This window comes from Ruegeria sp. P10 (genome assembly GCF_056534925.1).
Map to the genome: position 1 here is coordinate 57,356 of NZ_JBQERJ010000005.1, position 112,855 is coordinate 170,210.

Here is a 112,855-nt window from a genome sequence, read left to right on the forward strand (position 1 = left end):
GTCGCCCCAGACGTCCCGTCACGGCGGGAATTGACATTGCGTTGCGCAGCCCCCATGGATTCCGTCATGACGGAAGACACAGACGATATCCTGAACCTCCTGCCCGCCCGCCTTAAAGAGGCACGCCGGGCCAAAGGCCTGTCCCTGGAAGCGGTCGCCAATCTCAGCGGTGTGTCCCGGTCCATGGTCAGTCAGATCGAACGCGGCGAAAGCAGCCCGACGATCTCGACCTTGTGGAACCTGACACGCGCCTTGCAGGTGGATTTCGCCGGTCTCTTGGAGGGCACAAAGACCACGGACCAGATCGAGGTGCTCAGAAACTCCGAAGTGCCCAGCATCGACAATATGGGGCAGAACTGCCGAATTCGCATCCTGTCACCGCCGGAAGAGGCCGGGGGTCATGAAGTCTATGATATCGAATTTGACAAGGACGGGGCCCTGAACAGCCAACCCCACGCCCGCGGCGCCCGTGAACAGCTCACCGTGCTGGAAGGTGCGGTCAGGGTCACTTCAGGCAATGCGGTGACCGAATTGAACCAGGGGGACACGGCCCGATATGCCGCCGACATTGCGCATTCCATCTGTGCCCAAGGGCCAGCCCGGGTATTCCTGATCGTAAAAAACGCCTGACATCCGCAAAATTCCGCCTTCACGGATATTTTTCCTTCATATTGAATTTCCCCTATTTGGGAATTTCATCCGCTATGTTAGATGTGCGACTCAGTTGAACGGAGGTCGCCATGGCAGATGTATTCCTGTCCCATATCACGGACACACTTGCGCAGATCGAATCTGAGGGTCTTTACAAACGCGAACGAATGATCACCTCACCTCAGGGCGGTGAGATCACTGTGGGCGGCAAGCAGGTGATCAACCTCTGTGCCAACAACTATCTGGGTCTGGCGGATCACCCGGCGCTGATCGAGGCCGCGACACAAGCGATGGGGCCCAAAGGATTCGGCATGGCGTCGGTTCGGTTCATCTGTGGCACGCAAGACATTCACCGCGAACTGGAACAACGTCTTGCCAATTTCCTGAACAAGGACGACTCCATCCTCTTTGCCGCTTGTTTCGACGCCAATGGCGGGCTGTTTGAACCTCTGCTGGGACCGGAAGACGCCATCATTTCGGACAGCCTGAACCACGCCTCGATCATCGACGGCGTGCGGCTGTGCAAGGCCAAACGCTATCGCTATCTGAACAACGACATGAATGACCTCGAAGCCTGGCTGAAACAGGCGCGCGAAGACGGGGCGCGGCATATCATGATCGCCACCGATGGCGTGTTCTCGATGGACGGCTATCTGGCCAACCTGCCAAAAATCCGGGAACTGGCCGATAAATACGATGCAATTGTCATGGTGGACGATTGCCATGCGACCGGTTTCATGGGGCCGAACGGGGCCGGCACACCCGATCATTTCGGCGTCGATGTCGATATTCTGACGGGAACCTTGGGCAAGGCACTTGGGGGGGCAATCGGCGGCTATATCGCCGGGCCGCAGCCAGTGATCGACCTGCTGCGGCAGCGGGCGCGGCCCTATCTGTTCTCAAACTCGCTGCCGCCCTCGATCGTCGCCGCTGGGTTGGAAGCGATCCGCCTGGTCGAAGAAGGCGACATGCTGCGCGCGCAACTCTTCGGCAACGCCAAATATTGGCGCGCCGGGCTGGAAAAGCTTGGCTTTGACCTGCTGCCTGGGGAACACCCGATCATCCCGGTGATGCTGGGTGAGGCTCAGCTGGCACAGGACATGGCGTCACGGCTGTTCGACGAAGGCGTCTATGTTTCGGGCTTCTTCTTCCCGGTCGTCCCACGCGGGCAAGCGCGGATCAGAACGCAGATGAATGCGGCTCTGACCAGGGATGAACTGGACCGCGCCCTGTCCGCATTTGGCAAGGTCGGCAAAGAGCTGGGGGTCATCAAATGATCCTTCCATCGGTCATCGACGTGATCGGCGACACCCCCATGGTCGAACTGTCGCGCGTGTGTGCCCATCAGAAGCTGAACGGGCGGATCATCGCCAAGCTTGACTATTTGCTGCCGGGGTTTTCGAAAAAGGACCGCGCGGCGAAGTCCATCATCGAAACGGCGCGCGCAGACGGGACTTTGTCACCGGGGCAAACGGTGGTCGAGCTGACCTCGGGCAATATGGGCACCGGGCTGGCCATTGTCTGCGGTATTCTGGGCCATCCTTTCGTGGCTGTCATGAGCGCCGGAAACTCGATCGAACGCGCGCGTATGATGCGGGCCCTGGGGGCCGAAGTTGTCATCGTGCCCCAGGCCCCCGGCAGCAAACCCGGCGAAGTCTCTGGGGCCGATCTTGAACTGGTCGATGTCGAGGCGAAACGCATCACGGCCGCACGCAACGCGTTTCGTGCGGATCAGTTTGGCCATTCGGGAAACCCCAAGGCCCACGAAACCGGGACCGGGCCCGAGATCTGGGCGCAATCCGAAGGCACCGTCACGGCATTCTGCGACTTTGCAGGATCGGGCGGAACGCTTGCCGGAGCGGCAGAGTATCTGAACCGGCACGGCGTGCGGTGCTATGTCGTGGAACCTGCGGGCGCGCGCGCTTTGGCCGGTGAGCCGGTTTCGACCCCGGACCATCCCATTCAGGGAGGCGGTTACGCCATGGGTGATCTGGTGCATTTGAAGGATAGCCGATTGGCCGGACATCTTGCTGTTTCGGGGAAGGCCGCGCGGGATTGCGCCCGACTTCTGGCCCGGACCGAGGGCATATTCGCCGGCTATTCGGCAGGCGCGAATCTTGCCGCGGCGATTGAACTACTGCGCGGCCCCGAAGAAGGCGGCTGTGTCGCCATCGTCATGTGTGACAGCGGCCTGAAATACCTGTCGACCGATTTGTGGGAGTAAACATATGCGACCCAACACAATGAAAGCACTGGAAAAATCCAAACCCGAAGAAGGGTTGTGGATGGTGCAGGCCCCGATCCCCGAAATTGGCCCCGATGATGTGCTGATCCGTATCAACAAGACGGGTATCTGCGGCACCGACATCCATATCTGGAACTGGGACGAGTGGGCGTCTCATACCGTGCCGGTTCCGATGATCACTGGCCATGAGTTTGCCGGAGAGATCGTCGAGATCGGGCGCAACGTGACCGGGCTTGAAATCGGCCAGCGATGCTCGGGCGAGGGCCATCTGATCACCACCGACAGCCGCCAGAGCCGCGCCGGAAAGTTTCACCTGGATCCGGGAACCCGGGGCATTGGAGTGAACGAACAGGGCGCATTTGCCGAATACCTGAAACTGCCTGCCTTCAACGTGGTTCCCTTGCCCGACGACATACCGGATGAGATCGGAGCCATCCTCGATCCGCTGGGCAATGCGGTGCATACTGCCCTCAGCTTTGATTTGCTGGGAGAGGACGTTCTGATCACGGGTGCGGGCCCCATCGGTATCATGGCCGCTGCCGTCGCTCGTCACGCGGGTGCACGCAACGTGGTCATCACCGACATCAACGCAGACCGATTGAAACTGGCCGAACATGTGGTTCCTTCGGTGCGGACCGTCGATGTCTCCACCGAGGACTTGCGGGACGTCATCGCCGAGCTTGGGATGAAGGAAGGGTTCGATGTCGGGCTTGAAATGTCCGGCTCGCAAGCCGCCCTGGACCAGATGGTCGAAGCCTTGGTGATGGGTGGAAAGATCGCGTTGCTGGGGATTCCACCGGGCAAATCTCCGGTCGACTGGTCGCGCATCGTGTTCAAGGCGATCACGATCAAGGGGGTCTATGGGCGTGAGATGTTCGAAACGTGGTACAAGATGATCGCCATGCTGCAAAACGGTCTGGATGTGTCCCGCGTGATCACGCATCGCTTTGCGGTTGATGATTTCGCCAAAGGGTTTTCCGCGATGAAATCAGGCCTGTCCGGCAAGGTTGTTCTGGACTGGGCCTAACGCGCTGGAAAGTTGCATGTTCAGCCCCTAGACAGGTGCAGAACTTGCACAAGGGAGGCATGAGATGGGCGAGAACAAAGACGATCGTCTGTTGCAACGGGGGGTCGAAGACACCCTAGTCACTGATTTCGCCGAAACGCACCGCAAAAGCTATGGCGACTTCCTGCAACTGAAGACGCTGCTGAACCTGCAAAAAACCTTTCAGGACCCCGCACAACCTGACGAGATGCTGTTCATCATCATTCATCAGGTCAGTGAGCTGTGGCTGAAACTGATGCATCACCAACTGGTCGAGGTCCGCCGGTTCCTGCAACAAGACGAATTCGGGCCCGCCATGAAAAACCTCGACCGTATCAAGGCCATTCAACGGCAATTGATTGCGGCCTGGGAAACCCTGCTGACCATGACGCCGGCCGACTACATGACGTTTCGGCAGGCCCTCGGCAACTCTTCCGGGTTTCAAAGCTATGGGTACAGGCAGATCGAGTTCATTCTGGGCAATAAGGATGCCTCGACTCTGAAAGTGCACGAGCATGACCCCGAGGTGATGGAGATGCTGAACGCCGCCCTGACCAAACCGTCCCTGTATGACGAAGTGTTGCACATGCTGGCCCGACAGGGGTTCCACGTTCCAAAGGACTTGATCGAGCGGGACTACTCTGCACCCTATTCCGGTGATCCGCGCGTGGTTCAGATCTGGGTCGACGTGTTCCGCAACACGGACAAATATTGGGATCTGTATGCGCTGGCAGAAAAGCTCATGGATGTGGAAAGCCTGTTTCAACGCTGGCGCTTTGACCACGCCACGGCGGTTGAACGTGTGATCGGAATGCAACCCGGTACCGGAGGTTCCAGCGGCGTGGCTTTCTTGCGAAAAGCACTTGAGTTGCGGTTCTTCCATGACCTCTATGATGTGCGGACAGAACTCATGTACAGCGGGCAGGGCTGAGCCATGCTGTATCGCGGATTTTCACAAGCCGAACTGGAGCGGGAATACTCTCCCAGTTCGATGATCGGTGGCGACCTGACCCCTTATCTGGCCAGCTATCAAACGCTGAGTGCGCAAGCCCGTGCCGAGCTGCCCGTTCAGGCCAACCTGGCCTATGGCGACACCCCGGTCCAGGTGCTGGATTTCTTTCCTGCGAAGGGGGCCGGCGCCCCGTTGCATGTCTTTATTCACGGTGGGTATTGGCAGGATCTCAGCCAGCGCGAATCGGCCATGATGGCCCCGGCGCTGATTGAAGCCGAGCAATCCTTTGCCACCTTGAACTACACGCTTGCCCCGGATGCGCGGCTGGATCAAATGGTCGACGAATGCCGCGACGCCCTTCTGTGGCTTGCGTCACAAGCCGGGGCACTGGGATTCGACCCGACGCGGATCACCTTGTCAGGGCACAGTGCCGGCGCCCATCTGGCAAGCATGGTCATGGCGACCTCGGCCGGCGCATTGGCCCGCGCTGGGCTGCGTGTGCGTGACGTGCTTCTGATCAGCGGCGTCTACGATCTGGAACCCGTCAGTTTGACATCCGTGAATGACCCGCTGCACCTGACCCCAGTCGAAGTGAACGATCTGTCCCCGATCCGCAACCTGCCCCCACCGGGCCCTCGCTATCATGTTTCAGTGGGGGAACGGGACACCGGCGAATTCATTCGTCAAAGCCGCGACTATGCGGAACGGCTGCGCAAGGCCGGGCACTCGGTCAGCTTTGCCTTGAAACACGGAATGCACCATTTCGACATCATCCTGCATTCCGGAACATTCCTGCCCGACACGTAATGAGGCATTTTTCAAACAAAAACAGCGGCCCGAACGGTGCCGCTGTTTTTTTGTGTCCATCCCGCTTGGGATCAATCCAGGGTACGGGTAACTTCTTCGCGCTCGAATATCTCGATCACGTCGCCCTGGCGGATATCGTCGTAGTTCTCGAACGCCATACCACATTCCTGACCCGACTGGACCTCGGCCACTTCGTCTTTGAAGCGCTTCAGGGTCTTCAGCGTGCCTTCGTGGATCACCACGTTGTCGCGCAGCAGGCGAACGCCTGCGGAACGGCGGGCAACACCTTCGGTAACCAGACAGCCGGCAACCTTGCCGACACCGGTAACCTTGAAGACTTCGCGGATCTCGGCATAGCCGATGAACTTTTCTCGGATCTCGGCACTCAGCAGGCCGGATGCGGCCGCTTTCACGTCGTCGACCAGGTCATAGATCACCGAGTAGTAGCGGATCTCGACACCCTTTTGGTTCGCCGTGTTCCGCGCCGATGCGTTGGCACGGACGTTGAAGCCAAAGACCGGCGCGCCGGAAGCCTCCGCCAGACCGACATCCGTTTCGGTGATCGCGCCCACACCCGAGTGCAGAACGCGCACGCGCACTTCTTCGTTGCCGATCTTTTCCATCGCCTGAACGATGGCTTCGGCAGAACCCTGCACATCGGCTTTGACGAGGATCGGCAACTCGGCCACGTTCTCGTCTTCTTTTGCCTTCTGCATCAGCTGCTCAAGGGTGGTTGCGGCACCAGCGGCGGCACGTTTGTCCTTGGCGGCTTGTTCGCGATAAGCGGCGATTTCGCGGGCCTGCGCTTCGGTCTCGGTCACGTTCAGAACGTCGCCCGCTTCGGGCGTACCGTTCAGGCCCAGAACCTCGACCGGAACCGAGGGGCCAGCTTCCTTGACGCGCTCACCCTTGTCGTTGATCAGCGCACGAACCTTACCGTACTGCTCACCCACAACGAAGATATCGCCCTGACGCAGTGTGCCGTTCTGAACCAGAACCGTGGCGACCGGGCCACGACCCACGTCCAGCTGCGCCTCGATCACGGCACCTTGGGCGGCGCGGTTCGGGTTTGCCTTCAGTTCCAGAATCTCGGCCTGAAGCGCGATGGCTTCCAGCAATTCGTCCAGACCCTGACCCGTGATGGCCGAGACTTCGACGTCCTGAACCTCACCCGACATTTTCTCAACGATCACTTCGTGTTGCAGCAGATCGGTGCGGACCTTGTCCGGGTTTGCATCCGGCTTGTCGACCTTGTTGATCGCCACGATCATCGGTACTTCGGCCGCTTTTGCGTGGTTGATCGCTTCGATCGTCTGCGGCATCACCGCGTCGTCAGCCGCGACGACCAGAACCACGATATCCGTGACCTGAGCACCGCGCGAGCGCATCGACGTAAACGCCGCGTGGCCCGGAGTATCCAGGAAGGTCAGCGTGGTGCCGCCATCGGTTTTCACCTGATACGCGCCGATATGTTGGGTGATGCCACCGGCCTCACCCGCCACAACGCGCGCGTCGCGGATTGCGTCCAACAGCGAGGTCTTGCCGTGGTCGACGTGACCCATGATGGTGATGACCGGCGGACGCGGCTGCAGATCGTCTTCGCTGTCTTCGACCTCTTTGATGACGTCTTCAACATCCGAATCGGATACGCGAGTGACCTTGTGGCCAAATTCTTCGATGATCAGTTCCGCGGTGTCTGCGTCGATGGTCTGGTTCTGCGTGACCATCATGCCCATCTGCATCAGCGATTTGACCACGTCAGCCACACGCTCGGCCATACGGTTGGCCAGTTCCGAGACCATGATCGCCTCGGGCAGCTGTACGTCGCGGATCACCTTTTCCCGTTCAACGGCACCGCCCATGGCTTTCTGACGCGCACGCTCCTGCTTGCGCTTCATCGCGGCCATCGAGCGCTGACGGTTGCCCTCGCCACCGGTCGCCTGACCCAGAGTCAGCTTGCCCGAACGGCGGTTGTCGTCGCGACCTTTGCCACGACCACGCTGCTCACGTTCGCGATCCTGTTTGCGCGGCGTGGCTGCCGGCGCAGGTTTGCTGGCCGGGGCGCGAGCCGCTTTGGGCTCTTCAGGTGCGGGCGCGGCAGCGGCGCGTTTGGCGGCTTCTTCCGCCTCTTTGCGCTTGCGCTCTTCTTCCTCAGCCTTCTGACGCGCACGCTCTTCGGCTTCGCGCTGTTCGCGTTCTTTGGCTTCCTGTTCCGCACGGCGGCGGGCGCGCTCTTCTTCGCGCGCCTTTTCAGCAGCCTCGCGCGCCGCGGCCTCTTCGGCCTCACGCGCTTTGGCCGCTTGCAACGCCTTCATGCGGCGCGCCATTTCCGCATCGGAAATGCCCGCAGGACGACGCGACGGATCACCCGAAGGTGCAGCACCGCCACCCGGCTTTGCTGCGCCCGGCTTGGGAACCACCACGCGTTTGCGTTTGGTTTCCACCACGACATTCTTGGTGCGTCCGTGGCTGAAACTCTGTTTCACATTTCCGGGGCGTGCCCCGCCACGAAGACCCAATGTCTTTTTGCCGTCATTATCGCTCATAAAGCTCTTTACCCTTCCGCGCGGCCCCTGCCGCCGTCATCCGTTTCGCGCAAGCCACGCAGGCGCTGCGCTTCCTCTACAACACGTTTGGCGAGTCCGCCAGAGGCCAAGGCCGCATGAATCACCGTTTGGCGCCCAAATGCCTGTCCTAATTCGTCTGCCGTCAGCCAACCTATGTATTTCCCGAAGTGCGGCGTGCTCAGTTTGGACTTGCCGCGCCCCGATCCATCGGCGGCCTGAATCAGCACCTGCGCCTCTTCCCGGTCCAGCCACGTCTTGACCTTTTCATACCCCGCGACCGCGTCGCCGGACTTGCGCGCCAGGCTGAGCAGCTCGACAACGCGGCGCGCGATCTGCTGTTCAACCTTTTCCGCCAGGTCCTTGGGCACAGACACCTGCGCCTTGAACCCCCGCGCAAACAGTTTCTTGCCAACGGCCTTGTCCAGGGCGGCACGATCCGCCGCCACATAGACCCCCCGCCCGGGCAGTTTCGCCGCGACATCCGGAAAAACCTGACCGTCCGGCCCCGCCACAAAGCGGATCAGCCCGTTTTTGGGCTGCACCTCGCCTGTGGCGATGCACTTGCGCTCGGGTCCGTCGGACCGATCCTTATGGGCGCCACCGCGACTCATACACGCCACCCGAAGCCCGAGATCAGGCCTCGACCTCCTCGTCTGCTGCGTCGCCGTCGACGTCTTCTTCCGCCTGTTCCAGCTCGGCCGGATCAACCCAACCCAGCAGGATACGCGCCGTCATGACCATATCTTGCGCCTCTTCCAGCGTTACGCCGAAAGGCTCCAATACACCGTCATCCTTGACACGCTCACCATCGACGGTCGTCCAGCCACCGGCCAGTTCCCAGTCGGCGCAAGTTGCAAAGTCTTCCAGAGTCTTCACGTCGTCCCTGGCCAGCGCCTCTACCATCTGGGGTGTCAGACCTTCGAATTCAATGAGACTGTCCTCGGCCCCCAATTCACGCGCCGCATCCAGTGCCGCCTTGGCCTGTGCTTCCAGGAATTCGCGGGCGCGGGTTTGCAGTTCCTGCGCGGTACCTTCGTCAACGCCGTCGATGACCAACAGTTCCTCAATCTCGACATAGGCAACTTCTTCGAGGTTGGTGAAGCCTTCCGAGACCAGCAGCTGAGCAAAGAATTCGTCCAGATCCAGGCTGTCCATGAACAGTTTGGTACGGGCTTCGAATTCCTTCTGGCGGCGGGCCGATTCTTCGGCCTCGGTCATGATGTCGATGTCCAGGCCGGTCAGCTGGCTGGCCAGACGCACGTTCTGACCGCGGCGACCGATGGCCAGCGACAGTTGTTCTTCTGGCACGACAACCTCGATCTTGCCGGCTTCTTCGTCCAGAACCACCTTGGAAACCTCGGCAGGCTGCAACGCGTTCACCAGGAAGGTAGGCTGGTCTTCGTTCCACGGGATGATGTCGATCTTTTCACCCTGAAGCTCGTTCACGACCGCCTGAACACGGCTGCCGCGCATACCAACGCAGGCACCGACGGGGTCGATCGAACCATCATAGGAAATCACGGCGATCTTGGCGCGCGAACCGGGGTCACGGGCCACGGCCTTGACCTCGATGATGCCGTCATAGATTTCCGGCACTTCCATCTTGAACAGCTCGGCCATGAATTCCGGCGCTGTGCGCGACAGGAAGATCTGATGGCCACGCACTTCGCGGCGAACCTCTTTGATATAGGCGCGCACCCGGTCATTCGGGCGATAGCTTTCGCGGCCGATCTTGTCGTTGCGGCGCAGAACCGCCTCGGCACCGCCCAGATCGACGATGACATTGCCAAACTCTTCGCGCTTGACCGCACCGTTGATGATGGTACCGGCGCGATCCTTGAATTCTTCGTACTGACGGTCACGCTCGGCTTCGCGCACCTTCTGCAAAATCACCTGCTTGGCGGACTGAGCCGCGATCCGGCCCATCTCAACCGGCGGGACCTCTTCGACGAAGACGTCACCAACCTCGGGCGCTTCCATATACTGCTTGGCCTGCTCGACGGTCATTTCGGCCTGATAGTTCTCAAGCTCCTCATCTTCGACCACGGTACGGACGCGGGTAAAGGTCGCCTTGCCGGTCTTGCGGTCGATCGACACGCGGATGTCCATCTCGGCGCCGTAGCGGCTCTTGGCGGCGCGGGCGAGCGATTCCTCCATCGCTTCGACAACCAGACCGGGGTCGATCATCTTTTCGCGGGCCACGGCCTCGGCGGTCTGCAACAGCTCCAGCTGGTTGGCTGAGGTGATTGCCATCAGTTCGTCTCCTCTTCGGACCCTTCGGTCTCAATCTCGTCGAAAGCGTTTTCGTTCAGGGCACCGGCGTCTTTGCGCTGGCGCAGCATTTCCTTGATCAGGTCATCGGTCAGGACCAGCTTGGCGTCGCTCAGCCAGTCGAATTGCAGACCGATGGTGATGGTTTCATCCCCCTCGGGGATGTTGATCAGAACCTCGTCCCCTTCGATCCCCGCCAATTCGCCCTTGAAGCGTCGGCGGCCGTCAATCAGTTCGGCGGTCTCGATCTTGGCCTCATAGCCTTCGAAGGTCTCGAAATCCTTCAGACGGGTCAGAGGGCGGTCGATACCGGGGCTGGACACCTCAAGCGTATAGGCATCAAGGATTGGGTCCTCGACATCCAGCGTGGCGCTGACCGCGTTGGAAATCTCGGCGCAATCATCCACTTCGATACCGCCATCGGGCTTGTCGGCCATGATCTGAAGCGTAGTCTGCTTGCCGCTCATCAGGCGGATACGGACCAGCTCATACCCCAGATCTTCGATCACGGGCGTGATGATCTCGGCCAGTCGCCGGTCAATGGCAGCTTTTGCTATCAGGTCGTTTGTCATCTGGTACTCTACCCTGTCAGTCGGGCACAAAAAAACGGGCGCGCGGCCCGTCGAATTTTCCGGTGGAGCCTTGGACCAGAAGTCCAACGCGCCGCTGTTGAAACTGCATATACGCAGGATGGCCCGAGTCTGCAACCCCCTGAGGGATTCGCATTCGGATTTACACCATCCACCACCGTTCGGCGATGCGGCCATCGTCCAGCGCACCGTTCCCGGCAATCTGCCGCGGCATCCCGACAGCATCCGATACGGCAAGGGCCATGTCGGCCTCGGACGGGTGGAACCGGACACCGCGCGTGCCTCGCATTCCGGCCCGATCCGGAAGCGCCGCGATATCGACATACCCGTCCCGCAGCGCCTCGGCGCGCACGGCTGGGTCCGGGATTACAATGACTTCAACCGCGTCAGCCCATCCGGCCTGACCATCTTTGTAATGCCCCTCGACACGGCGGCCCAGAAAATGGCGGCCATCTTCTGCCCGTTCGACACGATAGCAGCCGGTGCCGTAGGCTTTGCGCAACGGGGATACGGTTTCACCGGCGCGCGCAACAACAAAGCGGCTGTCGGCCAACAGGAAAGGCAATCCCGGATTTGCCTCGGCGAGTTCAAGCCGCAGGCGGTTGGGGGCAAGCGCCTCGGGCCTTCCGATTTCGGCCAGAACGGCCAGGACATCGGCAATCTGCAAGGGTTCGCCATCGTGAAAGACCGCGTCATCACGCAGATCAAAGTTCCAGACCCGTGCGTCGGCGTCGGTTTGCCAGCCGGTCGCGAGCTCACCACGCAACGTACCATCCGGGGCGATTTCGGTCATTGTGTCGAAAACGGCTCCACGCGCCACTTGCTCGAGGCTGTCATCGCGCGGAACAGCCAGACGCAATGTCCCGCCTTTCTTGGGCGTACCAGCAAGGGATGCTCCTGTCGCCGCCAGCAATGCGGCAGCGGCACCAGAGGCAAAGAGAGCACGGCGATCGATGCGGGTCATGCGACACCCTCCGCCACACGGTCCATGATTCGCACCAGTTCCGCGCTGATGCCCGGCTCGGACAGGGCGTGCCCCGCCTGACGAACCATCTTCAGTTCGGCATTCGGCCAGCGTTCCGCCAGCGACCAGGCGGCCTGCGGCGGGCAGATCATGTCATAGCGCCCCTGCACGATATGGCCGGGGATATGCGCGATCCGGTCCATCTGATCCAGAATCTGCCCGTCCGTTTCCAGAAACGCCTTGTTGGTGAAATAGTGATTCTCGAGCCGCGCAAAGGTGCGCGCGTATTCGCCGGGGCTTTCGCCAACCGATCCGTTGGTGTGGATCGAGGCCAGCGCGTTTTCCCAATGCGACCAGGCCCGCGCATACAGTATCTCTGTCGCGCGGTCGCCCGAAAACAGGCGTTTGTTATAGGCGGCAATGGTGTCGTTCAGTTCAACCTCGGGCAGCAGCGAGGTGAATTTCTTCCATTGCTCGGGCCAGAACCGCCCGGCGCCACCGCCGTAAAACCAGTCAAGCTCGGCCTGAGTCGCAAGGAACACCCCGCGCAACACCAGTCGAGTGACGCGATCGGGATGGGTCTGGGCATAGATCAACGCCAGAGTCGCCCCCCAGCTTCCGCCAAAAGCGATCCATTCTTCGATCTCGAAGAGTTTGCGCAGCCGCTCTATGTCGGCCACCAGATGCCACGTCGTGTTGCCCTCGACCGAGGCGGTGGGGCGCGACCGGCCACATCCGCGCTGGTCAAACAGAATCACCCTGTAGGCCTGAGGATCGAAGTATCGCCTCATGGCCGGGCTGCACCCCCCACCCGGCCCCCCGTGCAGGATCACGACGGGTATGCCGTCAGGATTTCCGCATTGTTCCACATAAATACGGTGCCCATCGCCCATATCGACCATCCGCTGGTCGAAAGGGTCGATCGGCGGGTACAGATATTGAACTGCGCGCTTTTGGTCCGGGTACTTGTCCATTATGGCCCTATATAGTCCTTAAGCGTAAAAGAGCACACGGAGACAGGAATGCAAGCGCATCCGAACACGGTGGACCCGTCCGAGATCGCAAAATTCGAGGCGATGGCCGCCGAATGGTGGGACCCGCACGGGAAATTCAAACCATTGCACATGCTTAACCCGTGCCGGCTGGACTATATAACGCAGCAGATCGCCGGAGAATTCGATCGCGACCTAAAGTCGCCTGTGCCGTTCGAAGGCCTGCGCCTGCTGGATATCGGCTGCGGCGGCGGGCTGCTGAGCGAACCCATGGCGCGGCTCGGTGCTGAAGTTGTGGGTGCCGACGCCGCCGAGGGCAACCTGCCCGTGGCCCGCATCCATGCCGAGCAATCGGGGCTGCAAATCGATTATCGCCACACAACCGCCGAGGACATGGCTGCAGCAGGCGAACAATTCGACGTGGTGCTGAACATGGAGGTGGTCGAACATGTGGCCGATCCCCTTGGCTTTCTGACCGCATCGCAAGACTTGCTGAAACCGGGTGGCTTGCTGATCTGCTCCACCATCAACCGCAACCCGAAATCCTATGCGATGGCGATTTTCGGGGCCGAGGTCGTCATGCGCTGGCTGCCGCGCGGCACCCATGAATGGAACAAGTTCATCACCCCCGATGAGCTGTTCGACCTGCTGCGCCAAGCCGGGTTGGAACCGGTGGACCGGAAGGGTTTTGTGTTCAACCCGATCCTGTGGAGCTGGTCGATCTCGGACCGGGACTTGAGCGTGAATTACGTGACGGCGAGTGTGAAGCCGGGGTGAGGTAGGTTTTTTGATTCGATCTTTAAGTTACGCGCCGTGGCGCGCGGTATTTTTTGGTGCGGCAATTTCCGCTGCTACCTTGTTCGATAACACACTAGCCACAGCAGAAGAGAATGCGGGCGTGTTCGTGTACGAACATGAAGGCGTTCCGCTGTATGGCTATGTAAGCGATCCTAAGGTTTCTGAGGCGACTCAGGAAATAGCAGATCGTTACTTGGGTTCGAACTCGAACAACTATGATCTGGTAAGGGCGTTGTATTTTTTCGTCTTTATTGACCCCGAGATAGTTTCGGATGGCAAGTTTGTGAAACCAGTGGAAATAGAACTGACGGAGGAGACGACAGAACCATTTTCCAAACACGAACTCTCTGACGAAGGATGCAATGTAGGGAGAATATTCTCCACGAATGAAGAAGAAAAAGGAGAGTATTTGGTATGGCTTGTTCATGGTGGGCAATATGAGGGCAAAGAAGGAATTGAATCTTGTCTTCTTTTCGCGGCGGCGGCTTCGGCCGGAATTTGGTTGGGTGATTTTCCAGCTTTGGATCCCCGTGATTTACGGCAGCTTCTGGATAGAATGCTCTTAGAATGAAGTGGCCGTTTAGTCCGCGGCACATTGCATGAGCATCAAGCCTGCCAGCGCCCGACCACACCAGTCCTGGATCCACCTTGGGACAACGGTTCGCTGATCCCTACTCCCCCTCCAACTGCAACCGCAAATCCCGCAGCACGGGTAACGTGCTGCGCACCCGTTCCAGCCCCAGCTCTCCGACGACACGGTTGATCAGCGGCGCGATCGACGAAATCGCCTGATCCCGCGCACGGCGACCGGCGGGGCTGATCGCGACCATCTTGCGGCGGGCGTCGTCCCAGTCGGGGCGGATGTGGATGTATCCGGCCCATTCCAGCTTGGCCAAGGTGTTGGTCATCGCTCCTCGGGTCACGTGGAATGTGTTGGCCAGTTGCGCCGGGCTACGCTCGTCCCCGACGAAAACCAGATGATTCAGCACAGAGAAATGCGAAATTTCCATACCCTTGGGCAGCACCCGGCTGAGCCGGTTGCGCAACAACTGATCCGCGGTCAGGATCTCGCTGAACAGCGTGACCGCAAGGGCGTTGGTGTCTTCCGTCATTGTTCAGTTCTGTCAGGGTCCAGTGAAAGACCGGATATGTGTCAACGACGGCACGCGGCGGCGTGCCTCTGACACAGAACTATCATCCAAATCGAAAATGTGAATGCCCGGATCGGTACCTGCGTCGATCAGCACCTCTCCCCAAGGGGCGACAACCATGCTGTGCCCATGGGTAAAACGCGTCTTTCCGCGCGTTGATGGGTGTTCCCCCGTTTGCGCGGGGGCCAAGACCCAACAGCCTGTCTCGATCGCCCGGGCCCGCAACAGCGATCCCCAATGCGCGGCGCCCGTAACAGGTGAAAACGCTGCCGGAACGGTCAGGATTCGCGCGCCTGCCTGCGCCAAAGCCGCATGCAGGTATGGAAACCGGATGTCATAACAGATGGTCAAACCCACCTTGCCAAAATCGGTTTCGGCTATGACCGCCTTTTCGCCGGGGCGGTAGTTCTTTGATTCGCGAAACGTCTCGGTCTCGGTGACTTGCACGTCGAACATATGAATCTTGTCGTAACGCGCCACGATCTGACCTTGCGGATCGATCATGAAAGACCGGTTGGCAAACCGCCCGTCAGCGTCATGAGTCTTGATCCCCAGTGACCCGATCAACACCCAAACGCCCAGTCGGGCGGCCTGTTCCCGCAGGCCGGCCAAGGTGATGTCGTCTTCTTCGTGCTGAAGAACCTCGTTTTGCCGCGTCGTACTGTTTGACACGCAATTCGTGACCTCTGGCGTCAGGATAAACCGCGCACCCTGCCCTGCCGCGTCGGCCGCCATGGCGCGCACCATGTCCAGGTTTTCGACCGGATCATCCGACGAGGTGATTTGCAGCAGCGCGGTCTTCATCAGGCCGCAAGCAGACGGTCAAGCTTGCCTTGCCGCTCCAGCTCGTAAAGGTCGTCGCAGCCGCCCACATGCTGTGTCCCGATGAAAATCTGAGGCACGGTGCGTTTGCCGCCTGCGCGCTGGATCATCTCGGGCTTGCGTTTGGGGTGCATCAGAATGTCAACTTCCTTGAACTCAACGCCTTTCTGCTTCAGCAGACGTTTGGCCGCGTGGCAAAAACCACAGAGCGGCGAGGTATAGATTTCTACGGGTTTCATGTTCCGGTCCCTTTGGGTTTCGTGCGATCTTGGGCGAATTAGGCATCCTTGGCAACGCGCGCCAGTGCCAACACGAAAATATGATTTGCCCCAGCGGCCTGACACGCACGCGTGCACGCCGCCAACGTCGCGCCGGATGTCATCACGTCATCCACCAGCAGGACATCGCGCCCCTTCAAATGCAGTGCCCGCCTTGGGTGGATGTCAATTGCGCCTGCCAAGGCTTCGTCCCTTTCCCGCGCGGTCTTTCCGTCCAGCACCGGGGTCCGCCGTTTGCGCACCAGCAGATCCGGCATGCAGTCCAACCCGGTTTCTCGCCCTAGGTTGCGTGCCAGCAGCGCAGACTGATTGTATCGCCGTTTCAGCAGGCGTGACCAATGCAACGGCACCGGAGCAATCACCATACGGGGACGCAACAGCTCGCGCCCGGCCTGCGCCATCCAACGCGCAGCGGGGCGGGCCAGTTCGGTACGGTCGCCATGTTTCAAAGCCAGAACAAGTGACCGCGCCTTCCCATCATACATCAGCGCAGCGCGGCCCGCGTTCCAGGGCGGAGGGGTATTCAGACAATCGTCGCACTCGGTCCGGAACCTGTCTGCGCTTCCGATCACGGGCACACCACAGCTTTCGCAAACCGTGCCACCGATGAACGGCGTATCCCGCCAACACGCCCCACACAGGCCGAAATCGGATTCCGTCAGCTCTCCGCAGCCCATGCAACGCGGCGGGTAGATCAGAGCAAGGGCAGTTTGAATCCGCTGCGCAATGCGATACTTGCGACCTATGAAACTGCCCGAGCCCACCGCACCCTCTCTTTTCGACCGTAACGCCATTCTGCATCATCGCGCCCGCGCGAAGGACGACGCCTTGTTCTTGCACCGCGCCGCCATTGATGAGGTTCAGGATCGGCTCTCCATGGTTAACAGAACCTTTACGGCACCTGCGGTTGTGACCCCTTTTCCACAGCTTTGGGCAGACGTTTTTTCGGATGCCGCCATTGTCGCGGATGACGATGTGCTGTCGCTTCAACCCGGTGCGCATGATCTGGTAATTCATGCGATGGCGCTGCATTGCGCCAATGACCCGGTCGGCCAGTTGATCCAATGCAAAAGGGCTTTGAAACCGGATGGACTGGTTCTTGTTCTATGCCTTGGGGGTGAGACCCTTCACGAATTGCGCGCCGCGCTGGGTCAGGCCGAAATCAAAGTCACGGGCGGGCTCAGCCCCCGAATCGCCCCCATGGCCGAACTGCGCGACCTCGGTGGATTGTTGCAGCGGGCCGGTCTGGCATTGCCAGTGGCCGATGCCGTACCGCTGACGGCAGAATACCGCGATATCTGGCACCTGATGCACGATCTGAGGGACATGGGTGAGACCAACGCTTTGGCTGCCCGGTTGAAATGCCCAACCCGACGCAGAGTGTTCGAAGCCGCACAGCGCGTCTATTCGGATCACTTTTCGACGGAAACAGGCCGCCTTGCCGCAACCTTCGAACTGATTTGCCTGACCGGCTGGTCCCCCGATGACAGCCAACCAAAGCCGCTGCGCCCGGGGTCAGCCCAAATGCGCCTGGCAGATGCCCTGCGCACGAAAGAGGGCAAACTGCCGGATTGACGCGCAACCAAATCCCTTTATCTCAGGTCGGAACACGAAAACTCAGGAATGCTCAAATGTTTGATGCCACTCGTCCCGCTCATGCTCCTGCCGACCATCCCAAGGTCAAGATGGGCCGTGTTGGCATTTTGCTGGCCAATCTGGGCACCCCGGACGATTACACCTATTGGCCGATGCGTCGCTATCTGAACGAGTTTCTGTCGGATCAACGGGTCATCGACTATCCGAAATGGAAATGGCAACCGATTCTTCAGGCGATCATCCTCAGCAAACGGCCATTCAGTTCGGGAGAAGCCTACAAATCGATCTGGAATCACGAGAAGGGCGAAAGCCCGCTGATGACGATCACCAAGGACCAGACTGCCAAGCTGCGCGGCGCAATGCAGGATCGGTACGGGGATCAGGTGATGGTCGATTTCTGTATGCGCTACGGCAACCCCTCAACAAAGTCCAAAGTGCGCGAGATGGTTGCCGCGGGCTGTGACCGTATTCTGTTCTTCCCGCTTTACCCACAATACGCGGGCGCAACCACAGCCACCGCCAATGACCAGTTCTTTCGTGCACTGATGGATGAGGCCTGGCAGCCCGCCTCGCGAACCGTACCGGCCTATTTCGACCAACCGGCCTATATCGACGCCCTGGCGCAATCCGTTGAACGTGCCTATGCAGCGGCGGAGACAAAACCCGATATTCTGGTCTGCTCGTATCACGGGATGCCGGAACGGTATCTGCAACAGGGTGACCCCTATCATTGCCAGTGCGCCAAGACGACACGGCTGCTGAAGGAACGGCTGGGGTGGTCTGACGATCAACTGGTTTCAACGTTCCAGTCGCGATTCGGCCCCGAGGAATGGCTGAAACCCTATACAGTGGATCATGTGGCGGATTTGGCCAGGCAGGGCAAAAAGAACATAGCGGTCATCGCACCGGCATTCTCGGCCGACTGCATCGAAACGCTGGAAGAGATCAACGAAGAGATCAAGGAAAGCTTCGAAGAAGCAGGCGGCGAAACCTTCACCTATATTCCATGCCTCAATGACGATGCGGCGCACATTGCTGCATTGGGCACGGTGATCGAAGAAAACTTGCGCGGCTGGCTGGACTGACCTGCACAGCCTTGGGAAACAAAAAAGGCGGTGGATTGCTCCACCGCCTTTTTCATGAATTCCGTGTCGGATTAGCTTGCAGCAACAGCAGCAGCAACAACGACCAGCAGGATCAGCGGCAGCAGGATGCCCTGCGACGAACCCTGAGTTTCTTCTACAACAACAGGTGCTTCAACAACCGGCTCTTCCAGGTTACCAGCATAAGCGGTCGAAGCGGCAGCAGTCAGTGCAGCAGCGAGAACGAGTTTCTTCATATTAACCTCCAGAATTTGCGCAGTTCCAATGCCCGGAACCACACATCTAAGACTTACCTCGTGGTTTTTTCTAATCAGCATTGACGCTGGAATGCAATTGCAACTTGACCGCTAAGCGGGTTCCCACACGAAAATGTCGTCAAATTAGCAACACTTGCGTGCCGACCTTCGCCATCGAGAACAGCTCGGCAATGTCTTCGTTGAACAGACCGATACAGCCATTCGACGACCGACGTCCGATTTTTCGCGTATCGTGCGTGCCGTGAATGCGGTAATACTTCCAGCTTAGGTATAAAGCGTGTGTTCCCAGCGGGTTATCTGGCCCCGGAGGAATATAGTCCGGCCATTCCGGATTTCGTTTTTTCATCGACGGCGTCGGAGACCAGCTGGGCCCTTCGACCTTGCGGATTACGCTGGTACGCCCGCGCCGGGTGAGTTCTTCGGTCAGCGGAACCGACGACGGGTACAATTTGTACACCGCTTGATCATCCGACCAATAATGCAGCGCTCTTGAGACGGTATCGACCAGAATGGCGCCATTTCTGGTGTTCGAGAAATACGGTTGCCAATCCAATGCCCGGAACCCGGATACGTTGCGGCGAACCGCCGGTTCAGTCTCGGGTGCAGGGCGCAGCGGGTCGCCCGGGATATATTGCGCCAGTGCTGGGGTTGCCAGCGTCGCAGTGGCCCCTGCCAGAAATCCCCTGCGTGTGGGCGAATGAATACGCTTTTTGACCATGACAACGGGTCCTGTGTTTAGATGAGGTCTGAAATCTATGACATTCTATTGCCAGAATGCTTCAGTCGCAAATCAAACCGGCAGAATCATGCGAGTTAGGGCCATTGCGCGTTTGCTCAGAGCCTTCAGGCGCGCTATGCCCTGTAAAGACACAATAACCAGGTCGATCATGACGCGTATCGTTTCTTTACTCTTGATTTGCTTTGTCGCGCTGGCGGCATGTACAGACACCGGCACCACGACCATTGGTGCAGACGGTCGCCCGCTGCCCACGGTCTACAAAATTCGCGGCAACCCGGAAAAGTTGCAGTTCCGTATGGTTGATTCGGTCAATGCCCTGCGCCAGGCCCAGGGATTGCAGCCTGTCCAGCTGAACGCGCAGCTGAACGCAGCAGCGGCGACCCATTCCAAGGACATGGCCAGACAGAACCGGCCCTGGCACTTTGGGTCCGACGGTTCCTCGCCGATCGATCGGGCTGCACGGGTCGGATATTTCGGCACGTTCCTCGGTGAAGCCATTTCCGAGACATACGAAACCGAAACCGAAACCCTTGCCGCCTGGATGCAGGAACCCGGACCGCGCGCCGTGATCATGGACCCCAAGGCCACGCAGATGGGGTTCGCCTGGCATCAGGAAAAAGGCGGGAAAATCTGGTGGACGCTGGAAATGGGAACCGGCGGCTGACCCCGATCACCGTACACACAAAAAAGCCCCCGAAATCCGGGGGCTTTTTTTGTGATTACGCTGCCTGCATGGACTGCGCTTCGGTCAGGATAGCATAAAGCTTGACCGGATCAGGGTTCGCCCGAAGCTTGGTGCACACCGAGGTGTCCCTCAGCGTGCGTGACACAAGGGCCAGCGCCTTGAGATGATCGACGCCGGCCTCTTCCGGAGCAAAAAGTGCAAAGGCGATGTCCACGGGTTGACGATCAACCGATCCAAAGTCGATGGGCTTTTCCAGCATGACGAATACGCCCGAAACCGAATCCAGCTCGGGCAAACGCGCGTGCGGAAGCGCAACGCCATGCCCCACGCCGGTCGGGCCCAGGCTTTCCCGTTCGAGCAGACAGTCGACGACGGCCTGCGAGTCGAGCCCCAGATTGGCGGCTGCTACATCGCCTATTTCCTGAAACAACCGCTTCTTGCTGGAAGCGGCGGATAGTACACGTACTGCTTCGGGCTTTAGTATGCTCGAAAGCTCCATGATCACGCTCCATGGGCACCGCACCCGCCTCGGCGGGTGCCGCCCCGTATCCTTGCCTGTTAAGGATCAATCCAGCCGATATTACCGTCTTCGCGACGATACACGACGTTCAATCCATCCTTGTTCTCATTTCTGAACACCAGCACCGGGGCACCGGCAAGTTCCATTTGCATCACGGCTTCACCAACGCTCAAAGATGGGATTTTAGTTTCCATCTCAGCCACAATCATGGGCTGTAGCGATTCGGGTTCATCGGCCGTGTCCGATTCGTCAGAGGCGAGGATATAAGAGGACGCCCCAAAGAGTTCAACCGGCTCGGACCGATCCTTGTGGTGGTCCTTCAAACGACGTTTGTAGCGCCGCAGTTGTGTTTCCATTTTGTCGCAGCATGCCTCGAACGCCGCATAAATTTCGGTTGCATGCGCCTTGGCCTGAGCGGTCAGCCCGGTGGACAGGTGCACTGTTGTTTCGCATACATATTCATGCGCTGAACGGGAAAAGACGACGTTGGCGTCGGTAGGCCGCTGGGCATATTTGCCCACAACCTCGCCCAATTCGGTCTGCACGTGAGTCTGAAGCGCCGCACCGATGTCGATCTGTTTTCCGCTGATTTGGTAACGCATGTGATCTCCTTCACAATTCACACCCATTCTGACGTCACGTTACGCGACGAACTTGTTTTTATCGGGTGGGGGGTCGAGACACTTTCCGCGGTTGTCTTAACTCCAGCCCTTCAACGAAGGGACAACGATCTCCAGACTGGAACCGGGTAAATGCCATGGGACAATTGAGGCAAGAGACGACGGAAGAGTCAATCAAAACAGGTGTGTATATACGCGATTTCCGCCATGCATCCGACGCAGACCATAACAAGCCTATGAAATACGGAAGTTTTCGCCAAGATAGACACGGCGGACATTCTCGTTCTCGACGACTTCGTCAGGTGTGCCGGACATCAGAACCTGCCCGTCATGCAGGATATAGGCGCGGTCGACAATTTCCAGCGTTTCCCGCACGTTATGGTCGGTGATCAGAACACCGATCCCCCGTTTTTTAAGGTCGGCAACCAGATGCCGGATATCGCCGACGCTGATCGGATCAACACCCGCAAATGGTTCGTCCAGCAAAAGATATTTCGGGTCTGCGGCCAAACATCGCGCTATCTCAACGCGGCGGCGCTCACCGCCGGAAAGGGCAAGAGCAGGCGCGCGACGCAGATGTTCGATCGAGAAATCCGACAACAGCTCTTCCAGCCGTTCTTTCCGCCTGTGAGCATGAGGAACCGTGATATCCAGTACCGCGGCGATATTGTCCTCGACGCTCATGCCGCGAAAGATCGACATCTCCTGCGGCAGGTAACCGATGCCCATTCGCGCACGCCGGTACATCGGCAAAGTCGTAACATTCTGGCCGTCAATCGTGACTTTGCCGGCCTCTGGGAAAACAAGCCCCGCCACGGAATAAAAGGTCGTGGTCTTACCCGACCCGTTGGGTCCCAACAGGGCAACGACTTCGGACCGGTCCAGTGTCATCGAGACATCGCGGATCACCGTTTTCTTACGGTAGGATTTCCGCAGCTTCTCGATGCGCAGCCCGGAATTGCCTTCGGCCACTGACAGGTCGGGTCGCGCCATCAGTTGTTTCCCTGCTGAAGGATCGTCTTGACGCGCCCGGTCATGGTCGCTGTGCCCGTTGTCAGATTGGCGTTCATCTGGTCGCCGCTGATGATGCTGGGGCCTTGCGTCAGCAGGACATTGCCTTTCATCACGATCACACCGGAATCGATCGTGTATTCCGCCCAATCGCCCTCTGCCGCATCGGGCGGGCTGACCAGAACAACATTCTCGGTGGCTTCCATCCGTTCAATCGCCGAGCGTTCCTCGTTATAGATCACGAGAACCCGTTCAGCAGTCAGCCGCATTTCGCCCTGAATGACGACGACATTTCCGAGGAATTCGGCAGAACCGTCCTCCTGGTTGACGTTCAACGTTTCGGACGTGACCTCGACCGGAAGACTCGGGTCGGCATTTGCAGAACCAAAAGCCACCTGCGCCTCCTGCGCTGTCGCGGTTACGGCACCTGCAAACAGAGCAAGGCACAAAGGAACAAAACGAAAATCGAACACAGGTTATCTTTCTGCTTTTTCAGGCTCGTATACCAGCTTCACGCCGTCTGTAAAAACAATATGGACAGGTCCGTCCTTTTTTTCAGTGCCAAAGGTCATGCGTCCGGCGGAAAAATTGCCGATCGGCCCGGTTCCGTTCACCCGCCCCGGCGTGTCGCCCCGGATTTCGTCCAGCGACGTGTTGAGCAGGTCAGTCGTGACCTGAAGTCCGTCGGCAGTGGTAATCACGACGTCGCCGACAAAAGTTGCCGTGCCCTCATCGGGGCGGATCAAACCTGAATTGGAATCCAGAAATATCGTTCCACCGCTGAGAAGCCCCAGACGGCCCCGAAATTCGGATGCGGTCGGGGTTTCATCTTCGCCGCCCTGCTTGGCCTGGATGGCTTCGATCTGGACATCTTCGCCTTTGCGGGTTGTCCCTCGATATTTCGGCTGTGTGACCACCTGTTGCGCCAATCGCTCGTCAATGTCTTTTTCGGCGAATGGCACCGATACGTTGGTTTCGATGCTGCGAGACAGCAGGAACACTGTGGACAGCATCAGAATGGCCGCAAGTGGCAACAGAACCTTCAGGAACTGTACCATGCGGGAATACCTGTCCAATTCGACCTCCCTCAGCCCAGACCGACGCGCAAGCAGTCGTGGATATGCAGAAGACCCAGCGCCTGCCCGGATGCAGCCTCGTCGACCACAAACAGCGAAGTGATCTTGCGATCATTCATGATCGCCACCGCCTCTTCGGCCAATGCGTCCGGTGTTATGGTGGTCGGATTGGCGGTCATGACCTGCTCGGTCGTTTTGTCCAGCAGACCGTCCATGTGTCGCCGCAAGTCACCGTCCGTAATGATGCCCGACAAATGCCCCTGCGCATCCGTTACACCGGCCACGCCGAAGCCCTTTTGGCTAATTTCGATCAGCGCGTCGCTCATCGCGGTGTTCGCCGCGACCAGAGGCAGGGCGTCGCCTGTATGCATCAGGTCGCGCACCGTACTCAGCCGCGCACCCAGTTTTCCGCCGGGGTGGAAGGCGCGAAAATCCTCGGGGCGGAAGTCGCGATACTTCATCAGCGCAATGGCCAGCGCATCGCCCATTGCAAGGGTCAGCGTCGTCGAGATCGAAGGCACCATGCCGAAACCGCAGGCCTCGCCCATCGACGGTATCAGCAGATGCACATCAGCCTGTTTCATCAACGTGCTTTCTGGCTTGCTGGATAGCCCGATCAGCGGAATGCCAAAGCGGCGCGTAAAGGCAAGCAGGTTGGCCAGCTCAGGCGCTTCGCCCGAATTCGAAATCGCCAGCACCACATCGCCTTTGGAAACCATGCCCAGATCGCCATGGCTGGCCTCGGCCGGGTGCACGAAATAGGCGGGCGTTCCGGTACTGGCCAGAGTGGCGGCAATCTTGTGGCCGATATGGCCCGATTTTCCGATGCCACTGATGATGATGCGCCCGGTGGCTTTCAGGATCAGATGCACGGCCTCGGCAAAATGCTCGTCAAGGCTGTCGGCCAGCACATCCAGCGCGCGGGCCTCGTCAGTGACGACCTGGCGGGCGGTTCTCAGGAATGCTTCGGTGTCGGTCATGAGTGTGCAAAGATATCCGTTTCGGGCCAACCGGCGAGGTCCAGCTTCGCACGCATCGGCAGGAAATCAAAACAGGCCTGCGCCATCTCGGTCCGGCCCTCGCGCGCCAGCCGCTTGTTCAACTCGTCGCGCAGGCGGTGCAGATAAAGAACGTCCGAGGCCGCATAGTCCAGCTGAGCATCGGTCAGGGTTTCAGCGCCCCAGTCGCTCATCTGCTGTTGTTTCGAGATATCCACGCCGATCAGTTCCTGGCACAGGTTCTTCAGCCCGTGACGGTCGGTGTAGGTGCGCACCAGCCGGCTGGCGATCTTGGTGCAGTAAACCGGCGCGGCCAGGGTACCAAAGGTGTGATACATCGCGGCGATGTCGAACCGCCCGAAATGGAACAGCTTCAGGACATCGGGGTTTTCCAGCATGGCACTCAGGTTCGGGGCTACGGTCTGGCCCTTGTCCACCTGGATGATATGGCTGTTACCGTCGCCGCCTGACATTTGGATCACGCACAGGCGATCGCGATGCGGGTTCAGCCCCATGGTTTCACAGTCAATGGCCACAACCGGGCCCAGATCCAACCCATCCGGCAGATCGTTTTTGTACAAATGGTTCGCCACCCGACTATTCCTTTGTGCGATATCGCCTCCGAGATAGGCGGTTTGGTCCCCAAACTCAACGCCGTCCGAAAGTCGCGGGCCGTTCGATGCCGAATCCTTGACCATATCCCCATCGGGGGGATATGGATAAGTCATGTCAGACAACGCCCACCAGTCACATCCACAGATCACGGCCCGACTGAAGCGGGCCCATGGGCACCTCGCCAAGGTCATTGCCATGCTCGAGGAGCACGCCCCCTGTTCCGACATCGCCCAACAGTTGTTTGCAGTAGAGAAGGCCGTCACCAATGCCAAACGCGCATTGATTCATGATCATATCGAACACTGCCTGTCCGCTGACGACGATGGCGGCGGGATCGAAGACTTCAAAGCGATTACAAAGTACCTCTGAGCCATGCTGAGTATTCTGAAACACCGCACCTACCGCCACCTGTTCGCCGCCCAGATCGTCGCCCTGACCGGAACCGGGCTGGCCACGGTCGCCCTTGGGCTGCTCGCCTTTGATCTGGCCGGGAATGCTGCGGGCCTTGTCCTAGGCACGGCACTGACGATCAAGATGGTGGCTTACGTCACTGTTGCACCGCTCGCCGCTGCTTTTGCCGAGCGTCTGGATCGTCGCAAGATGTTGGTCGTGCTGGACCTGATCCGCGCTGCGGTTGCAGTGTGCCTGCCTTTCGTGACCGAAATCTGGCAAATCTACGTGCTGATCTTCGTGCTCCAATCGGCGTCGGCGGGCTTTACGCCCGCCTTTCAGGCCACGATCCCGGACGTTCTGCCAGACGAAGCTGAATACACGCGTGCCTTGTCGCTGTCACGCCTGGCCTACGATATGGAAAGCCTGCTGAGTCCCATGTTCGCCGCCGCATTGCTGCTGCTGGTCAGCTTCAACAGCCTGTTCTGGGGTACCGCGCTGGGTTTTGTCGCATCGGCAATGCTGGTTGTCTCGGTCGTGCTTCCGTCACCCAAGCCAAGCCGCCCCCGCGGCATCTATGACCGCACCACGCGCGGCATTCGTATCTATCTGAAAACACCCAGGTTGCGCGGACTGCTTGCGCTCAGCTGGAGCGCAGCAGCCCTGAGCTCGATGGTAATCGTGAACACTGTGGTCATCGTGCGCGCCAATCTGGGCCTGTCGGAAAGCGCGGTGGCCATTGCCCTGGCCGGGTTCGGGGGCGGGTCGATGCTTGCAGCCTTTACCTTGCCCCGCCTTCTGGAACGGATCGAGGACCGTCGGGTCATGGTCGCGGGCGCCGTATTCGCCACTGGCTCCATGGCCGTCGCTGCGATGTTGGCCGCAATTGCTCCTCTGTCGCTCGGGTTGCTGACCGCGTTGTGGGCATTCACCGGTTTCGGATATTCCACCACCCTGACACCTTCGGGCCGCCTTTTGACCCGGTCGGCCCATCCCGAGGATCGCCCCGCCGTCTTCGCCGCACAGTTTACTCTGTCGCATGGTTGCTGGCTGGTTCTTTACCCGCTGGCGGGGTGGTTGATGACCGTGTTCGGCCCGACCGTCACACTCAGCAGCATGGCGACGCTGTCCGTGGCGGGCGTCGTCGGTGCAATCGGCCTGTGGCCGCGCCTCGACCAGGAACCGATCACCCATGATCACCCCGACCTGCCGCCCGATCATCCGCATCTGGCCGGGTCAGGCCCGCACGCGCATCCGATCATCATCGACGATCTGCACCCACGCATCCCGCGCGAACCCTGAGCGGGCGCTTCGACCTGATCTCAACCCGGAATGACCATGAATCAGAGCCCCAATGGACCAGCTTGACCGTCGCATCATCGCCGCCCTGCAAGCCAACGCACGCGCCTCGACCACGCAGATTGCGACCACGCTGGGTGTGGCCCGGACAACCGTGCACGAGCGAATTAACCGGATGGAACAGCGCGGCCTGATCGAAGGATATTCCGTGCGCCTCGGGTCCACCGAAGACACGCCGAAAGTGCAGGTCATCGTCATGCTCGAAGTGCAGCAAAAGGAAACCAGCCGGATCATCAAGCGGCTCGAAGCCTACCCCGAAGTCAAACTGTGCCTGTCGATCAACGGAGAATTCGACCTTATGCTGTCGGCAGAGGCCCCAAGGCTGGAGGATCTGGACATTCTGGTCGATGACCTGGCGAAAATTCCCGGTGTCTTGCGCACCAATACCAGCGTTGTTTTCGGGCGCAGGATAGATCGAAACTGAAACGGCGATAACTCTCTGTAAACCGATCGTTGGCTAGCTTGGCCGGGAGAGATCAGAATCCCGGACCGGCAGAATGCCAAATCAGAAGTTCCCGCTGTTACTCATATTGGTGCATGTGCTTTTGGCGCAGGCAGGGTTTGCCATGCCAGATGCCAAAACCGGTGACCTGTGCGATCATGCCGCGCGCCGCGCCGCTTTGTCCGAAGGCGTGCCCTTGGACGTGCTGCGCGCCATCTCGCGCGTTGAAACCGGGCGCAGGCTGGACGGCCGGTTGCAGCCTTGGCCCTGGACGATCAACGTCGGCGGTCAGGGATACTGGTTCAAGTCCGAGGTCGAAGCCAAGGCCTATGCGTTCAAAATCTTCAAATCGGGCGCCCGCAGCTTTGATGTCGGCTGTTTTCAGATCAATTATCGCTGGCACGGCAGAGCCTTCCGTTCGATCGACGCGATGTTCGATCCGGATGAGAACGCGACCTACGCCGCCCGGTTCCTGAATGAACTCCATGCCGAGCTTGGATCGTGGCCCGCAGCCGCGGGGGCTTATCATTCCCGCACGACGCCCCTTGCCGAAGCTTACAAAGAGCGGTTTCAAAAGGTGCTGGAACAGCTTGAAGGGGCCCCCCGAACCCGGGTTGCGGGCACGTCTCGGGATCCGTTCACCGGGGCCGGACTCCCCTTGATCCACATTCCGACGGCCTCGCCCCGCACCGGCGCGCTTGGGTCTCTGGTGCCAGCCGCAGGCGCCGCAACCGCGTTTATCGCCTTCAACTAGGAGTTTCGCGTGCCCAAGGTAAACATCCAGTCGCTGTTTTCGCCTACTGTCCTGCTGGCGATTGCGCTGATGACGGTCATCGTCATGATGATCCTGCCCATGCCAGCCTGGGTTCTGGACGTGGGGTTGGCGGCCTCCTTTGCCCTGGCCATCCTGATCTTCACCCTGACGCTGTTCATTGAACGCCCGCTGGACTTTTCGTCCTTCCCCACGATTCTGCTGGCGTCTTTGATGTTGCGCCTGTCGCTGAATGTGTCGTCGACGAAACTGATCATCGGGCAGGGGCACACCGGCCCGAATGCGGCAGGAGACGTGATCGAAGGTTTTGCCAGTTTCGTCATGGGCGGCAGTATTTTTCTTGGCCTGGTGGTGTTCGGCGTGCTGCTGATCGTGAATTTCATGGTCATCACCAAAGGCGCCGCCCGCATGGCCGAAGTCGGCGCGCGCTTTGCGTTGGACGGGATGCCCGGCAAACAACTTGCGATCGACAGCGACATGTCCGCCGGGGCAATCGATCATCAGCAAGCCAAGGAACGGCGAGAGCTGGAACAGCAGGAGACGACATTCTTCGGTTCGCTCGACGGCGCGTCGAAATTCGTGAAAGGTGACGCTGTCGCCGGGCTTCTGATCACGTTGCTGAACCTTGTCATGGGCCTGGTCATGGGCGTCGTCGTACATGGAATGCCCGTGGCCTCGGCGTTCGAAACCTATGCGATTCTGACCGTCGGCGACGGGTTGGTGTCCCAAATTCCCGCCGTCATCATTTCCATAGCGTCTGCCCTTCTGCTGGCACGGGGCGGCACGCAGGGGGCCACAGACAACGCCATCTTTTCTCAACTTGGCCGCCACCCGGCAGCATTGTCTACCGTGGCAGTGCTCATGGTCCTGTTCGCTCTGGTGCCCGGTCTCCCTTTTCTGCCGTTTATCCTCGGCGCGGCCATTCTGGGATACGCGGCTTACAATGTTCACCGAAAGCAGCAAGACGCAGACGCATCGGCAAACCTGCCCTCGACCGAAACCGAAGCGCCGTCATCCCAGGCTATCGGCGACATCCTGGACCTGGATGATGTCCATCTGGAGTTCGCGCCGGATCTGGTCAGCATGGTTCTGAACCCTGGCACGGGGCTGGACGCCCGTATTGCCAATATGCGGACCTATGTGGCGTCGACCTTTGGCCTGATTCTGCCCGAGATCCGCCTGACCGACCGCGCCGACCTGCCGACCGGAACGTATGTGATCAAGGTTCAGGGCGTCGAACAGGCACGCAGTGTCTTGCATCCCGATCTGGTCCTGGCGCTCGTGCAGGACGGGTTTGACCTGCTGCCGGAGGGCAATGACGTGACCGAGCCGGTCTATGGTGCTCCGGCGCGCTGGATCCTGCCGAAAGATCAGGAGGACGCCGCGCTGAGCGGCGCCACCATAGTCTCACCGCCTGAGATTCTTGCCACCCATCTGCTGGAGATCATCAAACAGAACTTCTCGCGCCTGCTGACACTGAAATCCCTCCGGCGCCTGCTGTCGGAAATGACCCGCCTGAGCGACCCGGTACGCGCCGAAGCCAACCGCAAGCTGCTGGATGAACTGATCCCCGACAAAGTGCCGATCGACACGTTGCACGCTGTTCTGCGCCTGTTGCTCGACGAACGTGTGTCGATCCGCAACATGGCGCTGATCCTTGAAAGTGTCGCCGAGGCGCGGCTGACCACAACCCAGCCCGAAGGCATCTGTGAACTTGTGCGTCAGCGTCTTGGCTTTCAGCTGGTCGCGGACATGAAGCGCGAGGATGGTTCGATCCCTCTGATACAGTTGGCCCCGGAATGGGAGGACACATTCGCCTCTTACCAGATCGACGCCCCAAATACCGGCATGGATGTCGCGCTGCCCCCAAACGTGTTCAACAAACTGGCCGACGGAGTTGTGAGCACCATCGCCAATTCCGCTGACAACGGTCTGTTTCCGGCCGTCGTGACCTCGACCCGGCGCCGTCGGTTGCTGCGCACAGTCATGCAGGCACGCGGCGTGTCCAACCCGGTGTTGTCCTTCGAAGAAATCGGGCTGGAAGCCAAACCTGCCTTGGTCGGAACTGTTGCAGCGTGATTGCCCTGCCGCCAGAAATGCTGTCGCAGCTGGCCGAAGCAATCTGGCACGCCTTTGTCGTGTTTCTGCGCGTCTCCGCTCTTGTTTCGCTGCTTCCAGCTTTCGGTGAGCGCAGTATTCCGACACGGGTAAAGCTTGGTGCTTCCGTTGCTTTCACGCTGATCATACTGCCCGCTGCGCCCCCCGTCAGAATTGATCCCAGCCTTTGGGCGACCGTGCAACTGGTCGGCACCGAAGTCCTGATCGGGCTTGTCCTGGGGATAGGCCTGCGCCTGTTCGTTCTCGCGCTGCAAACCGCGGGGTCTATTGCGGCTCAGTCCACGTCATTGTCGCAACTGTTGGGTGGAGCGGCGGCCGATCCGGTCCCCGCCATGGGATACCTGCTGACCCTGGCAGGGCTGACACTTGCCGTAATCATGGACCTGCACATCCGGGCCGCGCAGTTCCTGATCCAGAGTTATGGCCTGTTCCCAATAGGGCTGGCACCTGATGCCGCGGATTCGTCGCGCTGGGGATTGCATCAGGTCGCCAGCAGCTTTGGGCTGGCTTTTGCACTGGCAACGCCGTTCGTCATTGCCTCTCTGATTTACAACCTGGCACTTGGGGTCATCAACCGGGCAATGCCCCAGCTGATGGTGGCCTTCGTGGGTGCTCCTGCAATTACCTTCGCCGGACTGTTTCTGCTGTTCGCAGGCACACCGCTGATCCTGTCCGTGTGGGCGGACGCGCTGGTTGCCTTCTTCGCCAACCCTATGGGAGCGCAAAGATGAGCGCAGGTGATGACGACAGCGACAAGTCATACGAGCCGACACCGCAAAAGCTGCTGAAGGCGCGCGAGAAAGGTGAGGTTCCAAAATCCAACGACTTGTCGGTTGTGGCGGCATATACCGGGTTTCTGATCGCCCTGCTTACAGTCGGTCAATACAGCGTCGAGCATATGGGCACCGGGTTCATGGTTCTGATCGATCTGTCCGACGCATTTGCACGGCTTCTGACGGATGGGCCATCGCATGCTCCGGTTGCGGGGGTATTGAAGAGTGCCCTGCTGCCTGTTGCTTTGCTGTTCTGCCTTCCTGCGGCGGCTGTTCTGCTGAACTTGATCGCCCAGCGCGCGCTGATCTTTGCCCCAAGCAAATTGAAACCAAAACTTTCGCGTATCTCTCTGATCTCGAACGCTAAGAACAAGTTCGGGCGGGGCGGCCTGTTCGAGTTTGCCAAAAGCACCACCAAACTGTTGATCTACAGCACTTGCCTTGCGCTTTTTCTGAAAGCCAATCTAACCGAAATTTTGTCTGCCAGCGCGGCGCCGGCAAAGTCATCCATTCTGCTGATGATGAACCTGCTGTTTCGCTTTCTGTTCATCGTGATCGCTATCGCACTGGCCATCGGGGTTGTCGATTTCCTTTGGCAATATGCCGAACACATGCGCAAGAACCGTATGTCGCGCAAGGAGATCATGGATGAAACCAAGGATGCCGAGGGCGACCCTCATGTCAAACAACACCGGCGCCAGCGTGCACAGGAAATCGCAACCAACCAAATGTTGGCAGGTGTTCCAGGCGCTGATGTCGTGATCGTAAACCCCACCCATTATGCTGTGGCGCTTAAATGGACACGGGTTGCCGGCAGCGCCCCGGTTTGCGTTGCCAAAGGGGTGGACGAAATCGCCGCCACCATCCGATCCGCCGCAGGAGAAGCAGGCGTTCCGATCCATTCAGACCCTCCCACAGCGCGCGCCCTTCACGCGACCGTGGACATAGGTCAGGAGATCGCCGAAGAGCACTATCGTCCTGTTGCCGCCGCGATCCGGTTTGCTGAAGCGATGCGAAAACGCGCGAAGGAGCAAGCTCGATGACTCATACGCAATTACCCGATCTGGAAAAAGTGACCAACGCAGCGTTTCAGAAGCAATTTCAAGCGCTGCGACCGATCTTGGAGGCCGAGGCACGGATCAAGCAGCAACTTGCCAGATTGGACGGTCAACTCCGTCAGGCGCGCCAAGACAGCACCAAGGTCGAAGGCTATAAGGTTTCAGGGACCGACGTTCTCTGGAATAGTTGGGAGTCCGCGACCCGGAGACAATTGAACCTGCAACTGGCACGAACGCGCGCGCAGAAACTGGCCGGAATGGAAGCTTTACGTGCTGCCTTTGGGCGAAAACAAGCGTTGGAAACATTGCGGAAGGAAGTTCAGCAGGCAAACCGAAAAGCAAAAACCAGAAAACACTTCGGGCCATAGCTTGACCGACCCGGAGTATCGGGCCGATTAGTGTCAGCTATCTTGTCGGTTTACACTCAGGATCAGCACTTTGGACACGTCGTCGCCAAATTCTTTGCGCGCCACTTCCAACAAGGAATTCCGCAATACATCCAGGTTCCCGGATTCTGTAAAAGCCCCGTCAAAACCACCCGTGTTTGCATGGTCAAAAAGAACCTGAAGAAATCCATCCCTGAGTTTAGGTTCGATTGCATAATAGGTTTCTGTAATGGCCGGGTTCGCCTCAAGGCTCAGCGACAGCGTTACCATGGCTTCGATCTGGTCATCTTTTACAACGGGGACGACAAATTGTTTGGTCATTTTCAGATAACCAAAGCTCTCCCCCTCGCCTTTTTCCTTTGATTTCCCTGTTTTTTTGCCGGCCGCCTTGTCCTCTTTGACTGCTTCTTTTTCGGCAACGGCAGTTTCAGGTTTCTTTGCAGGTGCAAGAACCAGACTCGCGCCAATACCCGCACCGAGTCCAACAATCAGAAAAATCACGGGAATCAATTTCGCGACCACGATCTCACCTCAGAACGGCAAAAGGGAATCAAGAACTTGCTGACCATAGCGGGGTTGCTGGACATCCGTTATCTGCCCTCTGCCGCCATATGACACGCGCGCTGACGCGATTTTGTCATAGGTTATTTCGTTTTGCCGCGAGATGTCCTGCGGGCGGACATATCCCGTCACAAGAAGCTCTCGCAGTTCGAAGTTGACCCGCAACTCCTGGGATCCCGATATTGAAAGAACTCCGTTCGGCAACACATCCAGCACTGTTGCGGCAACACGCAGAGTCAGTTTTTCGTTTCTCCTGACGGATCCCCGGCCAGAGCTCGAGGAATCCGCCTCAATCGAAACGGCTTCATCCAGTGACGCGCCCTGGGGCAGGTTCTTTTGCACGCGCTGAGGCAGGCCGAAGAGGCTGGGTACTTCGAGATTCTCGGAACCAGATCTGGATCGTCTGGTGTTGTTCGAAATTTCTGCCTTCTCGTCCAGCTCGATGACAACGGTCAGGATGTCGCCTTTCTTGATCGCCCGCTGGTCGCCCAGCAATGAATGCTGCCCGCCGCTCCACAAAGAGGATCGGTCGACGTTTCGCTGGGGTTGGGTGTGCAATGGCAAACCCGGCCACAACATTGCAACCTGTTCCGGGGAATCCTCGTTGGGTGTGAAACTTGGCGGTTTGCCCAAATGATCCATTCGACCACATGCGGACAAGGCAAAAGCCGTCAGGATAAGGGTTTTTGGCAATCCGTGCATCACTGTACCTCGATTTGACCGTCCGGACGGATTCGGCCTGTTACGGTTGTTCGGGATGAAAGGTTCATGACCCGAATGCGATCCCCCGCCGCGCCGCGCCCCAAGGCCCGGCCCTCTGTGGTGATCGACAAGGGTTGGCTACTGAACACCAGCACGACCAGATCGTTTCGATCCACGATGGCAGGTGGCCCGACATCAGAGCCGCGAATTGGCCGACCGGGGTAGAGCGCCACCCGGGCCTCTTGTCCGATCAGAAGATCAGGGTCTGAAATTGCATCGGCAACATCTGTTGGCTTTAGCTCGAGATCGGCCGCAGAAATGACTTCCTTGGCCCGTATCGTGCGTGTCGGCACCACAATGTCAGCCTGTGCGGCAATTGGCGCCAGCAGCACCAGAGAAAGAACCAGATGTCGCATCACCGTACCTGCGTTGTCGCGCTCATCATCTGGTCCACCGCCGTGATGACTTTGGCATTCATCTCATAGCCGCGTTGCGCTTCGATCAGCTCGGTAACTTCGCGAACGGCGTCAACCGAACTGTCTTCCAGATAACCCTGCCGCAAAGTTCCCAGACCGTCTTCGCCCGGCGTACCTAGTACCGGAGCGCCGGAAGCTTCGGTTTCCTTGAACAGATTGCTTCCGACGGCTTCCAGGCCCTTTGCGTTCGAAAAACTGGCCAGCGTAAACTCCCCAAGCAACTGACCTTCGGGGGAATCGTCAAAATATGCATAGACCTCGCCCGACGCATTGATCGAAACAGAACGCGCATCGTCGGGGATGGTGATTTCCGGCGAAACCGCAAACCCGTCAGAGGTGACGATCAGACCTTCTGCCGACCGCTTCAAACTGCCGTCGCGCGTATAAGCGGCCTGACCGCTGGGCAAGGTCACCTCCAGATATCCGCGACCTTCGATTGCAACATCCAGATCGCTCCCGGTGGCTGACAAGGCGCCTTGTTCCAATTGCACTGTTACCGCTGCCGGTCGCACACCCAGACCCAGTTGAATACCCGTGGGCAGAACCGTTCCGTCCGACGCGTTCACGGTGCCGGCCCGCGCCATCTGCTGATAATGCAGGTCGGCGAATTCGGCCCGTCGGGCGTTGTAGCCGGTGGTGTTCATATTCGCGAGGTTGTTCGAGATCGTCTCGACCCGCATCTGTTGCGCTGTCATCCCGGTGGCGGCAATTTTAAGGGCCCGCATGTCTAACTCTCCTCATCCAAATCAGCGCATCAGCGCCTTGAGTGCTCCACGCACGCGCTCATCTTCACTCTCAAGAAAGCTTTGCCCCAGCTCATAGGCGCGCTGGATTTCCACCAAACGGGTCACTTGCTGAATCGCGTTCACGTTTGACCCTTCGAGAAAGCGATGCAAAACCACCGGCTCGTCGACCGGCTCGATTGCACCGTCGGTGCGGAAACGAGTGTTTCCTTCGCGTACAAGTTCGTTCGTGTCGGCGACGTTGAAAACGCCCAACTGACCCAGAAGTTGACCATCGACACTCAGCGTTCCGTCGCTACCGACATCGATTGACGCGGCATCAGGCGGGATGAACACAGGCGCGCCATTGGCATCGAGCACGCGCGCACCATCCATTGAAACCAGATCGCCATCGGCATTGGGAGAAAAACTACCAGCCCGCGTCAGCCGGTTGCCGTTCTCGGTTTCGACCATGAAGAACCCGTCGCCCTCGATGGCAAAATCAAATTGCCCGCCGGTTTGCTTCAGCACACCCTGCTGCGTTGACGAATTTCGCGCCTCGGCCCTGCTCATGGAAAGGGAGGGGCTGTTCGGCATATCTCGAATGTATTCCGAGAACACCAGCCCCTGCTGGCGATAGCCGGTCGTGTTGGCATTTGCGATGTTATTCGCCACCAGGCGCATTTCATTCATCAGCCCGGACTGGCGGGACAGGGTGACATAGGCGGTGTCCATCAGCGACCTCCTGCGATCAATGGAACAAGCGTACCGGTAAAAAACGTAACAAGGGTCTGAGTCATGAAACCCATCGAGATCCAGAACACGACGACGATGGCGATCAGTTTGGGAACAAAGGTCAGTGTCATTTCCTGTATCGACGTCAGGGCCTGAAACAGACCAACGATCAGGCCTGACACCAAAGCAACTGCCAGAATCGGAACCGATGTGATGACGGCGATCCAGAGAGCCTGACGCACGATGTCATAGAAAAGACCTTCGCTCAGCATGGTATCAGACCGGCATCCGAAGGATTTCCTGATAGGCCTCGACCACCTTGTTGCGCACGATCACAGCTGTCTCGACGGCCAGTTCGGTCTGTGCCAGCGCCTGCACCAGCGCGTGCGGGTCGGCCTGCCCCACCATCGAGGTCTGCGACATCTGCTCGCTGTGTTTCAACGTGGATGCAAAGTCCTGAAAACTTGCCTTCAGCCCCTGCACCATGCCCGAGTGATCTGGGTCGGCCTGGGTTGCAGGACGGGCGCCGGCATAATTCTGCGCGGCGGTCAAGGATCGGATGTCCATTCTGGCTGTCCTTTATTTTCTAAGCAGTTCCATCAATGACGACGACATTTGCCGTGTTTGATCGAACATCTTGAGGTTGGCTTCGTAGCTCCGCTGCGCCTCACGCGCGTCGGCTATTTCGATCATCAGATCGACATTCGATCCCAGATAGTGACCACTGGCATCTGCCAACGGGTGACCGGGGTCGAAAATTCGTGTCAAGTCGCGTCGATCAAGCTTTACGCGGCCAGCTTTCACCACGTTCCGACCCTCTTTTTCCATGGTCTCAAACGGCACCGTCTTGCGCCGGTACCCGGGTGTATCCGCATTCGATATGTTTTCGGACACGTGACGCAGACGGGCTGCCTGCGCACGCAGGGCGCTGGCGGATGCAGCAAGTGAGTGGGAAAAATCGCTCATCCCCGGCCTCCTTATCCACGCCCCAGACTGGTGCGAAGGATGTTCATCGAGGATTTGTAGATCGCCAACGCGCGGTCGTGCTGTCGTTTGACATCGACCGATTTCAGCATTTCTTCTTCAAGCGATACGCCGTTGCCATTTGGATCACCCGACGAAGCGGCCTGGTGCTCTGCCCAGGGCTGCGCACCTGTACCGCCGTGCAGATGACCCTGCCGCGTGGCCATCATGGTCACTTCGCGTCCCGAGGTTTCAAGTGCTTTATGGAAGGGCTCGATATCGCGCGGCTGGTAGCCCGGCGTATCCGCATTGGCCATGTTGCGCGCAATCACTGCCTGCCGTTGCCCGGCATGGGTTGCCATTGCGTACGCGGTCTTTAGGACGTTCAAGTCATAGAACATCGGGGCTTCTCCCTCGATCAATTTCAATCAAGGCTTAACCCCGATTCCTTTAGAAACCGTTTTCAGAACCCAATTGGAGAACCCAAGATGTCTGATCTCGACCCGATGCTTCTGAAACATGAGTTCGATCGGATGACTTCAATCCGCCACGTGGGCCTGGTCAGCGGCGTCGCACAAGGGTTGATCGAGATCAGTGGCCTGAACGAACATGCGCGAATCGGAGACTTGCTTACATTGCGGCGGCGCGCAGGGCCCGATCTGGCCGGTGAAGTGCTGCATGTCGGTGCAGACCATATCCACATGATACCGGGTTCCGCCCCTGACGGTGTCAGCCTCGGGGATCGTGTGTACCTTGATCCCTCGCCGGGTTTCGCGCCCGCATTGCACTGGCTTGGACGCGTCATTGATCCGTTTGGCAAACCGCTGGACGGAAAACCTCTGCTGAACGGGCCACAGGATCGCGACATCATGCAAGCCCCACCGCCTGCGGTGGCGCGCAAGCCATTGGGAAAGCGGATGGCCACCGGACTATCTGTTCTCAACACCATGCTGCCGATTGTACGCGGTCAACGCGTTGGGTTGTTTGCGGGATCAGGTGTAGGGAAATCGACGCTGCTGTCGACGCTGGCGCGCTTCATGCAGGCTGACGTGGTTGTGGTGGCTCTTGTCGGCGAACGTGGGCGTGAAGTGAACGAGTTTGTTGCCCGCGCCATAGGTCCGGAAGCCATGAGGCGCACGATCGTGGTCGCCGCGACGTCCGACCAGTCTGCATTGGCGCGCAGACGGTGCGCGTGGTCGGCCATGTCGGCGGCAGAGTTCCTGCGGGATCTGGGGCTGAACGTCCTGTTTCTGGCCGATTCGGTAACCCGTTTCGCGGAAGCGCACCGTGAAATCGCCGTTGCCATGGGCGAAGCCCCGTCACTCCGAGGCTATCCGCCCTCTGTCACCCCCCTGATTGCCAACCTGTGTGAACGCGCAGGCCCCGGCACGCAGGAGCAGGGTGATATCACCGCCGTGTTCAGCGTCCTGGTTGCGGGGTCCGACATGGATGAACCCATCGCCGACATTCTGCGCGGTGTGTTGGACGGGCATATCGTACTCAGCCGCGAGATTGCCGAACGCGGGCGCTTCCCGGCCATCGACCTCAGCAAATCCGTATCCCGCAGCCTTCTAGAGGCCGCGTCAGAGGCCGAGAACCGGATGATCAACGAAACCCGCAAACTTGTTGGCAGCTACGAACAATCCGAAGTCATGATAAAGGCCGGGCTGTATTCAGAAGGATCAGATCCGCTCTTGGATCAGGCCGTGCGCGTTCATGAGGAGTTGGACGCGTTTTTCGGCAAACCCGATTCCGAAGGGATTGAAAACAGCTTCAACCGCTTGTCCCTGATTCTGCGCCGTGCCTCGGCCGGCCTGCCGCGTTAGTGAACTCGGAACAGTTTTAAGTATTAAGGCCGCCTTAAGACCTACGCTGCTATCCCGATAGTCGGGTGATAAAAAGGTGGTGGAGATGGGTGCGCAAACCAATGCGGCGCCAATCATCATCAAGAAGAAGCGTGTATCGGGTGGCGATGGCCATCACGGTGGCGCGTGGAAAGTCGCGTATGCCGACTTTGTGACGGCCATGATGGCCTTCTTCATGTTGATGTGGCTGCTGAACGCAACAACGGAACAGCAACGAAAAGGGTTGGCGGATTATTTCGCACCGACAATCCCGCTAAGCCCAGAATCCGGCGGCGGGGACGGGGCGTTTGGCGGCGACAGCATGCTGTCTGAAGAAGTGCTGCTGCGGGACGGTCAGGGTGCCACGACCACAAACCCGACTGAATCGCATCAGGCCCGTGGCTCGATCGGAGTGAATGCCGAGGGCGGCGGCAAAGGAGACAAGGAAGATTTCTCTACGTTGGAGGCGCAACTGCTGGGGCGCACGGGTGAAAGCGAGATCTCGGACAAACTGCTCAAGCATATCGTCACACGAGTCACGGATGAGGGACTGGTGGTGGAACTGTTTGACACCGACGATCAGGCATTGTTCGAATCGGGCTCTGACAAGCCAACCAGCTTTCTGCGGTCCCTGGCCCTGATCATCGCCCGAGCCTCGGATCTTGTCGTCAATTCGATCGCTGTCGAAGGGCATGTCAGCGCGTCTCCGGTTGTGCAGGCGCGCAACACAGCCTGGGAACTGTCCACGGCAAGGGCCCAAAAATTGCGTCAGTTGCTACAGGACAAGGGCGTTGCGGCACAAAGAATGGATCGTGTTACGGGCCATGCAGACCGAGAATTGTTCGCCGACAATCCCATGGCTGCGCGGAACAACAGGATCGAAGTGATCTTTCTGCGCCAGCCCTAAATGATAGAGCGTATTTTACATGTTAGCGCGCTGTTAAGGGGCAGCGCGTTACCTGTTGCATCAAAGACGGACGCAACAGAAGGGCGCACCCATGACCATTTCCTCTTCGCTCAATGCCGGTGTGGCGGCGCTGAAAGCCAATGCCAACAGGTTGGCGACGATTTCCGACAACATCGCGAACTCTTCAACCTATGGATATAAACGGGTCGAGACGGATTTTCATTCAATGGTCACGTCGGGCCAGGGTGGCAGCTATTCGGCAGGCGGCGTGCGGACGACAAGCCAGCGCATGATTGATCAACGCGGGCCATTGGTCACAACCAGCAACTCAACCGATCTGGCAGTTCGTGGGCGCGGCATGTTGCCTGTGCGCCCCAGTTCGCAGATCGGGAATAATTCGAACGAGATGCTGCTGACAACAACCGGGTCGTTCCGCACCAACGAAGAAGGGTATTTGGTTACCGAATCCGGCCTCGTTCTTCTGGGGTGGCCCGCGGCATCTGATGGCACTATTCCACCGGTTTCGCGCGACACACCCTCCGCGCTTGTACCCATTCAGCTCAGCGTGAATCAGCTGTCGGGTTCTCCAACCACGGAAATGAAACTGCGTATGAACCTTCCGGCCACGGCAACAGATGCGGGCGCGCCGGGCGACATTCAGCCTTTGTCGGTCAAGTATTTCGACAATCTCGGCAAGTCTGAAAGCGTCGATATCCAGTTGATTCCGACCGTTCCTGCAACCGGCAGCAGCAATGAATGGCGGATGGTATTGCGCGATTCAGCCTCTGGCGGGGCCGTCGTGGGGGAATACAGGCTGACATTCACCGACAACCGAACGGCCGGGGGAACCCTCGCAAGCGTGACACCTATTTCAGGTGGTGCTTATGATCCAGCAACGGGCAGTGTCATGGTCAACGTCGCCGGTGGACCGATGGAGATCAATATCGGCCAGATCGGGGATACCGACGGCATAACCCAGCTATCCGACACCTTTGCGCCGGTTTCAATCACACGCGATGGCTCTGCCGTGGGAACCATGACCAGCGTTCAGGTGGACGAAAACGGCTATGTCTACGCGCGCTATGATACAGGTGTCAACCGCCGCATGTTCCAAATCCCGCTTGCTGACGTTCCCAATCCTAACGGCCTGACCGCGCTGGACAGCCAAACCTACGAGCCGTCACGAGAAAGCGGTACGTTCTTTCTTTGGAATGCCGGCGAAGGCCCGACAGGGGATCTTGTTTCTTTCGCGCGTGAGGAATCCACCACGGATGTGGCGACTGAGCTGACCTCATTGATTCAGACGCAACGTGCTTACTCGTCCAGCGCCACGGTGATCCAGACAGTGGACGAGATGTTGCAGGAAACGACAAACCTGAAACGTTAATCCAGCTCTGACCCAAAGAAAGGAGCGGCCTCATGAACATGTCGACAGCACTCAATAACGCATTGGGCGGGCTGACTGCGGCCAGTCGCGGGGCCGCTGTGGTGTCCGGGAACATCGCGAATGCGCTAACCCCCGGCTATGCGCGCCGGTCCCTGGAACTTGCGACAAGTCCTATATCCGGAAATGGCGTACGCACCGTTGGCGTGATCCGGCATCAGGATCCGGTTTTGACCGCCAACAGACGTTCGTCTGATGCCGAACTCGCCTTTCGGTCGGACGTTTCAGATTTTCACGCGCGGTTCGAACAACTGGTGGGGTCTCCTGATGACGGCCCTTCGCTGTCTACCCGTCTGTCCTCGTTGGAAAACGCCTTTATCACGGCGGCCAGTCTGCCTGACTCGATCGAACGGCTGGATCAGGTTGCGCGCTCGGCCCGCGATCTGACCAACGAGCTGAACGCGGCGTCCGAAGGCGTACGCCAGGCACGCTCGGATGCTGATCGAAAAATTGGCGCCCAGATCGATACCCTGAATCAGACTCTGAAAGATATCGAAGACCTGAACGCCAAGATTCCCGCCATTCAAAACTCTGGCGGTGACATCGGTGCCCTGCTGGATCAGCGGCACGTCCTGATCGACCAAGTCAATACCCTGATCCCGGTCAATGTCGTGCCTCGCGCAAATGATCAGGTATCCCTGTACTCGGAGGGCGGGCTGATCCTGTTGGAAGGCACGGCCTCGGAGTTCACTTTTTCCACGACGGGCGAAACAAAGCCTCATATGACTGTGGCAAATGGTCTGTTGTCCGGTCTGGAGATGAACGGAAACCCGGTACGGACAAGCGGAGATAACGCTCAAATCCGCGGCGGGGCACTGATGGCGCAGTTCACCATCCGCGACGACTTGGCAGTCGAGGCGCAGGTTCAGCTCGATACGGTTGCAAGGGACCTGATTGAACGATTTGAAACGCCCGGTTTGGATTCGTCGGCTCTTGTGACAGATCCTGGTCTGTTCACCGACGATGGCAACCGATTTGATCCTGCATCTGTTGTCGGACTTGCATCACGGATCTCACTCAATTCAACCGTGGACCCTGACAATGGCGGGGACAGTTGGAAACTGCGCGCGGGTCTGGGCGCCGCAACTCCGGGTGACCCTGGGCAGGCTGCTCAATTGCGCGCTTTCGGGCACATATTGAACGACGCACGTCCGGTACCTGGCGGGCTGTTCGGCACGGGAAACATGCGAGCTGCCGAGTTGACCGAGGCCCTGCTGTCGAAAGCGGGCGCACACGCCCATGCCGCAGATCAACGCAAGACTTTTGCAAACAGCTTCCAGCAGCAAATGGCGCAGATCGAGGCCGCGCAGGGCGTGGATACCGATCAGGAACTACAGCGGCTCATGCAGGTCGAACAGACTTATGCCGCAAACGCTCGTGTCATCTCGGTTGTTGACGAGCTTATGGAAACTCTTCTGAGGTTGTGACCATGAATATCACTTCTATCGGCGATTTGGCGCGAGGAATGACCTTACGAACCCGCGCAACAGATATCAAAACCCAGATCGAAACCCTGTCTTATGAAATGTCCACCGGGCGGGTACAGGACGTCTCGGGGCGGCTTGGCGGGGATTATTCGCAAATTCTGGATCTCGACCGCAGCCTCGCCAGACTCGACGCCTTTGGCATCGCAACGTCCGAAGCGGCCCTGTTCACCGATACCATGCAACTGAGCCTGAAAACCTTCGGAGATTCGGTCGGAGACATGACCGCGTCTTTGCTGGCTTACGGAACCGCCAATCAGCCCGTCAATCATGAACAAGCGTCCCAACAGGCGAAGAATGAGCTGGACACGATGATCTCGGCACTGAACACGTGCGTAGGAGGGCGCAGCCTGTTTTCCGGTACCGCCACCGATGTGTCGCCCCTGCAATCTTCGAACGAGCTTTTGACGGCGCTGAAATCGCAGTTGACGGGGCTTGCGACGGTCGCTGATATCAGGCTGGCGGCAGAAAACTGGTTCAATGACCCAGCCGGTTTCGACGCCGTGATTTATCAGGGGTCAAACGGCACCCTGTCTCCGATGCAGATTTCGGAAAACGAAAGCGTCACGCTGCCGATCACGGCAACGGACCCGGCGTTCAAGGCCGCACTCAAGGATGTCGCCGTTGCGGCGCTGGCCACCGACAGCGCATTGGCACTTTCGCCCGATCAACGCACCGCTTTGTTCACGCAGTTAGGGGTCGATCTGGCCAACTCACAGGATGCCACCGTCAAGCTCCGGGCAAAGGTCGGGGCGGCCGAAGCCCGCATCGAAGAGGCGGCAACACGCAATTCCTCGACCCGAACCAGCCTGGAATTCAGCCGGAACGAACTGATCGCGGCCGATCCTTATGAGACGGCAGCGAAACTGCAAACGGTGCAATTTCAGTTGGAAAGCCTGTATTCCGTAACCGTTCGCAATGCGAACCTGTCGCTGGTGAACTTTCTGAGATGAGGGCGCTGATATTTCTCCTGCTTCTCCTTCCCGGCATGGCTTGGGCAGGGACAATCCGTCTCAAGGACCTCGTGGATTTTGACGGTGTACGGGGCAACGATCTGGTGGGTTACGGCCTGGTGGTCGGCTTGAACGGAACTGGCGATGGGTTACGCAACGCGCCTTTCACCGAAGAAATCATGTCCAATATCCTCGAACGCCTTGGCGTCAACGTCACAGGTGAGGATTTCCGGCCCAAAAACGTGGCAGCGGTATTGGTCACGGCCAGCCTGCCGCCCTTTGCACGGGTGGGTGGTCAAATCGATGTAACGGTTTCAGCCATAGGCGATTCAAGCAACCTGTTGGGTGGAACATTGATCATGACCCCGCTTAACGCAGCCGATGGCCAAATTTATGCGGTCGCGCAGGGCACAATCCTTGCAGGTGGCGTTTCGGCTGAAGGAGAGGCAGCCTCGGTCGTGCGTGGGGTGCCAACTTCGGGCGTGATCCCATCCGGTGCCAGGGTCGAGCGTGAAATTGACTTCGACTTGTCAACTCTCACTCAGATGCGCCTTGCACTCAGAGAGCCCGATTTCACAACAGCCGCGCGCATCGAAACCGCGATAAACACCGAGTTCAACAGAACCGTGGCAATCATGCGAGATTCCGGCACGGTTGAGATCAACGTCGCGGCGACGCAGGCGGTTTCGACAGCCCACGCCATAGGGCGTATCGAAAACATTCTGGTCGAACCTGAATCGAAAGCGCGCGTTGTTGTTGATCAGCGCTCTGGCACCATTGTCATGGGGCAGGAGGTCCGAATTTCGCGTGTTGCGGTGTCTCAAGGCAACCTGACTCTGACGGTTCAGGAAGCACCGATTGCGGTGCAGCCCAACCCGTTCGCCAGAGGTGAAACAGTGGTCGTGCCACGTACAATCGCAGGGATCGAGGAAGAAGAGGGAACCGGCCTCGCCGAAATCCCCGAAGCCACCACCCTGTCCGAGGTTGTGGCAGGTCTGAACGCGCTTGGGGTCTCGCCTCAGGACATGATCGACATTCTGAAAACGATCAAGGCAGCAGGCGCGCTGCATGCGGAATTCATCGTCAGGTGAAGGGCGCCGCCAGTTGGATGGGCGTGCTGCTGGCACGCCCGCCAAAGCTTGTATCTATTTCGATTTCCAGCTGTCCAGCCAGCGCCGAAATCTGTTGTGTCGCTCTTCTATGGCGTCACCCGCCGCATAAAGGCCGTCTTCCACGTTTTCGATCATCGGATCAATCCGTGCTTGCCGGAACCTGCGCCAACGCACCCACATCGCCCAGACGAACGCCGCAAAGATCGTCAGGAAGATGATATTGAACCAGGGAATGATCCGAACATCCGGCCCTTCAACGTCTTTGATGAAAATGGCGTTGGGAAAGATCGACATGAATTCGTTGCGCCACCCGTAATGAGTTACGACCACCCATTTCGGGTTTTCCTTGGTGGATTTCGCATCATTGGCCTCGGTGTACAGGTTCGCAGTGTCGAACTTGAAATACGGGGGCCATCCCCAGCCGGTATCCTCATTTCGGTACACGATGGGTTTTCCGTTGGCCCGCACTGCCTGAATGAACTGCACATCCCGGTTGGACAGGCTGGTGGATTGATCTTCCGGCTCTGACCAGAAGATCCGGGTCCAGTCGTTCAGATCCTGCCGTTCTTCATAGGTGTTGACGATGCGCACAATGTCATGCTGGGGCAGAGAATATTGCAGGATCACGGCAATCGTACCCCAGAAAATGATAATGAACGCCCATTTCACATAGGCCATGCCTAAACCCTCACATGTAATTCACGATGTAGATCAGCGCGCCAATCGCCACCCACGGCACAATATAGACACCCAGGATCAGTTTACGCCGAAACGAGTTGTCATACACATGCAATCCGCGTTCGACAAAGGCTTCTTTGTTGCCCGTCTTGCCCTTTTCGTCCCACCAGTTCTCCAGTTTCCGCCGGCGTATGCCGCGCGAATAGAAAGACAGCCCGACATAGGCAATCGTCTGGATCACCAGCAAGATCAGCAAAAGGCGCAATAATCCAATCATTTCAACCTTTCCTCACCGAACCCCACGGACCAACCCGGGCAATTATGTCATCGCTGACCCGATCGTCGCCGCTCATATCCGGCTCATGTCCGAACAGGGCGGCGCGGGCGCCTTGCTTGTCCACCTGATATTCGCGCGCAAGGAAGTCGGCCACATAGGCCTTCTTGCTCTCGGGCCAGCCCGAATATGTTCGGTAGAACAATTCTTTGTGGCAGATGAACATCTGGCGCGGGTCCAGCGGGGCCAATTCGGACAACAGCATGTTCACCAGATCACGGTTCGGTGTATCGGTCGCCCGCAAGGTGTAGAAGTAGGCCGGGTGATCCGAGGTGATGCGCGGCCAAGGTCCGCCATCCTTTGCCCAGCGCAGCAATTGCGCAAGGCCGTGATAGGCTTCGGGCAGGCGGTCGGCATGGTTGCGCGCCAACCGGCGCATATCGCTGCGATCCAGACCCGCCATATCCACGCCCGCATCCGCAGCAGCAGAAACCGTCAGAAAATCCATCTTCTGTTGCAGGATCACGCTCGAGTTCACGCCCCGCGCTTCGATGATCGTTTCGACAAGGTTGTTCAGCCCAAGGAATTTGGCGATCTGATTACGTTGCGCCTTTTGAAAGACGTGTTTCAGCGGAAGATCGTCTGGTACGTCTTCCATACAAATTGCGGCCGGGTGATCCAGATCCGGGAACAGATAAAGCCCACCGAAATGCGCTGTCCAGAAGTTGCGCTGCTCGAACGCGGTATGGCGCAAGCGGACGGGGTTTCGGGTCACGTCACCGGTTTCCCTGGCCGTTTCGATCATCTTGGCGATCAGCACATCGTCGAACCAGGCGTCCTCTTCGGTTTTGAACCGCTCGACCATGCCCGCCAGTTGTTCGGCCTTGCGCAGGGTGCCGCCTGCGGTGTCAGCCTCAATCTCAATCTTGCGCAGGTTCAGAAGATCGCGCGGCGTGCTAAGTTTGATGACCGAGTTCACCAATTCTCCGGCCACCGCATCGGTGGCGGTCAGGGCAAACAACTGCGCTTCGTTCATCTCGATGAATTCCCGCAGGATATCGCGCGAGGTCGAGAATTTGACGTTCAGCAAAGGCGCGCGTTTCTGCTCGGTCGTCAGCAGGATGAACTGCCGGTTGACCCCGTTGGGGTTGAGGTAGAGCGAGTCGTCCAGCTCAATCCCCACCTCGGGCGAATAGCCCGAGATATCGACATGGAAGTCCGTCAGCTCCGTGGTCTTTCCCGCCAGATGCTGCAGCGCGCGATTATACCGCTCGACCAGAGCCGGGCTGGAGATGTGGACGAGGTTGCCAAACATCAGGCCTTTTTCGATGAGGCGGATCATAAACCAATCCTAACATCGCAAGGTAATCTTTCACCAGTTGACGTCAGGGACTTGAAGTCTGCCACAGAACGGAAATGGAAGTAGATGCTCATCTACCTTCACTCCGACTATTCGCCCTTATGAAAACGGGTATCCTCAAGTCTTCGTGCTCAGCAACAAGCCGAGGCTCAATCCAATGTGGAGTTTTTCGAGACCTCTTCTTGGGAAATCTGTCCTTAACAGTTTTTTGGACCACAGCGTCAAACGTTTCGTTAACCCAGTCGATTGCATCCACGTTCCATTGGAACCACTCTCTGTGTATCTCTAGCTTATCTTTCATTGAGATCGCTTGCTTTTCTGCGCGATTTAGTCTTGCGACAAACATGGTCTCTTCGCCCAAAGGATGAGCTGTATTGGCTTTATTTCTATGCTCATACAGAGATAACCGCGCCCTTTCGGAAACGTTTTTCAAGTTATCTCGGGCGGGTTTCAATCGATAGTGGCTGGACGCCTCGTGCCTCATGTATTCTGAGTATTTGTAGCCGGCACGATCTCGAAGCGCGGCAAATCTCTCTTCTGCTTTCTTGAAAATCTCGGCAACTACGGGATCACTGGTTTTGTTTTTTTTGTCCTTCAAGTTCACTAGTTGGCTAAATTCGAAAACCTTTGCAGAAAACAAACGCAGAAGCACATTGCTCTGTAGGTAAATCAGTTGGTCAACAACTTCGTTGTTCTCAGTTTCATGCCATGAAAGCATGTACAGACGAGCAATCGTATTGATTTCACTCACTGCATAAGCTGTTACCGACAAAGCTGCTCGCTGGTCTTCTGGAATGCTGTTGAATTCGCTCCAAGTGAGACGGTATTCCGCAACATATTCGATCGCCTTCGGGGCATTCATCCCTTCCCCTCCAGATACCGCCGCTTGGCCTCTTCCATCCGGCCCATCTCACGCACCGCGTTTTCGATGGCGACCTCGTCGCTCTTGTCGGCATAGCGGAACTCGCTGTCGGCGTAGCGGTTGATCTCTTGGATCACCATCTCGACCGTGATCGGTTGGCGCAGGTCCTCGATCATCGCTTTCTTGGTGTCGTAGTCGCGGAACAGGAACAGGTCGGGGTTTTCCATCCATTCGTCGGGCAGTTCGAAATCCATCGCGCGGACCTTGACCGCGTCGGTGATGTTCTTGATCGCGCGACCGGTGAAACGCTCATCCGCCTGTTGGATCGCCTTGAGGTAGGTGCCCAACTTGGCGATTGTGTCCATCTGGCCGATCTCGCCGGACACCCGGTCATAGACCTGCAACAGAGCGTCCTCATGTGGGCGGGAATGGCTTTCGAAACTGGCGGCGACGGCCTTCTTGATTTCCTGCGCGGCGTAAGCTTCGTGTTCGCCCAGCGGGATGTCGTGGTTGCGGCCCATCAACAGGTGCAGGATGTCGATGTAATCCTCGCGCGTTTGCGGCCCGTCCACCAGGAACCGCGCGCCTGCGCGCTGGCGCAGGGCGTCGTCCACATTCTCAGGGTAGTTCGAGAACATGCCAAAGGTGCAGTTGCCACGCACGACTGTGTTGGCACCGGCAAAGCTCTCCATCAGCACGGCGGTGATTTCCAGCTGCCCGGCTGACGATTGCCGGTCGCCGCGTTTGCCTGCCAGCTGGTCGATATCGTCGATAGTGCCAAAGCCGATGACCGAGGGGTCGATGATCGTGTTGATAAAGGCCTTGGCGTTCTGACCGGATTTCCCCTGATAGCTGTCGATATTGTCGGTACTCAGGTTCTGATAGCGGAACGGATAGCCCGCGTTCTGGCAATAATCGTTGATCAGCCCGGCCATCATCTGGATCAGGGTGGTCTTGCCGGTACCCGGCTTGCCGTCGCCCATGAAGGTAAAGATGAACCCGCCCAGTTCCGCGAACGGGTTCAGGCGGCGGTCGAAATCATAGGCCATCACCATCTTGGCCAGCTTCATCGCCTGATACTTGGCGATATGGTTGCCCACCACCTCGTTCGGTTTCTTGAACGTCATGGTGAGCGTTGTGGATTTGGCTTTTGAGGCCGGCTCAAACCCCCGGATCGTCAGGTCATCAGCCTCGATATGCCAGGCGGCGTTCCGGAACGGGGCCAGATGACCTGCGGATTGGGCACGCAGGGCGGCCTTGTCCATCAACTGCTCGGCATAGGCACTGGTGGCAGCGATCAGGTGGGCATCGTCGGGGGCGTGTTTGGCCAGCGTCTGGTCCAGCTCCCACAAAGCACCATGCAGGGCGAGTTGGCCATTGTCGGTCAGGACCTCTTCGACCTCACCAATATCGACGGTGGTTTCGCCCAGATGCGAGGACATCAGGTAAGCCAGCGCATTGCCGAACACGTGCGATGTAATCAGGGCCTCAGCCGTCAGCAATTCCGAGAATTCCGTCTTGCGGGCGGCGGGCAGATCCCCGGCCAGATTGGCCCGTTTCAGATCCGCCAGCGGGGTCTGTTCCGCATAGGCCTCGGCCACGGCCAGAGCGATGGCAATGGCGCGTCGGATCGCCTGCTGCGTGGTTGCTTGCGGCGGAGAGACCAGCGTATCGCCATCATCTGCGGCCTCAATCCGGTCGACCAGATGTACGCCATCTGCCCGCGCCACCCGGCGCGTGACCAGCCCGGGCGTGGTGGACCGAAACCGCCGCCCTGTTGACACGCCGGGCGACCGTTCAACCGCAGCTTCAACCGGTTTGGCAATCCGTGGCGCGTGCTCGAACCCGTTCAGCAAGGCGGTCGCTGCCGGATAGTGCTTGCGAATATCCGCCTCGCGCAATTCCATCTGATCTGACGTCAAATTCATTTTCTTCCTCGCAATGCCGGGCTGAAGCCCGGCCTACTTTTGTCGCGTAGGGCGGGCTTTAGCCCGCCACCCGCTTTAATACCGCAACACCTGCCCCGACTTGCTGACGACGAATTTGCGCACATCGGCAAAGCCTGGCGGGTTGCGCTCGGCCAGCACCTGAAACGGCCGCTGTGGCAGGATGATCGACCGCTGGGTGCGCGTAGCCCCGGTTTCGGCCCCCTGCCCGCCGAACGGGTCCAGCGCAAAGACCTCGCGTTCGACGGTGGAAAACCAACCTGCGCGTTCTTCGATCACCTCTTCGCTTTCCAGCTCCTCAGTGGTCCAAGCCAGCGCCCAATCCTGACCTTCGGGCGCCTGTGCGTCCTCCAACACCTGCCGCAGGGGGCCGGATTGCTCGGTATAGGCCGAGGAATACATCGGGCCCACATGGATGCGGCGCAAATGTTTGGGATGGAGGTCGTCGAAATCCTGATCGAAGCCTTTGGCAATGGTCACCAGTTTCAGACCGCCTAAGCTTTGCGCCATCAGATGCGCCTGCACCTCGGGCCAGCGGCGTTGGTCCTTGGGCAGGGCAGTTTTGCCGCTGTCCTCCAACTGCATCAGGTAAATGACCGGCAGGTTGATCTGGCTGTCATAGACCGCCCAATGGATCAGGAACTTGCGCCGCTCGCCCTCATTCCCGATCCAGTGACATTCGGGATCGTTGCGGGCCCAGAACAGCTGACCTTTCAGCAATTCCTCGTAATAGAGCCTTTGGGACAGCGCGAATTGCAGCTTGGTGGGGATGTCCTGATCGCCAATGATGGTCCGCACCATGTCGGTTTTCAGGTCGTCTTCCGAGGGCATATTCGCCAGATGAACCTGCGCCTGCTGCGCGTCATTGGCCATGGTCAACAACTCGGCCGCCACCGGAAACCCGCTGTCGCGCTTGTCCATGGCGAGGCTGCCAAAGAACCGCCCCGTATCGCGCCCGACCAGCAGGTATTTCATGGACAGCGCGCGGAAGGTGTAGAGCAGCCCCGAAAGGTAGCGCGACACGATCCGCACCTCTTGCTTTGAGATCGCGCCTTCGGCCTCCATCGTCGCGGCCACGCGCAGGAGGTGGACGGTGATCACCTCGAATTTGCGGAAATAGCGTCGCGAGGCGAAGGTGTCGGTCAGGCCGACATGGTCTTGGGTGGGGTTAGTCAACGGTTTCGTTCCACAATCGGTGAGCAGAATGAGCCAGGCTAGCGGCTACAATGCAAATGGCAATCCATCCAAACGGCCCCCCTAGAACTGCGTACATCACTGAGAACACGAGCCAGAAACCGCCGAGAACGACGCACCAAAACCAGTTATCTGGAGCCACTAGAAAAGTAAGCAATTCCAGAAGTTCCAACCTCAACCCCCATACAAATTCTTATCATGCTTCTCGACAATCGAGGCAAACCGGCGGGCAAAGCGTTCGTCCGCCTTGGCCTTTTTCTCCAGCACGTCGCGGGCAAAGACCATATGGTCCTCATGCGCCTCCAGCATGTCGGCCATTTTCTGGTTGGTCGCGGTGCCGATGGCGGCCATGGCCGTCTGCGCCTCTTGGTCGGTCTGAACGCCGATCTCGTTGATGCGGTGGGCCACGTCCTGCTGCTGCGCGGTTTTCAGCGATTTGGTCAGGGCGTCATACAGCACCACGCGCTGTTGTGTGTCTGTCTGCAGCTTGTTGATCAGCACCATCTGCGTCGCCGCCTGATTTTGCAGTGAATCGACCCAGGTCTTGCCCTTTTCAATGTACCGCTCCAGCGTTTGGCTTTTGGCCAGCTTGACCTGCTCTTCCTGAACCTTGGCGTTGTATTGCTTGTTCAGCTCAGCCAATTCAGTCTCTAACTGGGTCCGCGCGGCGGCGTCCTGCTCGACGCTGATCTTGTTTTCAAGCGTGATGATCGTCGGGTCCATACCCTGAATTTCCGCCCGCAACGCTTCCAACTCGGCCACGGTTGCTTCGCGGTCGTCCAGCGTACCGGTCAGGTTGTCCTCGACCTTGACGCGCTGTTCCTCCAGCACGGCCAACTGCCCTTGCAGCAGTTTGACGATCACGTCGGATTTGGCGATCAGGTCTTGCAACTTGTCGTCGATATTGGCGGTGCGCATCCGCTCCTGCCGCATCGACTCGGATTTACCTTTCGAGAAGATGCCGACAAACGACTCCCACCCGGTTTTCGAGCGCATCTCGTCAAAATCCTTGGAAAACGCGCTGGTGACGTCGTCCAGCCCCATGATCAGCTCGGCGATATTGGCATTCATCACCTCGGTATGGGCATGCACATCTTCGAGCGTGGCGTTTTCGATGTCGATATCGGCCTCGGCAGTGCCGATCTTGGCGCGGGCCGCTTCAATGCGCGAGGTCAGCCCTTCGATCTGAGACTGGCTTTCGCGCACTTTGGCTTGAGTCTCTTCTATCAACGCTTCGAATTGCTGGTTCGACATCGCTTCTATCCCTTTTTTCTTCTATTACCCAATAAGATAGGAAATGTTACACTGATTTACATCCCCTGGGTCTCAAAATTCACCCAGACTTTGGCAAACTCCTTGGCAAAAAGAAAGGCGAGACCGGACAATGAAACGCGCAGATTTCGGGTGACTCGATTAAATTAACTTGTTAAGTAATTTTTTGATCAAATCTGGATTGATTCCACATCCAGAGTGGCCATAGACAATTGAGACATCACCTGTTTGGGTGCGCACAACCCAATTCACGCCGGAGGCTTATCATGCTGGACGCAACGACCGATCTGAAGTCAATCCTGAAGAACCCCGAATTGCTTGTAACCAAAGCCTATATCGGCGGTCAGTGGGTGGACGGTGACAATGGCACGTTCAAAGTCACAAACCCCGCTCGGGGCGATGTGGTCGCCGAGGTAGCAGACGTCAGCCGCGCTCAGGTCGCCGGAGCAATCGCACAGGCCGAAGCCGCGCAGAAAGAATGGGCCAAGCTGACCGGCAAGGAACGTGCAGCCATCCTGCGGCGCTGGTTCGATCTGATGATGGAAAACGCCGAGGATCTGGGCAAGATCCTGACCGCTGAACAAGGCAAACCCCTGGCCGAAGCCATCGGCGAGATCGGCTATGGCGCGTCTTTCATCGAGTTCTTCGGCGAAGAGGCCAAGCGCGTCTATGGCGAGACTATTCCCGGCCATCAGCGCGACAAGCGGATCATGGTGATGAAGCAGCCGATCGGCGTTGCGGCCTCGATCACGCCCTGGAATTTCCCCAACGCGATGATCACCCGCAAGGCAGGCCCGGCTTTGGCCGCCGGCTGCGCCTTTGTGGCGCGTCCGGCCACTGAAACGCCCCTGTCGGCGCTGGTACTTGCGCTGCTGGCGGAACAGGCCGGCGTACCCGCGGGCGTGTTCAACGTGGTGCCCTCGTCACAGGCCAGTGAGATTGGCAAGGAGTTCTGCGAGAACCCCGGAGTGCGCAAGCTGACCTTTACCGGATCGACCGAAGTGGGCCGCATCCTGCTGCGCCAGGCGGCCGATCAGGTCATGAAATGTTCGATGGAGCTGGGTGGCAACGCACCGTTCATCGTGTTCGACGACGCCGATCTGGATGCCGCAGTCGAAGGCGCGATGCTGTGCAAGTTCCGCAACAACGGCCAGACCTGCGTCTGTGCGAACCGTATCTATGTGCAGGTCGGTGTCTATGACGCGTTCGCGGCCAAACTGAAAGCGGCAGTGGAAGCGCTGAAAATCGGCGACGGTTTGACCGAAGGCACCACCACCGGCCCGCTGATCAATGCCGACGCTGTCGCCAAAGTCGAAGAACATATCAAGGACGTGACCGACAAGGGCGGCGCGGTTCTGACAGGCGGCCTGCCCCATGATCTGGGCGGCACGTTCTTCCAGCCAACCATCGTGACCGGCGTGACGCAGGACATGCTGGTGGCGCAGGACGAAACCTTCGGCCCGCTGGCCCCGCTGTTCAAGTTCGAGGACGAAGACGACGTGATCGCCATGGCCAATGACACGATTTTTGGTCTGGCCTCGTATTTCTATGCCAAGGACCTGAGCCGCGTCTACAAGGTGGCCGAAGCGCTGGAATACGGTATCGTCGGCGTGAACACCGGCATCATCTCAACCGAGCTGGGCCCGTTCGGCGGCGTCAAGCAATCCGGTCTGGGCCGCGAAGGCAGCCATCACGGCATGGAAGACTATCTGGAAATGAAATACGTCTGCATGTCGGTCTGATCCAATACGGTCTCTGTCCCATTGCGGTGGGCAGAGACCCCGCGTCCGGAAACGCAATCGCGTCGTCTTTTGACTGTTCATGGCGGCGGCCCAGTCGACGCTGACACGGCTATTCTGCGGATTTGTCGCGGATTTGTTCGATTGCACGGGTCGCGAACTTTCCCTGCAACGAACCGTCCACCATGGCTTCCAGCGCGGGCAATGCAGAGGACGCCGCGCCACCTATTTTCCCCAATGCAATAGCTGCCTCTTTGCGGACAAACACCGACGGGCTTTCAAGAAGCGCGATCAATTCCGGCACCGCTGGCTCTGCCTCGGGACCAAACAGGGCCAGCGATTGGGCTGCCGTCCTCTGATCTTTGGCATCCCCCCGTGACAGGTCCGCCCTCAGGCTTGCTATGGTTTTTTCCGGAGGCAACGCCGCCAGACGCAGCCCGTCGTTCAGCCGGGCGTTCAACTGCTGGTTCTCACCGACCCAGCGAATGATGAAAAAGTAATTCTGAACAGCGTCCTGTATGACACCGGCATGCTTGCCCTTTTGCCATCGGTCGATGATGGCCCTGCCCGCACGGCGATCTCCATTCAGGGCCAGAACCGAGGCTGCAAATGGCATCAGCTCGGTTGCCTGCGGATTTCTGCTCAACTCTTTCTCGATCACATCTGCCGCGCCCGTCAGGTCATTCAATGCGTAAAGAGCCGCCGCTTCGAACAGCGCGTAGTGGCTGGGAGAATTGGGATCCAGCCGGGTCGCAGCTTGTACAAAGGCCAATCCTTCCTCTGGCTCACCGGCTGCAATCAGCGCCCATCCCATCGTCAGATGCGCCTCGGGGTCGCTGGGTTGCAGCGCGATGGCTTTCGCTGCTTCTCGTCTGGCTTCTTCCGTCCCCCGACCTACCCGTAGGTTACTGTCCCAATCCGGAAGGTTGAGACTGACAATAGCCCGGATAACGTGCACCAGGGCGGTATCCTGCTCCATCACATCCCGGTAATATCTGTAAAACAGGCCGATATGCATTTGCGCGCCTGACTCTGCAAACCCATTCCAATGATGAAAGATGTGCGGCCGCAAATGCGCCAGGGCAAGCGTCGCCCAGGCACGCCCATAATCCGGGTCCAGTTCCACGGCCTTTTCAAAATGGGGAATTGCCGCAAGGTTGTCCTGTTCGTTGAACTGCGAATACAACTCCCACCCGCGTTGGAAGGCTTCGCGTGCCGCAATGGTCTGGGTTTCCACGCTTTCGATGGCTTGCCGGCTTTGAGGGTCGAGCGGAAGATCCAGCTCCTGCGCAATTGCGAGAACAATGGTTTTCTGCACTTCAAAGACGTCATCAATCGCGCCATCAAACCTGTCCGCCCAGATCAATCGCCCGCTCAATGTGTCGGTCAGTCGAATGTTGATCCGGAAATCTTCATCCGCACGTCGCACGCTGCCGTCAACGACGTAGCGAACCCCAAGTTCTTCGGCGAAACGTGCGATATCTATGTTTCTGTCGCGGTATGCGAAGGATGAATTCCCGGCGATGACGAACAATCCGGATATTCGGGACAGGTCCGTGATCAAATCCTCAGAGATACCGTTGATCAGCATCTCCTTGGATGCGTCATCGGTGTAATTCGCAATCGGCAACACGGCGATGGAAGGCAGATCCGGTAAAGGGTAAACCATCTGCGCCTCTGAGGCGCGCAATTGGCCCGTCTTCCACGGTTTCGTCAGAAAAAGCCCAACAGCTGCCAACATCACCAGCAGAGCTGCCAGTGGCAGCCAGCGGGATGTCCTCTGCGTGCGGCTTTTTCGCGGGGAAGGCAAAATTTCCGCTTCTACGCGGAAGGCCTGAACCAGGTCTGCGATGTTCTTGACGTTCTGTGGCCCGATCGGGGCAAAACCATAGGGCACTTTGTTGCGCGCATAATCGACGATGGATTGTGAAACAATGATACCGCCGGGATCTGCCAGTGCCTCAAGCCGCGCGGCAACGTTCACCCCGTCGCCAAGGATGTCATCCCCGTTCGAAACCACATCGCCGACATTCAGGCCAACCCGAAACGCGATGGCGTTATCTTGATCGGTGCCCGCGTTTCTCTTTGCAAGATCGGCCTGAATTTCCACGGCGGCGTGAACCGCATCGACGGCGCTGCGAAATTCGATCACAAAGCTGTCTCCCGCAGTGTTCGCGATGCGCCCTGAATGCCGGGCGATCGCCGGCTCTATCACTTCGCTGCGGATCAGGCGAAGCTTTGCGATGGTACCTTCTTCGTCCAGACCAACCAATCTTGAGTAGCCGGCGATGTCGGCTGCCAGGATAGCTGCTAGTCGACGTTTTGGTCGGCTTTCCATAATGCCCAAGACTATCAGGCGGATAATTTGCTGGGAACCAGTTTTCGAGCACACCAAAAACACAACGCCCCGCATCTGGAGGAACGCGGGGCGTGTGTTGCGGCAGTCCGGGAGGAGTGAACTGCCGCGGGATATTCAGAAGCCTCAGTTCACGGCTTTGGCGTCCATCACATCCTTCTCGATGGCTTTGGCCGAGGTGATCTCGATCCGGCGCGGTTTCAGGGCCTCTGGAACCTCGCGCTTCAGTTCGATGTTCAGCATACCGTTTTCGTGGCTAGCACCGGTGACGCGGACATGATCCGCCAGGGCAAACCGACGCTCGAACGCGCGGGTGGCGATGCCACGGTGCAGATAGGTGCGCTCTTTGTCTTCGGCGGCTTTTTTACCTGCCACGACAAGTGAATTTTCTTTCACTTCAACGGTCAGGTCGTTTTCCGAAAAACCGGCAACGGCCACCGAAATCCGGTAGGTGTCGACATCAGTTTTTTCGATGTTGTAGGGTGGATAGCTGGGCTGGGCCCCATCATTGGTCAGAACGCGATCCATCATGTCGGCAATCTGGTCAAAGCCAATGGTGGCGCGGTGCAGCGGTGCAAAATCAAACGTACGCATGTGTCATATCCTCATTCTTGAGCGATTTGCGATAAGCGCCCTCCGACTGGACGGGCGATTTCAGGTACCGGACCCCGTTGTGGCGGTCCGATACACATCACATGGGTAGCGATTTCGCCGAGTTCAACCCCCGCCAGAACTGATGAATTTCGCACCAGATCCTGACTTACCGGACCCGACCTGCAATCGGCGGATCGAAGCCTTGGGCTGAGGTGCATCGCGCCGCATGATGGCCTTGAGCTCGGCGACGATCCCGTCAAGCTCCATGCCAAACCCCACCTTTCTACGGCCGTTCGTGCCTACCGCCGATACCACGGACAGGATCTGCCAGCGCGCACCGTTTTTCGCCAGAATTGCAGACCCGGAAGACCCGAAAGTAATGTCGCAATCAAAGGTGATCAGACCCTGCCTGCGGTCGATGATACGGCACGACCGTTCTCGGGTGATCGCCTCGGACCGTCCCCGCCCATACGAGGCAATGCTGATCTCGTTGCCCGGAACATGGCCGCTGTGCAGCGCAAAAGGGTCGGCGACCGAATACGGAATAGGCTCATTCAGCCGCATCAGGGCCACGTCCAACTGGACGCCTTCGTGCGACAGCGGGTTCTGCGCCCCATAGCTGGGATGAAGGGCGATTTGCGTGACCTGACGTTCGGCCAAAGCGTTGCCGTTGCTGAGGCCTGCACGAAACGTGATGTCTTCGGGCACATATGTCTTCCCGGTTCGACGATCCACCGCACAATGGGCTGCGGTCAGTACCATGTCCTGCGCGATTAACGTGCCGGTGCAATACGAGGCATCGCGGACATCCAGTCGACCGATAGCCTCCCAACCATAAAGGTCATCCCGGTCGGTCAGCTTGCGCTTGTTGGATTGCGCTTGCGGCGCTGTTGCCAAGACGCTCAGGCCCAATAACAAGCTCCAGAAGACTCTCATCATGGTCGAATGAACCTTGCGCCTATGTTCTTGTTTGTTCCCGATCCGGACGAGGAAAGCCCAAATCCCCGCCCCGCAGAAAGTTCGTCACGCAGCAATTGCAGCGAATGCTCAACCGCGGTTCCAATTGCGACACTTTGGCCGTCCATACTGGCCTTGGCCGCAACCACCGATACGATCTGAGGGCGCGCGCCCGAGAAAGAAAAAACGGGTGCCCCCGAAGACCCGAAATCAACATCGCAGGACATGACCATAACCCCGGCCTGCCGATTCATGACCGAGCAGACCTGTTGCAGCGACGGAGCTTCTGACCGGTCATGCGCATAAGACACAACGCCCACTTCAGCGCCACGTTTGGGCTGATCGCCCGACTCAAATGGAATGACGGCGGTATTACGGATCGGCTGCCACAGCTCGATCAAAGCCACGTCCGCGCTTACCCGGTCGGCCGTAGAATCGACGCCATATTGGTAGTCCGGATGGATCACAGCCTGGCGCGCGGTCCGATAGGCCAACGCACGCCCCAAACGCCACCCAGCCAGAAACTCGATATCCGCAGGGTTGATCCGTTGTCCTGATCTTTTGTCGAACAGGCAATGCGCCGCTGTCAGTACAAGCGTCGGCGACACCAGCGTTCCGGTGCAAAACCCTGCGCCGGCGATATCCAACCGCCCGACAGCCATCCACTCGCGCCCGGAATCCGACGTATCCAGGCTTTCCAGCCTGGTGTCCTGCGCCGTGGCCGCCAATGGCAAGACACAGAGCACGATCGCCTTGATCCAGTTGCGCACGCGGTTCTCCGAGACTCACTTTGAAGCCTTTGTCCTACGTGCCGCGTTGGGCGAAAATAGGGCGATCAGGCATCAAAGGAATTTCCCTGGGAAATGATGCGCGCTGGCATCAGCATGATTCACCGCAAGACGGGAACCGGATCCGCTGTTCTCTGCAAGGCCGGTGGCTTTGGCCCGCCCGTCGCCCAGTCCAGCAACTCTACCGTGTGAACGATCGGCAGTTGCGTACCAGAACCGATTTGCATCATGCACCCGATATTGCCGGCAGCAATGATATCGGGCTGTTTCGCCTCAAGTGTTCTGACTTTTCGCTGTTTCAACTGGCCTGATATTTCCGGCTGCATCAGGTTGTACGTTCCCGCGCTGCCGCAGCACAAATGACTGTCGGCGGGTTCGACAACCGTGAAACCCGCGTGTTTCAGCAAGTCTTTGGGATAGGATTTGATCTTCTGCCCATGCTGCAATGAACAGGCTGCATGATAGGCGACGGTCAGGTTTTTGTTTTCCCCCGCCGACAGGTCTAGCTGGATCAGAAGTTCACTGACATCCATGGCGATTGCAGACACACGCGCCGCATCTTCGGCAAGCGGGTCATTGCGAAACATATGCCCATAGTCTTTCACGGTTGTGCCACAGCCAGAGGTGTTGATGACGATGGCGTCCAACCCATCACCGTCCATTTCCCGTTTCCAGGCTCTAATATTGGCGGTTGCCGCCATATGACTGTCTTGCACTTTGCCCATGTGATGGGTCAAAGCTCCGCAACACCCGGCACCGTCAGCGATCACGACCTCGCACCCCAACCGTGTCAGCAGGCGGATCGTGGCGTCATTGATATCGGTGTTCAGCGCCTTTTGTGCGCAGCCCGTCATCAGCGCCACCCGCATTTTTCGTTCACCGCCGGGCGCAAAACTCTGCGGATCATCGTTGCGGCTGACAGACGGGATATGCTTGGGCGCCATCTCCAACATCGCGCGCAGCCGGGCATCAGGCATCAGGAACCGGAAAGGACGGCCCAGCCTGGCCCCGATCAGGGCCCAACGGAACCGCATCGGATAAGGCAGGATCTGCGCCAAAACCCAGCGCAACACGCGATCCGTCAGCGGGCGCTTGTAGTTGGCCTCGATATATTCGCGCGCATGATCGACCAGATGCATATAATGCACACCTGACGGGCAGGTGGTCATGCAGGCCAGACAGGACAGGCAGCGGTCGATGTGCTTGACCGTCTTTTCGTCGGGCACGCGCTCGTTTTCCAGCATGTCCTTGATCAGGTAGATGCGCCCACGCGGACTGTCCAGCTCGTCTCCCAGCACCTGATATGTCGGGCACGTGGCCGTGCAAAATCCGCAATGGACGCAGTTTCGCAGAATCTCGTTCGAGCGCTGGATGGCCGGGTCTTGCAATTGCTCATCGGTGAATGTTGTCTGCATCGCCCTATCCCATCAGCCCCGGGTTGAACAAACCCCGAGGATCAAATTTCGCACGCAAGCCCTTTGTCAGTGCCGATATTGATGTGGGCTCCGGATGAAATCGCCCCAGTTTTCTGATCGTGTCGTGGTCAGATCGTACCAAAGTGGCATGACCTGAAAACGCGCCAAGCCGGGCACGCACATCCGTGCCAGCCGGGACCAGCAGCCAGACAAGACCGCCGCCCCAGTCAAACAGCGCTTGATCCGCTTCGGCGCGCGCCGAAATCTCTGCCGCGTCACCCGGTTTTACCGAAAGCCGCCAGACGTCCCCGTCCTTTCCCTGAAATGGGTGAACGTCGCGGATCCCGGTCCAAGGCGCTGCGGCGTCTCCCTCGTCTGTCACCTCACCAAAATCTGCCAGTAAGGCGGTCAAACGACCGATCCTGTACGTCACCGATTCTGCAAACCCCTCGACCCTAAGCAGGGCATTGCCACCCGCCGGGTCATAGGCGGCACCCGTCACTTCAAAAGGTGATTTCAACGCAGCGGAAAGAACTTCCACCGCTCTGCCGGCATCCCGAACGGCGACGGACAAAGTCGCCGCTTTTTCCGGCTTGGGCAGCACCTTCAACGACACTTCGGTCAGAATTCCCAGTGTTCCCCAAGACCCACCCATCAATTTAACGAGATCATAACCGGTGACGTTTTTCATAACTCGCCCACCGTTCTTGACCACCTGTCCGCGCCCGTCGACGAAACGCACACCTAGCAGGAAATCCCGGCAGGCACCGACCTGAATCCGCCGCGGGCCCGAGATATTGGCCGCGACGACACCGCCGATCGTTGGTTCACCTTGAGTTTCAAGCAAACTTCGGTGATCCATCGGCTCAAACGCCAGCTGCTGACCTTCCGCCTCCAGCACGGCCTGGATCTCTGCCAATGGTGTCCCGGCCTTGGCCACAAGAGTAAGTGCTCCGGGTTCGTAAAGCGAAATGCCACGCAGAGCCCCGGTTTCGATATTCGCTTCGGGGCCGGTGATCGCGCGCGTGCCGCCACCGATGATGCAAACAGGGTCTTTCAATCCGGCCACCATGTCGGCCAGTTCAGATTCTGATTCAGGTTTCATGGCAAAATCCGTTATTAGAGCCTGTTACTCGGCAGCAATCTGCGCGTGGCGACGGGTTTCCGAAACGTTCAGTGGAAACACCTTGGCAGGGTTCAGCAGCCATTTGGGGTCAAAAACGTCCTTGACCGCCATCTGCGCCTCAAGATCGGCAGGCGCATATTGATGCGACATGAGATCCCTCTTCTCGATACCCACGCCGTGCTCACCGGTCAGACAACCGCCTTCGTCCACGCATAATTTCAGAATTTCGGCCCCGAATGCCTCGCATTTTTCCAGATCACCCGGTTTGTTGGCATCGAAAAGGATCAGCGGATGCATGTTCCCATCCCCTGCGTGAAATACGTTGCCAACAGGCAGACCGAATTCTTCACTCAACTCGCCGATACGGCGCAGCACCGTCGGCAGGGCCGACACCGGGATCGTACCGTCAAGGCACATATAGTCGTTCAACTGCCCCATGGCGCCGAATGCGGATTTCCGACCAAGCCATATTTTTGCACTTTCTTCGGCTGACTGGCTTTCTCGCAGTTCGACCGGGTTGTGTCGTTTGGCGATCTCGATGATTTTCGCCAATTGATGGTCAATTTCGGCTTCAGACCCTTCCACTTCGACAATCAACAGCGCATGGCAATCGGGGTATCCAGCGTGCGCAAAGTTTTCGCAGGCTTTTATGCACAGCGTGTCCATGAACTCGATCGCGACCGGCAGAATGCCCGATTTGATAATGTCAGAAACACATTGACCCGCGACTTCGTTGTCGTCGAACCCCATCAGAACCGGCCGCGCGCCTTCGGGTTTGCGCAGAATGCGCAGTGTTGCTTCGGTCACCACGCCCAGCTGACCTTCCGAGCCGCAAATGACGCCCAACAGGTCCAGACCGGGTGCATCCAGATGCGCGCCGCCGATCTCGACAACACTGCCATCCATCATCACCATGGTCACGCCCAGAAGGTTGTTCGTTGTCACGCCATATTTCAGGCAATGGGCGCCACCTGAATTCATCGCGATATTGCCGGCAATGGCACAGGCCAGTTGCGAGGAAGGATCAGGCGCATAAAAGAAGTCTTCTTCCTCGACCGCGTCGGTCACGCTCAGATTGGTGCGGCCCGTCTGCACCCTGATGAAACGGTTGTCATAGTCCGTTTCCAGAACCTCATTCATCCGCGCAACGCCCAGAATGACGCAATCAGCCGTTGGCAATGCCCCGCCGGCCAGCGACGTACCCGCACCGCGCGGCACGACCGGCACGCCTTCTTCATGGCAAATGCGCAAAGCATCCGAGACTTCCTGTGTGCTCGACGGCAGCACGGCCAGCATCGGCGGGCATTTGTAAGCCGTCAGGGCATCGCACTCGTAGGCTCGGGTTTCAGCCGGATCATGGATAATTGCCGTATCTGGCAGAACGCGCGACAGCCGCGAAACGATCGTGCCTTTCCGGTTCAGTACGTCCGGGCTTGGCTTTGGCATTTCCATGGCATCCCTCCCCTTCTTCTCTTTGGTAAAATAATATTACCAATTTACCACTCTGGCAAGTTGCGATGTCCGGTCTTACTGTCGCGCCATGACCTGGATCGAACGTGCCGCCCTGTTTTCCCTTCTGGATTATGCTGCCATGGCGATATTGCTGGGTGCGTGGCTATGGATCGGATGGAAGATCGAACACCCGTCACCACAGAAGCCGTCCGTCGCCCTTGTGATGGATGGCTACCGCCGCGACTGGATGCACGAGATGGTGACGCGCCAGCCACGGATGTTCGATGCGCAGGTCGTGGCTGCCATGCGGCAAGGCAGCACCTTTTTCGCCTCAACCACGATGATTGCCATCGGGGGCGGTCTGGCCCTGTTGGGCAATACCGAGCGATTGGCCGGGGTGGCGACGGATCTTGCCATCGGCAGCGCACCGGCGATGGTCTGGGAAATCAAGATACTTGTGGTTGTCCTGCTGCTGGCCAATGCCTTTCTGAAATACGTCTGGGCACATCGCCTTTTTGGGTATTGCGCCGTTTTGATGGCCTCGGTTCCAAACGATCCTGAAGACCCAAACGCCTATCCTCGGGCCGGTCAGGCGGCCGAGATCTGCGTGACCGCTGCCCGAAGCTTCAACCGCGGTCTCCGCGCCACATATTTCGCCCTTGCTTCGCTGGCGTGGTTTCTCGGGCCGATGGCATTGGTGTTGGGCACAATGATCACATTCGGTGTCCTGTATCGCCGCGAATTTGCATCGCATTCCCGTGCGATCCTCATGGCCCAAACGTCGAACACAGAGACGTGATCCCCAAGCGCGACATTAAACCCTAGGTTCGAACCATGCGATATGTGATTCTCAGCGCCCTTCTGGCTGCACCTGCCCTCGCCGACCCGCCGACAATCGAACAGGTCCGCGCCAGCGCCACCGGTGACACATGGCGGTTCGATGTGACGATCCGGCATCCCGATACAGGCTGGGATCATTACGCCGACGGCTGGCGCGTTCTGGACATGGACGGGAATGAACTGGGAATGCGGGTGCTGCACCACCCGCACGAGACAGAACAACCCTTTACCCGCTCACTTGGTGGCGTGGTGATTCCGGAAAACGTGTCACAGGTTCAGATTCAGGCCCGGTGCAATGTGGATGGCTGGAACGAAGACACGACATTGGTCGAACTGAACTGACCTTCAGAAAATCCCCATGGCCAGGCCCGCACCCAGCGCGGCGCCGATCTCGCGACACCGATCCAGCTGATCTTCAGGAATGGTTTTCCGGGCCAGAATGGCCTCGGGCGTTTGCGCATGCGTGCAGACAATCAGCGGCGACTGGACCTTTTTCAACCGCCAGCCAGTGGCGATCCGTGCGATCTGGCGGGCTGCATTCTCTCCGTCTGATCCGGCGCAAATCATCTGCGCATATGGACGACCTTCGATCTGTCCCAGAACCGGATAATAGCAGCGATCGAAGAATTCCTTCATCAAGCCCGAGATCGCCGCCAGATTCTCTGGCGCGCAGAAAATGTAGCCGTCGGCGGCCAGCACATCCTCCGGCCCCGCTTGATCCGCAGGCACAAGTTCAACCTCGGTCTCAGCCCGCGCCGATTCAGCCGCCGCTTCGGCCATCTGCCGGGCGCCACCTGTGCGCGAATGGTAAACGATCAGAAGCTGCGCCATGTCAGACCCGGTGATAGGGGCCACCAGACAGAATGGTCGCGGCCCGATACAGTTGCTCGGCCAGCATCACACGGACCAGCATATGAGGCCAGACCATCGACCCCAACGAGAGGGAAAAGTCGGCTTCCGCCCGCAAAGCAGGGTCTATTCCGTCCGCTCCGCCGATGATCAGCGCCAGATCCTGCCGCCCGGCATCGCGCCAACTACCCAGTTTCTTGGCAAAATCGGGCGAGGACATCACGCGCCCACGTTCGTCCAGCGTACAGATCACCGCGCCCTTGGGCAGCGCCTTGCGCAGCAACGCGGCTTCGGCCCCCATGCCTGCGTTTTTCTTGTCCTCGACCTCGATCACCCGCGCGGGACCAAGGCCCAGCGCACGTCCGGTCCGGTCAAAGCGGGTCAGGTAATCATCAAGCAGGGACTTCTCCGGTCCGGCGCGCAATCGCCCGACCGCAACTATGCTGATACGCATATCTCTCTCGCCTCCGGCCCTTTAATACGGGCCGGGATGGCGCCTCAGTTCGCCGAGGCGCTGCCGCCCTGAGGCAGCCACATCTTTTCCAGCTGGTAGAATTCGCGCACTTCGGGGCGGAAGATATGGACGATCACGTCGCCCGTATCGATCAGCACCCAATCGCCGGCATCCTTGCCTTCGACCTTCGAGGTGAAACCGAATTCCTGCTTGATGCGATCCGTCAGCTTTTCCGCCATGGCCGAGACCTGACGGGTCGACCGACCCGAAGCAATGACCATGTGATCCGCGACAGACGACTTGCCTTGCAGGTTGATCTGCACGACGTCTTCGGCCTTGTCATCGGAAAGTGAGGAAAGGATACGCTCAAGCAGCTTATCGCTGATTGACTGAGAGTGGGCCATTACACGGGACCCGTCTTCGGCGGGCAAACCCGCCTGTGTATGTAGAGACAGGACATAGTCCTCCTTTGCTGCGCGCCGTGAAACCCCGGCGCCAGGGTACTAATAAGGTAGCAAGGGGAATGCAACATTTCAATGAAAGCGCGTCCGGCCCCGCGCAGGGGTGATCACTCTTCTGCGATTTGTTGCATGTTTGCGTTTTCCGACAAAAGCCGAACCTCGCGCTGCGGGAAGGGGATCGAGATGCCTTCGTCCTGAAACGCATCCCACAGCGCAAGATAGACATTTCCCCTGATATTGGTCAGCCCTTTGGTCGGATCGCTGATCCAGAACCGCAGAACGTAATCCACACTGCTGTCGCCAAAACCGGTGATATGGCATACCGGTTCATGTTTTCCGCCACTCAAAACGCGGGTCACTGCCTTTACAGCCCGGATCGCCGTTGCCCGCACTTTGTGGGGGTCATCCTCATAGCTGGTGCCGAAATCCAGATCCAACCGCACGAATTTGTCGGAATGCGACCAGTTCACCACCTGGTTGGTAATCAGGTCCTCGTTCGGGATCAGGTATTCCCGCCCGTCCCGCGTGACAACCGAGACATAGCGTGCGCCCAGCGCATTGATCCAACCAAACGTATCGCCCAGCGAGATCACATCGCCTGGCTTGATCGACCGATCCATCAGGATGATGATCCCCGATATGAGGTTTGACACCACTTTTTGCAGGCCAAACCCGATGCCGACGCCGATTGCGCCCGACAGCAGCGCAATGCCGGTCAGATCGAAGCCCAGCGTGCGGATCGCAGCCAGAAAGACCGCGCCGTACAGCAGCACCTGAATTCCCTTGGCCAACAACACCTGCATGGATGGGGTGATGTCGTCATTGCTCTGCAATCCACGCTCGGCCGCGCGGGTGCCGATGCGGGCCAGCGTCAACAGGACCCCGATCAGCAGGATGGCCTTGAGAATGCCCAGCAAGGAAATATGCAGGTCACCGACGGAAATCGCGACCCCATCAAGAAATTTGGCCACGTCATCCGTCAGATTCAAAGCAACAAGCGTTGCATAGACCCACATTGCCCACTTGAATATCCGTCGCAGCGTCCGGTTGCGGACAAGCCTCGCGACCAGTGCAATCGCCAGCCACGCAGTTGCCAGAGTTGCAATGATCCCAATGAGATAACTGCGCGACGGCCAGGTAACATGCTGCATAACCTGATACAAGAGCCAGGACAGCAGCACGAAATAGACCAGTGTCAGCCGCTGCATCAGCTGTACCATGGTGCGAAGCCGCCATTTCGGCCATCCGGTGCGTGCGCGCGTCCAGGCATCCCATCGTGGCTGTGTCAGAACTTTCAGAAGGAAAGCCAGCGCCCAAAGGAAAAGGATGATGACCAACTGATACTGCCGCCAGCCCGGCGTAACCACCAACTCGACCAGTTCTTGAAGCTCGGAAGAGAACCCCGCGACCATGTTGTTGTAAAGGTCTGTCAGCGAGCTGGGGATCAGGTCTTGGTTCATACGCGCCTCCTGCACGGCAGCTTGGACAGCAATGCCAGGCGATGCAAGTCTGACACCGGTTTTGAACCTTGATTGCAGCAAAGGCGCGGTATATCTGAACCGCATGAGACTCAATGTGGCCCAAGAACAGAATCTGGAAGACCGTGCGCGTCTGCGCGAACGGTTCTTTGGGGCTGCCCGCACGGTCCTGGCGCGCCTACCCGTCGCCTGAGCCAACTCGCCAGCTATTTCTCATTACATACGGGAGAGGACACATGTCCCCCAAAACACTCTATGACAAGATCTGGGATGCCCATGTCGCGCACGAAGCCGATGATGGCACCTGCCTGCTGTATATCGACCGCCATCTGGTCCACGAGGTCACCAGCCCGCAGGCGTTCGAAGGCCTGCGCATGGCGGGCCGCAAGGTGCGCGCGCCGGAAAAGACCATTGCCGTGCCGGACCACAACGTTCCGACCACACCTGACCGGGTGAACGGTATTGAAAACCCGGAATCGCGCATTCAGGTCGAAGCGCTGGACAAGAACGCCCGGGACTTCGGCATTCACTATTACCCGGTAAATGACGTCCGTCAGGGCATCGTGCACATCGTCGGCCCCGAACAAGGCTGGACCCTGCCGGGCATGACCGTCGTCTGCGGCGACAGCCATACCGCCACCCATGGCGCATTCGGCGCATTGGCCCACGGCATCGGCACGTCCGAGGTCGAACACGTTCTGGCCACGCAGACCCTGATCCAGAAGAAATCCAAGAACATGAAGGTGGAAATCACCGGCAAATTGCAGCCGGGCGTGACCGCCAAGGACATCACCTTGGCCGTGATCGGCGAAACCGGCACCGCCGGCGGCACCGGCTATGTCATCGAGTATTGCGGTGAAGCCATACGCAACCTGTCGATGGAAGGCCGCATGACCGTCTGCAACATGGCCATCGAAGGTGGCGCACGCGCAGGGCTGATTGCACCGGATGAGAACACGTTCGAATATGTCAAAGGCCGTCCGCATGCGCCGAAAGGTGCGCAGTGGGAAGCCGCGATGAATTGGTGGAAAACACTCTACACCGACGAAGGCGCGCATTTCGACAAGGTTGTCACGATTCGTGGCGAAGACATCGCGCCTGTCGTCACCTGGGGCACCAGCCCCGAGGATGTTCTGCCGATCACGGCAACCGTGCCGCACCCCGAGGATTTCGAAGGCGGCAAGGTCGAAGCGGCCCGCCGGTCAATCGAGTATATGGGTCTCAAAGCCGGTCAGAAGCTGAGCGATGTCGAGATTGACACCGTCTTTATCGGGTCCTGCACCAACGGACGTATCGAAGACCTGCGTGCCGCGGCCGAGATCCTGAAAGGCAAGAAGATCAAGGACGGGATGCGCGCGATGGTGGTGCCGGGTTCGGGGCTGGTCCGCGCTCAGGCCGAAGAAGAAGGCCTGGCCGACATCTTCAAAGAGGCCGGGTTCGAATGGCGTCTGGCAGGCTGTTCGATGTGCCTGGCGATGAACCCCGACCAGTTGCAACCGGGCGAACGCTGTGCCGCAACCTCGAACCGCAACTTCGAAGGCCGTCAGGGCCGGGGCGGGCGCACACATCTGCTGAGCCCGGCAATGGCTGCCGCAGCGGCAATCACGGGACGGCTGACAGACGTCCGTGAATTGTTGTAAGGTGCCCTCATATCTAGATATTTGAGGGATTGAACAAATGAGTGACTGGGTCAAATGGCTATTGCTTGGACTTCTGTCCATAGTGTTCGGCATCTTTGTGCTGGGCGCACCGGTCGTGGCATCAATCACCGTGACGGTGGTCACAGGTGTATTGCTGCTGATTTCAGGCGCGTTACAGGTTGTTGGCGGCTTCACCGTCGATGGGGCCGGCAACAAGATACTGTCACTTATCATGGGTGTCGTGATGCTGTTTCTGGGCTGGTCCTTTCTGGATCACCCACTGCAAGGAACGCTGACACTGGCAACTGTCTGCCTGATCCTGTTCATGGCTGGCGGCATTGCCCGCGTGATCCTGTCGTTCCAGATGCGCGGAACGCAATATTTCTGGGCGACGCTGGTCTCGGGCATCATGTCGATTGTACTGGCGATCCTGATCTGGCGCTTTGCCGCAATGGACCCTTCGGTGCTGCTGCAATTGCTGGGCATCCTGCTGGGGATCGAGATGATCTTTAACGGGCTCGGCCTTGTCTTCATGGCGTTCTTCGTCAAGGACGCACCAAAAGAAACGAAACAAGCTTAACGCGGGGCCTGGGCGCGGCCCTCTCCCGCAGGAGTGTGAACATGGATAAGTTTGAAAAAGTCCACGGGGTGGCCGCCCCGATGCCATTGATCAATATCGACACCGATATGATCATTCCCAAAGTGCATTTGAAAACCATCAAACGGTCCGGCCTCGGCGTCGTGCTGTTTGACGAAATGCGTTATCATGATGACGGGCGCGAGAACGAAGAGTTCGTCCTGAACAAACCCGCCTATCGCGAGGCCGAAATTCTGGTCGCCGGAGACAATTTCGGCTGCGGCTCGTCGCGCGAACACGCACCCTGGGCGATCAAGGATTTCGGCATCAAGGTTGTGATCTCGACCAGCTTTGCCGACATCTTCTTCAACAACTGCTTCAAGAACGGCATCCTGCCGATCGTGGTCGAAGAAGAGCATCACGCGATCCTGATGGAAGACGCGCATAAAGGCGAGAATGCCCGCATGACGGTACATCTGGAAGATCAGCAGATCACCACTTCGGATGGTGTCGTGATCGAGTTTGATATTGACCCGCATCGCAAACACTGCCTGCTGAACGGTCTGGACGATATCGGCCTGACGATGGAGAAAGATCACCACATCGACAAGTTTGAGGAAAACGCCAGCCAGGCCCGCCCCTGGGTGTAAGGCCCAAGCGATTCTTTGAACACTCAACCTAACGGGGTCGCCAATGCGGCCCCGTTCTCATTCTTGGGGTTGATTTTCGCAAAACCACAACATCTTGGTCTCATATTGAGATACACGTCGGATTTGCGTCGAAAATGATGCAATCCCGCACCAGTTGCGCCATCATTTTGCCCGAAATCACGTGTTTTCTGCACCCTGTCTTGAGCGAAATGCCGCTTATCGTCCATGTTGGCGCTAAAGAGGCATCCGTCAAAAACTCGAGACGATGGGCACAAGTTGGAATGTAAGTCGGCGAAGATCGACTTATCCGGTTTGAAAAAGGGTTCGGATAGTGATTGCGCGCACAACAGGGGCGGCGATACGCGGAATACTTGTGGCACTGATGGTGCTGACACCCGCGTTGTACCTGCCTGTATCATCGACGAACGGGACCGAGATTCTGGTCTTCCTCGCGATTCTCGCGTTCATCCTGACATTCGCCGAGTACAATTCTGCTTTTCCCAGTTTTATTGAATTTCGCGATGCGCCGCCGGTGAACCGTCTGCGGTTTGTCGGGCTGATGTCGATGGTCACCTTTCTGACACTGGTTTGCAAAAACACCTATGAGCCGACTGAACTGACCGCGTTCGCCTACACCGCAGGTCTGGCCGTCGCGAATGTCGCGGACTTTCCCTATTCTCCGGTTCGGTTGATCGTGCTGATGCTACCCTTGGATGCCGGTCAGCCGTTGATCGAATTGGTTCGGATCGCAGCCAGTGTGGCCTATGTGGCCGCCCTGGTCACCGTCGCCAGCTTTGCCTATGCGGTCAAAATGCGCGGCTGGCCCACGGGCAATGGCGCCTTCAACGTATGGACCAATCTGCCGTTGTTTGATCCCACCAAGGGCGGCGATGTTGTCACCCGCCTGCAACGTGATGGTCGCCTGAATATCTGCATTGGCGTTCTGCTCCCCTTCCTCATTCCGGCTGTCATCAAGCTCATGAGCAGCGTCGTTGCCCCGATCTCGCTGAGCAATCCGCAAACATTGATCTGGACCATGTGCGCTTGGGCCTTCCTGCCCGCCAGCATGATCATGCGCGGCATGGCGACGCTTCGCATCGCGGGTCTGATCGTGGAAAAGCGCCGCGCCTATTCGACAAACGAGACAACGCAAGCCGCATGATCCGTGCCCTTGCTCTGCTGCTGTTGCCTTTCTCGGCACAGGCAGAGGTTTATCGCATCGCCACCTACAACACTGAACTCAGCAGAAACGGCCCCGGCCTGCTGCTGCGCGACATCCAGCGGGATGATGCGCAGGTTGAAGCCGTTGTCGAGGTCGTTGCTGCGGCGCGACCTGATGTCATTGCCCTGCAAGGCATCGACTGGGATCTGGACGGAGCTGCCCTGAGCGCCCTGTCCGAGAAACTGCGCGAGGCGGGCCTGGATTTCCCCTATCACTTTTCCGCCCAACCAAATGCTGGGTTGGAAACGCCGCTGGATCTGGACGGAGATGACCAAACGCAAGGCCCCGGCGACGCGCAGGGCTGGGGGAAGTTCACCGGCCACGGAGGGGTGGCGGTGTTGTCCCGTTTCGAAATCATGACCGAAGACGTTCAGGATTACACCAATCTGCGGTGGAAAGACCTGCCTGGGGCGGATTTGCCATTCAGGGATGGGCTCCCCTTCCCGTCTGAAGCTGCGCACGACATTCAGCGCCTGTCCTCGACCGTGCATTGGGTGCTTCCGATCGAAACCCCGCAGGGGCGATTTAGCCTGATGACCTTTCACGCTGCCCCACCGGTTTTTGACGGACCCGAGGATCGCAACGGTCTGCGCAACAGGGACGAGATTCGCCTGTGGTCGGTTTTGCTGAATGGCGGCCTGGGGCCAGTTCCTCAAGGCCTCTTCGTGATAGCCGCGGACGCCAATCTCGACCCGACCCGCGGAGAAGGCCACAAGCAGGCCATTCACGCGCTTTTGGCCGATCCCCATGTGCAGGATCCGATGCCAAAGGACCCATCGGGTTCATCAGCAACGGTCGAATGGAAAGCCACCGGGGAAATGCGCGTTGACTATGTGTTGCCGTCCAGTGATCTGCAAATCTCGGAAACCGGCATTGTCTGGCCCGTGGAAGGTGGCACGCTGTACGACAGTGCCCGACGCGCCAGCAGGCATCGACTGGTCTGGGTTGACATAATCCTACCCTAGAACCTCGCCCCTGTTCCCGGCCGTCGCCGATGAAACGGCACGTTGGGACGAAATGGCGGAACGCAAGGCATCCTCCAGCTTCGTTTCAGAAAACGAGGTCAGCAATTCTTTCATATAACCGCCATCCAATTGATGCGGCACGTGCCAGAGGTACCGCATCTCGATCAAATGAGGGGCCATGCGCCAGAATGGGCGGGCCAATTGCAGAGGCCACCATTTCATACGCCGCACTGTAACCGGCCGGCCGGTGACTTGCGAAAGCGATTGAGCGATCTGCGTCCCGGTCAAAGTGTACCCTTCAAATGGAACATCGCAGAAACGGGGAAGGTCTTGCCGCATCTCAGCCAGCGCGACGGCGGCGCGGGCCAGATCAGGCAGAAAGGCCCAAGCGTGCGGTGCGTCCGGATCACCGGGATAAACGAACTGACCGCGCGAAAGACGCTTGATCATGACCTGATCGAACCAGTTTCCGGATGCATTGGTGTCGATGAAATCCCCGGCGCGCAAAAGGATGGTGCACACGGTTGACGCGCGATAGGCCTCTTCCATCTCGATCCGAACCCGGCCCAAAGGGTTGGTGGCTCGATGCGGCGTCCCGCCCGACCATGAGCCCGGCGTATTCCCACCAAATACGTAGACATTGCCCGGTACGATCACGGTCGCCCCCGTATCTGAGGCCGCATCTATCACCCGTTTGGTCAGTACCGGCACATCGCGTGCCCAATCGGGATAGGGCGGATTCCATCCGTTCACGATGACGTCCACGCCGCGCGCCGCCTGTGACAGCGAATCAGACCTGCGGTCAAATTCCGTCACATCCCAGCCCGCGCGCCTGAACGCCAGGGCTGCGTTGCGTCCAAAACGACCTGTTGCGCCCAGTACCAGTGCAGATTGTGCCATGTTTGCCTCCTGTCTGAGGTCAATCTACCCATTCACTTCGCGCAAGGAATTGCCGCAATTCGCAGAACGTGTATTCATTTCTGAATGGACAAAGCTCTGACACATGCAGATTGGTCTCTGATTCAATGCTTTCTGGCCGTGGCCGAGACGGGATCGTTGTCCGCCGCCGCACGACATCTCAATCGCAGCCAACCCACTTTGGGGCGGCAGGTCCAAAACCTCGAGGACGAACTGGGTGTCTCTCTTTTCGATCGCCACGCGCGTGGTCTGAAGCTCAGCGAAGCGGGTTCACAGCTTTTGCCGTTGGCCCAGCAGATGCACAGCGCCATGACCGCGTTCAGTCTTGCCGCCGCGGGGCAATCGCAACAGCTTGAAGGTTCGGTGCGCATCACCGCATCTGTCTTTGCCTCGCATCACCTGCTGCCACCGATACTGGCGTCCATCCGCAGGCAAGAGCCCACGATCCAGCTTGAACTGGTGGCCACTGACACCACCGAGAATCTGCTCTATCGCGAGGCGGATATCGCCGTGCGGATGTATCGCCCTGCGCAGGTGGATCTCATTTCCCGCTATCTCGGGGATGTGCCGCTGTGTTTTTGTGCGGCAAAGTCCTATCTGGACCGGAAGGGGCGCCCCAAGACACCCGAAGAACTGTTTACGCATGATCTGGTAGGGTTTGACGCGAACCAGGAGATCATCAAAGCCATGCGTGAAAAGGGGTGGCCAGCCAGCCGCGACAGTTTTGCCACCCGCTGTGACCTGCAAAGCGCCTATTGGGAACTGATCCGGGCGGGCTGTGGCATAGGCTTCAGCCAGGTACAGGTTGCCCAAGCCGACCCCGACGTGGAAATCCTACCGCTGGATGTGGACATCCCGATTCTACCCGTGTGGCTGGCCGCACCCCAGGCCATGCGCCAGACCCCGCGCATCCGCAGGGTCTGGGATTTGTTGGCAGAAGGGCTCAAAGCCGCTCTTTGAGGGTCAAAGCGGGCCGGTATAAGTTCCGCGCGCGGGATAGTTGTTGCCCAGTGTGAATTTCAAACCACCCGCAATATCCGACATGGACGGGCGACCGAAAGGCGTGGTCTGTTGCCATGCATAGTACAGCATCCGGTCGGGTGCGATGTAGAAATGCCCCGGCTCTGCGAACAGGTCCGGTTCGGCGCTGCCTTCGCGCTTGGTCGAGATGTTAAGGCCCCAATCATCCCGCGCAGCGGACAGGGAAAGGCTGTGGCCCACACGCAGGCGCGACGCTCCGGCTTTTTCGGCGGCTTCCGCCGCGCGCTCGGCTGTATCGGTGGTGATCATGATGACCTCGACGCCCAGCGCCGCAAAGTCATCCAGCGCCGCTTCGACCTCGGTCATCTGCTTGATGCAGATCGGGCAATGCAGCCCGCGATATTGAATCACCAGCGTCCCGTGTTCGCCCTTGTCCGCGTCAAGATCGAAGCTGCCATGGGCAACAGTTTCGATTTTCAGCGCAGGAACCGGATTTCCAGGTGTCAGCATGTGTTTTCCTTCTGTTTTGGCAGGTTCGTCTCATTGACCCGATGCAACGCAGACGCTAGGCCCTGTGCAACAAAACGCAAGGAGACCCTTCATGTCCAACCCTTCGCTCCTTATCCTGCCCGGAGACGGAATTGGCCCGGAAGTCATGGCCGAAGTGCGCAGAATCATCGATTGGTTCGGCGCCAATCGCGGTCTTCAATTTGACGTGAGCGAGGATCTGGTCGGCGGTGCCGCCTATGATGCCCACGGCAAGCCTCTGTCCGATGAGACGATGGCCAAGGCGCAAGAGGTCGACGCGGTTCTATTGGGCGCTGTCGGCGGCCCAAAATACGACGATCTGGATTTCAGCCTGAAGCCCGAGCGCGGCCTGCTGCGCCTGCGCAAGGAAATGGACTTGTATTCGAACCTGCGCCCGGCCCAGTGCTTTGACGCGCTGGCTGATTTCTCGTCGCTGAAGAAAGACATCGTTGCGGGTCTGGATATCATGATCGTGCGCGAACTGACCTCGGGCGTTTATTTCGGTGAACCACGCGGTATCTTCGAGGAAGGCAATGAACGCGTCGGCATCAACACCCAGCGTTACACCGAATCCGAGATTGAACGCGCCGCGCGTTCGGCCTTTGAACTGGCGATGCGCCGGAACAAAAAGCTGTGCTCGATGGAAAAAGCCAACGTGATGGAATCGGGCATTCTGTGGCGCGAAGTGGTCAACCGCGTTTCCGCTGACTACCCCGAAGTTGAGCTGAGCCATATGTACGCCGACAACGGTGCCATGCAGCTGGTGCGCGCACCGAAACAGTTCGACGTGATCCTGACCGACAACCTGTTCGGTGACATCCTGTCCGACTGCGCCGCGATGCTGACGGGCTCTCTGGGCATGCTGCCGTCGGCGTCGCTGGGCGCGCCGATGGCCAATGGACGCCCCAAAGCAATGTACGAGCCCGTACACGGGTCTGCCCCCGATATCGCGGGTCAGGGCAAAGCCAACCCGATCGCCTGCATCCTCAGCTTTGCGATGGCTCTGCGCTACAGCTTTGATCAGGGCGAGGAAGCGGATCGGCTGGAAGCTGCGATCGAGAAAGTTCTGGCCGACGGCGTTCGCACCGGCGACCTGCTTGCGGATCAGGGCGTTCAGCCCGTCTCGACCAGCGAAATGGGCGACGCGATCCTTTCAGCGTTGGACGCAAGCGTCTAAGAAACGAAAGAATGAAAAAACAAAAGGCGGTGCCCAGCGCACCGCCTTTTTTTGCCTGCTCAATTCCCGAAGATATTGTTCAACAGGTTGTTTATAGCCCGGTCCAACCCGGTTTGTTTCTTTCGCCGTTGTTGCTGCGGCTGCGCCGTTTGCACCGGAGGTTCCGGCGCCATCATCGGCAACGGGGTGGGCGTCATCCCCTCGGTCACGCGCAGCATGGTTTCTTTCCAGATTTCGGCCGGCAAGCCACCACCGGTCACGCCGGACAAGGGCGTGTTGTCATCATACCCCATCCAGACCCCGGTCACATAATCCGCCGTGAACCCGATGAACCATGCATCGCGCGCGGCCTGGGTCGTTCCGGTCTTGCCCGCCACCTGCCAGCCGGGCAATTTGGCCCGCCCGCCGGTCCCTTCAGAGACCACGCGCTCCATCATCCAGGTCAGCTGTTTGGCAGCCTTTTCATTGATGACCCTCTCGCCAATACCGGTCGTCGTGACCATGACGGGTGTTTCGTCGCCCAGCAGCTTCAGTTCGGTCAGCCCATAAGGTTCAACCTGCGACCCGCCATTCAGGATGCCTGCATAAGCCCCGGTCATCTCGATCAACGTGCTTTCCGATGCACCAAGCGCCAGCGCAGGCCCCTGTGCCAGGTCGCTGGCAATCCCGAAGCCGCTGGCAACCGTCCGAACATTGTCCAGGCCGGAAATCTCGGCCACTTTCACCGCCGGTATGTTCAGCGAGTTTTTCAGCGCATCCGCCAAGGTCACCCGCCCATAATACTTGTTGGTGTAGTTCTTGGGGCACCACTGGCCTGACCCCGGAATATCGACGCAATAGGGTTCATCCATCACCGTATCCAGCGGCGAATACCCAAGTTCCAGCGCGGTGGCATAGACGAATGGCTTGAACGATGATCCCGTCTGTCGCAACGCCTGCGTCGCCCGGTTGAACGCGCCAGACACGCGTGTCTTGCGCCCACCAACCATCGCGCGCACCGCACCGTCGGCCGACATCACGACAATGGCCGCCTGCGCCTTTGATCCTTCGCGCACTTTTTCCTGAAAGATGAATTTCAGCGCCTCTTCCGCAGAGGTCTGAATGCGCTGATCCAGGGTGGTCCGGATCACCACATCTTCGGTCGTGTTGCGGGTAAAGAACTCGGGCCCGCTGGCCATAACCCAATCCGCAAAATATCCCCCGGCCCGTGCAGCCGCCGCCTCGGACAGTTGGGCTGGGCGGGCCCGCGCTTCGCTGGCCTGCGCGGCGGTCAGATAGCCCTGATCCTCCATCAGACCGATCACAAGGCGGGCCCGGTCCTGCGACCGTTGCAGATTATTCGTCGGTGCATAACGTGTGGGCGCAACCAACAGCCCGGCCAACATCGCTGCCTCGGCCGGCGAGACTTCGGCGGCGGACTTGCCAAAGTACCGCTGGCTTGCGGCCTCGAACCCGCGCGCGCCTGCACCAAGGAAAGCCCGGTTCAGGTAGATCGTCAGAACCTCATCCTTGGAGTATTTCACCTCCATCGCCATTGCATAAATGGCCTCTTTGGCCTTGCGCAACAGCGATCCCTGTCGGCAATCGGCTTCATAGGCGGCCTCTGATTCCCATTCAGTCGGATCATAAGGCACGCCCAGACACAGCAATTTGGCCGTTTGCTGCGTTATGGTTGACCCGCCATGCCCGGACAACGGGCCGCGCCCTTCGCTCAGGTTGATGCGAACGGCGCTTGCCACACCGCGCGGGCTCACCCCGAAATGGCGATAGAACCGTTTGTCCTCGGTCGCGATGACGGCGTTTTTCAGATGCGGCGACACCGTATCGGCAGTGATCACCCCGCCAAACTGGTCGCCCCGCCAGGCAAACACTTTGCCGTCGCGGTCCAGCAGCGTGACAGACCCGCGCGCACGGCCGTCCAACAAGGCATCCAAGTCCGGCAACGAGGAATAGACGACACCCACCGCCAGGGCGATCAGGATGGCCACGACCGCTCCGACCCGCCAGGTCAGCCCCCAGACCATGCGCCAGACCCAGCGGAAAAAACGACGCAGGATGCCGCCGCCTTTGCCCCCCGATCTCTTGCGCGTCTTTTTGCGCGCAGTTTTGCGTGTGGTGGTTTTGCGAGCCGTCGCCTTCTTGCCCGCCGGGCGCTTGGATGCCGACGGTTTACGACCCTTTGACGGGTACCTTTTGTCCGCAACCAATTTCGGCTTGCGTCGCTTGGACTCAGTCATGCTCAAACTCTGCCCGGGTTTTCTTTTGCGCCACCATACCCCGGTGATCCGAGTATGTAGAGGTCCGAATTTCCTAAAATTCCCCTCACAACACTGCCCATTATTTAATCAACGCGACCAAGTTGTGCAAAAAATGTGCAATATTCTGCCATTTGGCAGCCCTTTGACCCCCAAGAGCCGTTTCATACCGCGATCCGTCGCGCATTTTTCTGCAGGTGCAAACAAACCGGTTCCACCGGAGAACCAGAGGGGAAAGACGTGAAACTGATCATTGCGACAATCAAGCCGTTCAAGCTGGAGGAGGTGCGCGAGGCACTGACCGAGGCCGGCGTGCGCGGCATGATGGTAACCGAGATCAAGGGCTTCGGCTCGCAATCCGGCCACACCGAAATCTATCGGGGGGCCGAATATGCGGTGAACTTCGTGCCCAAGATCAAGCTGGAAATCGTGGTGCCTGCCGCTATGACCGACCAGATCGTCGAGACCATCACCAAAACCGCCAAGACCGGCAAGATCGGCGACGGCAAGATTTTCGTCCTCGATGTCGAGCAGGCCCTGCGCGTGCGGACCGGGGAAACCAACGAAGAGGCGCTGTAAGGCGCCGCGACCGACAATCATTCGAGGACTGAACATGAACCTGATGAAATCCCTCATCCCTGCCGCCGCGATCGTCGCACTGCCGCAGATGGGCCTGGCGCAGGAGGCCGCCGCAACCGGCGAAACCGCGCAGCATACACAATACATCCTGACCTCGCTGCTGTTCCTGATGGGCGGCTTTCTGGTGTTCTGGATGGCCGCGGGCTTTGCCATGCTCGAGGCCGGTCTGGTGCGCTCCAAAAACGTGGCCATGCAGCTGGTCAAGAACATCGGCCTGTTTTCCTTTGCCGCCATCATGTACTGGTTGGTCGGCTTCAACCTGATGTATCCGGGCGACGGCTGGACCATCACCGGCATTCTGGGTGCCTTCTCGCCCACCTCGCTGGAACCGGTCGGCCTTGATGGCGTCGAAACCGATCTGTCCTATGCGTCGGTCGGTTCGGACTTCTTCTTCCAGCTGATGTTCTGCGCCACCACCGCGTCCATTGTATCGGGCACCATGGCCGAGCGCGTCAAACTGTGGCCCTTCTTCTTTTTCGTGATCGTTCTGACAGGCATCATCTACCCGATCGAAGCGTCCTGGCAGTGGGGCGGCGGCTGGTTGTCCGAGATGGGCTTCAGCGACTTCGCCGGCTCGACCCTGGTGCACGCCGCAGGTGGCTTCGCAGCTCTGGCCGGTGCCATCGTACTGGGCCCGCGCATCGGTAAATACAACAAGGAAGGTAAAGTTGTGCCGATCCCCGGCTCGAACCTGGCGCTGGCAACCCTGGGGACGTTCATCCTGTGGCTGGGTTGGTTCGGCTTCAACGGCGGCTCGCAGTTGGCCATGGGCACGATCGGTGACATGGCCGATATCAGCCGTATCTTCGCCAACACCAACATGGCCGCCGCCGCCGGCGCCGTTGCCGCCCTGATCCTGACGCAGGTGATGTATGGCAAGGTCGACCTGACCATGGTTCTGAACGGCGCGCTGGCCGGGCTGGTCTCGATCACCGCCGAACCGCTGGCACCGTCGCTGTTTCAGGCGCTGATCATCGGCGGCATCGGCGGCGTGATCGTGGTCTATACCGTGCCGCTGCTGGACAAGATGAAGATTGATGACGTGGTCGGCGCCATCCCGGTTCACCTGATCGCAGGCTTCTGGGGCACCTTCATCGTGGCATGGACCAACGGTGATGCGTCTTTCGTGACCCAGATCATCGGTTTCGCGGCTATCGGGATCTTCGTCTTCGTAGTCAGCTTCATCCTGTTCTCGATCCTCAAGGCCACCGTCGGCCTGCGGGTTGGCGAGGAAGAAGAGATCAACGGCCTCGACATGGGCGAACTGGGCATGGAAGCCTATCCCGAATTCTCGAAAGGCTGATCCCACTTCCACCCAAACAAAAAAACCCGGGCATTGGTGCCCGGGTTTCTTGTTTGGCAATGCCCGAAAATCAGACGCCGACGTCGACAATCGCCTGCGCAAGGATCGGAACGGTGTTGGCGTTCAGACCGGCGATGTTGAGGCGGCTGTCGCCAACCATGTAGATGCCGTGTTCAACGCGCAGTTTCTCGACCAGTTCCGGGGCCGCACCCAGGCGCGAGAACATGCCGCGGTGCTGGGCGATGAAACCAAAGCGGTCCGAGCCGCTCAGACGCTGGAGTTCGTCGGCCAGTTGGCGACGCAGGCCCAGCATAGACAGGCGCACCTCTTCCAGTTCGGCCATCCAGTCGGCGCGCAGGGCTTCGTCCATCAGGATCGTGGTCACAACACGCGCGCCGTGGTCGGGCGGGAAGGAATAATTCTGGCGGTTCAGGAATGCCAATGTACCCTGGTTCAAAGCGGTCTGCCCGGCATCGGCGCTGATGGCCATCAGCAAACCGGTGCGTTCGCGATACACGCCGAAATTCTTCGAGCATGACGCCGCTATCAGACATTCCTTGACCGAAGACGCGACCAGACGTGTCGCTTGCGCATCCTCTTCCAGGCCGTCGCCGAAGCCTTGATAGGCGATGTCGATCATCGCAACGAGGCCAAGCGCGTTGATCAGGTTCACGACCTCCTGCCATTGAACCATGTTGAGGTTGGCACCGGTCGGGTTGTGGCAGCAACCGTGCAGCAGAACCACGTCACCCGCTTTTGCGGTCTTCAGGTCTTCGATCATGCCGTCGAAATCGACGCCACGTGTGTCGCCATCGAAATAGCGGTATGGAACCGTCTCGATCCCCAGGTAGTTCAGGATCGACAAGTGGTTCGGCCATGTCGGGTTCGACACGAAGACGCGGGTCGACGGGTTGGCCATACGGATCATCTCGAAGGCCTGACGGCAGGCGCCGGTGCCGCCCGGTGTCGCCACGGCGGCGATATTGCCGCGCTCAACCGAGATGCCGAGGATCAGCCCGATCATCGCATCCGCATAGGCCGGATCGCCGGCCAGCCCGGTATAGGCTTTGGTTTCCTGCTCTTCCCAGACGCGCTGCTCGGCCGCTTTGACGGCGCGCATGACCGGGGTGATGCCTTCCGCGTTTTTGTAGACGCCGACGCCCAGGTCGATCTTCTGATCACGCGGGTCTTCGCGATACATCTGCATCAACGCCAGGATCTTGTCGGCAGGCTGCGGTTTCAGGTTCTCGAACATCAGGTCTCTCCGGTTGCGACGGGCAGGGTCGGGAAGGCGCCCCATTCAGCCCATGAGCCGTCATAAAGCGAGTGGTCTTTCTTGCCCATGCGTTCAAGCGCAAGGCTGAGGATCGCGGCGGTCACGCCAGACCCGCACGAGGTGATCGCCGGTTTCGACAGATCGACGCCCGCGGCCTCGAATATGGCGCGGCACTCTTCCGGCGACTTCATGGTACCATTGGCGTTCAGCAACTGGCCAAAGGGGACATTGCGTGAACCCGGAATATGCCCCGAGCGCAGACCCTCGCGCGGTTCGGCCTCGGCCCCGGAAAACCGGCTGGCAGAGCGGGCGTCGATGATCTCATGATCACCCAGCTTGGCGGCGGCGGAAACTTGCGTGACGTCCCGGACAAGCTGATTTTGCACCCGGACAGTCATATGACGATCACGGATGACCGGCGGCAGGTCTTCGACCTCGCGCCCTTCCGCCTGCCATTTGGGGAATCCACCATCCAGAACCGCGATGTTTTCCTGCCCCATAAGACGGAACAGCCACCAGACGCGCGCAGCCGACATCAGCCCAGCGCCATCGTAAACCACGACCTGATGACCGTCGCCCACACCCATCGCGCGCAGGCGCGACATGAATTTCTCGACCGGAGGCGCCATATGCGGCAAGTCGGAACGGCGATCTGATATCTCGTCTATTTCAAAGAACCGCGCCCCGGGGATGTGGCCTGCGTCATATTCCGCCCGTGCATCACGATTTTGCGCGGGCAAGTACCACGACCCGTCCAGAATCCGCAGATCCGGATCCTTCATATGCGCGGCCAGCCATTCGGTGGATACGAGGGTTTTTGGATCGTCCTGCATCAAAGCCTCCCCTAAGCGCGCTTGATTTTTCCCTATACCCGGCGGCATAGGGGTTCAAGGCTGGATAGCGCTCACTTGGCGCTGCGCAGGCGGAAATGTTGGATAATCCCAATGAGGCTGATCAGAATCCAAAACCCCTCGATCAACATTGATGCGAGATTGAAATTCTGGAGCAGGGAATAGACGATCAGCACCGAGCCCAGCAGGTTGATCACCGGAAAGGCCAGATCATCCGAGTTCATCATCCGCATCTGTGTTGCGAAATACGCGGCGACCACGATTAGAGCCCCGAAAGAGCCGATGGCGTCGACGATGGTCAGGCTGTCGAAAAATGCGGTCATGAATGGGCCTTGCCGTTCTCTACAAATTCGGTGTGTTGGGCGTAATGATGCATGTTCAGAAAGGCCGCCCCCTCGGGGCCGGCGCGATACCCGTGCGGAAGATCGGCCGCGAAACGCAACCCCTGCCCGGCTTGTAGGGAAACCCACTCGTCTCCGCGCAGGATCTCAAGCGTGCCGCTCAGAACAAAGACCTCTTCGGTCACGCCTGTCGCGTGGGCGGGCGACTCGTGGCTTTGGTTCGGCCTGAGGTTGACGTGGAATGTCTCGGCCCCCAGAGCGGGATCGAATGGAAAGACGATCTTGACCTCGATCGTGCCGGGGAAAGTTACGGTCTGAAAAACCGAAGGGTCCCCGTTCATCGTATCGATCAGCGCGCTGAGCGGCAGTTGAAACCCCTTGGCAATTTTCCACAGCGTTGCGATGGTTGGGCTGGATTCACCGCGCTCGATCTGCCCCAGCATGGCTTTGCTCACGCCAGTCATCTCGGCCACTTTCGACAGGCTCAGGCCCGATGCCGCACGCACGTCTCGCAGTTTCAGCGTTATATCGTCAGAGTCCATCTCATCGTCCCGCGAATCCTCTTGTGCGTTATAGCGCACATGTGGTACGTGCGCTATAACGTACGAACCCCAAGACATGCAACCCGAGGCAAAAGGGAAACAGCATCATGCCATTGTACCGATCCAGAACCTCAACCCATGGCCGCAACATGGCTGGCGCACGCGGCCTTTGGCGCGCCACCGGCATGGGAGACGATGATTTTGGCAAACCGATCATTGCCATCGTCAACTCGTTCACCCAATTCGTCCCGGGCCACGTGCATCTGAAGGATCTGGGCCAGATGGTTGCGCGCGAGGTCGAGGCTGCAGGCGGTGTGGCCAAAGAATTCAACACGATCGCGGTGGATGACGGCATCGCAATGGGCCATGACGGGATGCTGTATTCGCTGCCCTCGCGCGAAGTGATCGCGGATTCGGTCGAATACATGGTCAACGCCCATTGCGCCGATGCGATGGTCTGCATTTCGAATTGCGACAAGATCACCCCCGGCATGCTGATGGCCGCGATGCGCCTGAACATCCCTGCCATATTTGTCTCGGGCGGGCCGATGGAGGCTGGCAAGATCGATATCGCCGATCTGGAGGCCAAGAAAATCGACCTCGTCGACGCCATGGTCGCCGCGGCGGACGACAAATTCACCGACGAACAGGTTCAACATATCGAAGAGAATGCCTGCCCGACCTGCGGCTCCTGTTCTGGCATGTTCACTGCGAACTCGATGAACTGCCTGGCCGAAGCATTGGGCCTGGCCCTGCCGGGCAACGGCTCGACACTGGCGACACATGCCGACCGCAAAGAGCTGTTCCTTGAGGCAGGCCGCCGCATCGTTGAGATCACCAAGCGCCATTATGATCTGGATGAAAAAGGTTTTCTCCCACGCGAGATTGCCACCTTCGAAGCATTCGAAAACGCCATGAGCCTAGACATCGCCATGGGCGGGTCCACCAATACGGTGCTTCATCTGTTGGCCATCGCGCATGAGGGTGGCGTTGATTTCACCATGTCCGACATGGACCGCCTGAGCCGCCGCGTTCCCTGCCTGTGCAAAGTCGCGCCCAACACCGAAAATGTGCACATGGAAGACGTCCACCGCGCCGGAGGTATCTTCTCGATCCTCGGAGAGCTCAGCCGCGCAGGCCTGCTGCACGAGGAATGCAACACGGTACATTCGGCCACAATGGGTGAAGCGATCGCCAACTGGGACATCAAGGTCGCCAACAATCCAAAGGCGCAGGAGCTGTTCAAGGCCGCCCCCGGTGGTGTGCGCACCACACAGGCGTTCAGCCAGTCCAACCGGTACAAGGAACTGGACACCGACCGCGAAGGCGGCGTGATCCGCTCGAAAGAACACGCGTTCAGCCAGGATGGTGGTCTGGCCGTTCTGTTCGGCAATATCGCTCGCGACGGCTGTATCGTGAAAACTGCTGGCGTGGACGCCAATATCCTGAAATTCACCGGCTCGGCCTACGTGTGCGAAAGTCAGGATCAGGCGGTCAACGACATTCTTACGGGCAAGGTAAAAGAAGGCGATGTGGTCGTCATCCGCTATGAAGGCCCGCGCGGTGGCCCGGGGATGCAGGAAATGCTGTACCCGACGTCATATCTGAAGTCCAAGGGTCTGGGCAAAGCCTGCGCGTTGCTGACCGATGGTCGCTTCTCGGGCGGCACATCAGGCCTGTCGATCGGCCATGTTTCGCCCGAAGCGGCCGAAGGCGGTGAGATCGGTCTGGTTCAGAATGGCGACACGATCGAGATCGACATCCCAAACCGCACCATTCATCTGGCAGTTTCGGATGAAGAGCTGGCCGCCCGCCGCACGGAACAGAACGCAAAGGGGTGGGAGCCCGCCGCGCCCCGCAAACGTAAAGTGTCCACCGCGCTCAAGGCCTATGCCAAGCTGACGACCAGCGCAGCAAAAGGGGCTGTTCGCCAAGTCTAAGCACATACGCGACCGGCTTGCCGAGGCGGCGAGCCGGGTAATCAACCGTCCTCAAGAGCTCCCGCGCCCGATCCGTACCATCGGCTTCGCCGATGCCACGTTCGACCTTGGGCCCAGCGCCGCGCAGCGCGCGGCGCCGGGCCCAACCGGAGGAGATGTTTCGCAAGAAATATCGACGACGGGCGGGAGCACCCCCACCGTCAGTCGCCCAACTTGGCGTGGATTTCGTCCAAATCGATTTCACTGATCGGCATCTTGTTCGCCGGGTTTTCGAAGTCGTATTTGAACAGCTCGAAATCCTGCTTGTAGATCTCATAGACCAGATGCATTGACAGATCGTCAAAGTAGTCCTCGACCGGATGCGCACGTTTTGGCCCATGCCCTTCGGATTCATTGAACCGTGGAATCTCGGACAGTTTGACCGGGTGCTTCAGCTCGACATTGTCCAGAACATCCTGCATCCCGTCATTGAACGCTTCTGTCCAGAATATCCGGTCATAGTGACCGCCGTTCACGATGAAAGTAGACACGTGGCCTGACATCGCAGACCAGTGAATGTCCGGGTCCATCGGGCGCCGCCACCGGATCGTATCACGCGCAAACAGCAGAAACCGGCGGAAGCTGGCGATCTGGTCAAACTCTCCCTTGCCGTCGTCGCCGCCCACTTCGATCCCGTAGTTATAGATCAGCGTCGGCACCAGATTGCCGCGGTATCTCTTGCCGTTGCGCTGAATGCCGCAGATCTTGTCAAAGAATGAGCTGAGGATGCGGGTGTAGGGATTGCGCACGCAAGTGAAAGAATAGGACGCGTGATTGCGCACATTGTTCGAGATCAGCTTCTGGCTCTGATCAAATGCCCATTTGTGCATGCCGTCCTTGGCATCATGGATATCACCGTCGAAGAACTGACCATGATCCGAGAAATACATGATCTGACCAATGGTCGAGCAAGCACATTTGGGCACCACGCGGTACACCATGCTTTCGCTCTCGGTCATCCAGGTACCGGGAAACCCCATCTGCTGTGCCTCCTGCGCTGGCCAGGTCTCGATGCGATACGCCAGCTTTTGGTAACAAAGAACCAAAATTATTCTGTTTATTCAATCGCTCATCCTCAGTATCACGGTTGAAATCAGGCAAAAACGGATATTGCGTAATCTCAATGGCAAAAGTCGCCTATATATTGCTGTGTCACAAGGACCCTGAAGCCATCATTGCACAGGCCGAACAACTGACCGCTGTCGGCGATTGCATGGCCATCCATTTTGACGCCAGCGCCAGCGCCAAAGCCTATGAGCGCATTCGTTCCGCACTGGATCAGAACCCCAATGTGACCTTTGCAAAAAAACGCGTCAGATGCGGCTGGGGAGAATGGTCGCTGGTCCGGGCCACGCTGAACGGCCTGGAAGCCGCCGTGGAAAATTTCCCCCGCGCCACACATTTCTACATGCTGTCGGGTGACTGCATGGCGATCAAAACCGCTGAATACACGCACCGTTACCTCGACGATAACGACAAGGATTTCATCGAAAGCCACGATTTCTTTGAAAGCAACTGGATCAAGACCGGCATGAAGGAAGACCGGCTGATCTATCGCCACTACTTCAACGAGCGCACGCAGTCCAAGCTGTTCTATGCCGCCTATGAATTGCAAAAGCGCCTCGGTCTGACGCGGGACATCCCCCAGGACATTCAGATGATGATCGGCAGCCAATGGTGGTGCCTGCGTCGCAGAACCGTCGAAATGATACTGGATTTCCTGCATCAGCGCCGGGATGTGATCCGTTTTTTTTCGACCACGTGGATTCCTGATGAAACCTTTTTTCAGACGCTGGTGCGTCACCTGATCCCAAAAAACGAGATTGAAAACCGAACGCCGACATTCCTGATGTTCTCGGACTATGGAATGCCGGTCACTTTCTACAATGACCACTATGACATGTTGCTGGGCCAGGATTATCTGTTCGCACGCAAGATCAGCGCCGAGGCGCATGAGTTGAAGGCCCGGCTCGGCTCGCTCTATGCCAGTGAGGGCGTCGATTTCCCGATCTCGAACGAGGGGCGCAATCTGTACGCGTTTCTCACTGGTCGCGGGCGTATCGGCCGCCGGTTCGGACAACGCTTCTGGGAAGCCGGGAGCGTACTCGGCCCGGAACGGGAACTGTTCGTGATCGTCTGCAAGAAATGGCATGTCGCCAAACGTCTCGTCGATCAGATCGCATCTGAAACGGATATTCCTTGCGTTGAATACCTGTTCAACGAAGAAAATACGTTGCTGCCGGATCTGGGCGGGATCGACTCCACACTGACCAAGCGCTCTCGTCACCGGCGTGCCGTTCTGCGCCTGTTGTTCGACAGTTTCGGGTCGGATCAGCTGGTGCTGTGCCTTGACCCGGCCAATCTTGACGCGCTCGAGGATTTCTGCGGCGACCAGGCCAAAACCCACGTGCTTGAGATCGAATGCGAATACTCGGACGACTATCTGATCGGCCACGCGCGTCGGGTCGGGCTGGCCGGAGACAACAGCCCAACGGAAACCGTTGCTTCCTTGCTGCCGACCCTTCGCAACGATCTGGGCTATGAATCCGAACGGATCCGCGCTGCCCGGCTGGACAATTACCTGCGCCTGCGGGAAACGGCCCCGCGCGCCGACAATGAAGCGGTTATTGCCAAGTTTCTTGGGGTTGGTGAAGACAAAGCCCAAGCCGTCATGCAGTTGGATTACCTTTTCCTCGACTGATCCCCAAAGCCCTTCACAGATTGTCTGCCCGAAGGCTGGCACCCGTGACCCGCGCAATCCAAATCGCGGATGGCAAGTGTTCCGCCATGCAAGGCAGCCGCAGCCGCTGCAACTGCACTCGTGATTTTTATTCAATTATCGGATACTGTGCAGCCAATTGGGCCGTTTTGTTCATACTTTTTCCATCAGAAACACGGCCCTTGCCAGAAACAAACACTGAAAACAGGCAGGTCTTTTATTCTGAATGACCGTTGTCCGAGCTTCGAAGAACCAGAGGCGCTGGCGGACCGAAGATTGAAATATTGCAACGCAACTCCGGGGGGACACAGTTGTGACCATAGATCAAATTTCCAAATCCAGACCTTACACCCCAAGCGACGCAGACTGGAAGATGATATATGATGTCCTTCCGGGTAAGGCTCAGATCGCCGACCCAGCCGTCATCAACCCACAATTCGAATGTATCGAGGTGACCGGAAACGCGGTTCTGCCAGCGAACGGCATGTATATCGTGCTGCGTGGCGTGGTTCAGCTGCGCCAGAACGGAAATCCATTGGCCAGCGCGGATGTCGGTGATTACTTCTATGAAGAACACCTTCAGATCTCGGATATCCCTGTCAGCCTAGAAGCACTTGCGCTGGATGGAACCCGGTTGGCGTATCTGTCCAGCCAGAACTGGCTTCAGATACCAGAGAGCGTCCGGCAACCCTGTTTTGCAACGATGTTTGGTGATCTGGTCAGCGTTCAGTTGCAGAATTTTCAGCAGCCGATCAATTGTTGCAGTGTCACGGCGGCCGCTCTCAGCATGTCGGCGCTGGGGTTCAGCTGCGAAGTGAATGACATCTTCCGCGAATGCGCATTGCCCTCGTCCTTTGTCGTGAACGACGGAATCTCGCTGGGCGAGCTTTTTGACGTCGCCTGCACCTACATTCACACGCAGGGGCTGCGCGAGAGGGTTCAGGTTCAGGCCTATTTCATGGACGCAGACACAACCAGTGTGCCGCTGCTGCTTGAGGCGATCGACGAATCCAACCGGCTGGGCGGTGACAACGACATTCTGGTCGCAAATTTCCAGGTCGGTCTTGCCCATGGCAACGAGACTATGCCCGGCGGCCATTTTGCCGTCATCGCCAAGTGCAATCCAAGCACGGGGCTGGTGCATATGATGGATGTGCACCCTGAGAAATACGGCAAGCTTTGGGTGACAACCGTCGAACGGTTGTGGCAAGCCATGTCGGATCGTGACGGAACCTCGATGCGGTCCCGCGGCCTTTTGCGGTTTTCAGCACGGGCCGCGGTCAAGACGCACCTGAAGACCTTCAAGCAGCGGTGCAATTACGTCGACAGCACACGTTATCTGGCGAAAGATCCCAAGAAACGCCGCAACCTGTTCCGCCGGGCAACGCCCAACATGAACTCGATCGGCGTTTTGGTGGAAAGCCTCGCCATTCACGGCGACTACAGGGTGGACGAGGACGAGTTGCTGCGGGCGGCCCAGGTGTCGTTCACGGATACTGTCCGCCGGGTCGCCACCGCCAAAGACATGCACGACATGGTCGAAAAGTATATCAGACAATCCGAGAACCTGCATCTGAGCAGTTCGTTCCAGAGCTTTGAGACCCGCGACGACAAATCAATCCAAACCCCCGAAGACTGGTTCAAGGCGCAGTTGAAAAGCCTGACCCCCGACAGCAACCGTCACCTGATGATCAACATCGACTTCAATCGCGTCACCGGGATCGAGGCGATCCGCCCGCCGGACAACGTGTTCCGGGAAACTGCGTTGCTCGAAGAGTTCTGGTGCCTTTGCATAGACTATGACGAGGATGAAGACGTTGTGACCATAGTCGATATGAGTCCGGCAACCTCGCAGGTCTGGCAAGCGCCGCGGGGCAACATTTTCCGCGGTCTGCGGGATCTCGAAGACCCTGCATTGCTGGTGATCGAAGAGGTCGAGCCGCCCGAAAACCCAAGCGATGTTGCCAGCATCATTAAGCACAATACGATGGTTCTGTTCTACGAGGACGAGGACCCGTGGTCCTATATGCTGCGCAGCATTCTTTCGAATATCGGGGCAACGACCGTCAAGCAGATCGACGTGGGCGGGCGCGATCCCAATATGATCAGGATGCGGCGGCAACTGGTGACGCTGGGCGAAAGACCGGACGTGCCGTATTTGTTTTTCAAAGGAAAATGCATCAGCAAAAGTGAAAAGCTGGAAGACATCGTAGACATGATCCAGGCCGGTGAATTGCAGGCCAGAATGCGCAGGGAAGGGCTGCCGGTATCCGAACTGAATGAAACCCCAAGCCTTGAGAAGAACCCGTTCGGCTATCCCAAGGGGGTGATGAATCAAGTGAACGCCGGAAAGCGAAACGTATTGCTCTGCGCCTGCGGGTCATCGGCGGCGGACAAGATCCCCGAGCTTGTCGAACGTATTGTCGACGCGGGGCATAACGTGAAACTGATCCCGTCTGTTTCGGCCGAGAAGTTCTTTCGGGATTTCGGCGCCGAACGGATCGACGCCAAGATCACCCACAATGACTATTACCGCGACGATGACGAGTGGAATTTCCGCTATTTGAATTTCGACATGCCGGTGCGCGCCTCGCATCTGGCACTGTGTGACTGGGCAGATTGCGTCATCGTGGCCCCCATCACCTGCAACACGATGGGCAAGGTTGCCAATGGCATCGCCGACAATCTTTTGACCTCGGTCTTCGTGGCATGGCAATACCAGAAGAAACCCGTGATCCTCTGCCCCGCGTGCAATACGAATATGTGGAACAATATCACCACACAGAACAACGTCGACAAGCTTAAGACGCTTGGGGTCGATTTCGTCGGACCGCGTGAAGGTCGCCTGTCGAACGGCCGGATGGGCATCGGCATGATGGCAACGCCGGACCAGATCATGGAGGCACTGGAAGACGCGTTCGAGGAATTGGACGACCAGAAGTATCGCGTCTGCAAATGGGCGCGCGAGGCCGCTGCCGCCGATGATATCAACGAATGGAAGCGCGTGTTCCGTGCCATCGACGAAGGGGTCGTCGGGGTCAACATCGTGGACGAGGCCCATGGAGATTCACTGTTGCACTATGCAGCGGGCGGTGAAGGCGAACTGGGCGAAAGCGGCCATGATCTGGGCAAGCCGGATTATGAGGCCGCCCAGAACCTGATCGACAGGGGTATCGACGTCAACATTGTCAACGATCACGGGTTCACCGCATTGCATGTGGCGGTGATGAACAAGGCACCGAAGATGGTGGAAATCCTGCTGCGGGCCGAAGACATGGATGCGACCTCGTGCATCGAATTCGTTCAAAGCATGCAGATCGAACCGGAAATCCGTTCCATGCTGGACGCCTGGGCGCAAGATCACAACCTGAGGATGGCAGACCCCGAACAGGGGCGTGACGAAAGCTTCGTGGCGGTGAACGAACCCTCTTACCTGTATTTCACCTATGGATCACTGAAGCAGGGGTTCCCCAATCATGACGCACACAGCGCGGTCCTGAATGAATTCGTGGGAACGGCGCGCACCCGGCAACCAATGCCCCTGATCATCCCGAAGGAACCATTCTGCGACAATCCCAACTGTGGGTATCTGCATCGCATGGCAACCCTTGTGGATCAGCAGGGGATGGGCAAGCAAGTGGGTGGAGAGGTCTACCGTGTCACCGAATCCGGCCTCGGCGAACTGGACAGGCTGGAAGGGTATTACGGCCCCGGCTCACCCGAGAATGTCTATGTGCGCAAGAAAATCAACGTCGTCATCGAGGGTGCGATGAAACCCGCATATGCCTATGTGATCGCTGATCCGGAAAAATACCTGAAAAGCTGGCGCGAGGGTACATCCGAAGTGGTGAGCGATTACACGCTGGACATGGCGCAGGGCGAACCCAAACCCGGGTTTGAACCCGTGGCCTAACAATCCCGCGTGCTGATCGGTGGCGGTTCCGAGCTATCCTTGATGCCGAGGTTATAGGCCGTGATCGCCACCATACACAGCAGCACGAAGGGCCAGAAACTGGCCTTTGGGATCAGGTTGTCTCGATAATGGATGATCCGCAGCGACGGCACCGCCTCTGAGGCGAACAGGTACGTATTGATCGAAACCGCCAACAGCATGAAGTACATAAGGAAAAAGAACGACTCCATATAGATCACGGGCGATCCGGCGAATCCTTCGCGCAGTTGCACATGGGCCAGCAGGATCACGAAGAACAAAACCGAACAGGTGCCGATCACGCTGGACGTGCTGAAGTCATGCCGCTCGACCAACCCCTCGCGGCGCGTGACGGTCATGACTGCACCGAACAGCAGCATCACCACGACCAGCAACGGGATCATGTGAACGATGAACGCGTTTGCAAAATTGCGTTTGATGACGAAGTTGTAATGCAACTCAGGCGTGTTGGTCTGGTAAGCGTTCTGCCGGATGCCCAGCGTCGTATCCAGTTTCGACAGCTTGTAGTCGAAATAGGTGTTTTCTCGCTCCCACGTGCCCATCACGATCCGGTTGTCGATCCCGAAAATGTCATCCGATCCGGTCGCCGGATAAGCCTCGAAGTCAGGAACCAGCGCGATATTGACCTCGAAAGAAGCGGGCGAGAACCGCACCCAAACCGTTTTGTGATCGAAGGGATAACTGGTGTAGTCGAAGCTCTGGCGCAGGGTTTGTTCAAAATACCAACCAATCAAGACGCCGTCGGGTTGCGACAAGCGGTATGCCTCTTCAACAAGGCCGTTTGCCGTATCGACCGCTTCGGGCAGAAGAAACCCAACCTCACCTTCGGCAGGAAGGATCGCATCATGTTCCTTTGCTTTGTAGTGCTGCCAGATATAGCCGGTAAGCCGCACATCGCTGGCGCCCAGAAAGCTGAATGACTTTATGAAAATCCCCGTTCTCAAACGATAGTCCGGCGCCACGTCCAATCTGCACAGATACGCATCTACCGAAGCCTGATCGGGCAGCTGCGTCAGGTCTTCCTCGAAATGGTTCAGTTCGATCCAAAGCTTGAGCAACAAGGCGGCCAACCCAAAGGTCAGCAGGCCAGAGATAAGCCAAACCTTTTTTTCGACGCTCATTCAGCCTCCTGCCTTGCCGCCTAACTGGTCAGAAAATCCGCGCGGCCCAACAAGGATTGGGTAATGCCCATCGCGGCAAAATGCTCGGTCATACCGGCAAAACCGCTATGCTCTGACGGTGGAATATTCTGCCTTCCGCTCTCGGCCAACAGCCGTGTTTGACGAATGGACAGGTCAACCATCGGCAACGGCTCGTTCCTGGTGAACGCGGCAAGGTCATCCGCATACTCCATTGCGGCATCCCAATCACCACGCGCCAGCATGACGGCGCTGGCATCGGGGAAAAAGTGCAGATGGCTGTGGCCAACACATCCCTCGGCGATGATCTCGGAACCCAGTTTCAAAAGGCGCGTTTGCTCATCCGGGTCCGGTTCGGCCATCGCCAGGGCTGACAGGGCCTTGGGTCCAACAAAGTTCCGGCCATGTTCAAGCGCGATTTCGACTGCTCGCAGACCGGTTTCACGTGCGCGCCCGACCTGGCCGGCATAAACCTGCGTTCTGGCCAAATGTTCCAACGCCTGCGCTTCAAGGCGTTTTGCGCCCACGCGCTCTGCGATTTCGGCCGAAACGCCAAAGGCTTCCAGCGCACGGTCGAGACTGCCCAGAAAGGTCTCGGCCACGCCAAGGCATGTTTGCGCAACACATTCCGGAACGAAAGCGAAATACGTCTGCGAGATTTCAATCGCCTCATTGGCATCTGCTCGGCCCTGCCCGACATCCCCAGTATAGCTGCGCGCCACGCTGAGATTGTGCAGATTGGCTGCAAGGTCCCGAACCAGCCCTTTTTCGCGTGCCCGTTCAGCGGCTTGGGTATAGAACCCCGCCGCCGTCTTCATCGAGGCTTTCATGAAATTGGCGTCGCCAAACCCACTCAGCGCCCCAACCTCAAGGCGCGGGGATTCCAGCTTGCGGGCAAGCGAGAGCGCCCGCTCGTTGGCCTTCAGCGCTTCTTTGTTCCGGCCCAGCGGGAAATAGACGTTGCCGCGCACATAGCTTATCTGGGCCTCATCTTCCTCGGACCCGCAGCGCTGTGCCGCTGCCTCGGCCGTGTCGAGCGCTTCCAGTGCGTCCTGATACAGGCTTGCTTGCCGCGCCGCCTGCGCAAGCCCGATATGGGCCCGGGCGATTTGTTCGTCTGTTTCAGCCAAACCGGCGGCGTCTTTGAACTCGTCCAAAGCTTCGTTTGACAACCCCTGCAACCGATGGGTTTCGCCCCGCGCGCACAGCAGGTCAAATCGGACACCCGCCGGGGACGGCAATTCCAAAGCACGCTCGATCAGCGGGCTGGCATCGTCGAATCGGAAGGCTTGTATCAATTTGTCGGCTGCTTCCAGATAGGCTTGCGCCGCGTTATTGGCCCCGGCCCGGTCCAGATGCTGGGCGCGCAAGGTTGCATCCTTGTCTTCGAACCACTGAGCCGCCTGCCGGTGCAGGCGGGCGCGTTCGGATTTGACCAGTGTTGCATAGGACCCGTCCCGGATCAGCGCGTGGGTAAACATGAAATCGGGCCCTGCCTCTCGGATCAACGCCGAGCGGATAAGGTTGCTGGTATCCAGATGCCCTTCACCCAGAATGAAATTCAGAACTTCGGGCGAGAACCGTTGACCCAGAACCGATGCAGCCTGAATGGCGGTTCGGCTGGCGCGATCCAGTGCGTCCAATCGCGACTGAACGATACCCTGAATACTGCCCGGCACAGTTTCCTGTTTGAGCACATCCGTGTTTCGCAACAGCTGCTCCAGAAACAACGGATTTCCACCGGCGCGCTGGACGCAGGTTTCCAGCAAGTCGCGATCGATGGCCCGGAACTCTTCGACCAGTTGCCTGACGTGCTCTTCTCCCATCGGTGCCAGTTCCAGTTTTGACACCAGCGCGCCATCCGTGGCCATCTGCCAGTTCCTGTCGATCGGATCGCCCTCGGCCCGGCTGGTCATCATCAACACACAGGGCGTGTTCCGCGTCACCGCGGCGATATGAGAACACGCCGCCAGGATGTCGGGCGTCGCCCAGTGGATGTCTTCAATCTGAATAAGCAGGGGCGATTCCCGACTGCTGGCGGAAAGCAGCTCCTCCAGCACCTGACGCCGCCCCCGCAGACGGGTCTTGTTGTCCATCACCGCATAGACCTCGGCCAGGCCCGGATCCTGCTCGAGTTCAAGCAAAGCATTGAGGTGCGCAGCGTTGGAAGGGCTGACCCAGCCCTTGGTAATGGCCTCTTTTGCAACGGCCGCCCCGGTTTCCGCCCCGTCCGACGCCTCAAGCCCCAGAATGCTGCGTGCAACGGTCTGAATGGCTGAATGACCTTCGCGCGCGCCGAAATCCATCACAACGCCGTTGTGGATCGTGTAGGACAGGCTGGTCGCCAATTCCGCCACTTGCTCGGACAGATGGGTTTTTCCAATTCCGGGTTCGCCCAGAACGATGTGCACTTCACCTTTTCCATGGCGTTGGCATCGGTCGAATGTGGCCGAGAAAATCGACATCTCACGCTCGCGCCCGATGAATTTGTGCCGTCTCGTCCGAATGTTCCTGGCCAGCCGGTCCAGACGCCAGACCTCAACCGGCTCGTTCAACCCCTTGATCGCCTTGACCCCGATGGAGTCGCCCACGAACAACGGGCCCAGCGCGCGTTGAATGTCATGTGAGACCAGAGTCTCGCCGCCCCCTGAGATATCTGTCAGCCGAGACGCCAGATTCACCCCATCCCCTGTCACCGTATATTCCGTATGCGACTGGCTGCCTGTCGTACTGGCGATGACCTGACCCGAAGAGATACCGATATGACAGGACAGCGGCGGTGATAACGTCGGAAGAACCGCATGAATTTCAGCTGCCGCCCGTGCTGCCCTTTCCGTGTCATTGGTATGTGAGATCGGCGCTCCGAAAACGGCCATGACCGCATCACCGATATGCTTGTCGATGCGGCCGCCGTATTTTTCGACCACATTGTCCACTTTGCTGAAGAACTGGTTGAGCAGCGCGTGCAGGTCCTCGGCATCCAGCTTGCTGGACATTTTCGTGAACCCGGTCAGGTCCGCAAACATCACCGTGACCTGCCGCCGCGCAGGTTCGTGCGGCGCTGCGGGTTCAGGCTCTGCGGCGATCTGCGCGGAATCAAGTTGCTCGATGGCACGCAAAAGCCGCCGACGATCGCCGACAGCGGTCACACCGATTTCGATCAGATCCTCGGCCGTCAAATCAGGCAGAATGGAAAAGTCGATCTTATTATCAATGAAGGCCTGCGCGTACTCGTTTAATCCATTTGCGCTCAACCAGCCCCTCAGATCTTGAGACATGTCGCCCCTCTGAAGTCCCCCACTTCAAGCGAGAACCTAGCATGGCAGCGGGCGTGAGTCTGCAAAAACCAAATTAATTTGTGATTTTGAGCAGGGTTAATCCCCTTTTGATGCATTCACAGGCTTGAATTTCCAAACCCACTCGACAGGACAAATGAACGACAGGCCTCCGAGATTTCTCGGAATCGCGACCTTTCCCGCACATAAAGATACACCTCGCGCCTGTCCGGCAAATCCGAAATCGGACGAAAGGCGACTGCGTCCGGGATGAACTGCGCGACGGTCTGCGGCAGGACCGTGATCCACTGGCCTGCCCTGACAGTCGTGATCAGGGAATGCGTGTTGTGGATGGTAACCTCGGCCCTGTCCAGAATTTCTCGGAAAGGCGCGGACTCGATAAAGTCACACAGGGCGTTTCGCACGAAAGGCTGAGCCACCAGATCGCAAATGGCTGGCGGCTCGGCCCGAGTCATCAGCGGATGATCGGATGCTGCAACCAAGCCGAAACGGTCCTGAAACAGCGGCTCTGCACTGACCCCGTTCAGCGGAAAATGGCCGGATGCTATGCCGATATCAGACGTATCCCCGGCGACCGCATCCAGAACCTGCTGCGAATCTCCGTCTCGCAGCTCGATCTTCAGGCCGGGAAAACGAGACGTCATATGGCCCAGCAGGGCAGGAAAGACCAGCGCCCCCACGGACGGCACGGATACGATCCGGATCAACCCGTGCTCGGCCTGTGCCGCCAGTTCAATATTCTGAACAGCCTGATCGAAATCCCGCACCTGTTTGAGCGCAAGGTCGAGAACTTGCTGACCGAGCGGAGTAAGGTGGTTTTTCCGTTCGCCTTCAAACAGTTTCTTGCCAAGATGCTCTTCGAATTGTTTCAACATCATTGAGACCGCGGATTGCGTGCGGCCCAAACGGCTGGCTGCCTCGGCAAGATTTCCGGTTTGGGCCACGGTGCAAAAGCACCGCAGCATCTCTATTTTCACGGCCATGCTTCAATCTTTCTGAAGTTTTCTAAAGTTATTTGAGTTTGACTGATGTCGTCAGCAAGTTCCATTCTTTCGCAAACTGAAATTTGCGAATTTGGGGCCTGACGTGACCAAACTGAATCTAATTGCCGGCGAATGGCTGGCTGGCGAAAGCGAAATCGAAAACCGCAACCCATCGGATCTGAGCGATCTGGTCGGCATGTTCACACAAGCCAGCGCCGACCAGCTTGAGGCGACCCTGGATCAGGCGCGCGTCGCGCAGGCCGAATGGGCCGCCTACGGGCTCGAGCGCAAACAGGCCGTCCTGAACGCCATCGGCAACGAGTTGATGGCCCGCGCCGAAGAGCTGGGTACTTTGCTGAGCCGTGAAGAAGGCAAGCCGCTGGCCGAGGGCAAGGGCGAGGTTTACCGCGCCGGTCAGTTCTTCACTTACTATGCGGCCGAATGCCTGCGACAGATCGGTGAGAACGCCGATTCCGTGCGCCCCGATATCGAGGTGGACGTGCGCCGCGAAGCTGTTGGCGTGGTTGCCATCATCAGCCCGTGGAACTTCCCCACTGCAACCGCCTCGTGGAAGATTGCCCCGGCGCTGTGCTATGGCAACGCGGTTGTGTGGAAGCCCGCCAACATCACCCCTGCCTCGGCCGTGGCCCTGACCGAAATCATCGAACGGCAGGACATCCCGAAAGGTCTGTTCAGCCTGGTGATGGGCTCGGGCCGTTCCATCGGTCAGCGGCTGGTGGAAAGCTCCAAGGTCAATGCGATTTCCTTCACCGGGTCTGTGCCCGTGGGCAAAGGCATCGCCGCCGCCGCGATCCAGAACCTGACCAAGGTGCAGATGGAAATGGGGTCCAAAAACGCGCTGGCCGTGATGGACGACGCCGATCTGGATCTGGCGGTAACTCTGGCGCTGGGCGGGGCATTCGGCGGCACCGGTCAGAAGTGCACCGCTTCGTCGCGTCTGGTGGTTCACGCGGGCATCCATGATGCCTTTGTCGAGAAACTGGTTGCCGGTGCGCAGGCAATGAAAGTGGGTCACGCGCTGGAAGCGGGCGTGCAGATGGGCCCCGTCGTCAGCCAGCAGCAGTTGAATGAAAACCTCGCCTATGTCGAACTGGGCAAATCCGAAGGGGCCGAGCTGGCCTGTGGCGGTCAGCGCCTGGAGATGCCCCATGACGGGTTCTACATGTCGCCGGGCGTGTTCCTGAACACCACCAACGACATGCGCATCAACCGCGAAGAAATGTTTGCGCCCCTGACCAGCGTCATCAAGGTCGGCAGCTATGACGAGGCGCTAAGCGTTGTGAACGACACCAATTTCGGCCTGACCTCGGGCATCGTGACCAAATCGCTGGCCCGCGCCACCCATTTCCGCCGCAACGCGCGCACCGGCGTGGTGACGGTGAACCTGCCCACCGCGGGCACCGATTACCACGTGCCTTTCGGTGGCCGCGGCGACAGCTCGTACGGACCCCGCGAACAGGGAAAGGCGGCGGCTGAATTCTACACGACCGTCAAAACCGCCTATATCAGCGCAGGCCCCGTCTGATGCGGATCGATGGCCTGCAATATGCCAACTGGTCGGAAAAGATCTTTCGCCAGTTGCGCGAAGGGGGCGTGGATGCGATCCACGTCACCATCGCGTATCATGAGAATTTCCGCGAAACGGTACTGAATTTCGAGAAATGGAACCGCTGGTTCGAGCAATACCCGGATCTGATCATGAAAGGCCGGTGGGCCAGCGATATCGACACGGCCCGTAATACGGACCGAACCGCCGTGTTTTTCGGGTTTCAGAACCCGTCGCCCATTGAAGACGATATCGGGCTGGTCGAAATCCTGCACGATCTGGGCGCGCGGTTCATGCAACTGACCTACAACAACCAATCCCTGCTGGCGACAGGTTGCTACGAGGCCGAAGACACCGGCATCACCCGCATGGGCAAGCAGGTCATCAAAGAGATGAACCGCGTGGGCCTTGTGGTCGACATGAGCCATTCGGCAGACCGTTCCACGATCGAGGCGGCTGAAATCTCGGACCGGCCCATCGCGATTACACACGCCAATCCGCACGAATGGTCCCCGGCCCTGCGCAACAAGCGGGATGACGTCATCCGTGCGGTAACGGAAAAAGGTGGGATGCTGGGCTTTTCGGTCTACCCTCACCACCTGAAAGACAAGTCCGATTGCACGCTGGAGAGCTTCTGCGAAATGATCGCCCGCACTGCTGACAAACACGGGGCCGAACATCTGGGGATTGGCACTGACTTGTGTCAGGATCAGCCCGACAGCGTCGTGGAATGGATGCGTGTGGGGCGTTGGACAAAAGAGATCGACTATGGCGAAGGCTCGGCCTCGGCCCCGGGATTCCCACCGATGCCGGGTTGGTTTCAGGACAACCGAGACTTTGGCAACATCGAAGAAGGGTTACGCGCGACCGGCCTGAACGATGACGAAGTGGCCGGGATCATGGGCGGGAACTGGTATCGGTTCTTTGCCGAGAACTTCGTCCCACAAAGGTAACCAAATGGAACCACACGCGCAGACAGAGATCGCCAGACGTGACCCATCCACGGTCATGCGGCTGTCACGTTTGGGATCGTCGCACCAATGTCGGCTCAGCTTTATGCGGCAGCTGACGCGTCGCATGGCCGAGGAAAACTGGAGCTTTTCGCGCCCCGCGTTCGAAATTGACAACAAGGGTGTGGGCCATGCGGTCTACACTGCGCAAGGCCCTGATCGGGCCTATTCGCTGGTCGCCTTTGCCCATGACCTGCCACCCGATCAACGATCGGACCGGGTGATTGCCGAGGCCTGGGATGCCACCTTTACCTTGTTTGACGGCATTCCAACGTCAGAGGATATCGACCGTCTGTCGCAGAATGTTCCGTTGCAAGAAGCCGGACGCGTCAGCGAAGCCGAACTGTCCCTGTCGCGGGCGAACCGTTCCGTGCGGCTTTGGGCTCATGTGGTGGATCAGCTTGCTGCGGGGCGGCAACCCGACCTCGAACAGATCTACAAGGTCGGCTATCTGATGCGAACCACGGCCGTTTATGGTTCGGGCAAATTCGGCGCGGCGGACCGCGAAAAGACAGCCGGCCGGGCCGAAGTCAGCGGTCCGTTCCAGATCGAGATGCTGTCGGTCTATCTGACCCGCGCCTTTGTGCGCGATCTGGTGCAGCACATGGCGCAGGTCAAAGGCCAAGACCAGACCGCAGAGCTTGATCCAGACATCGCGCGCTGGCTGGGTATCGGGAATTCGACCGGCCTGGGTATGGCGCCGTTCATCGTCAATCACCCGGTGCTGTTCAACAACTGGATCATGGTGCGCGAGGAGGCGATCTCGCGCGTTCGGTCCATTGATGCGGCTTCGGAAGATGAAGCACGTGTCTTTTGCGATGTCTTTGCACGCTGCAAACAGTCAATCGCCTGGTGGCGATCTGAACACCCGGTGCAGGTGGAAAAGCTGGCGGCGCTGAATTCGGATCTGCAAGAAATCGAGAAATACCTGGCCAAGGATGATCTGACACAGGATCACCCCTGGAACCGACTGATCCTTTGGTCCGAAGCCGCGCTGACCGAAGAAGGTCAGGAGCTGCTGGCCTCTTTGATCCTTGAACCTTACGGCGCGCTTGTTGACGGGCTTGCGAGCTGCATGGCAGACACCGACGCCTCTGCACAGGTGATTGATGGGACCATGCCGGTATCAGCGGTGCGCGCTTTGATCCGGAACAGTTTTGACTGGGCTTTGAACCTTGATTGGGCCGCCGCCGAAAACTGCGCGCGGGCCTGGTACGTATCCGAAGAAAAGCTGGAACCCCGGCTGGGCGAGCGGTTCGAGGAGCCGATCTCGGATTATGAACAACCTCTTGCACCGGCGCGGGATGCAACCTTGGCTTTCGAAGCGTTGCAGAACTGGCCTGATGACGCTCCGATAGCAGAGTTTCTGTTGCGCCATCCGGAACACCGCCACAGCGTGCGCCGCGCGCAAATCAGCCGTATCGCTCCCTACGGTGAAATTCGAGACAACACGATCAGCGCGCAGGTGATGCCCATTGATATGCTGCGCGCCAAACTGTCCTTCTTTGGGGCGACGCATTTCGACCCGCGTTCGGATCGGTGGGTGCGTATCTGCATGTATGCGGGCGCGCCCTACCCGGAAGAGCTGAACACCGCGAACGCCGATCTTTGGGTTTATCCGGAGGTTGTGCAATGACCTTCTCGTTGAACGAAGTGGAAGCCACCGCCAAACGCGCAACCCGTGGGGCTGGATATGCCTGGGGTGTGGCGGAGGAGGCCGCGAAAGCAACCCGATGGCTTTGCGTCCAGGGGTTTGACGGGCCTGCGATCCTGTCCCAGTTGCTTGAGCTAGAATTTGCGCCGCACCTGGAACATCACATCCCAGAGGCCCGGGACGGCATGTGGGCCGGCGCCCGGGATCTGTGCCCCCTTATGACCGGATCGGCGCTATCAGATTGCCCGGACGCCCTGTCGCAAGGCAAAGTTCTGATTTCCAATGTTGCCGCACCTCTTCTGTTGCTGCCCTTTGTCGCCACCATGGCGAAAAAGCGGAAATCGACTGTGGAAATCACTTTGGACGGGGTTTCCGCGACCACTGATGGTGTCCATCTCAGCTGTGAAGATTTCGGAATGGACAAGGCAAACCGCGTAGGGATAACCGAAACCGGCCGCAACAGACCCACCCGTTCCTTGCACAGCCGCGCTGACCCGGATCCGGGGGCGTGGCAATTCCTCAACACTGTGGCGCATCGCACCTATGCCCCCGCAACTGAAGAATCCCGGCTGCTTGGCGCTGGTGCAGGCTTGTCAGACAACGATTGAAGGACCACCCGATGACCGAAACCAGAACCCTCTCGCTTGCCGAAATCGAAGAGCTGTCATTCAATGCGCTGGTTGCCGCCGGCACAAGCGAAGAAAACGCGCGCCCTCTGGCTGTTGCCACAGCCGCGACCGAAGCGGACGGCGTGGCCAGCCATGGGCTGGCGTATATCCCGATCTATTGCGAGCATGTTCAATGCGGCAAGGTGGACGGTCACGCAAAACCGGCCCTTGAAACCCCGCGTCCGGGCCTCATCCGCGTCGATGCCAAAACCGGGTTTGCACATTCGGCCATCGATCTGGGTTTCGAGGCGCTGATCCCTGCGGCACGGGAACAGGGCATCGCCGCATTGGCGATCACAAACAGCTACAATTGCGGTGTGCTGGGCTATCACACGTATCGGCTGGCCCAGGCAGGGCTGGTCGGATTGGGGTTCACCAATGCGCCAGCATCCATCGCACCCTCGGGCGGATCGAAACCTGTTGTTGGGACCAATCCGTTCTCGATCGCTGCACCGGGTACGGATGGTCAACCCGCGCTGCTGATAGATCAAAGCGCCAGCACCATCGCCAAAAGCGAAGTGATGAAGCATGCAAGAGAAGGCAAGGCCATTCCTGTCGGATGGGCGCTGGACGCTGACGGCAACCCGACAACCGACCCTGACGTTGGTTTGAAAGGCAGCATGGCCCCCTCGGGCGGCTACAAGGGCGTGGGTGTTGCTTTGCTGACCGAAGTCATGGCCGCTGCCCTTACCGGATCGACACTTGGGTTGAACGCATCGCCTTTTTCCGGAACGGCCGGTGGCCCCCCGAAGACAGGGCAGTTCTTCATTGCGATTGATCCCGTGGCGTCCTCTGCAGGTTTGTTTTCAAATGCCATGGCAACTCTGGTTGAGTCGATCAGAGCTCAGGACGGCGCGCATCTGCCCGGTGATGGCCGCCGCAAGAGCCGGCTTTCGTCAAGCAAAGCGGGTGTCGCAGTGAACTCCGCAACCCTGTCAAAGATTGAAGCGATTTTGGGCTCCGACTAGGCGACGACCTCACCTTCCATTGGGTGCAGTGACCAATTGGCGGCAATCCCCAAAATTGCGCTGGACAATTCAGTCAAAGGATTTGCCTGTCTCTGATTTACAGGCGCGTTGATAGGCAACGGGATATGCGCCTGTATCCCGGGCCGCAAAAAGCGCAAGTCGCGTGTGAAATCCGATATGCGGCGATCCGTGCCGCGCGAAAACGTTCGGCAGACTAAAAGACTGGCAGCGCGTTGAAACCCGACAAGACCGATGTCTCACGGTCTTTCTATCGGCTGTCGTGACGTGTTGGCGTTGAAACACAACTGGGCCAGACCCAAATCGACGCTCGCTGCACGGCCCAAGAACCTGTGATTCTCGCTGCCATTCGCTGCGCATGCTGCCAAGGACAGCCAAAGCAGCGATTTAGCGGAGTATCCGGCACTTGGCGGTCGTTGCGCAAAAAAGTTGCAAAACGGTCCGTTTGATTGCCTGCAGCAAGCCACATTGCGGCTCTACTGCAGGCTCTGCCTCTCAACTTTCCAGGAAATCGGATATGACTGTAGCGGCCTGTTTCAGTTTCGGAGCAAAAAGGGGCGCACTCCAAAACCCGGTCAGTATTGAATGCTCATTGACAGGCTTTGCGACGAGAGTTCCTTCTCAACGACCCTGGTCTCGTCGATCACGCAAGTAGCAGTTTTTTCACCAGATACATCCAGTCTCACATAGTAAGTTCATGGCCATCCCATTTTGTTGTTTCAGTCGCTGCAATCATTGCAGCGTCCCAGCCGATGACCGCATCTCAATTGCTCAAAACGCTACATCTGTCCGATGAGCTCTGGCTTCAGACCCCAGGTTCAACAGTCAAGGTTATTCTGCCGCGATCGCCTTCTCTTGCCGTCTCTCGACGTCTTCGATCAGCAGCGTGCGGGTTGGGAACGGAATATTGATATCGGCTTCGTCCAGCGCCTCTTTGACTTTGCGCTTCATGTCCGCCTGGTATTGGAAGTAGTCCGAAGACTTGCACCACACGCGGACAAGAAAATCGACGCTGCTGCTGCCAAGATTGTTCACCTGGATGAACGGTTCGGGATCAGCCAGCGAACGGGCGTCCGACATGATCGTCTCGCGAATGACGCGCTCGGCCTCCGCCAAGTTGACGCCGTATCCAACGCCGAACGTCCACTCGGCACGACGGGTCTCGTAGACGGAATAGTTCTTGATGGTGTTTCCCCACACCTCGGCGTTGGGAACGATAACCTTGACGTTCCCCATATCCGCAATTTCGGTGTAGTTCAGGGTGATATCTTTTACGGTTCCGAGCACGCCATTCACGTCAACGAAATCGCCGATCTTGAGCGGTCGGAACAGGATGATCATCACGCCGGCTGCAACGTTGGACAATGTGCCTTGCAGGGCAAGACCAATGGCCAAACCCGCGGCACCGATCAGCGCGATGATCGACGTCGTCTGCACCCCAAACGTATTCAGAATGAACAGCCCTGTAAACGCCAGGATCGTATAGCGCGCCAGATTGCCAAGAAAGTTGAAAAGCGTGTCGTCCAGACGTTCCGAGTTTTCACCGACGCCCCGGATCTTCCGGCCGACATATCTTGAAATCACAATCCCAAGAACCAATAGAATCAGCGCCGCGATCGCGTTCGCGACGAGGCCAAGAAGGGCCTCGAGCGTCAGCAGGTCGCTCAGCGATTTCCCGTCATACAGCTCGGTATTCAGAACTTGTGACAGTTTGGCCCAAACGGTGTTCGTCACGGTCTCTGCGGTCTGTGCAATCTCGTTTTCCATGATGTTCCTCGTGTTTCATCGCCTGAGTTTTTTTCTTGCAGCGCGGTCCTGCCGCGTCAGACCTCGATCACGGCGCTAGAGGCAAAGAACATGGCCTGGCTGACGGCCGATTTGACCTGTTCTTCGGTGTAGGGTTTGGAAATCAAAAAGGCCGGTTCGGGCCCTTTGCCCGTCAGTAGGCGCTCGGGGAAGGCGGTGATGAAAATGACGGGGCAATCGCCGTGCTGGGCAATGATGCGGTTCACGGCATCGATTCCGCTGGACTTGTCCGCCAGTTGAATGTCCGACAGGATCAGGTCGAACGGCTCGCGCTCGGCCAAGTCAATGGCGGCCGTCTCGGTGCGTGCGACCCCTGTGACCCGGTGGCCCAGGTCGGTCACCATCGTTTCAAGATCCATCGCGATGATTGCTTCATCTTCGATGATCAAAATGCGCCCAGAAGTGTGGCGGGCCATTTCCTCGTAGGCGATATCGATCAGCTTCTGAGCCTCGGCGGGTTCTATCTGCATGATTGCGGCGATATCGCTGACCGAGAACTCTTCGACCGTGCGCAGCAACAAGGCCTCGCGCGTATTGGGCGTCAGGCGTGCCAACTGGGCGTGAGCGCGCGATTGAATGTCAGAACTGCCGCCATCGGCGTCAACGGGCATTCCCGACGTTGACCAGATACCGTGAAAAACACGAAACAGCGCGACCCGCGGCGCGAGATCGGCATCGAACTGGGCGGGATCTGCAAGGATCGCTTCAAGCGATGCAGCGGCGTAGGCGTCGCCACTGTCCTGTGAGCCGGTGAGGGCACGGGCATAACGGCGCAGAAACGGCAAGAGCGGGCCAATTTTATCTGCGACGGAAACTCCGGTCAGCTCGGTCATCTATGTTTTCCTCATTTTTTTCTCTAAACTCGGGAACCAAACGCATACTGGGGCGTTATGGTTCCAGCAAAAGTAAAAATTTTTGATGATGCCATGACAAAACCACAGCCAAGCCGAAGCCATCGGCAAGAAATAGAGCAAAGGATCGACGAGAACCTCAAGCGGGCTTTCGATGAGGTAGCCAACGAACCGGTTCCGGATCGATTCGTCGATCTTCTTGAAAAACTTCGCAATCAGACCAGTGTTCCCAAAAGCGGTGACACGGGAGGCTCGGATGGTTGATCCGCGAGAAGAGCTTGTCGAACATATTGGTGCGATGCGTGCCTTTGCGATCAGCCTGTGCCGAAACGGGGCCACGGCCGATGACATCGTGCAGGACGCATTGATCAAGGCATGGAGCAATATCGACTCGTTCCAGGAAGGCACCAACATGCGGGCGTGGTTGTTCACCATCGTCCGGAACACCTATTTTTCGTTGCACCGCAAGCGCAAGCGCGAAGTCGAGGATGTGGATGGCGCCATGGCCGAGAGCCTGTCGCAAAAGCCCGACCATGACGGACGGCTGGCGTTGAAGGATTTTGCTGTTGCATTTGACCAACTGACGGATGAACAGCGCGAAGCGTTGGTGCTGGTCGGTGCACAAGGGTTTTCCTATGAGGAAGCTGCCGAGATGTGTGGCGTCGCCCTTGGAACGATCAAAAGCCGGGTGAACCGGGCCCGCGCGCAACTGGCCGAACTGATGGGTTTGGAAGATGACGAACCCATCGAATTGACTGATGCGGTGACGGCGGCGATCGTTCAGACGCAACCGGCGGCCTGACGATCGATGGGTGCGAAACCGCGCAGCCTGACCGTCTATCTTGCCGCGCTGGTCACCCTGGCGCTTTTGCCTTTGGGGCTGATTGCGGTATTGCAGACACGCGCTGTGATTACCGAGGCCGACGAAAGATCTCGGGCCTCGGTTTTGGCGCGCACGATCGAAGCTGCCACCCGCGAACGGGAGCTTCTACAGAAAGCTGTTGGTGCCAGTTCGGGACTTACAGCCGCGCTTGCGGAGGGAAGCCTGGACAATGCCGCTTGTTCGGACCTCATGCGCCGGTTCGTTGAACGCCAGCCCGAGTTCGTATTTGCCGGATTCATCCAGCCAAATGGGATTATGGCCTGCTCGACCGTCGAGAAGGACATCGATTTGTCGGACGCGCCCGGTTTCGGGCAGATCTCGGAAAATCCGCAGCTTACTTTTTCTGTCAGTCGTGCCGGGGCGGCGACAGGGCAATCAGTGATCATCGTAACCCAGCCGGTCATGAACAGGACTGAGCTTATGGGGTTCGTCTCCATCTCGATACCTCATGCGCTGGCGCGCACGCCCATGGATGTTGGCAACATTGGTAGTGACGTGGTCATCGCCCTGTTCGACGCGACCGGAGAAGTGCTGTCATCAAATGTGGGCTTGGATGAGGTCAAACCATTCCTACCGCCCGCGAAAGAAAACCTGTTGGTTCTGTCCAGTTCCGGCAAAACATTTTCGGCTAAAACGGCCGACGGAGAGGATCGGGTTTTTGCAGTTGCCAGCATCATTCCGGGCGAAGTCGCCGTGATTGGCAGTTGGCCACGCGAGGCGGCGCTGGCCTCTGTCGGTGCAGGCAGCACTGCCCTGACCATTGCTTTTCCGATCCTGATGTGGGTGACCGGTCTGGGAGTTGCCTTGTGGGGCCTGCATCGATTGGTGATCCGGCATCTCGACAGCTTGCGTTCGGCCGTGCGTCGTTTCGCGTTGGGCGAGCGCGACCCGATTGAAAGCCTCGCAGGCGCCCCGCAGGAGTTTCAGCAAATACAGACTGCATTCAACCGCATGGTCTTGTTGATCCGCGAGGCTGAGGCGCAGCACGAACGCGACCTTGTCGAAAAAACGATCTTGTTGCGCGAGGTACACCATCGCGTCAAAAACAATCTTCAACTGATCGCTTCGATCATGAACATGCATTTGCGCAAGGCCGAAACCACCGAGGCCCGGCGCTTGCTGGAACAGTTGCAGCGTCGGGTTCGCGGCCTGGCCATGGTGCACCAGAGCTTGAACCAGAACTCGCAGATGACGACGATCAACACCGAGGCACTGATCGGACATTTGGTCGCCGAACTGGCGCATCGACCGCCAATTCTGGGTCAGGTGGTCGAGGTTGACTGCCGGATCGCGCCTGTCGAACTGGGGCAGGATCAGGCAGTCACGCTGTCGATGCTGGTGGCCGAGGCACTGACGAACGCGGTCAAATACGTAGGCGTTCCGCAGAACGGACCGCCGACAATATCGGTGGAATTGACCCGACCCGAGGAGAACACCCTGCACCTGAAAATCTCCAACACGCGCGGGCAGACAGACGACGGTGCGGATATGTTCCATAGCGGCGGGATCGGTCAGCGGCTGATGCAGGCCTTCCTCCGCCAATTGGACGGTTCCGAAGACATAACCGAGACGTCATCGCATTATGTGTATGAGGTGACGTTCGAAATCTCCGAAGTAGAAGCGGATAGCGAACCACAGTCCATTGCGGATGAGAGAAGCGGTGATGCCCGTGCCGCAGCAGAATGACTTTGAGGTCCTGATCACGGCCGAGCAAGCCTGGCCCGCCTTGGAAAAAGCGGTTCTTGAGGCCCGGCACCAGATCAAGGCAAGTTTTCGGATATTCGATTTCATGACACGGCTGCGCAGCGACGAGGCGCGCCAGATTGGGGAAACCTGGTTTGACCTGATCGAGCATGTCATTCGCAAGGGTGTAACGTTTCATTTGGTCATCAGCGATTTCGATCCGATCTTCGCGACCGAGTTGCACGAGCTGAGCTGGCGCACGAAACGGCAGGCGGTTGCGCTGGCGGAAATCCTGGGTCCAGAAATCGCCTCGCGCTTGACCGTTCGCGTGTCCATGCACCCGGCGCAGGCTGGCGCATTGCCGTGGGCCGCGCTGTTGCCGGCGGTTCTTCGGAAAAAGGCGCAGCGGATTCAGAAGCTGTCCCGCGAACGACGCGAACGGCAGGCAGTACGGCTGGGGTCGGACACGTTACCCCGGCTTCACACCGTGTCGCACCATCAGAAAGTCGCCGTAATCGACAATGAGATCTGCTACCTCGGCGGATTGGACTTGAACGAAAGGCGCTTTGACACACCGGATCACGATCGTCTGGCCAAAAACACCTGGTCAGACGTTCAGTTGCTTGTCCGCGGACCCGAGGCCGCCGAGGCCGCGCGCCATATCGACCGGTTCGAACATGAAATCGCAACCGGACAACCGGACCCTCAGGCAACCCACCTGCGCCGCACCCTGTCCAGCCCGCGCCGGTTTGCGTTCTGGCGGCTGTCGCCAAAGACCATCGCGCATGAGATCGAGGATGAGCACATAGCCGCCTTTCAAGCCGCGCGGCAACTTCTGCACATCGAGACCCAGTATTTCAGATCGACTCGATTGGCCGAGGCTCTGGCTGAGGCGGGCCTTAACAAGCAGGACCTGAAACTGGTGCTTGTTCTGCCAGCTTTACCCGAGGAAGTGGCCTTTGGCGGGCATGACGGACTGGACGCGCAATTCGGGTTGGACCTTCAAGCCAAATGCCTGGAGATCATCCAGCAGGGGTTCCAAGACCGTGTATCGCTTTCGACCCCGGTCCAGCCGATTTCCGCAAGCGGGGCCGATGACCGCGCCGAGGTTCTGAGCGGGTCTCCGATAATTCACGTTCACAACAAAGTTCTGGTGGTGGATGACAATCATGCCTTGGTCGGGTCCGCCAACCTGAACGGACGGTCTTTGCGGTGGGACACAGAAGTCGCCCTTCGGGTCACCGACCGGCAGCGGGTGGCGGTTCTGCGACAAGCCTTGGTGGACCATTGGTGGTTCTCGGATGATCTGAGCAAACAGATCGAGCCCGATGCCATGTTCGCGTGGTGGGGGCGAGAGGTTCAGGCCAACGGTGTGCGGCGCCCCGAAGCGCGCAGCGGCTTCCTCGTCCCGCATGACGCCGACGTTGCGCGCGACATGCGGCAACCGCTGCCCGGGGTAACTGAAAACATCGTCTAGCTGGTTGTGATCGGGCTCATGACCTTGGGGTTCATCAACACGCCGAACCACAGCAAGATCGGCAGCGCGACGATGGCGCCGACCGACCCCCAAAGCCAAAGCCCAAAGATGATGGCGATGAACACGACCAGCGGATTCACCTGCAGACGTTGGCCAACGAAGGCGGGTGTTACGAATTGTGCTTCAGAAAGATTGATCGCCAGGAAAACCAGGGGAGGCAACAGGGCCGCGGCTCCACCGAACTGGGTTAAACCGGCGATCAGAAGGCCGGTCAGGATCATCAGCGGGCCGAGATACAGCACAAAATTCAGAAGGCCGGCGGCCACCCCCCAGATTACGGCGTCATTGATGCCGATCAGCCCCAAGGCCACAGCCGTAACAGTCCCAAGGCCGATATTGACCAACGTCACGGCAGCGAAATAGCGATAGACCGCGCGGTCAGCCAGATACAGCCGCTCTTTCAGGGGACCGGCTGCGGCATAGAGCTCGGGCCGGGTCAAAACGAAAAAGAACAGCGTGCCGATGAAAATCAGGATCTTTGATCCGAAATTGGGCGCCAGCCACAAGGCATCCATCACTGACGGAAGGGCGGACTCCGTTTCCGCTGCCCCATCGGCGCCGACGGTTTCCTCGATCTCGCGTCCAAGCGTTTCGATGCCCCGAATGAACTCGGACATCGCGGCGACCCAAGAGCGCAACTCACGTTTGATGGCAGGCAACTGTTCGACCAGCGTGGACAGCAACGGTTCAAGCAGAAGGAACGCCGCGACAATGACGGTGCTGGTCACGAACAGCAGTGCCGAGGCGGATATCACACGCGGGCAACCGACCTTCTCAAGCTTGTCGGCAAGCGGGGCGACCACGACCCCCAAAACCAAAGCGAATGTGATCGGAGCGACGATGGACCGGGCCAGGTACAAAGCGGTGATGCTGGCGATCCCGGTCAGGATCGCCAGCATTGCACGCAAGGCCGATGGAGAGCTGAAAGCAGTTGGCATGGGCGCGCTTCACTGACTGCGCAAAGCGCCAGAGGCCCGATCTGCCGCGTCATCCAGCCGTACATTGGCCGCGGCATGCAGCTTGTCCAGTTCTTCGTTCAAAACCTTTTGGGCGTGACGCATCAGCTGATCGCGCCGATGGCCCAGCAGCTCGTCCTCTTTGCGAGTGTTGGGCAGCAGAGCGCCGGCCAGAATACCTACGCCCAGCGCCAATGCGCCGGCCGCCAGCGGCTGATCATGGACGAAGGTCTGCGAGGCCTTCGCCGCCTTCCGCGCACGCTTCTCGACCGCTTGCTGCGCACCGATTGCGGCCTTGCGCGCTTCGATCACACGGGCACGGGCTTGGGGTGAGAGCTTGTCCAGACCACGTTCCAAGGCGGCGGACAACACGCTGGCAGATTGGCTGTTTTCAGTCATTCCTGTCATCTCCTGTTTCATGCGGCTGTCAGCGTCGGCGACACGCCGGTCAAACCCGTCGAAGGCCTGCTGCGGAGGTACGGCCTGGGGCGGGGATTGAGTTCTTTTTGCGCCAGACCCGGGACCCGCAACCAAAAGGGCTGCTCCTGCACCGAGCAGAGCAAAGGCGGCCGGATTTTTTTGAGCCGCGGACCAGAGTTGCGCACCGATCTGCCCGCCATAGGCTTCGAGCGTCGATTTCGCCTCGTCTGCCAGGCGTGGCGGCGCCAGCGTATCCGACAGAGCATTCAGCGAGCGTGCAAGAGCGCTGCGTTCGTATGCGACCTGCGTTTCAAGAGGTGTCAGGTCAGACATGGGTCGACTCCTTCATCGCTTCGATGTCGCGCTGCAGGTTTTTCATGGTTTGCTCGGGGACCAGCGCGGTGGCGGACAGGCGGGACCGGCCAAAAAGCGCCAGGCACGCAGCAACCAGAACGAAACCCGCGCCAACGAGCAACGAGGCCATACCCACCGACAGTCCATTGGCGGCGACATACGCGACCAGGGCTGTGGCCATGAGGTTCAGCGCGATCATCAACAGGATCAGAGCAATGCCAATGCAGGCCAGCCCTAACCCCGCTCGCGTCAGGTTTCGGGACAACTCCTCCTTGGCAAGCTTTACCTCAGCCTGAAGCAAACCCGACAGATGTTTGAGCGCGTTTGCCACAAGCCCCGGTGCAGATCGCAGATCGTTGGGGTTATGCATCGCGGCCACCATTCATCCGCGCCAGCGCGCTGGTGTGGCCCGACGTATCGGCCGAGGTCCCATGCAACAGCGACGGATCAATATCCCAAGGATCTGCCCCAAAAGATGCGGATTGGGCCGCGCCCGTATTGCGCGCGCTCAGGAAACGGGCTGCAGCAAACCCGGCCAAGGCAGCCGATCCGACGAACAACAGCGGGTTTTCGCGGGCGAAATCAGACACCTTTCGGCTCATAATGGCCAAGTCGGCAGAGCGGACTTGCCCAGCCACAGCTTCCATGTTGTCCGCAATCCTCGACAAGACCTGATGCTGCACCGATTGGTCGGGAAATTCATCGGCAGCGGCGTCGGCTGCATGAGCGGCGCTCTCAACCTCCTGCGCTGCGCTGTTCTTCAGCGATTCGGCCCGGGCCGAGGCCTCGGCGGTCACGGTGTCCTTGACCTTGCCGGCCAGATCCTGGGCATGGGCTTTTGCTTTCTCCGCGGTCTCGGTTCGACGTGGCATGGTTCGATCTCCTGTGTTGAGGTCTCGGTCCCCCAACGCATGGAAGGCGAGATTGTTCCCAACACCAGTTCGAACACCACTGAAGACACAGTTCGGTATCTGCCCGAACCCCCATTTTTCGGGCCAACGCAGAAATATCGCCGGTGCCCGGAACCAGTTCGAGTTTGGTGCGTTTCACTGGCAGCGACGAAGCAATCGAAAGGAATTTACGATGAACTGGGACCAAATTCTTGGACGCTGGACCGAATTCAAAGGCAAGCTGATCGAGCGTTTCGGCGATTTGACCGATGATGAGATCGAGCAAGCCCGCGGCGATCGCGAGCAACTGGAAGGCATCATCCAAAAGAAATACGGAGATTCGAAAGAAGACGTTCGGGAAATCGTGGATCGCCTGATCAAGGACATGTAGCCCAAAGGTGGATGCCCATATTGTGTGGGGTGGCGTCAAATCGGTGGCGCCCCACGCACTCCCAAGATAGACCCCAAAGGTAATCACCACCGCTATGAAACTGTCTGACCTCATCAATAAGCCCGTTGTCCCAGCTGGGACCGACCACGCGATTGGTCGCGTTTCCGATATCGCTATTAGCGCTGGGCAGACCGAGTTGGAGTACGTCTTGGTCAATTTGAGCGTGGCCGGAGGGAATGACCCGGTGGCTTTCACCGCCGATACGCTCGAACTTGGTGCAAGCGTGATAGAGTGCGCGTTTTCCCATCAGCAATTGCATCACCTTCGCCAGCGCAAAGAAGACGAAGATCCCCTTGCAGTGGACATCAAAGGCCTGCCGCCCCTGGTCGTAGGGCCGTTCGGCAACGCGATTGCGCCGGTTGTGATGGGGGCGGTCCTGAATGACGCTCTCCGCCAACGCCCGCAACCCACGCCACCTGGTAGCAACTTCCGATGGTTTACGAAGTTGCGGGGCAACCCCGTGTTTGACGCTACTGGTGAGTTGGGCAAATTAAAGGATATTGAGTTCGACCCTGACACCAAGGTTCTGCGGTTTCTCTTGATCGACGGGCGACCAG

The 112,855-nt window shown here is 58.5% G+C and carries 115 protein-coding genes and 1 pseudogene (1 of these 116 only partly in view); 53 read left to right on the forward strand and 63 right to left on the reverse strand.

Annotation, left to right across the window (positions count from 1 at the left end; all coding sequences use genetic code 11):
- Window positions 1-66: 66 nt before the first annotated feature.
- From ACR0FB_RS09875 to ACR0FB_RS09900, 6 genes are all read left to right on the forward strand, one after another.
- Window positions 67-630, forward strand: coding sequence for a helix-turn-helix domain-containing protein (locus tag ACR0FB_RS09875; RefSeq protein ID WP_480620499.1), 564 nt, complete (start codon window positions 67-69; stop codon window positions 628-630).
- 110 nt (window positions 631-740) lie between these two features.
- Window positions 741-1,928, forward strand: a complete 1,188-nt coding sequence (locus ACR0FB_RS09880) for a glycine C-acetyltransferase (protein WP_480486018.1) — start codon at window positions 741-743, stop codon at window positions 1,926-1,928.
- A complete protein-coding gene (locus tag ACR0FB_RS09885) occupies window positions 1,925-2,875 on the forward strand; it encodes a PLP-dependent cysteine synthase family protein (protein WP_171635690.1) in 951 nt (316 codons plus the stop codon). Before ACR0FB_RS09880 ends, ACR0FB_RS09885 begins: the two co-directional genes overlap by 4 nt.
- A gap of 19 nt (window positions 2,876-2,894) precedes the next feature.
- Entirely contained in the window at window positions 2,895-3,923 is a 1,029-nt protein-coding gene (gene tdh / locus ACR0FB_RS09890; protein WP_171724172.1) for an L-threonine 3-dehydrogenase, read from the forward strand.
- A gap of 64 nt (window positions 3,924-3,987) precedes the next feature.
- Complete coding sequence (locus tag ACR0FB_RS09895) at window positions 3,988-4,872, forward strand: tryptophan 2,3-dioxygenase (RefSeq protein WP_480620501.1); 885 nt, start codon at window positions 3,988-3,990, stop codon at window positions 4,870-4,872.
- 3 nt (window positions 4,873-4,875) lie between these two features.
- Complete coding sequence (locus ACR0FB_RS09900; protein ID WP_480492257.1) at window positions 4,876-5,700, forward strand: alpha/beta hydrolase; 825 nt, start codon at window positions 4,876-4,878, stop codon at window positions 5,698-5,700.
- Window positions 5,701-5,771: 71 nt separating this feature from the next.
- Here the strand turns inward: ACR0FB_RS09900 and infB are convergent, their stop codons facing one another.
- From infB to pip, 6 genes are all read right to left on the reverse strand, one after another.
- Window positions 5,772-8,246 (reverse strand): translation initiation factor IF-2, encoded by a 2,475-nt coding sequence (infB, locus tag ACR0FB_RS09905; protein WP_171724130.1) that lies wholly within the window; start codon window positions 8,244-8,246, stop codon window positions 5,772-5,774.
- A gap of 8 nt (window positions 8,247-8,254) precedes the next feature.
- The gene (locus tag ACR0FB_RS09910) at window positions 8,255-8,878 is read right to left on the reverse strand and encodes an RNA-binding protein (RefSeq protein WP_171635687.1); all 624 of its coding nucleotides are present in this window, start codon (window positions 8,876-8,878) and stop codon (window positions 8,255-8,257) included.
- A 22-nt stretch (window positions 8,879-8,900) separates the two neighbouring features.
- Entirely contained in the window at window positions 8,901-10,520 is a 1,620-nt protein-coding gene (gene nusA / locus ACR0FB_RS09915) for a transcription termination factor NusA (RefSeq protein ID WP_171120181.1), read from the reverse strand.
- Entirely contained in the window at window positions 10,520-11,110 is a 591-nt protein-coding gene (gene rimP / locus ACR0FB_RS09920; RefSeq protein ID WP_152459779.1) for a ribosome maturation factor RimP, read from the reverse strand. Before rimP ends, nusA begins: the two co-directional genes overlap by 1 nt.
- A gap of 160 nt (window positions 11,111-11,270) precedes the next feature.
- Window positions 11,271-12,092 carry an ABC transporter substrate-binding protein gene (locus ACR0FB_RS09925; protein WP_171635686.1) on the reverse strand — a complete coding sequence of 274 codons (822 nt, stop codon included), beginning with the start codon at window positions 12,090-12,092 and terminating at the stop codon, window positions 11,271-11,273.
- Window positions 12,089-13,066 carry a prolyl aminopeptidase gene (gene pip / locus ACR0FB_RS09930; RefSeq protein ID WP_480620503.1) on the reverse strand — a complete coding sequence of 326 codons (978 nt, stop codon included), beginning with the start codon at window positions 13,064-13,066 and terminating at the stop codon, window positions 12,089-12,091. Before pip ends, ACR0FB_RS09925 begins: the two co-directional genes overlap by 4 nt.
- A 48-nt stretch (window positions 13,067-13,114) precedes the next feature.
- On the opposite strand from pip, the gene ubiG reads away from it, so the two are divergent.
- Window positions 13,115-13,861 (forward strand): bifunctional 2-polyprenyl-6-hydroxyphenol methylase/3-demethylubiquinol 3-O-methyltransferase UbiG, encoded by a 747-nt coding sequence (gene ubiG / locus ACR0FB_RS09935; RefSeq protein WP_210093226.1) that lies wholly within the window; start codon window positions 13,115-13,117, stop codon window positions 13,859-13,861.
- A 10-nt stretch (window positions 13,862-13,871) separates the two neighbouring features.
- Window positions 13,872-14,453 (forward strand): hypothetical protein, encoded by a 582-nt coding sequence (locus tag ACR0FB_RS09940; RefSeq protein WP_210093225.1) that lies wholly within the window; start codon window positions 13,872-13,874, stop codon window positions 14,451-14,453.
- A gap of 100 nt (window positions 14,454-14,553) precedes the next feature.
- Here ACR0FB_RS09940 and ACR0FB_RS09945 read toward each other — a convergent pair whose 3' ends face one another.
- Genes ACR0FB_RS09945 through ACR0FB_RS09960 form a run of 4 tightly spaced genes read right to left on the reverse strand, consistent with a single transcriptional unit; the run spans window position 14,554 to window position 16,927 of the window.
- Window positions 14,554-14,994 carry a MarR family winged helix-turn-helix transcriptional regulator gene (locus tag ACR0FB_RS09945; protein ID WP_171724127.1) on the reverse strand — a complete coding sequence of 147 codons (441 nt, stop codon included), beginning with the start codon at window positions 14,992-14,994 and terminating at the stop codon, window positions 14,554-14,556.
- Between the two features lie 12 nt (window positions 14,995-15,006).
- A complete protein-coding gene (locus tag ACR0FB_RS09950) occupies window positions 15,007-15,837 on the reverse strand; it encodes a carbon-nitrogen hydrolase family protein (protein WP_480620505.1) in 831 nt (276 codons plus the stop codon).
- Window positions 15,837-16,094 carry a glutaredoxin 3 gene (grxC, locus tag ACR0FB_RS09955; protein ID WP_152459773.1) on the reverse strand — a complete coding sequence of 86 codons (258 nt, stop codon included), beginning with the start codon at window positions 16,092-16,094 and terminating at the stop codon, window positions 15,837-15,839. Before grxC ends, ACR0FB_RS09950 begins: the two co-directional genes overlap by 1 nt.
- A gap of 38 nt (window positions 16,095-16,132) precedes the next feature.
- A complete protein-coding gene (locus ACR0FB_RS09960; protein ID WP_480620507.1) occupies window positions 16,133-16,927 on the reverse strand; it encodes a double zinc ribbon domain-containing protein in 795 nt (264 codons plus the stop codon).
- Between ACR0FB_RS09960 and ACR0FB_RS09965 the strand changes: the two genes are divergently transcribed.
- Together ACR0FB_RS09965 and hemH are read left to right on the forward strand one after the other, a co-directional pair.
- Window positions 16,878-17,708 (forward strand): methyltransferase domain-containing protein, encoded by an 831-nt coding sequence (locus ACR0FB_RS09965; protein WP_480620509.1) that lies wholly within the window; start codon window positions 16,878-16,880, stop codon window positions 17,706-17,708. The genes ACR0FB_RS09960 and ACR0FB_RS09965 overlap by 50 nt on opposite strands.
- Before the next feature lie 56 nt (window positions 17,709-17,764).
- On the forward strand, window positions 17,765-18,814 hold the full coding sequence (gene hemH, locus ACR0FB_RS09970) for a ferrochelatase (RefSeq protein ID WP_171635674.1): 1,050 nt from the start codon (window positions 17,765-17,767) through the stop codon (window positions 18,812-18,814).
- A 71-nt stretch (window positions 18,815-18,885) separates the two neighbouring features.
- Here the strand turns inward: hemH and ACR0FB_RS09975 are convergent, their stop codons facing one another.
- Both ACR0FB_RS09975 and ACR0FB_RS09980 read right to left on the reverse strand, forming a co-directional pair.
- The gene (locus tag ACR0FB_RS09975; protein WP_117870963.1) at window positions 18,886-19,068 is read right to left on the reverse strand and encodes a hypothetical protein; all 183 of its coding nucleotides are present in this window, start codon (window positions 19,066-19,068) and stop codon (window positions 18,886-18,888) included.
- Between the two features lie 139 nt (window positions 19,069-19,207).
- Window positions 19,208-19,807, reverse strand: a complete 600-nt coding sequence (locus ACR0FB_RS09980; RefSeq protein WP_171635671.1) for a L,D-transpeptidase — start codon at window positions 19,805-19,807, stop codon at window positions 19,208-19,210.
- Window positions 19,808-19,976: 169 nt separating this feature from the next.
- On the opposite strand from ACR0FB_RS09980, the gene dalA reads away from it, so the two are divergent.
- The gene (gene dalA / locus ACR0FB_RS09985; RefSeq protein ID WP_171120163.1) at window positions 19,977-20,492 is read left to right on the forward strand and encodes a divisome-associated lipoprotein DalA; all 516 of its coding nucleotides are present in this window, start codon (window positions 19,977-19,979) and stop codon (window positions 20,490-20,492) included.
- Between the two features lie 55 nt (window positions 20,493-20,547).
- Here the strand turns inward: dalA and ptsN are convergent, their stop codons facing one another.
- The 7 genes from ptsN to ACR0FB_RS10020 form a co-directional block, all read right to left on the reverse strand.
- Window positions 20,548-21,012 (reverse strand): PTS IIA-like nitrogen regulatory protein PtsN, encoded by a 465-nt coding sequence (gene ptsN / locus ACR0FB_RS09990; RefSeq protein WP_117872900.1) that lies wholly within the window; start codon window positions 21,010-21,012, stop codon window positions 20,548-20,550.
- Between the two features lie 59 nt (window positions 21,013-21,071).
- A complete protein-coding gene (gene hpf, locus ACR0FB_RS09995) occupies window positions 21,072-21,635 on the reverse strand; it encodes a ribosome hibernation-promoting factor, HPF/YfiA family (RefSeq protein ID WP_117870967.1) in 564 nt (187 codons plus the stop codon).
- A 252-nt stretch (window positions 21,636-21,887) separates the two neighbouring features.
- A complete protein-coding gene (gene lptB, locus ACR0FB_RS10000; RefSeq protein WP_152459766.1) occupies window positions 21,888-22,646 on the reverse strand; it encodes an LPS export ABC transporter ATP-binding protein in 759 nt (252 codons plus the stop codon).
- The gene (locus tag ACR0FB_RS10005) at window positions 22,646-23,137 is read right to left on the reverse strand and encodes an LptA/OstA family protein (RefSeq protein ID WP_371732247.1); all 492 of its coding nucleotides are present in this window, start codon (window positions 23,135-23,137) and stop codon (window positions 22,646-22,648) included. Before ACR0FB_RS10005 ends, lptB begins: the two co-directional genes overlap by 1 nt.
- Before the next feature lie 3 nt (window positions 23,138-23,140).
- Window positions 23,141-23,740, reverse strand: a complete 600-nt coding sequence (locus ACR0FB_RS10010; RefSeq protein ID WP_152459764.1) for an LPS export ABC transporter periplasmic protein LptC — start codon at window positions 23,738-23,740, stop codon at window positions 23,141-23,143.
- Between the two features lie 11 nt (window positions 23,741-23,751).
- The gene (locus ACR0FB_RS10015) at window positions 23,752-24,720 is read right to left on the reverse strand and encodes a KpsF/GutQ family sugar-phosphate isomerase (RefSeq protein WP_171724122.1); all 969 of its coding nucleotides are present in this window, start codon (window positions 24,718-24,720) and stop codon (window positions 23,752-23,754) included.
- Window positions 24,717-25,331 carry a ribonuclease D gene (locus tag ACR0FB_RS10020; protein ID WP_480620511.1) on the reverse strand — a complete coding sequence of 205 codons (615 nt, stop codon included), beginning with the start codon at window positions 25,329-25,331 and terminating at the stop codon, window positions 24,717-24,719. The genes ACR0FB_RS10015 and ACR0FB_RS10020 overlap by 4 nt, the downstream gene beginning before the upstream one ends.
- 133 nt (window positions 25,332-25,464) lie before the next feature.
- On the opposite strand from ACR0FB_RS10020, the gene ACR0FB_RS10025 reads away from it, so the two are divergent.
- The 8 genes from ACR0FB_RS10025 (at window position 25,465) to ACR0FB_RS10060 (ending at window position 32,633) form a co-directional block, all read left to right on the forward strand.
- On the forward strand, window positions 25,465-25,722 hold the full coding sequence (locus tag ACR0FB_RS10025) for a metal-sensing transcriptional repressor (RefSeq protein ID WP_171635661.1): 258 nt from the start codon (window positions 25,465-25,467) through the stop codon (window positions 25,720-25,722).
- A 3-nt stretch (window positions 25,723-25,725) separates the two neighbouring features.
- Window positions 25,726-27,045: an MFS transporter gene (locus tag ACR0FB_RS10030; protein ID WP_480620513.1), complete on the forward strand. Its 1,320-nt coding sequence runs from the start codon at window positions 25,726-25,728 to the stop codon at window positions 27,043-27,045.
- 52 nt (window positions 27,046-27,097) lie between these two features.
- Window positions 27,098-27,526, forward strand: coding sequence for an Lrp/AsnC family transcriptional regulator (locus ACR0FB_RS10035; protein ID WP_152459759.1), 429 nt, complete (start codon window positions 27,098-27,100; stop codon window positions 27,524-27,526).
- 73 nt (window positions 27,527-27,599) lie between these two features.
- Window positions 27,600-28,298, forward strand: coding sequence for a transglycosylase SLT domain-containing protein (locus ACR0FB_RS10040; RefSeq protein WP_480620515.1), 699 nt, complete (start codon window positions 27,600-27,602; stop codon window positions 28,296-28,298).
- Window positions 28,299-28,367: 69 nt separating this feature from the next.
- Window positions 28,368-30,395, forward strand: coding sequence for a flagellar biosynthesis protein FlhA (gene flhA / locus ACR0FB_RS10045; protein WP_480620674.1), 2,028 nt, complete (start codon window positions 28,368-28,370; stop codon window positions 30,393-30,395).
- Window positions 30,392-31,165: a flagellar biosynthetic protein FliR gene (locus ACR0FB_RS10050; protein WP_480486038.1), complete on the forward strand. Its 774-nt coding sequence runs from the start codon at window positions 30,392-30,394 to the stop codon at window positions 31,163-31,165. The genes flhA and ACR0FB_RS10050 overlap by 4 nt, the downstream gene beginning before the upstream one ends.
- A complete protein-coding gene (gene flhB, locus ACR0FB_RS10055; protein ID WP_480620517.1) occupies window positions 31,162-32,250 on the forward strand; it encodes a flagellar type III secretion system protein FlhB in 1,089 nt (362 codons plus the stop codon). Before ACR0FB_RS10050 ends, flhB begins: the two co-directional genes overlap by 4 nt.
- A complete protein-coding gene (locus ACR0FB_RS10060) occupies window positions 32,247-32,633 on the forward strand; it encodes a hypothetical protein (protein WP_480620519.1) in 387 nt (128 codons plus the stop codon). The genes flhB and ACR0FB_RS10060 overlap by 4 nt, the downstream gene beginning before the upstream one ends.
- Window positions 32,634-32,666: 33 nt before the next feature.
- Here the strand turns inward: ACR0FB_RS10060 and ACR0FB_RS10065 are convergent, their stop codons facing one another.
- The 9 genes from ACR0FB_RS10065 to ACR0FB_RS10105 are packed head-to-tail and all read right to left on the reverse strand — an operon-like array spanning window position 32,667 to window position 37,211.
- Window positions 32,667-33,173 (reverse strand): flagellar basal body-associated protein FliL, encoded by a 507-nt coding sequence (locus tag ACR0FB_RS10065; RefSeq protein ID WP_171635650.1) that lies wholly within the window; start codon window positions 33,171-33,173, stop codon window positions 32,667-32,669.
- A 9-nt stretch (window positions 33,174-33,182) separates the two neighbouring features.
- Window positions 33,183-33,914, reverse strand: coding sequence for a flagellar basal body L-ring protein FlgH (gene flgH / locus ACR0FB_RS10070; protein WP_171635648.1), 732 nt, complete (start codon window positions 33,912-33,914; stop codon window positions 33,183-33,185).
- Entirely contained in the window at window positions 33,914-34,330 is a 417-nt protein-coding gene (gene flgA, locus ACR0FB_RS10075; RefSeq protein WP_171635646.1) for a flagellar basal body P-ring formation chaperone FlgA, read from the reverse strand. The genes flgH and flgA overlap by 1 nt, the downstream gene beginning before the upstream one ends.
- Window positions 34,330-35,115, reverse strand: a complete 786-nt coding sequence (gene flgG / locus ACR0FB_RS10080; RefSeq protein WP_170345694.1) for a flagellar basal-body rod protein FlgG — start codon at window positions 35,113-35,115, stop codon at window positions 34,330-34,332. Before flgG ends, flgA begins: the two co-directional genes overlap by 1 nt.
- Window positions 35,116-35,136: 21 nt before the next feature.
- A complete protein-coding gene (locus ACR0FB_RS10085) occupies window positions 35,137-35,847 on the reverse strand; it encodes a flagellar hook-basal body complex protein (RefSeq protein ID WP_171635644.1) in 711 nt (236 codons plus the stop codon).
- Window positions 35,847-36,119 (reverse strand): flagellar biosynthetic protein FliQ, encoded by a 273-nt coding sequence (locus ACR0FB_RS10090; protein ID WP_152459750.1) that lies wholly within the window; start codon window positions 36,117-36,119, stop codon window positions 35,847-35,849. The genes ACR0FB_RS10085 and ACR0FB_RS10090 overlap by 1 nt, the downstream gene beginning before the upstream one ends.
- Window positions 36,120-36,123: 4 nt before the next feature.
- Entirely contained in the window at window positions 36,124-36,414 is a 291-nt protein-coding gene (fliE, locus tag ACR0FB_RS10095; RefSeq protein WP_171724115.1) for a flagellar hook-basal body complex protein FliE, read from the reverse strand.
- A 12-nt stretch (window positions 36,415-36,426) separates the two neighbouring features.
- Complete coding sequence (gene flgC / locus ACR0FB_RS10100) at window positions 36,427-36,813, reverse strand: flagellar basal body rod protein FlgC (protein ID WP_171724114.1); 387 nt, start codon at window positions 36,811-36,813, stop codon at window positions 36,427-36,429.
- An 11-nt stretch (window positions 36,814-36,824) separates the two neighbouring features.
- On the reverse strand, window positions 36,825-37,211 hold the full coding sequence (locus tag ACR0FB_RS10105; RefSeq protein ID WP_171724113.1) for a FlgB family protein: 387 nt from the start codon (window positions 37,209-37,211) through the stop codon (window positions 36,825-36,827).
- 105 nt (window positions 37,212-37,316) lie between these two features.
- Between ACR0FB_RS10105 and ACR0FB_RS10110 the strand changes: the two genes are divergently transcribed.
- The 6 genes from ACR0FB_RS10110 (at window position 37,317) to ACR0FB_RS10135 (ending at window position 44,533) form a co-directional block, all read left to right on the forward strand.
- Window positions 37,317-38,636, forward strand: a complete 1,320-nt coding sequence (locus ACR0FB_RS10110; RefSeq protein ID WP_480620676.1) for a FliI/YscN family ATPase — start codon at window positions 37,317-37,319, stop codon at window positions 38,634-38,636.
- An 85-nt stretch (window positions 38,637-38,721) separates the two neighbouring features.
- Window positions 38,722-39,561, forward strand: a complete 840-nt coding sequence (locus ACR0FB_RS10115; protein WP_480620521.1) for a flagellar motor protein MotB — start codon at window positions 38,722-38,724, stop codon at window positions 39,559-39,561.
- A gap of 91 nt (window positions 39,562-39,652) precedes the next feature.
- On the forward strand, window positions 39,653-40,948 hold the full coding sequence (locus ACR0FB_RS10120; protein WP_171635632.1) for a flagellar hook protein FlgE: 1,296 nt from the start codon (window positions 39,653-39,655) through the stop codon (window positions 40,946-40,948).
- A gap of 32 nt (window positions 40,949-40,980) precedes the next feature.
- Window positions 40,981-42,432, forward strand: coding sequence for a flagellar hook-associated protein FlgK (gene flgK, locus ACR0FB_RS10125; RefSeq protein ID WP_171724110.1), 1,452 nt, complete (start codon window positions 40,981-40,983; stop codon window positions 42,430-42,432).
- 2 nt (window positions 42,433-42,434) lie between these two features.
- Window positions 42,435-43,442 (forward strand): flagellin, encoded by a 1,008-nt coding sequence (locus ACR0FB_RS10130; protein ID WP_480620523.1) that lies wholly within the window; start codon window positions 42,435-42,437, stop codon window positions 43,440-43,442.
- Entirely contained in the window at window positions 43,439-44,533 is a 1,095-nt protein-coding gene (locus ACR0FB_RS10135; protein ID WP_171635626.1) for a flagellar basal body P-ring protein FlgI, read from the forward strand. The genes ACR0FB_RS10130 and ACR0FB_RS10135 overlap by 4 nt, the downstream gene beginning before the upstream one ends.
- Window positions 44,534-44,587: 54 nt before the next feature.
- Here the strand turns inward: ACR0FB_RS10135 and ACR0FB_RS10140 are convergent, their stop codons facing one another.
- From ACR0FB_RS10140 to ACR0FB_RS10170, 7 genes are all read right to left on the reverse strand, one after another.
- On the reverse strand, window positions 44,588-45,232 hold the full coding sequence (locus tag ACR0FB_RS10140) for a DUF1523 family protein (protein WP_171635623.1): 645 nt from the start codon (window positions 45,230-45,232) through the stop codon (window positions 44,588-44,590).
- 10 nt (window positions 45,233-45,242) lie between these two features.
- Window positions 45,243-45,509 carry a hypothetical protein gene (locus ACR0FB_RS10145; protein WP_171120117.1) on the reverse strand — a complete coding sequence of 89 codons (267 nt, stop codon included), beginning with the start codon at window positions 45,507-45,509 and terminating at the stop codon, window positions 45,243-45,245.
- A 1-nt stretch (window position 45,510) separates the two neighbouring features.
- Window positions 45,511-46,848 carry a DUF6638 family protein gene (locus tag ACR0FB_RS10150; protein WP_480620525.1) on the reverse strand — a complete coding sequence of 446 codons (1,338 nt, stop codon included), beginning with the start codon at window positions 46,846-46,848 and terminating at the stop codon, window positions 45,511-45,513.
- A gap of 88 nt (window positions 46,849-46,936) precedes the next feature.
- Window positions 46,937-47,728 carry a hypothetical protein gene (locus tag ACR0FB_RS10155; protein ID WP_480620527.1) on the reverse strand — a complete coding sequence of 264 codons (792 nt, stop codon included), beginning with the start codon at window positions 47,726-47,728 and terminating at the stop codon, window positions 46,937-46,939.
- On the reverse strand, window positions 47,725-49,656 hold the full coding sequence (locus ACR0FB_RS10160) for an AAA family ATPase (RefSeq protein WP_480620529.1): 1,932 nt from the start codon (window positions 49,654-49,656) through the stop codon (window positions 47,725-47,727). The genes ACR0FB_RS10155 and ACR0FB_RS10160 overlap by 4 nt, the downstream gene beginning before the upstream one ends.
- Window positions 49,657-49,731: 75 nt before the next feature.
- A complete protein-coding gene (locus tag ACR0FB_RS10165; RefSeq protein WP_480620531.1) occupies window positions 49,732-50,850 on the reverse strand; it encodes a hypothetical protein in 1,119 nt (372 codons plus the stop codon).
- Window positions 50,851-51,042: 192 nt separating this feature from the next.
- Window positions 51,043-52,122, reverse strand: coding sequence for a hypothetical protein (locus ACR0FB_RS10170; RefSeq protein WP_480620533.1), 1,080 nt, complete (start codon window positions 52,120-52,122; stop codon window positions 51,043-51,045).
- Between the two features lie 284 nt (window positions 52,123-52,406).
- On the opposite strand from ACR0FB_RS10170, the gene ACR0FB_RS10175 reads away from it, so the two are divergent.
- On the forward strand, window positions 52,407-53,882 hold the full coding sequence (locus ACR0FB_RS10175) for an NAD-dependent succinate-semialdehyde dehydrogenase (RefSeq protein ID WP_210093204.1): 1,476 nt from the start codon (window positions 52,407-52,409) through the stop codon (window positions 53,880-53,882).
- 109 nt (window positions 53,883-53,991) lie between these two features.
- On the opposite strand, the gene ACR0FB_RS10180 is transcribed toward ACR0FB_RS10175, so the two are convergent.
- From ACR0FB_RS10180 to ACR0FB_RS10210, 7 genes are all read right to left on the reverse strand, one after another.
- A complete protein-coding gene (locus tag ACR0FB_RS10180; protein ID WP_480620535.1) occupies window positions 53,992-56,217 on the reverse strand; it encodes a tetratricopeptide repeat protein in 2,226 nt (741 codons plus the stop codon).
- Between the two features lie 144 nt (window positions 56,218-56,361).
- Window positions 56,362-56,829 (reverse strand): Hsp20 family protein, encoded by a 468-nt coding sequence (locus ACR0FB_RS10185; RefSeq protein ID WP_171635607.1) that lies wholly within the window; start codon window positions 56,827-56,829, stop codon window positions 56,362-56,364.
- Between the two features lie 123 nt (window positions 56,830-56,952).
- Entirely contained in the window at window positions 56,953-57,768 is an 816-nt protein-coding gene (locus tag ACR0FB_RS10190) for a trypsin-like serine peptidase (RefSeq protein WP_209834223.1), read from the reverse strand.
- On the reverse strand, window positions 57,765-58,556 hold the full coding sequence (locus ACR0FB_RS10195) for a trypsin-like serine peptidase (RefSeq protein ID WP_171635605.1): 792 nt from the start codon (window positions 58,554-58,556) through the stop codon (window positions 57,765-57,767). The genes ACR0FB_RS10190 and ACR0FB_RS10195 overlap by 4 nt, the downstream gene beginning before the upstream one ends.
- Before the next feature lie 119 nt (window positions 58,557-58,675).
- Complete coding sequence (gene glcF, locus ACR0FB_RS10200) at window positions 58,676-59,989, reverse strand: glycolate oxidase subunit GlcF (protein ID WP_171724099.1); 1,314 nt, start codon at window positions 59,987-59,989, stop codon at window positions 58,676-58,678.
- Window positions 59,990-59,993: 4 nt separating this feature from the next.
- The gene (locus ACR0FB_RS10205; protein WP_171635602.1) at window positions 59,994-61,094 is read right to left on the reverse strand and encodes an FAD-binding protein; all 1,101 of its coding nucleotides are present in this window, start codon (window positions 61,092-61,094) and stop codon (window positions 59,994-59,996) included.
- Window positions 61,095-61,118: 24 nt separating this feature from the next.
- Entirely contained in the window at window positions 61,119-62,567 is a 1,449-nt protein-coding gene (locus ACR0FB_RS10210) for an FAD-linked oxidase C-terminal domain-containing protein (RefSeq protein WP_480620537.1), read from the reverse strand.
- Window positions 62,568-62,655: 88 nt separating this feature from the next.
- Between ACR0FB_RS10210 and ACR0FB_RS10215 the strand changes: the two genes are divergently transcribed.
- A complete protein-coding gene (locus tag ACR0FB_RS10215) occupies window positions 62,656-63,366 on the forward strand; it encodes a DUF599 domain-containing protein (protein WP_171635598.1) in 711 nt (236 codons plus the stop codon).
- 35 nt (window positions 63,367-63,401) lie between these two features.
- Complete coding sequence (locus ACR0FB_RS10220; RefSeq protein WP_171230254.1) at window positions 63,402-63,749, forward strand: hypothetical protein; 348 nt, start codon at window positions 63,402-63,404, stop codon at window positions 63,747-63,749.
- Window positions 63,750-63,752: 3 nt separating this feature from the next.
- On the opposite strand, the gene ACR0FB_RS10225 is transcribed toward ACR0FB_RS10220, so the two are convergent.
- From ACR0FB_RS10225 to ACR0FB_RS10240, 4 genes are all read right to left on the reverse strand, one after another.
- Window positions 63,753-64,238 carry a flavodoxin family protein gene (locus tag ACR0FB_RS10225; RefSeq protein WP_171724095.1) on the reverse strand — a complete coding sequence of 162 codons (486 nt, stop codon included), beginning with the start codon at window positions 64,236-64,238 and terminating at the stop codon, window positions 63,753-63,755.
- Window position 64,239: 1 nt separating this feature from the next.
- A complete protein-coding gene (gene rlmH, locus ACR0FB_RS10230) occupies window positions 64,240-64,710 on the reverse strand; it encodes a 23S rRNA (pseudouridine(1915)-N(3))-methyltransferase RlmH (protein ID WP_171635594.1) in 471 nt (156 codons plus the stop codon).
- Between the two features lie 44 nt (window positions 64,711-64,754).
- Window positions 64,755-65,114: a ribosome silencing factor gene (gene rsfS / locus ACR0FB_RS10235; protein WP_058276550.1), complete on the reverse strand. Its 360-nt coding sequence runs from the start codon at window positions 65,112-65,114 to the stop codon at window positions 64,755-64,757.
- Window positions 65,115-65,278: 164 nt separating this feature from the next.
- Window positions 65,279-66,631, reverse strand: coding sequence for a mechanosensitive ion channel family protein (locus ACR0FB_RS10240; RefSeq protein ID WP_171635588.1), 1,353 nt, complete (start codon window positions 66,629-66,631; stop codon window positions 65,279-65,281).
- 115 nt (window positions 66,632-66,746) lie between these two features.
- Between ACR0FB_RS10240 and ACR0FB_RS10245 the strand changes: the two genes are divergently transcribed.
- The 6 genes from ACR0FB_RS10245 to ACR0FB_RS10270 all read left to right on the forward strand — a co-directional run bounded on the left by ACR0FB_RS10245 (window position 66,747) and on the right by ACR0FB_RS10270 (window position 71,703).
- On the forward strand, window positions 66,747-66,842 hold the full coding sequence (locus tag ACR0FB_RS10245; protein ID WP_224857982.1) for an isopropylmalate isomerase: 96 nt from the start codon (window positions 66,747-66,749) through the stop codon (window positions 66,840-66,842).
- 43 nt (window positions 66,843-66,885) lie between these two features.
- On the forward strand, window positions 66,886-68,289 hold the full coding sequence (gene leuC, locus ACR0FB_RS10250) for a 3-isopropylmalate dehydratase large subunit (RefSeq protein ID WP_171724092.1): 1,404 nt from the start codon (window positions 66,886-66,888) through the stop codon (window positions 68,287-68,289).
- Window positions 68,290-68,326: 37 nt separating this feature from the next.
- Complete coding sequence (locus ACR0FB_RS10255) at window positions 68,327-68,869, forward strand: HdeD family acid-resistance protein (RefSeq protein WP_171635581.1); 543 nt, start codon at window positions 68,327-68,329, stop codon at window positions 68,867-68,869.
- Window positions 68,870-68,910: 41 nt separating this feature from the next.
- Complete coding sequence (gene leuD, locus ACR0FB_RS10260) at window positions 68,911-69,516, forward strand: 3-isopropylmalate dehydratase small subunit (protein WP_480620539.1); 606 nt, start codon at window positions 68,911-68,913, stop codon at window positions 69,514-69,516.
- Window positions 69,517-69,847: 331 nt separating this feature from the next.
- Entirely contained in the window at window positions 69,848-70,678 is an 831-nt protein-coding gene (locus tag ACR0FB_RS10265) for a hypothetical protein (RefSeq protein ID WP_480620541.1), read from the forward strand.
- Window positions 70,675-71,703 carry an endonuclease/exonuclease/phosphatase family protein gene (locus tag ACR0FB_RS10270; protein ID WP_480620542.1) on the forward strand — a complete coding sequence of 343 codons (1,029 nt, stop codon included), beginning with the start codon at window positions 70,675-70,677 and terminating at the stop codon, window positions 71,701-71,703. The genes ACR0FB_RS10265 and ACR0FB_RS10270 overlap by 4 nt, the downstream gene beginning before the upstream one ends.
- On the opposite strand, the gene ACR0FB_RS10275 is transcribed toward ACR0FB_RS10270, so the two are convergent.
- Window positions 71,695-72,603, reverse strand: coding sequence for a Rossmann-fold NAD(P)-binding domain-containing protein (locus ACR0FB_RS10275; protein WP_480620544.1), 909 nt, complete (start codon window positions 72,601-72,603; stop codon window positions 71,695-71,697). The two genes, ACR0FB_RS10270 and ACR0FB_RS10275, sit on opposite strands and share 9 nt — an antisense overlap.
- A gap of 84 nt (window positions 72,604-72,687) precedes the next feature.
- Here ACR0FB_RS10275 and ACR0FB_RS10280 point away from each other — a divergent pair, with 84 nt between their 5' ends.
- Window positions 72,688-73,581 (forward strand): LysR family transcriptional regulator, encoded by an 894-nt coding sequence (locus tag ACR0FB_RS10280; protein ID WP_171635570.1) that lies wholly within the window; start codon window positions 72,688-72,690, stop codon window positions 73,579-73,581.
- A gap of 3 nt (window positions 73,582-73,584) precedes the next feature.
- Here ACR0FB_RS10280 and ACR0FB_RS10285 read toward each other — a convergent pair whose 3' ends face one another.
- Window positions 73,585-74,112 (reverse strand): redoxin domain-containing protein, encoded by a 528-nt coding sequence (locus tag ACR0FB_RS10285; protein WP_480620546.1) that lies wholly within the window; start codon window positions 74,110-74,112, stop codon window positions 73,585-73,587.
- A 91-nt stretch (window positions 74,113-74,203) separates the two neighbouring features.
- On the opposite strand from ACR0FB_RS10285, the gene leuB reads away from it, so the two are divergent.
- Window positions 74,204-75,307, forward strand: coding sequence for a 3-isopropylmalate dehydrogenase (gene leuB / locus ACR0FB_RS10290; protein WP_171635566.1), 1,104 nt, complete (start codon window positions 74,204-74,206; stop codon window positions 75,305-75,307).
- 59 nt (window positions 75,308-75,366) lie between these two features.
- On the opposite strand, the gene ACR0FB_RS10295 is transcribed toward leuB, so the two are convergent.
- Window positions 75,367-77,544, reverse strand: a complete 2,178-nt coding sequence (locus tag ACR0FB_RS10295) for a transglycosylase domain-containing protein (protein ID WP_171724088.1) — start codon at window positions 77,542-77,544, stop codon at window positions 75,367-75,369.
- A gap of 258 nt (window positions 77,545-77,802) precedes the next feature.
- Here ACR0FB_RS10295 and ACR0FB_RS10300 point away from each other — a divergent pair, with 258 nt between their 5' ends.
- Both ACR0FB_RS10300 and ACR0FB_RS10305 read left to right on the forward strand, forming a co-directional pair.
- Complete coding sequence (locus ACR0FB_RS10300) at window positions 77,803-78,141, forward strand: P-II family nitrogen regulator (protein ID WP_152459713.1); 339 nt, start codon at window positions 77,803-77,805, stop codon at window positions 78,139-78,141.
- A 34-nt stretch (window positions 78,142-78,175) separates the two neighbouring features.
- Window positions 78,176-79,504: an ammonium transporter gene (locus ACR0FB_RS10305; RefSeq protein ID WP_171635561.1), complete on the forward strand. Its 1,329-nt coding sequence runs from the start codon at window positions 78,176-78,178 to the stop codon at window positions 79,502-79,504.
- A 70-nt stretch (window positions 79,505-79,574) separates the two neighbouring features.
- Here the strand turns inward: ACR0FB_RS10305 and ACR0FB_RS10310 are convergent, their stop codons facing one another.
- The 4 genes from ACR0FB_RS10310 to ACR0FB_RS10325 form a co-directional block, all read right to left on the reverse strand.
- The gene (locus ACR0FB_RS10310; protein ID WP_480620548.1) at window positions 79,575-80,759 is read right to left on the reverse strand and encodes an amino acid aminotransferase; all 1,185 of its coding nucleotides are present in this window, start codon (window positions 80,757-80,759) and stop codon (window positions 79,575-79,577) included.
- Window positions 80,759-81,613, reverse strand: coding sequence for a 3-mercaptopyruvate sulfurtransferase (gene sseA / locus ACR0FB_RS10315; protein ID WP_480620550.1), 855 nt, complete (start codon window positions 81,611-81,613; stop codon window positions 80,759-80,761). The genes ACR0FB_RS10310 and sseA overlap by 1 nt, the downstream gene beginning before the upstream one ends.
- Window positions 81,614-81,684: 71 nt before the next feature.
- Entirely contained in the window at window positions 81,685-81,954 is a 270-nt protein-coding gene (locus ACR0FB_RS10320; protein ID WP_152459709.1) for a CBU_0592 family membrane protein, read from the reverse strand.
- On the reverse strand, window positions 81,951-82,514 hold the full coding sequence (locus tag ACR0FB_RS10325; protein WP_171635555.1) for a helix-turn-helix domain-containing protein: 564 nt from the start codon (window positions 82,512-82,514) through the stop codon (window positions 81,951-81,953). The genes ACR0FB_RS10320 and ACR0FB_RS10325 overlap by 4 nt, the downstream gene beginning before the upstream one ends.
- A 107-nt stretch (window positions 82,515-82,621) precedes the next feature.
- On the opposite strand from ACR0FB_RS10325, the gene ilvD reads away from it, so the two are divergent.
- Window positions 82,622-84,454, forward strand: a complete 1,833-nt coding sequence (ilvD, locus tag ACR0FB_RS10330) for a dihydroxy-acid dehydratase (protein WP_171635553.1) — start codon at window positions 82,622-82,624, stop codon at window positions 84,452-84,454.
- Between the two features lie 200 nt (window positions 84,455-84,654).
- On the opposite strand, the gene ACR0FB_RS10335 is transcribed toward ilvD, so the two are convergent.
- Window positions 84,655-85,473: a sulfotransferase family protein gene (locus ACR0FB_RS10335; protein WP_171635551.1), complete on the reverse strand. Its 819-nt coding sequence runs from the start codon at window positions 85,471-85,473 to the stop codon at window positions 84,655-84,657.
- A gap of 143 nt (window positions 85,474-85,616) precedes the next feature.
- Between ACR0FB_RS10335 and ACR0FB_RS10340 the strand changes: the two genes are divergently transcribed.
- Window positions 85,617-87,194 (forward strand): DUF5928 domain-containing protein, encoded by a 1,578-nt coding sequence (locus tag ACR0FB_RS10340; RefSeq protein ID WP_480620552.1) that lies wholly within the window; start codon window positions 85,617-85,619, stop codon window positions 87,192-87,194.
- Window positions 87,195-87,525: 331 nt separating this feature from the next.
- Window positions 87,526-91,125, forward strand: a complete 3,600-nt coding sequence (locus ACR0FB_RS10345; protein WP_480620554.1) for a flavoprotein — start codon at window positions 87,526-87,528, stop codon at window positions 91,123-91,125.
- On the opposite strand, the gene ACR0FB_RS10350 is transcribed toward ACR0FB_RS10345, so the two are convergent.
- From ACR0FB_RS10350 to ACR0FB_RS10360, 3 genes are all read right to left on the reverse strand, one after another.
- Window positions 91,122-92,285 carry a hypothetical protein gene (locus ACR0FB_RS10350; RefSeq protein WP_480620556.1) on the reverse strand — a complete coding sequence of 388 codons (1,164 nt, stop codon included), beginning with the start codon at window positions 92,283-92,285 and terminating at the stop codon, window positions 91,122-91,124. The genes ACR0FB_RS10345 and ACR0FB_RS10350 overlap by 4 nt on opposite strands.
- A gap of 20 nt (window positions 92,286-92,305) precedes the next feature.
- Window positions 92,306-95,581, reverse strand: coding sequence for an adenylate/guanylate cyclase domain-containing protein (locus ACR0FB_RS10355; protein ID WP_480620558.1), 3,276 nt, complete (start codon window positions 95,579-95,581; stop codon window positions 92,306-92,308).
- A 116-nt stretch (window positions 95,582-95,697) separates the two neighbouring features.
- Window positions 95,698-96,582, reverse strand: coding sequence for a LysR family transcriptional regulator (locus ACR0FB_RS10360; RefSeq protein ID WP_171635540.1), 885 nt, complete (start codon window positions 96,580-96,582; stop codon window positions 95,698-95,700).
- A gap of 103 nt (window positions 96,583-96,685) precedes the next feature.
- Between ACR0FB_RS10360 and ACR0FB_RS10365 the strand changes: the two genes are divergently transcribed.
- The 6 genes and pseudogenes from ACR0FB_RS10365 to ACR0FB_RS10390 all read left to right on the forward strand — a co-directional run.
- Entirely contained in the window at window positions 96,686-98,128 is a 1,443-nt protein-coding gene (locus ACR0FB_RS10365) for an aldehyde dehydrogenase family protein (protein ID WP_480491776.1), read from the forward strand.
- The gene (locus tag ACR0FB_RS10370; RefSeq protein WP_480491774.1) at window positions 98,128-99,102 is read left to right on the forward strand and encodes a membrane dipeptidase; all 975 of its coding nucleotides are present in this window, start codon (window positions 98,128-98,130) and stop codon (window positions 99,100-99,102) included. Before ACR0FB_RS10365 ends, ACR0FB_RS10370 begins: the two co-directional genes overlap by 1 nt.
- A gap of 4 nt (window positions 99,103-99,106) precedes the next feature.
- Complete coding sequence (locus tag ACR0FB_RS10375; RefSeq protein ID WP_480620560.1) at window positions 99,107-100,795, forward strand: hypothetical protein; 1,689 nt, start codon at window positions 99,107-99,109, stop codon at window positions 100,793-100,795.
- The gene (locus ACR0FB_RS10380; RefSeq protein WP_210093179.1) at window positions 100,792-101,421 is read left to right on the forward strand and encodes a DUF3726 domain-containing protein; all 630 of its coding nucleotides are present in this window, start codon (window positions 100,792-100,794) and stop codon (window positions 101,419-101,421) included. The genes ACR0FB_RS10375 and ACR0FB_RS10380 overlap by 4 nt, the downstream gene beginning before the upstream one ends.
- Window positions 101,422-101,432: 11 nt before the next feature.
- On the forward strand, window positions 101,433-102,449 hold the full coding sequence (locus ACR0FB_RS10385) for an Ldh family oxidoreductase (protein WP_480620562.1): 1,017 nt from the start codon (window positions 101,433-101,435) through the stop codon (window positions 102,447-102,449).
- A 96-nt stretch (window positions 102,450-102,545) separates the two neighbouring features.
- Window positions 102,546-102,747 (forward strand): annotated as a pseudogene (locus ACR0FB_RS10390) (IS5/IS1182 family transposase); the annotation flags it as partial.
- 551 nt (window positions 102,748-103,298) lie between these two features.
- Here the strand turns inward: ACR0FB_RS10390 and ACR0FB_RS10395 are convergent.
- Together ACR0FB_RS10395 and ACR0FB_RS10400 are read right to left on the reverse strand one after the other, a co-directional pair.
- Complete coding sequence (locus ACR0FB_RS10395; RefSeq protein ID WP_171635528.1) at window positions 103,299-104,234, reverse strand: mechanosensitive ion channel family protein; 936 nt, start codon at window positions 104,232-104,234, stop codon at window positions 103,299-103,301.
- Between the two features lie 56 nt (window positions 104,235-104,290).
- The gene (locus ACR0FB_RS10400) at window positions 104,291-105,106 is read right to left on the reverse strand and encodes a response regulator (RefSeq protein ID WP_171635526.1); all 816 of its coding nucleotides are present in this window, start codon (window positions 105,104-105,106) and stop codon (window positions 104,291-104,293) included.
- Between the two features lie 57 nt (window positions 105,107-105,163).
- Between ACR0FB_RS10400 and ACR0FB_RS10405 the strand changes: the two genes are divergently transcribed.
- Genes ACR0FB_RS10405 through ACR0FB_RS10420 form a run of 4 tightly spaced genes read left to right on the forward strand, consistent with a single transcriptional unit; the run spans window position 105,164 to window position 109,167 of the window.
- Window positions 105,164-105,388 (forward strand): NepR family anti-sigma factor, encoded by a 225-nt coding sequence (locus ACR0FB_RS10405; RefSeq protein ID WP_245218085.1) that lies wholly within the window; start codon window positions 105,164-105,166, stop codon window positions 105,386-105,388.
- The gene (locus ACR0FB_RS10410; protein WP_171635524.1) at window positions 105,381-105,926 is read left to right on the forward strand and encodes an RNA polymerase sigma factor; all 546 of its coding nucleotides are present in this window, start codon (window positions 105,381-105,383) and stop codon (window positions 105,924-105,926) included. Before ACR0FB_RS10405 ends, ACR0FB_RS10410 begins: the two co-directional genes overlap by 8 nt.
- A gap of 6 nt (window positions 105,927-105,932) precedes the next feature.
- Complete coding sequence (locus ACR0FB_RS10415; RefSeq protein ID WP_480620564.1) at window positions 105,933-107,693, forward strand: sensor histidine kinase; 1,761 nt, start codon at window positions 105,933-105,935, stop codon at window positions 107,691-107,693.
- Window positions 107,671-109,167, forward strand: a complete 1,497-nt coding sequence (locus ACR0FB_RS10420) for a phospholipase D family protein (protein ID WP_480620565.1) — start codon at window positions 107,671-107,673, stop codon at window positions 109,165-109,167. The genes ACR0FB_RS10415 and ACR0FB_RS10420 overlap by 23 nt, the downstream gene beginning before the upstream one ends.
- On the opposite strand, the gene ACR0FB_RS10425 is transcribed toward ACR0FB_RS10420, so the two are convergent.
- From ACR0FB_RS10425 to ACR0FB_RS10440, 4 genes are read right to left on the reverse strand one after another with little or no spacing between them, the layout of a single operon-like run.
- Window positions 109,164-110,165, reverse strand: coding sequence for an AI-2E family transporter (locus tag ACR0FB_RS10425; protein ID WP_480620567.1), 1,002 nt, complete (start codon window positions 110,163-110,165; stop codon window positions 109,164-109,166). The two genes, ACR0FB_RS10420 and ACR0FB_RS10425, sit on opposite strands and share 4 nt — an antisense overlap.
- Before the next feature lie 9 nt (window positions 110,166-110,174).
- Entirely contained in the window at window positions 110,175-110,936 is a 762-nt protein-coding gene (locus tag ACR0FB_RS10430) for a hypothetical protein (protein ID WP_480620569.1), read from the reverse strand.
- A complete protein-coding gene (locus tag ACR0FB_RS10435; protein WP_171724072.1) occupies window positions 110,929-111,327 on the reverse strand; it encodes a phage holin family protein in 399 nt (132 codons plus the stop codon). The genes ACR0FB_RS10430 and ACR0FB_RS10435 overlap by 8 nt, the downstream gene beginning before the upstream one ends.
- Window positions 111,320-111,829: a hypothetical protein gene (locus ACR0FB_RS10440; RefSeq protein WP_480620571.1), complete on the reverse strand. Its 510-nt coding sequence runs from the start codon at window positions 111,827-111,829 to the stop codon at window positions 111,320-111,322. The genes ACR0FB_RS10435 and ACR0FB_RS10440 overlap by 8 nt, the downstream gene beginning before the upstream one ends.
- A 211-nt stretch (window positions 111,830-112,040) precedes the next feature.
- Between ACR0FB_RS10440 and ACR0FB_RS10445 the strand changes: the two genes are divergently transcribed.
- On the forward strand, window positions 112,041-112,238 hold the full coding sequence (locus ACR0FB_RS10445) for a CsbD family protein (RefSeq protein ID WP_171116905.1): 198 nt from the start codon (window positions 112,041-112,043) through the stop codon (window positions 112,236-112,238).
- 94 nt (window positions 112,239-112,332) lie between these two features.
- Window positions 112,333-112,855, forward strand: the 5' portion of a protein-coding gene (locus tag ACR0FB_RS10450) for a PRC-barrel domain-containing protein (RefSeq protein ID WP_171635508.1). It continues 98 nt past the right edge of the window; 523 of the gene's 621 nt are visible here — the first part of the coding sequence; its start codon is at window positions 112,333-112,335; the stop codon falls past the right edge of the window.

Coding starts and splice junctions, on each gene's coding strand:
- ACR0FB_RS10220 (WP_171230254.1), top strand. CDS start 63,402: ATGCGATATGTGATTCTCAGCGCCCTTCTGGCTGCACCTGCCCTCGCC.
- ACR0FB_RS10215 (WP_171635598.1), top strand. CDS start 62,656: ATGACCTGGATCGAACGTGCCGCCCTGTTTTCCCTTCTGGATTATGCT.
- ACR0FB_RS09900 (WP_480492257.1), top strand. CDS start 4,876: ATGCTGTATCGCGGATTTTCACAAGCCGAACTGGAGCGGGAATACTCT.
- ACR0FB_RS09880 (WP_480486018.1), top strand. CDS start 741: ATGGCAGATGTATTCCTGTCCCATATCACGGACACACTTGCGCAGATC.
- pip (WP_480620503.1), bottom strand. CDS start 13,066: ATGGACAAGTACCCGGACCAAAAGCGCGCAGTTCAATATCTGTACCCG.
- ACR0FB_RS10015 (WP_171724122.1), bottom strand. CDS start 24,720: ATGACCGACACCGAAGCATTCCTGAGAACCGCCCGCCAGGTCGTCACT.
- ACR0FB_RS10120 (WP_171635632.1), top strand. CDS start 39,653: ATGACCATTTCCTCTTCGCTCAATGCCGGTGTGGCGGCGCTGAAAGCC.
- ilvD (WP_171635553.1), top strand. CDS start 82,622: ATGCCATTGTACCGATCCAGAACCTCAACCCATGGCCGCAACATGGCT.
- ACR0FB_RS10285 (WP_480620546.1), bottom strand. CDS start 74,112: ATGCTGACACCTGGAAATCCGGTTCCTGCGCTGAAAATCGAAACTGTT.
- hemH (WP_171635674.1), top strand. CDS start 17,765: ATGTTTGATGCCACTCGTCCCGCTCATGCTCCTGCCGACCATCCCAAG.
- dalA (WP_171120163.1), top strand. CDS start 19,977: ATGACGCGTATCGTTTCTTTACTCTTGATTTGCTTTGTCGCGCTGGCG.
- ACR0FB_RS10185 (WP_171635607.1), bottom strand. CDS start 56,829: ATGCGTACGTTTGATTTTGCACCGCTGCACCGCGCCACCATTGGCTTT.
- tdh (WP_171724172.1), top strand. CDS start 2,895: ATGAAAGCACTGGAAAAATCCAAACCCGAAGAAGGGTTGTGGATGGTG.
- ACR0FB_RS10355 (WP_480620558.1), bottom strand. CDS start 95,581: ATGTCTCAAGATCTGAGGGGCTGGTTGAGCGCAAATGGATTAAACGAG.
- ACR0FB_RS10275 (WP_480620544.1), bottom strand. CDS start 72,603: ATGGCACAATCTGCACTGGTACTGGGCGCAACAGGTCGTTTTGGACGC.
- ACR0FB_RS09975 (WP_117870963.1), bottom strand. CDS start 19,068: ATGAAGAAACTCGTTCTCGCTGCTGCACTGACTGCTGCCGCTTCGACC.
- fliE (WP_171724115.1), bottom strand. CDS start 36,414: ATGGACATCCGATCCTTGACCGCCGCGCAGAATTATGCCGGCGCCCGT.
- ACR0FB_RS10145 (WP_171120117.1), bottom strand. CDS start 45,509: ATGATTGGATTATTGCGCCTTTTGCTGATCTTGCTGGTGATCCAGACG.
- ACR0FB_RS10440 (WP_480620571.1), bottom strand. CDS start 111,829: ATGCCACGTCGAACCGAGACCGCGGAGAAAGCAAAAGCCCATGCCCAG.
- flgH (WP_171635648.1), bottom strand. CDS start 33,914: ATGCACGGATTGCCAAAAACCCTTATCCTGACGGCTTTTGCCTTGTCC.
- glcF (WP_171724099.1), bottom strand. CDS start 59,989: ATGCAGACAACATTCACCGATGAGCAATTGCAAGACCCGGCCATCCAG.
- rsfS (WP_058276550.1), bottom strand. CDS start 65,114: ATGGCCCACTCTCAGTCAATCAGCGATAAGCTGCTTGAGCGTATCCTT.
- ACR0FB_RS10110 (WP_480620676.1), top strand. CDS start 37,317: ATGCTTCTGAAACATGAGTTCGATCGGATGACTTCAATCCGCCACGTG.
- leuD (WP_480620539.1), top strand. CDS start 68,911: ATGGATAAGTTTGAAAAAGTCCACGGGGTGGCCGCCCCGATGCCATTG.
- ACR0FB_RS10425 (WP_480620567.1), bottom strand. CDS start 110,165: ATGCCAACTGCTTTCAGCTCTCCATCGGCCTTGCGTGCAATGCTGGCG.
- ACR0FB_RS10180 (WP_480620535.1), bottom strand. CDS start 56,217: ATGGAAAGCCGACCAAAACGTCGACTAGCAGCTATCCTGGCAGCCGAC.
- ACR0FB_RS10380 (WP_210093179.1), top strand. CDS start 100,792: ATGACCTTCTCGTTGAACGAAGTGGAAGCCACCGCCAAACGCGCAACC.
- ACR0FB_RS10255 (WP_171635581.1), top strand. CDS start 68,327: ATGAGTGACTGGGTCAAATGGCTATTGCTTGGACTTCTGTCCATAGTG.
- ACR0FB_RS10030 (WP_480620513.1), top strand. CDS start 25,726: ATGCTGAGTATTCTGAAACACCGCACCTACCGCCACCTGTTCGCCGCC.
- flgK (WP_171724110.1), top strand. CDS start 40,981: ATGAACATGTCGACAGCACTCAATAACGCATTGGGCGGGCTGACTGCG.
- ACR0FB_RS10335 (WP_171635551.1), bottom strand. CDS start 85,473: ATGGGGTTTCCCGGTACCTGGATGACCGAGAGCGAAAGCATGGTGTAC.
- ACR0FB_RS10295 (WP_171724088.1), bottom strand. CDS start 77,544: ATGACTGAGTCCAAGCGACGCAAGCCGAAATTGGTTGCGGACAAAAGG.
- ACR0FB_RS10395 (WP_171635528.1), bottom strand. CDS start 104,234: ATGGAAAACGAGATTGCACAGACCGCAGAGACCGTGACGAACACCGTT.
- ACR0FB_RS10090 (WP_152459750.1), bottom strand. CDS start 36,119: ATGCTGAGCGAAGGTCTTTTCTATGACATCGTGCGTCAGGCTCTCTGG.
- sseA (WP_480620550.1), bottom strand. CDS start 81,613: ATGCAGGACGATCCAAAAACCCTCGTATCCACCGAATGGCTGGCCGCG.
- rimP (WP_152459779.1), bottom strand. CDS start 11,110: ATGACAAACGACCTGATAGCAAAAGCTGCCATTGACCGGCGACTGGCC.
- ACR0FB_RS10280 (WP_171635570.1), top strand. CDS start 72,688: ATGGACAAAGCTCTGACACATGCAGATTGGTCTCTGATTCAATGCTTT.
- ACR0FB_RS10205 (WP_171635602.1), bottom strand. CDS start 61,094: ATGAAACCTGAATCAGAATCTGAACTGGCCGACATGGTGGCCGGATTG.
- ACR0FB_RS09885 (WP_171635690.1), top strand. CDS start 1,925: ATGATCCTTCCATCGGTCATCGACGTGATCGGCGACACCCCCATGGTC.
- ACR0FB_RS10270 (WP_480620542.1), top strand. CDS start 70,675: ATGATCCGTGCCCTTGCTCTGCTGCTGTTGCCTTTCTCGGCACAGGCA.
- ACR0FB_RS10160 (WP_480620529.1), bottom strand. CDS start 49,656: ATGAATTTGACGTCAGATCAGATGGAATTGCGCGAGGCGGATATTCGC.
- ACR0FB_RS10435 (WP_171724072.1), bottom strand. CDS start 111,327: ATGCATAACCCCAACGATCTGCGATCTGCACCGGGGCTTGTGGCAAAC.
- ACR0FB_RS09965 (WP_480620509.1), top strand. CDS start 16,878: ATGAAACTGCCCGAGCCCACCGCACCCTCTCTTTTCGACCGTAACGCC.
- ACR0FB_RS10170 (WP_480620533.1), bottom strand. CDS start 52,122: ATGTCGAACCAGCAATTCGAAGCGTTGATAGAAGAGACTCAAGCCAAA.
- flgC (WP_171724114.1), bottom strand. CDS start 36,813: ATGAGCGATTTTTCCCACTCACTTGCTGCATCCGCCAGCGCCCTGCGT.
- ACR0FB_RS09950 (WP_480620505.1), bottom strand. CDS start 15,837: ATGAAGACCGCGCTGCTGCAAATCACCTCGTCGGATGATCCGGTCGAA.
- infB (WP_171724130.1), bottom strand. CDS start 8,246: ATGAGCGATAATGACGGCAAAAAGACATTGGGTCTTCGTGGCGGGGCA.
- ACR0FB_RS10135 (WP_171635626.1), top strand. CDS start 43,439: ATGAGGGCGCTGATATTTCTCCTGCTTCTCCTTCCCGGCATGGCTTGG.
- ACR0FB_RS10360 (WP_171635540.1), bottom strand. CDS start 96,582: ATGGCCGTGAAAATAGAGATGCTGCGGTGCTTTTGCACCGTGGCCCAA.
- ACR0FB_RS10130 (WP_480620523.1), top strand. CDS start 42,435: ATGAATATCACTTCTATCGGCGATTTGGCGCGAGGAATGACCTTACGA.
- ACR0FB_RS10140 (WP_171635623.1), bottom strand. CDS start 45,232: ATGGCCTATGTGAAATGGGCGTTCATTATCATTTTCTGGGGTACGATT.
- flgA (WP_171635646.1), bottom strand. CDS start 34,330: ATGCGACATCTGGTTCTTTCTCTGGTGCTGCTGGCGCCAATTGCCGCA.
- ACR0FB_RS10115 (WP_480620521.1), top strand. CDS start 38,722: ATGGGTGCGCAAACCAATGCGGCGCCAATCATCATCAAGAAGAAGCGT.
- ACR0FB_RS10190 (WP_209834223.1), bottom strand. CDS start 57,768: ATGATGAGAGTCTTCTGGAGCTTGTTATTGGGCCTGAGCGTCTTGGCA.
- lptB (WP_152459766.1), bottom strand. CDS start 22,646: ATGGCGCGACCCGACCTGTCAGTGGCCGAAGGCAATTCCGGGCTGCGC.
- ACR0FB_RS10340 (WP_480620552.1), top strand. CDS start 85,617: ATGGCAAAAGTCGCCTATATATTGCTGTGTCACAAGGACCCTGAAGCC.
- ACR0FB_RS09945 (WP_171724127.1), bottom strand. CDS start 14,994: ATGACGGAAGACACCAACGCCCTTGCGGTCACGCTGTTCAGCGAGATC.
- ACR0FB_RS10150 (WP_480620525.1), bottom strand. CDS start 46,848: ATGATCCGCCTCATCGAAAAAGGCCTGATGTTTGGCAACCTCGTCCAC.
- leuC (WP_171724092.1), top strand. CDS start 66,886: ATGTCCCCCAAAACACTCTATGACAAGATCTGGGATGCCCATGTCGCG.
- ACR0FB_RS10370 (WP_480491774.1), top strand. CDS start 98,128: ATGCGGATCGATGGCCTGCAATATGCCAACTGGTCGGAAAAGATCTTT.
- flhA (WP_480620674.1), top strand. CDS start 28,368: ATGACGGTCATCGTCATGATGATCCTGCCCATGCCAGCCTGGGTTCTG.
- ACR0FB_RS10310 (WP_480620548.1), bottom strand. CDS start 80,759: ATGTTCGAGAACCTGAAACCGCAGCCTGCCGACAAGATCCTGGCGTTG.
- ACR0FB_RS10085 (WP_171635644.1), bottom strand. CDS start 35,847: ATGGACACCGCCTATGTCACCCTGTCCCGCCAGTCCGGGCTGATGAAT.
- ACR0FB_RS10035 (WP_152459759.1), top strand. CDS start 27,098: ATGGACCAGCTTGACCGTCGCATCATCGCCGCCCTGCAAGCCAACGCA.
- ACR0FB_RS10375 (WP_480620560.1), top strand. CDS start 99,107: ATGGAACCACACGCGCAGACAGAGATCGCCAGACGTGACCCATCCACG.
- ACR0FB_RS10445 (WP_171116905.1), top strand. CDS start 112,041: ATGAACTGGGACCAAATTCTTGGACGCTGGACCGAATTCAAAGGCAAG.
- flgG (WP_170345694.1), bottom strand. CDS start 35,115: ATGCGGGCCCTTAAAATTGCCGCCACCGGGATGACAGCGCAACAGATG.
- ACR0FB_RS10350 (WP_480620556.1), bottom strand. CDS start 92,285: ATGAGCGTCGAAAAAAAGGTTTGGCTTATCTCTGGCCTGCTGACCTTT.
- ACR0FB_RS10430 (WP_480620569.1), bottom strand. CDS start 110,936: ATGTCTGACCTGACACCTCTTGAAACGCAGGTCGCATACGAACGCAGC.
- ACR0FB_RS10240 (WP_171635588.1), bottom strand. CDS start 66,631: ATGAACCAAGACCTGATCCCCAGCTCGCTGACAGACCTTTACAACAAC.
- ACR0FB_RS09895 (WP_480620501.1), top strand. CDS start 3,988: ATGGGCGAGAACAAAGACGATCGTCTGTTGCAACGGGGGGTCGAAGAC.
- ptsN (WP_117872900.1), bottom strand. CDS start 21,012: ATGGAGCTTTCGAGCATACTAAAGCCCGAAGCAGTACGTGTACTATCC.
- flhB (WP_480620517.1), top strand. CDS start 31,162: ATGAGCGCAGGTGATGACGACAGCGACAAGTCATACGAGCCGACACCG.
- ACR0FB_RS10400 (WP_171635526.1), bottom strand. CDS start 105,106: ATGACCGAGCTGACCGGAGTTTCCGTCGCAGATAAAATTGGCCCGCTC.
- ACR0FB_RS10405 (WP_245218085.1), top strand. CDS start 105,164: ATGGTTCCAGCAAAAGTAAAAATTTTTGATGATGCCATGACAAAACCA.
- hpf (WP_117870967.1), bottom strand. CDS start 21,635: ATGCGTTACCAAATCAGCGGAAAACAGATCGACATCGGTGCGGCGCTT.
- ACR0FB_RS10105 (WP_171724113.1), bottom strand. CDS start 37,211: ATGTTCTATGACTTGAACGTCCTAAAGACCGCGTACGCAATGGCAACC.
- leuB (WP_171635566.1), top strand. CDS start 74,204: ATGTCCAACCCTTCGCTCCTTATCCTGCCCGGAGACGGAATTGGCCCG.
- ACR0FB_RS10060 (WP_480620519.1), top strand. CDS start 32,247: ATGACTCATACGCAATTACCCGATCTGGAAAAAGTGACCAACGCAGCG.
- ACR0FB_RS10325 (WP_171635555.1), bottom strand. CDS start 82,514: ATGGACTCTGACGATATAACGCTGAAACTGCGAGACGTGCGTGCGGCA.
- rlmH (WP_171635594.1), bottom strand. CDS start 64,710: ATGCGTATCAGCATAGTTGCGGTCGGGCGATTGCGCGCCGGACCGGAG.
- ACR0FB_RS10420 (WP_480620565.1), top strand. CDS start 107,671: ATGCCCGTGCCGCAGCAGAATGACTTTGAGGTCCTGATCACGGCCGAG.
- ubiG (WP_210093226.1), top strand. CDS start 13,115: ATGCAAGCGCATCCGAACACGGTGGACCCGTCCGAGATCGCAAAATTC.
- ACR0FB_RS09925 (WP_171635686.1), bottom strand. CDS start 12,092: ATGACCCGCATCGATCGCCGTGCTCTCTTTGCCTCTGGTGCCGCTGCC.
- ACR0FB_RS10175 (WP_210093204.1), top strand. CDS start 52,407: ATGCTGGACGCAACGACCGATCTGAAGTCAATCCTGAAGAACCCCGAA.
- grxC (WP_152459773.1), bottom strand. CDS start 16,094: ATGAAACCCGTAGAAATCTATACCTCGCCGCTCTGTGGTTTTTGCCAC.
- ACR0FB_RS10410 (WP_171635524.1), top strand. CDS start 105,381: ATGGTTGATCCGCGAGAAGAGCTTGTCGAACATATTGGTGCGATGCGT.
- ACR0FB_RS09980 (WP_171635671.1), bottom strand. CDS start 19,807: ATGGTCAAAAAGCGTATTCATTCGCCCACACGCAGGGGATTTCTGGCA.
- nusA (WP_171120181.1), bottom strand. CDS start 10,520: ATGGCAATCACCTCAGCCAACCAGCTGGAGCTGTTGCAGACCGCCGAG.
- ACR0FB_RS09960 (WP_480620507.1), bottom strand. CDS start 16,927: ATGGCGTTACGGTCGAAAAGAGAGGGTGCGGTGGGCTCGGGCAGTTTC.
- ACR0FB_RS10305 (WP_171635561.1), top strand. CDS start 78,176: ATGAACCTGATGAAATCCCTCATCCCTGCCGCCGCGATCGTCGCACTG.
- ACR0FB_RS10210 (WP_480620537.1), bottom strand. CDS start 62,567: ATGGAAATGCCAAAGCCAAGCCCGGACGTACTGAACCGGAAAGGCACG.
- ACR0FB_RS10155 (WP_480620527.1), bottom strand. CDS start 47,728: ATGAATGCCCCGAAGGCGATCGAATATGTTGCGGAATACCGTCTCACT.
- ACR0FB_RS10040 (WP_480620515.1), top strand. CDS start 27,600: ATGCCAAATCAGAAGTTCCCGCTGTTACTCATATTGGTGCATGTGCTT.
- ACR0FB_RS10415 (WP_480620564.1), top strand. CDS start 105,933: ATGGGTGCGAAACCGCGCAGCCTGACCGTCTATCTTGCCGCGCTGGTC.
- ACR0FB_RS10025 (WP_171635661.1), top strand. CDS start 25,465: ATGTCAGACAACGCCCACCAGTCACATCCACAGATCACGGCCCGACTG.
- ACR0FB_RS10225 (WP_171724095.1), bottom strand. CDS start 64,238: ATGGCGCAGCTTCTGATCGTTTACCATTCGCGCACAGGTGGCGCCCGG.
- ACR0FB_RS09910 (WP_171635687.1), bottom strand. CDS start 8,878: ATGAGTCGCGGTGGCGCCCATAAGGATCGGTCCGACGGACCCGAGCGC.
- ACR0FB_RS09875 (WP_480620499.1), top strand. CDS start 67: ATGACGGAAGACACAGACGATATCCTGAACCTCCTGCCCGCCCGCCTT.
- ACR0FB_RS10320 (WP_152459709.1), bottom strand. CDS start 81,954: ATGACCGCATTTTTCGACAGCCTGACCATCGTCGACGCCATCGGCTCT.
- ACR0FB_RS10385 (WP_480620562.1), top strand. CDS start 101,433: ATGACCGAAACCAGAACCCTCTCGCTTGCCGAAATCGAAGAGCTGTCA.